Source organism: Micromonospora sp. ZG13 (assembly GCF_059359355.1).
The window spans coordinates 54,927-170,269 of record NZ_JCADBQ010000002.1 but is presented as its reverse complement, the minus strand read 5'-3'; the positions used below and the strand labels follow the sequence as shown (position 1 = coordinate 170,269).

101 protein-coding genes, 1 tRNA gene, 2 pseudogenes and 1 riboswitch (2 of these 105 cut by a window edge) are annotated in these 115,343 nt (G+C 73.4%); of the genes and pseudogenes, 68 read left to right on the top strand and 36 right to left on the bottom strand.

The window, feature by feature from the left end:
• From AC5L34_RS04660 to AC5L34_RS04645, 4 genes are all read left to right on the top strand, one after another.
• Positions 1 to 1,402 carry the 3' portion of a M14 family metallopeptidase gene (locus tag AC5L34_RS04660; protein ID WP_441173581.1) on the top strand. 476 nt of this gene lie to the left of the window's left edge, so only the last 1,402 of its 1,878 coding nucleotides appear in the window; its start codon lies beyond the left edge, outside the window; it ends in the stop codon at positions 1,400 to 1,402.
• Positions 1,403 to 1,566: 164 nt separating this feature from the next.
• A riboswitch (cobalamin riboswitch) is annotated at positions 1,567 to 1,650 on the top strand.
• A 111-nt stretch (positions 1,651 to 1,761) separates the two neighbouring features.
• Positions 1,762 to 2,700 carry an ABC transporter substrate-binding protein gene (locus AC5L34_RS04655; RefSeq protein ID WP_494823852.1) on the top strand — a complete coding sequence of 313 codons (939 nt, stop codon included), beginning with the start codon at positions 1,762 to 1,764 and terminating at the stop codon, positions 2,698 to 2,700.
• Positions 2,701 to 2,713: 13 nt separating this feature from the next.
• Entirely contained in the window at positions 2,714 to 3,817 is a 1,104-nt protein-coding gene (locus AC5L34_RS04650) for a FecCD family ABC transporter permease (RefSeq protein WP_441173577.1), read from the top strand.
• Positions 3,818 to 3,861: 44 nt separating this feature from the next.
• A complete protein-coding gene (locus AC5L34_RS04645) occupies positions 3,862 to 4,662 on the top strand; it encodes an ABC transporter ATP-binding protein (RefSeq protein ID WP_494823851.1) in 801 nt (266 codons plus the stop codon).
• Positions 4,663 to 4,685: 23 nt separating this feature from the next.
• Here the strand turns inward: AC5L34_RS04645 and AC5L34_RS04640 are convergent, their stop codons facing one another.
• From AC5L34_RS04640 to AC5L34_RS04625, 4 genes are all read right to left on the bottom strand, one after another.
• Positions 4,686 to 5,447: a VOC family protein gene (locus tag AC5L34_RS04640; protein WP_494823850.1), complete on the bottom strand. Its 762-nt coding sequence runs from the start codon at positions 5,445 to 5,447 to the stop codon at positions 4,686 to 4,688.
• 95 nt (positions 5,448 to 5,542) lie between these two features.
• Positions 5,543 to 6,280 carry an ABC transporter permease gene (locus AC5L34_RS04635; protein ID WP_441173571.1) on the bottom strand — a complete coding sequence of 246 codons (738 nt, stop codon included), beginning with the start codon at positions 6,278 to 6,280 and terminating at the stop codon, positions 5,543 to 5,545.
• A 13-nt stretch (positions 6,281 to 6,293) separates the two neighbouring features.
• Positions 6,294 to 7,214 carry an ABC transporter ATP-binding protein gene (locus AC5L34_RS04630; RefSeq protein ID WP_494823849.1) on the bottom strand — a complete coding sequence of 307 codons (921 nt, stop codon included), beginning with the start codon at positions 7,212 to 7,214 and terminating at the stop codon, positions 6,294 to 6,296.
• Between the two features lie 58 nt (positions 7,215 to 7,272).
• On the bottom strand, positions 7,273 to 9,453 hold the full coding sequence (locus AC5L34_RS04625) for a HelD family protein (RefSeq protein ID WP_494823848.1): 2,181 nt from the start codon (positions 9,451 to 9,453) through the stop codon (positions 7,273 to 7,275).
• A gap of 237 nt (positions 9,454 to 9,690) precedes the next feature.
• On the opposite strand from AC5L34_RS04625, the gene AC5L34_RS04620 reads away from it, so the two are divergent.
• The 4 genes from AC5L34_RS04620 (at position 9,691) to AC5L34_RS04605 (ending at position 13,267) form a co-directional block, all read left to right on the top strand.
• A complete protein-coding gene (locus AC5L34_RS04620) occupies positions 9,691 to 10,275 on the top strand; it encodes a helix-turn-helix domain-containing protein (RefSeq protein ID WP_441173565.1) in 585 nt (194 codons plus the stop codon).
• A gap of 42 nt (positions 10,276 to 10,317) precedes the next feature.
• Positions 10,318 to 11,616, top strand: coding sequence for an MFS transporter (locus AC5L34_RS04615; RefSeq protein ID WP_494823847.1), 1,299 nt, complete (start codon positions 10,318 to 10,320; stop codon positions 11,614 to 11,616).
• Positions 11,617 to 12,069: 453 nt separating this feature from the next.
• On the top strand, positions 12,070 to 12,207 hold the full coding sequence (locus AC5L34_RS04610; protein WP_441173562.1) for a hypothetical protein: 138 nt from the start codon (positions 12,070 to 12,072) through the stop codon (positions 12,205 to 12,207).
• A gap of 208 nt (positions 12,208 to 12,415) precedes the next feature.
• The gene (locus AC5L34_RS04605; RefSeq protein WP_494823846.1) at positions 12,416 to 13,267 is read left to right on the top strand and encodes a menaquinone biosynthetic enzyme MqnA/MqnD family protein; all 852 of its coding nucleotides are present in this window, start codon (positions 12,416 to 12,418) and stop codon (positions 13,265 to 13,267) included.
• Positions 13,268 to 13,296: 29 nt separating this feature from the next.
• On the opposite strand, the gene AC5L34_RS04600 is transcribed toward AC5L34_RS04605, so the two are convergent.
• Together AC5L34_RS04600 and AC5L34_RS04595 are read right to left on the bottom strand one after the other, a co-directional pair.
• Entirely contained in the window at positions 13,297 to 14,238 is a 942-nt protein-coding gene (locus tag AC5L34_RS04600) for a serine hydrolase (protein ID WP_494823845.1), read from the bottom strand.
• Positions 14,238 to 15,191 carry a hypothetical protein gene (locus AC5L34_RS04595; protein WP_441173556.1) on the bottom strand — a complete coding sequence of 318 codons (954 nt, stop codon included), beginning with the start codon at positions 15,189 to 15,191 and terminating at the stop codon, positions 14,238 to 14,240. The genes AC5L34_RS04600 and AC5L34_RS04595 overlap by 1 nt, the downstream gene beginning before the upstream one ends.
• Positions 15,192 to 15,550: 359 nt before the next feature.
• On the opposite strand from AC5L34_RS04595, the gene paaA reads away from it, so the two are divergent.
• The 5 genes from paaA to paaE are packed head-to-tail and all read left to right on the top strand — an operon-like array spanning position 15,551 to position 19,236.
• Positions 15,551 to 16,618: a 1,2-phenylacetyl-CoA epoxidase subunit PaaA gene (paaA, locus tag AC5L34_RS04590; RefSeq protein ID WP_441173554.1), complete on the top strand. Its 1,068-nt coding sequence runs from the start codon at positions 15,551 to 15,553 to the stop codon at positions 16,616 to 16,618.
• Entirely contained in the window at positions 16,615 to 16,935 is a 321-nt protein-coding gene (gene paaB, locus AC5L34_RS04585; protein ID WP_089002444.1) for a 1,2-phenylacetyl-CoA epoxidase subunit PaaB, read from the top strand. Before paaA ends, paaB begins: the two co-directional genes overlap by 4 nt.
• A complete protein-coding gene (paaC, locus tag AC5L34_RS04580) occupies positions 16,932 to 17,657 on the top strand; it encodes a 1,2-phenylacetyl-CoA epoxidase subunit PaaC (protein WP_441173552.1) in 726 nt (241 codons plus the stop codon). Before paaB ends, paaC begins: the two co-directional genes overlap by 4 nt.
• Positions 17,654 to 18,130 (top strand): 1,2-phenylacetyl-CoA epoxidase subunit PaaD, encoded by a 477-nt coding sequence (gene paaD, locus AC5L34_RS04575; protein ID WP_441173551.1) that lies wholly within the window; start codon positions 17,654 to 17,656, stop codon positions 18,128 to 18,130. Before paaC ends, paaD begins: the two co-directional genes overlap by 4 nt.
• Positions 18,127 to 19,236, top strand: coding sequence for a 1,2-phenylacetyl-CoA epoxidase subunit PaaE (gene paaE / locus AC5L34_RS04570; RefSeq protein ID WP_441173550.1), 1,110 nt, complete (start codon positions 18,127 to 18,129; stop codon positions 19,234 to 19,236). Before paaD ends, paaE begins: the two co-directional genes overlap by 4 nt.
• A gap of 88 nt (positions 19,237 to 19,324) precedes the next feature.
• Here paaE and AC5L34_RS04565 read toward each other — a convergent pair whose 3' ends face one another.
• Positions 19,325 to 20,089, bottom strand: a complete 765-nt coding sequence (locus tag AC5L34_RS04565; RefSeq protein WP_441173548.1) for a peptidoglycan recognition protein family protein — start codon at positions 20,087 to 20,089, stop codon at positions 19,325 to 19,327.
• Positions 20,089 to 20,250 carry a hypothetical protein gene (locus AC5L34_RS04560; RefSeq protein ID WP_441173547.1) on the bottom strand — a complete coding sequence of 54 codons (162 nt, stop codon included), beginning with the start codon at positions 20,248 to 20,250 and terminating at the stop codon, positions 20,089 to 20,091. The genes AC5L34_RS04565 and AC5L34_RS04560 overlap by 1 nt, the downstream gene beginning before the upstream one ends.
• 209 nt (positions 20,251 to 20,459) lie before the next feature.
• On the opposite strand from AC5L34_RS04560, the gene AC5L34_RS04555 reads away from it, so the two are divergent.
• From AC5L34_RS04555 to AC5L34_RS04450, 22 genes are all read left to right on the top strand, one after another.
• The gene (locus AC5L34_RS04555; protein ID WP_494823844.1) at positions 20,460 to 22,304 is read left to right on the top strand and encodes an FG-GAP-like repeat-containing protein; all 1,845 of its coding nucleotides are present in this window, start codon (positions 20,460 to 20,462) and stop codon (positions 22,302 to 22,304) included.
• A 140-nt stretch (positions 22,305 to 22,444) separates the two neighbouring features.
• Entirely contained in the window at positions 22,445 to 23,635 is a 1,191-nt protein-coding gene (mqnC, locus tag AC5L34_RS04550; protein ID WP_441173545.1) for a cyclic dehypoxanthinyl futalosine synthase, read from the top strand.
• Positions 23,636 to 23,979: 344 nt separating this feature from the next.
• The gene (locus tag AC5L34_RS04545; protein WP_441173544.1) at positions 23,980 to 25,185 is read left to right on the top strand and encodes an LPXTG cell wall anchor domain-containing protein; all 1,206 of its coding nucleotides are present in this window, start codon (positions 23,980 to 23,982) and stop codon (positions 25,183 to 25,185) included.
• Between the two features lie 222 nt (positions 25,186 to 25,407).
• Positions 25,408 to 26,658 (top strand): LPXTG cell wall anchor domain-containing protein, encoded by a 1,251-nt coding sequence (locus AC5L34_RS04540; RefSeq protein WP_441173543.1) that lies wholly within the window; start codon positions 25,408 to 25,410, stop codon positions 26,656 to 26,658.
• Between the two features lie 138 nt (positions 26,659 to 26,796).
• A complete protein-coding gene (locus tag AC5L34_RS04535) occupies positions 26,797 to 27,507 on the top strand; it encodes a demethylmenaquinone methyltransferase (protein ID WP_441173542.1) in 711 nt (236 codons plus the stop codon).
• A 65-nt stretch (positions 27,508 to 27,572) separates the two neighbouring features.
• Positions 27,573 to 27,803 (top strand): hypothetical protein, encoded by a 231-nt coding sequence (locus tag AC5L34_RS04530; RefSeq protein WP_357716702.1) that lies wholly within the window; start codon positions 27,573 to 27,575, stop codon positions 27,801 to 27,803.
• 148 nt (positions 27,804 to 27,951) lie between these two features.
• Positions 27,952 to 29,229, top strand: a complete 1,278-nt coding sequence (locus AC5L34_RS04525; protein WP_357716699.1) for a geranylgeranyl reductase family protein — start codon at positions 27,952 to 27,954, stop codon at positions 29,227 to 29,229.
• Positions 29,230 to 29,420: 191 nt separating this feature from the next.
• A complete protein-coding gene (locus tag AC5L34_RS04520; RefSeq protein WP_089002434.1) occupies positions 29,421 to 29,786 on the top strand; it encodes an NADH-quinone oxidoreductase subunit A in 366 nt (121 codons plus the stop codon).
• 14 nt (positions 29,787 to 29,800) lie between these two features.
• Positions 29,801 to 30,478, top strand: a complete 678-nt coding sequence (locus AC5L34_RS04515) for a NuoB/complex I 20 kDa subunit family protein (protein ID WP_089002433.1) — start codon at positions 29,801 to 29,803, stop codon at positions 30,476 to 30,478.
• Positions 30,475 to 31,212, top strand: coding sequence for an NADH-quinone oxidoreductase subunit C (locus AC5L34_RS04510; RefSeq protein WP_441173541.1), 738 nt, complete (start codon positions 30,475 to 30,477; stop codon positions 31,210 to 31,212). Before AC5L34_RS04515 ends, AC5L34_RS04510 begins: the two co-directional genes overlap by 4 nt.
• A complete protein-coding gene (locus tag AC5L34_RS04505; protein ID WP_089002431.1) occupies positions 31,209 to 32,534 on the top strand; it encodes an NADH-quinone oxidoreductase subunit D in 1,326 nt (441 codons plus the stop codon). The genes AC5L34_RS04510 and AC5L34_RS04505 overlap by 4 nt, the downstream gene beginning before the upstream one ends.
• Before the next feature lie 109 nt (positions 32,535 to 32,643).
• On the top strand, positions 32,644 to 33,822 hold the full coding sequence (gene nuoE, locus AC5L34_RS04500) for an NADH-quinone oxidoreductase subunit NuoE (protein WP_441173540.1): 1,179 nt from the start codon (positions 32,644 to 32,646) through the stop codon (positions 33,820 to 33,822).
• Positions 33,819 to 35,135, top strand: a complete 1,317-nt coding sequence (gene nuoF, locus AC5L34_RS04495; RefSeq protein WP_089002429.1) for an NADH-quinone oxidoreductase subunit NuoF — start codon at positions 33,819 to 33,821, stop codon at positions 35,133 to 35,135. The genes nuoE and nuoF overlap by 4 nt, the downstream gene beginning before the upstream one ends.
• 58 nt (positions 35,136 to 35,193) lie before the next feature.
• Positions 35,194 to 37,707 (top strand): NADH-quinone oxidoreductase subunit G, encoded by a 2,514-nt coding sequence (locus AC5L34_RS04490; protein WP_494823843.1) that lies wholly within the window; start codon positions 35,194 to 35,196, stop codon positions 37,705 to 37,707.
• Positions 37,704 to 39,059, top strand: coding sequence for an NADH-quinone oxidoreductase subunit NuoH (nuoH, locus tag AC5L34_RS04485; RefSeq protein WP_089002427.1), 1,356 nt, complete (start codon positions 37,704 to 37,706; stop codon positions 39,057 to 39,059). The genes AC5L34_RS04490 and nuoH overlap by 4 nt, the downstream gene beginning before the upstream one ends.
• Position 39,060: 1 nt before the next feature.
• Positions 39,061 to 39,702 (top strand): NADH-quinone oxidoreductase subunit NuoI, encoded by a 642-nt coding sequence (nuoI, locus tag AC5L34_RS04480; RefSeq protein ID WP_363892641.1) that lies wholly within the window; start codon positions 39,061 to 39,063, stop codon positions 39,700 to 39,702.
• Positions 39,699 to 40,469, top strand: coding sequence for an NADH-quinone oxidoreductase subunit J (locus AC5L34_RS04475; RefSeq protein WP_441173539.1), 771 nt, complete (start codon positions 39,699 to 39,701; stop codon positions 40,467 to 40,469). Before nuoI ends, AC5L34_RS04475 begins: the two co-directional genes overlap by 4 nt.
• A complete protein-coding gene (nuoK, locus tag AC5L34_RS04470; protein WP_089002424.1) occupies positions 40,466 to 40,765 on the top strand; it encodes an NADH-quinone oxidoreductase subunit NuoK in 300 nt (99 codons plus the stop codon). Before AC5L34_RS04475 ends, nuoK begins: the two co-directional genes overlap by 4 nt.
• Positions 40,766 to 40,776: 11 nt before the next feature.
• The gene (gene nuoL, locus AC5L34_RS04465) at positions 40,777 to 42,738 is read left to right on the top strand and encodes an NADH-quinone oxidoreductase subunit L (RefSeq protein WP_441173537.1); all 1,962 of its coding nucleotides are present in this window, start codon (positions 40,777 to 40,779) and stop codon (positions 42,736 to 42,738) included.
• A gap of 64 nt (positions 42,739 to 42,802) precedes the next feature.
• Entirely contained in the window at positions 42,803 to 44,338 is a 1,536-nt protein-coding gene (locus AC5L34_RS04460) for an NADH-quinone oxidoreductase subunit M (protein WP_089002423.1), read from the top strand.
• A gap of 61 nt (positions 44,339 to 44,399) precedes the next feature.
• Positions 44,400 to 45,953 (top strand): NADH-quinone oxidoreductase subunit NuoN, encoded by a 1,554-nt coding sequence (nuoN, locus tag AC5L34_RS04455; RefSeq protein ID WP_441173536.1) that lies wholly within the window; start codon positions 44,400 to 44,402, stop codon positions 45,951 to 45,953.
• Between the two features lie 90 nt (positions 45,954 to 46,043).
• Entirely contained in the window at positions 46,044 to 47,129 is a 1,086-nt protein-coding gene (locus AC5L34_RS04450) for a polyprenyl synthetase family protein (protein ID WP_441173535.1), read from the top strand.
• A gap of 71 nt (positions 47,130 to 47,200) precedes the next feature.
• On the opposite strand, the gene AC5L34_RS04445 is transcribed toward AC5L34_RS04450, so the two are convergent.
• A complete protein-coding gene (locus AC5L34_RS04445) occupies positions 47,201 to 48,382 on the bottom strand; it encodes an MFS transporter (protein WP_441173534.1) in 1,182 nt (393 codons plus the stop codon).
• 154 nt (positions 48,383 to 48,536) lie between these two features.
• Here AC5L34_RS04445 and AC5L34_RS04440 point away from each other — a divergent pair, with 154 nt between their 5' ends.
• Complete coding sequence (locus AC5L34_RS04440) at positions 48,537 to 49,319, top strand: IclR family transcriptional regulator (RefSeq protein WP_089002419.1); 783 nt, start codon at positions 48,537 to 48,539, stop codon at positions 49,317 to 49,319.
• Between the two features lie 164 nt (positions 49,320 to 49,483).
• Here AC5L34_RS04440 and AC5L34_RS04435 read toward each other — a convergent pair whose 3' ends face one another.
• Positions 49,484 to 51,595: a PhoX family protein gene (locus tag AC5L34_RS04435; protein WP_494823842.1), complete on the bottom strand. Its 2,112-nt coding sequence runs from the start codon at positions 51,593 to 51,595 to the stop codon at positions 49,484 to 49,486.
• A 67-nt stretch (positions 51,596 to 51,662) separates the two neighbouring features.
• Positions 51,663 to 51,872: a hypothetical protein gene (locus tag AC5L34_RS04430; protein ID WP_441173531.1), complete on the bottom strand. Its 210-nt coding sequence runs from the start codon at positions 51,870 to 51,872 to the stop codon at positions 51,663 to 51,665.
• On the opposite strand from AC5L34_RS04430, the gene AC5L34_RS04425 reads away from it, so the two are divergent.
• Complete coding sequence (locus tag AC5L34_RS04425; protein WP_231926244.1) at positions 51,846 to 52,340, top strand: sigma-70 family RNA polymerase sigma factor; 495 nt, start codon at positions 51,846 to 51,848, stop codon at positions 52,338 to 52,340. The genes AC5L34_RS04430 and AC5L34_RS04425 overlap by 27 nt on opposite strands.
• On the top strand, positions 52,337 to 53,029 hold the full coding sequence (locus AC5L34_RS04420) for an anti-sigma factor family protein (RefSeq protein WP_089002416.1): 693 nt from the start codon (positions 52,337 to 52,339) through the stop codon (positions 53,027 to 53,029). The genes AC5L34_RS04425 and AC5L34_RS04420 overlap by 4 nt, the downstream gene beginning before the upstream one ends.
• A 16-nt stretch (positions 53,030 to 53,045) precedes the next feature.
• Here the strand turns inward: AC5L34_RS04420 and rarD are convergent, their stop codons facing one another.
• The 4 genes from rarD to eccE form a co-directional block, all read right to left on the bottom strand.
• On the bottom strand, positions 53,046 to 53,975 hold the full coding sequence (gene rarD, locus AC5L34_RS04415) for an EamA family transporter RarD (protein ID WP_494823841.1): 930 nt from the start codon (positions 53,973 to 53,975) through the stop codon (positions 53,046 to 53,048).
• On the bottom strand, positions 53,972 to 54,472 hold the full coding sequence (locus AC5L34_RS04410) for a GNAT family N-acetyltransferase (protein ID WP_441173529.1): 501 nt from the start codon (positions 54,470 to 54,472) through the stop codon (positions 53,972 to 53,974). Before AC5L34_RS04410 ends, rarD begins: the two co-directional genes overlap by 4 nt.
• A gap of 102 nt (positions 54,473 to 54,574) precedes the next feature.
• Complete coding sequence (locus AC5L34_RS04405) at positions 54,575 to 54,961, bottom strand: phage holin family protein (protein ID WP_132232082.1); 387 nt, start codon at positions 54,959 to 54,961, stop codon at positions 54,575 to 54,577.
• Positions 54,962 to 55,014: 53 nt separating this feature from the next.
• On the bottom strand, positions 55,015 to 56,811 hold the full coding sequence (eccE, locus tag AC5L34_RS04400) for a type VII secretion protein EccE (protein ID WP_494824184.1): 1,797 nt from the start codon (positions 56,809 to 56,811) through the stop codon (positions 55,015 to 55,017).
• A 397-nt stretch (positions 56,812 to 57,208) separates the two neighbouring features.
• On the opposite strand from eccE, the gene AC5L34_RS04395 reads away from it, so the two are divergent.
• Complete coding sequence (locus tag AC5L34_RS04395) at positions 57,209 to 57,529, top strand: WXG100 family type VII secretion target (protein ID WP_494823840.1); 321 nt, start codon at positions 57,209 to 57,211, stop codon at positions 57,527 to 57,529.
• A gap of 26 nt (positions 57,530 to 57,555) precedes the next feature.
• On the top strand, positions 57,556 to 57,849 hold the full coding sequence (locus AC5L34_RS04390) for a WXG100 family type VII secretion target (protein ID WP_441173528.1): 294 nt from the start codon (positions 57,556 to 57,558) through the stop codon (positions 57,847 to 57,849).
• A 116-nt stretch (positions 57,850 to 57,965) separates the two neighbouring features.
• Here AC5L34_RS04390 and mycP read toward each other — a convergent pair whose 3' ends face one another.
• Positions 57,966 to 59,246 carry a type VII secretion-associated serine protease mycosin gene (gene mycP, locus AC5L34_RS04385; protein ID WP_494823839.1) on the bottom strand — a complete coding sequence of 427 codons (1,281 nt, stop codon included), beginning with the start codon at positions 59,244 to 59,246 and terminating at the stop codon, positions 57,966 to 57,968.
• Between the two features lie 152 nt (positions 59,247 to 59,398).
• Between mycP and AC5L34_RS04380 the strand changes: the two genes are divergently transcribed.
• Together AC5L34_RS04380 and AC5L34_RS04375 are read left to right on the top strand one after the other, a co-directional pair.
• A complete protein-coding gene (locus AC5L34_RS04380) occupies positions 59,399 to 62,542 on the top strand; it encodes an SseB family protein (RefSeq protein ID WP_441173525.1) in 3,144 nt (1,047 codons plus the stop codon).
• Positions 62,539 to 62,904: a UCP033725 family protein gene (locus tag AC5L34_RS04375; RefSeq protein ID WP_441173524.1), complete on the top strand. Its 366-nt coding sequence runs from the start codon at positions 62,539 to 62,541 to the stop codon at positions 62,902 to 62,904. The genes AC5L34_RS04380 and AC5L34_RS04375 overlap by 4 nt, the downstream gene beginning before the upstream one ends.
• A 1-nt stretch (position 62,905) precedes the next feature.
• Here AC5L34_RS04375 and AC5L34_RS04370 read toward each other — a convergent pair whose 3' ends face one another.
• From AC5L34_RS04370 to acs, 7 genes are all read right to left on the bottom strand, one after another.
• The gene (locus tag AC5L34_RS04370) at positions 62,906 to 63,838 is read right to left on the bottom strand and encodes an alpha/beta fold hydrolase (RefSeq protein WP_441173523.1); all 933 of its coding nucleotides are present in this window, start codon (positions 63,836 to 63,838) and stop codon (positions 62,906 to 62,908) included.
• Between the two features lie 144 nt (positions 63,839 to 63,982).
• Positions 63,983 to 65,317 carry a vanadium-dependent haloperoxidase gene (locus tag AC5L34_RS04365; RefSeq protein ID WP_494823838.1) on the bottom strand — a complete coding sequence of 445 codons (1,335 nt, stop codon included), beginning with the start codon at positions 65,315 to 65,317 and terminating at the stop codon, positions 63,983 to 63,985.
• A 232-nt stretch (positions 65,318 to 65,549) separates the two neighbouring features.
• Positions 65,550 to 66,326, bottom strand: coding sequence for a helix-turn-helix transcriptional regulator (locus AC5L34_RS04360; protein ID WP_494823837.1), 777 nt, complete (start codon positions 66,324 to 66,326; stop codon positions 65,550 to 65,552).
• Positions 66,327 to 66,553: 227 nt separating this feature from the next.
• On the bottom strand, positions 66,554 to 67,015 hold the full coding sequence (locus AC5L34_RS04355; RefSeq protein ID WP_441173520.1) for a hypothetical protein: 462 nt from the start codon (positions 67,013 to 67,015) through the stop codon (positions 66,554 to 66,556).
• A gap of 152 nt (positions 67,016 to 67,167) precedes the next feature.
• Entirely contained in the window at positions 67,168 to 69,651 is a 2,484-nt protein-coding gene (locus AC5L34_RS04350; RefSeq protein WP_441174063.1) for an immune inhibitor A domain-containing protein, read from the bottom strand.
• Between the two features lie 424 nt (positions 69,652 to 70,075).
• Positions 70,076 to 72,868, bottom strand: coding sequence for an immune inhibitor A domain-containing protein (locus AC5L34_RS04345; RefSeq protein ID WP_441173519.1), 2,793 nt, complete (start codon positions 72,866 to 72,868; stop codon positions 70,076 to 70,078).
• 265 nt (positions 72,869 to 73,133) lie between these two features.
• Positions 73,134 to 75,098, bottom strand: a complete 1,965-nt coding sequence (gene acs, locus AC5L34_RS04340) for an acetate--CoA ligase (RefSeq protein ID WP_441173518.1) — start codon at positions 75,096 to 75,098, stop codon at positions 73,134 to 73,136.
• Between the two features lie 254 nt (positions 75,099 to 75,352).
• On the opposite strand from acs, the gene AC5L34_RS04335 reads away from it, so the two are divergent.
• Complete coding sequence (locus AC5L34_RS04335; RefSeq protein ID WP_441173517.1) at positions 75,353 to 76,099, top strand: Fic family protein; 747 nt, start codon at positions 75,353 to 75,355, stop codon at positions 76,097 to 76,099.
• Positions 76,100 to 76,270: 171 nt separating this feature from the next.
• On the opposite strand, the gene AC5L34_RS04330 is transcribed toward AC5L34_RS04335, so the two are convergent.
• Together AC5L34_RS04330 and AC5L34_RS04325 are read right to left on the bottom strand one after the other, a co-directional pair.
• Complete coding sequence (locus AC5L34_RS04330) at positions 76,271 to 77,077, bottom strand: HAD family hydrolase (protein WP_441173516.1); 807 nt, start codon at positions 77,075 to 77,077, stop codon at positions 76,271 to 76,273.
• 641 nt (positions 77,078 to 77,718) lie between these two features.
• On the bottom strand, positions 77,719 to 78,099 hold the full coding sequence (locus AC5L34_RS04325; protein WP_441173515.1) for a VOC family protein: 381 nt from the start codon (positions 78,097 to 78,099) through the stop codon (positions 77,719 to 77,721).
• Between the two features lie 240 nt (positions 78,100 to 78,339).
• Between AC5L34_RS04325 and ssd the strand changes: the two genes are divergently transcribed.
• From ssd to AC5L34_RS04290, 7 genes are all read left to right on the top strand, one after another.
• Positions 78,340 to 79,443: a septum site-determining protein Ssd gene (gene ssd / locus AC5L34_RS04320; RefSeq protein WP_363892708.1), complete on the top strand. Its 1,104-nt coding sequence runs from the start codon at positions 78,340 to 78,342 to the stop codon at positions 79,441 to 79,443.
• Complete coding sequence (locus AC5L34_RS04315; RefSeq protein WP_441173514.1) at positions 79,440 to 80,651, top strand: TadA family conjugal transfer-associated ATPase; 1,212 nt, start codon at positions 79,440 to 79,442, stop codon at positions 80,649 to 80,651. The genes ssd and AC5L34_RS04315 overlap by 4 nt, the downstream gene beginning before the upstream one ends.
• Positions 80,648 to 81,970, top strand: coding sequence for a hypothetical protein (locus AC5L34_RS04310; RefSeq protein WP_441173513.1), 1,323 nt, complete (start codon positions 80,648 to 80,650; stop codon positions 81,968 to 81,970). Before AC5L34_RS04315 ends, AC5L34_RS04310 begins: the two co-directional genes overlap by 4 nt.
• A gap of 20 nt (positions 81,971 to 81,990) precedes the next feature.
• Positions 81,991 to 82,758, top strand: a complete 768-nt coding sequence (locus AC5L34_RS04305; RefSeq protein WP_441174061.1) for a type II secretion system F family protein — start codon at positions 81,991 to 81,993, stop codon at positions 82,756 to 82,758.
• Between the two features lie 63 nt (positions 82,759 to 82,821).
• Complete coding sequence (locus tag AC5L34_RS04300; RefSeq protein WP_208418639.1) at positions 82,822 to 82,950, top strand: DUF4244 domain-containing protein; 129 nt, start codon at positions 82,822 to 82,824, stop codon at positions 82,948 to 82,950.
• Positions 82,947 to 83,408, top strand: a complete 462-nt coding sequence (locus AC5L34_RS04295) for a TadE family type IV pilus minor pilin (protein ID WP_441173512.1) — start codon at positions 82,947 to 82,949, stop codon at positions 83,406 to 83,408. The genes AC5L34_RS04300 and AC5L34_RS04295 overlap by 4 nt, the downstream gene beginning before the upstream one ends.
• A 164-nt stretch (positions 83,409 to 83,572) precedes the next feature.
• Complete coding sequence (locus AC5L34_RS04290) at positions 83,573 to 83,992, top strand: Rv3654c family TadE-like protein (RefSeq protein WP_441173511.1); 420 nt, start codon at positions 83,573 to 83,575, stop codon at positions 83,990 to 83,992.
• A 67-nt stretch (positions 83,993 to 84,059) separates the two neighbouring features.
• On the opposite strand, the gene AC5L34_RS04285 is transcribed toward AC5L34_RS04290, so the two are convergent.
• The 3 genes and pseudogenes from AC5L34_RS04285 to AC5L34_RS04275 all read right to left on the bottom strand — a co-directional run.
• Complete coding sequence (locus tag AC5L34_RS04285) at positions 84,060 to 84,638, bottom strand: LURP-one-related family protein (protein ID WP_494823836.1); 579 nt, start codon at positions 84,636 to 84,638, stop codon at positions 84,060 to 84,062.
• 422 nt (positions 84,639 to 85,060) lie between these two features.
• Complete coding sequence (locus AC5L34_RS04280) at positions 85,061 to 85,267, bottom strand: hypothetical protein (RefSeq protein WP_121397051.1); 207 nt, start codon at positions 85,265 to 85,267, stop codon at positions 85,061 to 85,063.
• Positions 85,268 to 85,633: 366 nt separating this feature from the next.
• A pseudogene (locus AC5L34_RS04275) lies at positions 85,634 to 88,006 on the bottom strand (DEAD/DEAH box helicase); the annotation flags it as partial.
• 142 nt (positions 88,007 to 88,148) lie between these two features.
• On the opposite strand from AC5L34_RS04275, the gene AC5L34_RS04270 reads away from it, so the two are divergent.
• The 6 genes from AC5L34_RS04270 to topA all read left to right on the top strand — a co-directional run bounded on the left by AC5L34_RS04270 (position 88,149) and on the right by topA (position 96,149).
• Positions 88,149 to 88,505 carry an STAS domain-containing protein gene (locus AC5L34_RS04270; protein ID WP_089002397.1) on the top strand — a complete coding sequence of 119 codons (357 nt, stop codon included), beginning with the start codon at positions 88,149 to 88,151 and terminating at the stop codon, positions 88,503 to 88,505.
• Positions 88,505 to 88,939 carry an ATP-binding protein gene (locus AC5L34_RS04265; protein WP_089002396.1) on the top strand — a complete coding sequence of 145 codons (435 nt, stop codon included), beginning with the start codon at positions 88,505 to 88,507 and terminating at the stop codon, positions 88,937 to 88,939. The genes AC5L34_RS04270 and AC5L34_RS04265 overlap by 1 nt, the downstream gene beginning before the upstream one ends.
• 343 nt (positions 88,940 to 89,282) lie before the next feature.
• The gene (locus tag AC5L34_RS04260) at positions 89,283 to 91,637 is read left to right on the top strand and encodes a sodium-translocating pyrophosphatase (RefSeq protein ID WP_441173509.1); all 2,355 of its coding nucleotides are present in this window, start codon (positions 89,283 to 89,285) and stop codon (positions 91,635 to 91,637) included.
• Between the two features lie 112 nt (positions 91,638 to 91,749).
• Positions 91,750 to 92,292, top strand: a complete 543-nt coding sequence (locus tag AC5L34_RS04255; RefSeq protein WP_441173508.1) for a hypothetical protein — start codon at positions 91,750 to 91,752, stop codon at positions 92,290 to 92,292.
• Entirely contained in the window at positions 92,283 to 92,990 is a 708-nt protein-coding gene (locus AC5L34_RS04250) for a hypothetical protein (RefSeq protein ID WP_441173507.1), read from the top strand. The genes AC5L34_RS04255 and AC5L34_RS04250 overlap by 10 nt, the downstream gene beginning before the upstream one ends.
• 318 nt (positions 92,991 to 93,308) lie before the next feature.
• Positions 93,309 to 96,149, top strand: a complete 2,841-nt coding sequence (gene topA, locus AC5L34_RS04245) for a type I DNA topoisomerase (protein WP_441173506.1) — start codon at positions 93,309 to 93,311, stop codon at positions 96,147 to 96,149.
• Positions 96,150 to 96,255: 106 nt separating this feature from the next.
• Here topA and AC5L34_RS04240 read toward each other — a convergent pair whose 3' ends face one another.
• Together AC5L34_RS04240 and AC5L34_RS04235 are read right to left on the bottom strand one after the other, a co-directional pair.
• Positions 96,256 to 97,224 carry a DUF559 domain-containing protein gene (locus AC5L34_RS04240; protein ID WP_441173505.1) on the bottom strand — a complete coding sequence of 323 codons (969 nt, stop codon included), beginning with the start codon at positions 97,222 to 97,224 and terminating at the stop codon, positions 96,256 to 96,258.
• Between the two features lie 143 nt (positions 97,225 to 97,367).
• On the bottom strand, positions 97,368 to 98,684 hold the full coding sequence (locus AC5L34_RS04235; protein ID WP_441173504.1) for a D-arabinono-1,4-lactone oxidase: 1,317 nt from the start codon (positions 98,682 to 98,684) through the stop codon (positions 97,368 to 97,370).
• Between the two features lie 222 nt (positions 98,685 to 98,906).
• On the opposite strand from AC5L34_RS04235, the gene AC5L34_RS04230 reads away from it, so the two are divergent.
• Entirely contained in the window at positions 98,907 to 99,479 is a 573-nt protein-coding gene (locus AC5L34_RS04230; RefSeq protein WP_101413816.1) for a TetR/AcrR family transcriptional regulator, read from the top strand.
• Positions 99,480 to 99,552: 73 nt separating this feature from the next.
• On the opposite strand, the gene AC5L34_RS04225 is transcribed toward AC5L34_RS04230, so the two are convergent.
• On the bottom strand, positions 99,553 to 100,761 hold the full coding sequence (locus AC5L34_RS04225) for an alanine racemase (RefSeq protein ID WP_441173503.1): 1,209 nt from the start codon (positions 100,759 to 100,761) through the stop codon (positions 99,553 to 99,555).
• Positions 100,762 to 100,909: 148 nt separating this feature from the next.
• Here AC5L34_RS04225 and tmk point away from each other — a divergent pair, with 148 nt between their 5' ends.
• From tmk to AC5L34_RS04195, 6 genes are all read left to right on the top strand, one after another.
• Complete coding sequence (gene tmk, locus AC5L34_RS04220) at positions 100,910 to 103,189, top strand: dTMP kinase (protein ID WP_441174059.1); 2,280 nt, start codon at positions 100,910 to 100,912, stop codon at positions 103,187 to 103,189.
• Positions 103,189 to 104,487, top strand: a complete 1,299-nt coding sequence (locus tag AC5L34_RS04215; protein ID WP_441173502.1) for a DNA polymerase III subunit delta' — start codon at positions 103,189 to 103,191, stop codon at positions 104,485 to 104,487. The genes tmk and AC5L34_RS04215 overlap by 1 nt, the downstream gene beginning before the upstream one ends.
• 162 nt (positions 104,488 to 104,649) lie before the next feature.
• Positions 104,650 to 104,979, top strand: a complete 330-nt coding sequence (locus AC5L34_RS04210; protein WP_101413819.1) for a YbaB/EbfC family nucleoid-associated protein — start codon at positions 104,650 to 104,652, stop codon at positions 104,977 to 104,979.
• Between the two features lies 1 nt (position 104,980).
• Positions 104,981 to 105,286: a hypothetical protein gene (locus AC5L34_RS04205; protein WP_441173501.1), complete on the top strand. Its 306-nt coding sequence runs from the start codon at positions 104,981 to 104,983 to the stop codon at positions 105,284 to 105,286.
• On the top strand, positions 105,286 to 105,963 hold the full coding sequence (locus tag AC5L34_RS04200) for a hypothetical protein (RefSeq protein WP_101415370.1): 678 nt from the start codon (positions 105,286 to 105,288) through the stop codon (positions 105,961 to 105,963). Before AC5L34_RS04205 ends, AC5L34_RS04200 begins: the two co-directional genes overlap by 1 nt.
• A 180-nt stretch (positions 105,964 to 106,143) precedes the next feature.
• The gene (locus AC5L34_RS04195) at positions 106,144 to 107,004 is read left to right on the top strand and encodes a PSP1 domain-containing protein (protein WP_441173500.1); all 861 of its coding nucleotides are present in this window, start codon (positions 106,144 to 106,146) and stop codon (positions 107,002 to 107,004) included.
• 101 nt (positions 107,005 to 107,105) lie between these two features.
• Here the strand turns inward: AC5L34_RS04195 and AC5L34_RS04190 are convergent, their stop codons facing one another.
• Positions 107,106 to 108,839 carry a metallophosphoesterase family protein gene (locus tag AC5L34_RS04190; RefSeq protein ID WP_494824181.1) on the bottom strand — a complete coding sequence of 578 codons (1,734 nt, stop codon included), beginning with the start codon at positions 108,837 to 108,839 and terminating at the stop codon, positions 107,106 to 107,108.
• 149 nt (positions 108,840 to 108,988) lie between these two features.
• Here AC5L34_RS04190 and AC5L34_RS04185 point away from each other — a divergent pair.
• The 3 genes from AC5L34_RS04185 (at position 108,989) to AC5L34_RS04175 (ending at position 110,585) form a co-directional block, all read left to right on the top strand.
• Positions 108,989 to 109,062 (top strand) — tRNA-Thr (locus tag AC5L34_RS04185).
• Between the two features lie 396 nt (positions 109,063 to 109,458).
• Positions 109,459 to 109,836: a hypothetical protein gene (locus AC5L34_RS04180; RefSeq protein WP_441173499.1), complete on the top strand. Its 378-nt coding sequence runs from the start codon at positions 109,459 to 109,461 to the stop codon at positions 109,834 to 109,836.
• Between the two features lie 344 nt (positions 109,837 to 110,180).
• Positions 110,181 to 110,585: a VOC family protein gene (locus AC5L34_RS04175; RefSeq protein WP_441173498.1), complete on the top strand. Its 405-nt coding sequence runs from the start codon at positions 110,181 to 110,183 to the stop codon at positions 110,583 to 110,585.
• Positions 110,586 to 110,943: 358 nt separating this feature from the next.
• On the opposite strand, the pseudogene AC5L34_RS04170 reads toward AC5L34_RS04175, so the two are convergent.
• The 4 genes and pseudogenes from AC5L34_RS04170 to AC5L34_RS04155 all read right to left on the bottom strand — a co-directional run.
• A pseudogene (locus AC5L34_RS04170) lies at positions 110,944 to 111,393 on the bottom strand (SRPBCC family protein); the annotation flags it as partial.
• A 186-nt stretch (positions 111,394 to 111,579) separates the two neighbouring features.
• The gene (locus AC5L34_RS04165; protein ID WP_494823835.1) at positions 111,580 to 112,872 is read right to left on the bottom strand and encodes an MFS transporter; all 1,293 of its coding nucleotides are present in this window, start codon (positions 112,870 to 112,872) and stop codon (positions 111,580 to 111,582) included.
• Positions 112,869 to 113,477, bottom strand: a complete 609-nt coding sequence (locus tag AC5L34_RS04160; RefSeq protein ID WP_441173496.1) for a winged helix-turn-helix domain-containing protein — start codon at positions 113,475 to 113,477, stop codon at positions 112,869 to 112,871. The genes AC5L34_RS04165 and AC5L34_RS04160 overlap by 4 nt, the downstream gene beginning before the upstream one ends.
• A 211-nt stretch (positions 113,478 to 113,688) precedes the next feature.
• Complete coding sequence (locus AC5L34_RS04155; RefSeq protein WP_441173495.1) at positions 113,689 to 114,306, bottom strand: pyridoxamine 5'-phosphate oxidase family protein; 618 nt, start codon at positions 114,304 to 114,306, stop codon at positions 113,689 to 113,691.
• Between the two features lie 147 nt (positions 114,307 to 114,453).
• Here AC5L34_RS04155 and AC5L34_RS04150 point away from each other — a divergent pair, with 147 nt between their 5' ends.
• Both AC5L34_RS04150 and AC5L34_RS04145 read left to right on the top strand, forming a co-directional pair.
• Entirely contained in the window at positions 114,454 to 114,960 is a 507-nt protein-coding gene (locus AC5L34_RS04150) for a DUF2231 domain-containing protein (RefSeq protein ID WP_441173494.1), read from the top strand.
• Positions 114,961 to 115,020: 60 nt separating this feature from the next.
• On the top strand, positions 115,021 to 115,343 hold the 5' portion of the coding sequence (locus AC5L34_RS04145) for an Hsp20/alpha crystallin family protein (protein WP_441173493.1). It continues 226 nt past the right edge of the window; 323 of the gene's 549 nt are visible here — the first part of the coding sequence; it begins with the start codon at positions 115,021 to 115,023; its stop codon lies off the right edge, out of view.

Below are 115,343 nucleotides of genomic sequence, written 5' to 3'. Positions count from 1 at the left end.
GATGGCGGTGAAGATCTCCGACAACGTCGCCACCGACGAGAACGAGCCGGAGATCCTGTTCAACTCGCAGCAGCACGCCCGCGAGCACCTGACCGTCGAGATGGCGATCTACCTGCTCAACCTCTTCACCGACAGCTACGGCAGCGACTCCCGGGTCACCAACATCGTGAACACCCGGGAGATCTGGATCGTGCCGACGGTCAACCCGGACGGCAGCGAGTACGACATCGCCACCGGCTCGTACCGCTCCTGGCGCAAGAACCGGCAGCCCAACAGCGGCTCGTCGTACGTCGGCACCGACCTGAACCGCAACTGGTCCTACCAGTGGGGCTGCTGCGGCGGCTCGTCCGGCTCGACCTCGTCGGACACCTACCGGGGCCCGTCGGCGTTCTCCGCCCCGGAGACCGCGGCGCTGCGCAACTTCGTCAACAGCCGGGTCGTCGGCGGCACCCAGCAGATCAAGGCCAACATCGACTTCCACACGTACTCCGAGCTGGTGCTCTGGCCGTTCGGCTACACGTACAACAACACCGCGCCGGGGATGACGACGGACCAGTACAACACCTTCGCCACCCTGGGCCAGCAGATGGCGAACACCAACGGCTACACCCCGCAGCAGTCCAGCGACCTCTACATCACCGATGGCGACAGCATCGACTGGATGTGGGGCCAGCACGGCATCTGGGCGTACACCTTCGAGATGTACCCCGGCTCGGCCGGCGGCGGCGGCTTCTACCCGCCCGACGAGGTGATCCCCGCCCAGACGTCGCGCAACCGGGAGGCGGTCCTGCTGCTCAGCGAGTATGCCGACTGCCCGTACCGGGCCATCGGCAAGCAGGCGCAGTACTGCGGCGGTGGCGGCGGCACCACGGTCTGGTCGGACACCTTCGAGACGGCCACCGGCTGGACCATCAACCCGAACGGCACCGACACCGCGACCCTCGGGGCGTGGGAGCGGGGCGCCGCCCAGGCGACCAACTCCAGCGGGGCCAAGCAGCTCGCCCCGTACGCCGGCAGCAACGACCTCGTCACCGGCCGGCTGGCCGGCACGGGAGCCGGTGACTACGACGTCGACGGCGGCGTGACCAGCGCCCGGTCGCCGGCGGTGACGCTGCCGTCGAGCGGCACGCTGACCCTCTCCCTCGCCTGGTACCTGGCCCACGGCTCGAACGCGTCGTCGGCCGACTACCTGCGGGTCAGCGTGGTGCACAACGGTGGCACCACGGCCCTGTTCACCCAGTCCGGGGCGGCCACCAACCGCAACGGTGCCTGGGCGGTGTCCAACGCCAACCTCACCCCGTACGCCGGCCAGTCGGTGCGGATCCTCGTCGAGGCGGCGGACGCCTCGGGCGCGAGCCTGGTCGAGGCGGCTGTGGACAACGTCACCATCACCAGTTCCTGACCGGTGGGGCCCCGCTCCGCCCCCGGCGGGGCCCCACCACCGGCCACCAGACGTCGATCCAGGGCATATCGCCGCCGTTGATGATCAACGAACGCCGATGCGCCCTGGATCGACGAGGCACGTCCGGGGCGTGCGCTACCGTTCTACCGACCACGCGCAGCGAAGCCGGTGCGAAACCGGCGCTGTCCCGCAACTGTGATGTCCCGCCACCCCGGCCGAACGCCGGGCCGCGGCGGGGACGAGCCAGGTCGCCTGCGTCCGTGGTCGCGACACGCGCTCTCGAGGAAGGGCGCCTCGCGGACGGGCGCCACCGCTCCCTGTCGGCGAAGCACCACGCTCCTCGACCGACAGGAGGACCCGTGCTCAGACGTACCCCCCGGATCTTCGCCGCGACCCTCGCGGTGGCCGCGCTCGCCCTCGGCGCCTGCGCCGAGAAGAGCTCCGACGACACCCCCGCCGCCGGCGCCAGCTCGGCCGGCGCCGCCTTCCCGGCCACCGTCGGCTCGGTGACGCTGGAGAAGCGGCCCGAGAAGATCGTCTCGCTCTCCCCGACGGCCACCGAGATGCTCTTCGCCATCGGCGCCGGCAAGCAGGTCACCGCCGTCGACGACCAGTCGAACTTCCCGGCCGACGCGCCCAAGAGCGACCTCTCCGGCTACCAGCCCAACGCCGAGGCGATCGCCGGCAAGAGCCCCGACCTGGTGGTGCTCGCCAACGACACCAACAAGATCGTCGAGCAGCTCACCGCGCTGAAGATCCCCGTCCTGCTGAACCCGGCGGCGACCACCCTGGAGGACACCTACCGCCAGATCACCGACCTCGGCACCCTCACCGGCCACCCCACCGAGGCCGCCGACGTGACCAAGCGGATGAAGGACGACATCGCCAAGCTCGTCGCCGACCTGCCGAAGCGCGCCGAGAAGCTGACCTACTTCCACGAGCTGGGCCCGGAGCTCTACACGGCCACCAGCAAGACCTTCATCGGCTCGCTCTACACGATGGTGGGCCTGGAGAACATCGCCGACGCGTCCGACCCCGACGGCAAGCAGGGCGGCTACCCGCAGCTCTCCCAGGAGGTCATCGTCAAGGCCGACCCGGACTTCGTCTTCCTCGCCGACACCAAGTGCTGCCAGCAGAGCGCCGAGACGGTCAAGGCGCGCGGCGGCTGGGCCGGCGTCACCGCCGTCAAGAACAACCAGATCGTCGCCCTCGACGACGACGTCGCCTCCCGCTGGGGGCCCCGCGTGGTGGACCTGCTCCGCGTGATCGTCGACGCGACCGCCAAGGTCCCCGCGTGAGTCGCAACCGTCCATGAGCCGTCCGCTCGTGCAGGCACCGCCCGCCCGGCCGGCCGGGACGCTACCCGCGTCCCGGCCCGCCGGGCTGCGGCCCCGCTGGCTCCTCGCCGGCGTCGCCGCGGTGCTGGTCGCGCTGGTCGCCGGGGTGTCCCTCGGCCCGGTCAGCCTGCCGCCGGGCAGCGTCGCGGCCGAGCTGCTCAACCTCATCCCCGGCGTACGCCTCGACAGCGGGCTGACCGAGCGCGAGATCGCCATCGTCACCGAGCTGCGGCTGCCCCGGGTGGTGCTCGGCCTGCTGGTCGGCGGGCTGCTGGCCCTCGCCGGCGGCTGCTACCAGGGGGTGTTCCGCAACCCGCTGGCCGACCCGTACCTGCTCGGGGTGGCGGCCGGGGCCGGGCTCGCCGTCACCGCGGTGATCACCCTCGGCGCCGGGACGGCCGGCGCGCTGACCGGGCTGCCGCTCACCATCCCGCTGGCCGCGTTCGTCGGCTCGATCGGCGCGGTGGCGATGACCTACCTGCTGGGCGCCTCCGGCGGGCGCGGACGCTCCACCGCCACGCTGATCCTCGCCGGGGTGGCCGTCTCCGCGTTCCTCTCCGCCGGGCAGACCTACCTGCTGCAACGCAACTCCGACAGCATCCAGCAGGTCTACTCCTGGCTGCTCGGACGGCTCGCCACCGCCGGCTGGCACGACGTTCGGCTGGTGCTGCCGTACTTCCTCGTCACCGCCCTCGTGGTGCTGCTGCACCGGCGGGAGCTCGACGTGCTCTCCGTCGGCGACGACGAGGCCGCCAGCCTCGGGCTGCACCCGCAGCGGTCCCGCTACCTGCTCATCGCCGCCGCCTCGCTCGGCACCGCCGCCGCCGTCTCCGCGTCCGGCCTCATCGGCTTCGTCGGGATCATCGTGCCGCACACCGTCCGGCTGCTCGCCGGGTCGAGCTACCGGGTGATCCTGCCGCTGTCGCTGCTCTTCGGCGGCGCCTTCCTGGCCCTGACCGACGTGGTGGCCCGTACCGCCGCCGCCCCGTCGGAGATCCCGATCGGCGTGGTCACCGCGCTGCTCGGCGGCCCGTTCTTCGTCCTGGTCCTGCGTACCTCCCGCCGGGTGCTCGGGTGAGCGCGTGGCGCGTGCCGGCCGCGCGGCCGGCGGACGGTGGGGCCGTGCGGGCCCCCGACGTGGCCGCCGTGCCCGCCGTCGAGGTGCGCGACCTGCACGTGCGCCTGGACGGCACGCCCATCCTGGCCGGCGTCGACCTGACCGTCGCCGCCGGCGAGTGGGTGACCGTGATCGGCCCGAACGGCGCCGGGAAATCGACCCTGCTGCGCGCCGTCGGCGGCCTGCTGCCCGCGCCGGGCGCCGTCTCCCTCTTCGGTACGCCCAGCGAGGCGCTGCGCCGCCGCGACCGCGCCCGGGTGGTCGCCACGGTCGCCCAGTCCCCGGTGGTGCCGGCCGGCATGTCGGTGTTCGACTACGTGCTGCTGGGCCGCACCCCCTACATCGCGCCACTGGGCCGGGAATCCGCCGCCGACCTGGCCGCCGCCCATGAGGTGCTCGACGGCCTGGACCTGGCCGGGTTCCACGACCGGGAGCTGGCCACCCTCTCCGGCGGCGAGCGGCAGCGGGTCTTCCTGGCCCGCGCGCTGGCCCAGGGCGCGACCCTGCTGCTGCTGGACGAGCCGATCAGCGCGCTGGACATCGGCCACCAGCAGGAGGTGCTGGAGCTGGTCGACCGGCTGCGCCGCGAACACGGCCTGACGGTGCTCGCCACCATGCACGACCTCTCGATCGCCGGCGAGTACGCCGACCGCATGGTGCTGCTGGCCGAGGGCCGGGTGGTGGCGGCCGGCACGCCCCGCGAGGTGCTCACCGAGCAGCTCCTCGCCACCTGGTACCGCGCCACCGTCCGCGTCATCGACGGCGACCACGGCCCCCTGGTGGTCCCGATCCGCCCCCGTCGCTGACCCGCCCCGCGCCGTGGGGATGGTCAGGGGCGGGTGAGGACGTTGAACAGGGCGCCGTGGGGGTCGCGCAGGGCGGCGAAGCGGCCCGCCGGGGTGGTCTGGGGCGGGACCAGGATCGTGCCGCCGAGTTCGGCGGCGCGGGCGGCGGCCGCGTCGGCGTCGGCCACGGCGAAGTACACCGACCAGTACGCGGGAGTGTCCGTGGGGAACCCGTCGCCCAGCGGTGGCACCATGCCGGCCACGATCCGGGTGCCGAGCCGCCAGCCGGTGTACGTGACCTGGCCCGCCCGCTGGTCGTCCGGGTGCCAGCCGAAGACCAGCTCGTAGAAGACCTTGGCGCCCTCCGGATCGGGGGTGACCAGCTCGGTCCAGGTGAGCGCCCCCGGGACGTCGAAGACCTCGGCCCCGGGCATCGCCATCGGCTGCCAGACGCTGAACGTCGCCCCGGCGGGGTCGGCGAAGACCGCCATCCGGCCCTGGTCGAAGACCTCGAACGGGGGCACCACGACCTGCCCGCCGGCCCGCTCCACCCGGCCGGCCACCAGGTCCGCGTCGTCGGTCGCCAGGTACGTCGACCAGATCGGCACCTGGTCGGGGATGGCCGGCGGACCCGCGCCCGCCACGGCCCGTCCGTCGAGCTGGAAGACGGTGTAGCCGCCGGCCTCGGGCTCCGGGTCGATCCGGCCGGTCCAGCCGAACAGTTCGGGATAGAACCGGCGCGCCTCGGCGAGACCGGGGGTGGCGAGGTCGGCCCAGCAGGGTGTGCCCGGCGGGACGGTGCTCACGACGACCCCTCTCGGCGGGGGACGGCCACGCCGGCACGCCCCTGCCGGAATCGTGGCACCGACCCGCCGCGCCCCGGGGCGGATCCGAGGAATCGTCAGCTGAACCGTCGACCCTCGTCGCGCCGGTACGCCCACCCGGCCAGCACCGCCAGCAGCACCACCCAGACCCCGAGCATGACCATCGACAGCGGGTTGACCGGGTAGTCGCCGGTCGCCGCCCACATCAGCTCCACCGCGCCCCGGGTCGGCAGGAACGGCGCGACGGCCTCGACGAACCCGGGCGCCTGGTCCGGGGCGGAGAGCAGGCCGCCTCCGAAGGCGAGGGGGAAGAAGACGACCTGCGCCACCACGATCGCCGCCTTGCTCGGCATCGAGTAGCCGATGGCGAGCCCCAGCAGCGTGAACGGCACCGAGATCACCGTGACGGTCGCCAGGGCCAGCAGGAACGCGGGTGCGCTGATCCGCGCCTCGGTGAGCGTGGCCCCGATCACCACCACCGGAATCAGGGAGAGGTAGGTGAGGGCCAGCCCGGCCAGCACCCGGCCGGCGAAGCGCGGCGCGGGGCCCGCCGGCAGGGTCCGGGTGTACGGGTTCCAGGGCTGGTCGCGGTCCTCGGCGACCCCGACGCCGTACTGGAAGACGTTCGCGCTCATCACCGAGAAGGTGACCATGGCGGCGGTGGCGTACGTGGCGGCGACCGGGTCCTTCCCGGCGAACGGCACCACGAAGAAGAGCATCGCCACGGCGGGGAAGAAGGCGCTGCCGACGACGGCGATCGGGATGCGGACCGTCTCCAGGAGCTGGTAGCGGGCGTGGACCAGGGCGAGGCGCATCAGATCCGTCCCCTCAGGCGGTGGCCGGCGGGCCGGCCACGGCGGTCGTCGGACGGCCGGCTTCCGAGCCCGGCGCGGCGGTGATGGCGAGGAACGCCTCCTCCAGCGAGGTGGGGCGGACCTCCAGTTCGGCGAACGCCACGCCGGCGGTGACCAGGGCCCGCACCAGCTCGTCGGCGTCGGTGGTGAGCAGGTGCGTGCGCCCGTCGACCCGCTCGGTGCGGACCACGCCGGGCAGCGCGGGCAGCTCGTCGGCGACCAGGCTGACCCGGCGTACGCCGACGATCCCCCGGATCGCGTCCACCGTGTCGTCGGCCAGCACCCGGCCGTGCCCGATGACCACCACCCGCCGGGCCAGCGCCTCGACCTCCTCCAGGTAGTGGCTGCTCAGCAGCACGGTGCCGCCGTCGTCGTGGAACGCCCGGATCGCCTCCCACAGGGTGTGCCGCGCCGCGACGTCCAGGCCGGTGGTCGGCTCGTCGAGCAGCACCAGCCGGGGCCGGCCGACGAAGGCGAGCGCCACCGCGAGCCGGCGGCGCTGCCCGCCGGAGAGGCCGCCGGTCTGCCGCCGGGCCAGCTCGCCCAGGCCGAAGCGGTCGAGCAGCTCGCTCCGGGGGACCGGGTCGGGGTGGTGGGCGGCGACGAAGTCCACCACCTCGCCGACCCGCAGCGTGCCGGGCAGGCCCGTCTCCTGCGGGGTGACCCCGATCCGCCGCCGGCTCGCCGGGTCGCGCGGGTCGCCGCCGAAGAGCTCGACCCGGCCGGCGGTGGGCCGGCGCAGCCCGACGAGCAGGTTCAGCAGGGTGCTCTTGCCCGCCCCGTTCGGGCCGAGCAGGCCGACCAGCTCGCCGGCGGAGACCTCCAGGTCGACCCGGTCGAGGGCGAGCACGTCGCCGTAGCGGCGGCTGACCGCCTCGGCGCGGGCGAGGATCACGGGACGCTCGTCGAGGGTGTCACGGACACCTGTCTACCGCCCCGGCGCAAGTCGCCGGTCAGCCGAGCGGGGCGGGCAGCGGCCGGGCGTGCAGCACGGCGAGCCGGGAGACCGCCCGGGTGAGCACCACGTAGAGCCGGTGCAGGCCGCGCGGTTCGGCGGCCACGATCGCCGCCGGCTCGACGACGATGACGTGGTCGTACTCCAGGCCCTTGACCAGGGTCGCGGGCACCACCGTGACGCGCGCCGCGGCGGCCGGCTCGTCGACGGTCGCGGTGCCGACGCCGGCGGCGTCCAGTGCCGCCCGCAGCCCGCCGACCGCGTCGTCGGCGGCGATCACCGCCACCGAGCCGTCGAACGCGAGCGCCGCGCGCACCTCGGCCACCGTCGCGGCGGCCAGGTCCTCGACCGTACGCACGTCGAGCGCGCCGTCGCGGCGCAGCGACTCGGCCGGGGGCACGTCGACGGCGAGCGCCGGCAGCAGCCGGTTGGCGAACGCGACGACGGCGGCGGGCACCCGGAAGCCGACCGTCAGCGGCACCACGACGGCGTCCGGCTTGCCGAGGTGGCGCAGGGACTCGCGCCAGTCGGCGGCGGCCCACGGGGCGGTGCCCTGGGCCAGGTCGCCGAGGAGCGTGATCGACCCGTGCTCGCTGCGTCGGGCGATCACCCGGCACTGCATAGGGGAGAGGTCCTGCGCCTCGTCGACGACGACGTGTCCGAAGCCGGCCGGCCGCTCGATGAGCCCGGCCGCCTCGTCGATCAGTACGGCGTCGGCCGCCGTCCACTTCGTGGCCTTCGGCGTGCGCCCGAGCTTCGTGCCGGCCGGGGCGGGGCGTCGCGCCGAGGCGCGCGCCGGTTCGGTAGCGCCGACCGCCGTCGGGTCGGCCGCGGGGGCCGGGGTGGCGAGCCCGCGCAGCCGCGCCTGCTCCTCGGCGTCGAGCAGCCCGTCCGCCGCGGCGGCGAGCCGCTGCGGGTCGCCGAGCAGGGCGTGCACCAGCCCTTCCGGGGTGAGCGCCGGCCAGACCGCGTCGAGGAAGGCGGTGACCGGGGTGGCCTTGCCCATCCGGCGCAGCCAGGCGTCGCTCGGTGACTCGGCGCGCCGCGCCTCGGCCTGCCGTTGCAGCAGCGCCACCACCCGGGCCCGGACGCGCTCGCGGCCGGTGGCGTACGGCAGCCGCTCCCGGCGGGTCTCCTCGACGACCCGGTGCAGCGGGTCCAGCCCGATGCGCCAGCGGAACGAGCCGTCCGAGACCATGATCGGCTCGGTCGGCTCGCCGATGTACGCGTCGACCGCCCGGCGCAGCACCTCGGCCATCCGGGCGTCGTGCTTGACCGCTGCCACCGCCGGGTCGTCGACGGCCCGCACCGGCACCCGGGCGACCAGGTCCTCCACCGTGGCCTGTTCGACCTCCACCTCGCCGAGCGCCGGCAGCACCGCCGCGATGTACGACAGGAAGGTGCGGTTCGGCCCCACGATCAGCACGCCGGAGCGGCGCAGCCGTTCCCGGTGCAGGTAGAGCAGGTACGCGGCCCGGTGCAGGCCGACGGCCGTCTTGCCGGTGCCCGGGGCGCCCTGCACGCAGATGGAGTCGGCGAGGTCGGCCCGGACCAGCTCGTCCTGCTCCGGCTGGATGGTGGCCACGATGTCGCGCATCGGCCCGACGCGCGGCCGTTCGATCTCGGCGGTCAGGATGCGGCTGGCCGTGCCCAGTTCCTCACCCCGGTCGAGGCGCTCGTCCTCGAAACTGGTCAGCGTCCCGTTGCTGAACCCGAAGCGGCGCCGTACCGCCACGCCCTGCGGGTCGCGGGCGCTCGCCCGGTAGAACGACCGGGAGACCGGCGCCCGCCAGTCCAGCACCAGCGGCTCGCCCCGGTCGTCGGTGACGTGCCGCCGGCCGACGTGGTAGCGCCGCCCGGCGTGGTCCGCGTGCCACCCGTCGGTGCCGTCGCCGGGGTCCCCGGGCCGGTCGTCGGCGGGTGGGGCGCCGGTCGCCGGGCCGAAGTCGAGGCGTCCGAAGAAGAGCGGCGTGCCGGGGTCGTCGGCGAGTTCGGCGACCCGGCGGGCCAGGGTGCGCCCGAGCGTCTCGGCCGCGTACGCGTCGCCCGCGACCTGGTCCCCGGTGGAGAAGAGGGCCTCGGCGCGTTGCCGCATCTGGGCCAGGGCCGCCCGGGAGGTGGCGAGGTGCTGGCGCTCGGCGGCGAGGTCGGCATCGAGGTCGAGGTCGAGTGCGGTCACGGTGGATCCCATCGGGTCATCTGCCGATCGCTCGCGTGTCCGGCGGGCGGATGGCCGGCCCCCGGCGCGGGACGTCCGATGCGGTGGTCACTCTCACCATGGCCGTCAGCGGCCTGACACTTTACGCGCCCGGCGCGGCACGCTCCACCGGATTTCGTCCGTGGCGCCGCCGCCCGACGGCGAGCCCTCGCACGGCCGGCCGCCGGCGGCGGGGGACCGACCAGGAATCATGGGCGCATGACGGAGGCGCGTCCCGAGCGGCGCCGGATGACGGTCAGCGACCCGCAGGTGATGCGGGCGCTGGCCCATCCGGCCCGAATCGCGATCATGGAACACCTGGGCGTGGTGGAGGGCGGCGCGACCGCCACCGAGTGCGCGGAGGTCGCCGGGCTGTCGCCGAGCGCGACCAGCTACCACCTCCGGGCGCTGGCGAAGTCGGGCCTGGTGGAGCAGGCCCCGAGCCGGGGGGACGCGCGCGAGCGGCTGTGGCGCACGGTCGGCCGGAGCCTGATGGTCGACGCGGGCCGCTCCGCCGGCCCCGATGCGCGCGCCGCCGAGGAGGCGCTGGTGGAGGCGCACGCGGCCCGCGACATGCAGCGGACGCGGGACTGGTTGCGCCGCGCCGGTGACGAGCCCGCCGAGTGGTACGACGTCGCGCTGTTCAGCGACACCCTGCTGCTGCTCACCGCCGACGAGTTGGCCGAGCTGAACGAGGCGGTCAGCGCGTTGTTCGAGCCGTACCGGCAGCGCAACCGGCAGGCCGATCCGCCGGCCGGGGCGCGCACGGTGGCGGTGCAGTACCGGACGGTGCCGCTGGCGTAGCAGGGGTTGCCCCGCACAGTTGTGAAGGATTATTTTCGAAGCATGTCCTTCACAACTGGCGGGTCGCGCTGGTCCGACGTCTGGCTCGCCGCCGGCGCGCGCGGCACCTCGATGTGCGGCGACTTCCTCGCCGCCACCGCCCTGGCGCTCGCGCTCCAGGCCGCCGGGGCCAACGGCCTCGCCGTCTCCGGACTGCTGCTGGCGGCCACCCTCCCGCTGGTGGTGCTCGCCCCGCTCACCGGACGGCTCGCCGACCGGGTGGACAGCCGGACGCTGCTGGTCACCGCCGGCCTGGCGCAGGCCGGCGTCTGCGCCCTGCTAGCCTTCGCCGAGCACCCGGCCCTGATCATCGGGCTCGTCGCGCTGCTCGCCTGCGGGCTCGCCGTGACCCAGCCCTGCCTGGCGGCCCTGCTGCCGGCGATGGTGCGCCCCGCCGACCTGCCCCGGGCCAGCGCGATCAGCCAGACGGCCAGCACCCTGGGCGCGCTGGGCGGCCCGGTGCTCGCCGGGCTGCTGGTGGGGCAGTTCGGCACGCGCGTACCGCTGCTCATCGACGCCGTGAGCTACCTCGCGCTGGTGGTCGCGGGGCTGCTGCTGCGCACCCGCCGGGGCGGCCGACGGGCCGCCGCCACGCCCGCGCGCGGGGCCGGGGGCGCCCCGGCGTGGCGGCTGCGCCGCGACCCGCTGCTGCTGGTCGTCGTCCTCGGCACGGCCGCGGTCATCACGGCCGTGGGCGGCATCAACGTGATCGAGGTCTTCTTCATCCGGGAGACCCTCGGCGGCACGCCCACCACGTACGGGCTGGTCGGCGCCGCCTGGATGGCGGGGATGCTGCCGGGCAGCTGGCTCTGCGCCCGGCTCGCCCACCGCCTCAGCGACGACGCCGCCCTGGTGTACGGGGTGCTGACGACGCTCGGCGGCATCTGCCTGACCGTGATCGTCGCCGCCGCCGTGCCCACGGCCGCGCTGCTGGTCCCGCTCTGGCTGGTCGCGGGCGCGGCGAACGGCGGGGAGAACGTCTTCGCCAACCTGCTCACCGCCCGGCGCGTGCCGGAGGCTTCGCGCGGCCGGGCGTACGCCCTCTACGGCGCGGCGGTGCAGGGCGGCTCGATGGGCGGCTACCTGATCGGGGGCGCCCTGCTGGCCCTGCTGGCGCCGCGCCCCCTGATCGCGGGCGCCGGTGTGGCCGGTCTGCTGGTGGTGGCGGCCTTCGTGCCGGTCGTCGTCCGTTCCGTCCGCCGCGTCCGGGTGGCCGGCGCCCCCGGCGACGCCAGTGAGCCGATTGGCCAGGCCGAACGACAGGGAGTGAAGGTGGCGCCGGGCCTTGCTACGCACCCGTAGTGTCCGGCGACATGCCGACACGTTCGGCTGATTTGACGCTCACTGATACGACATCTTCCACGGTCGCAGGGGGTGGAAGGGCATCCCGCCCCGAGCACGGATCGCGGTCTACCGGGCAGCGATGGCCGCTGTCGGCGCCCACGACGTGGCGATCATCCTGCGCGGGGTGCGGCGTGCCCAACTGGCGAAGCGGAACGCCGACTCCGCTCGGCCCGCGCACGAGGTGGTGCTGTCGCACGTGCTCGAACGGGTCGACGGGTACGCGGCCTCCCGGGGGGAGTACGCGTTGGTCATCGCGGACGAGGTGCACGACCAGGCCACTCACCGGGCAGACCTGAGCCGGTACCGGGTGTCGGGCACCGGGGGTACCGGTCACGGAAGCTCACCCGGATCGTCGACACCCTGCACTTCGCCCCGTCGCACGCCAGCAGGGTGGTGCAGGCTGTCGACCTGGTGACGTTTCTGTTCCAGCGGCTCGACCTGCCCGGTACCGATCCGCGGGCGGCGGCCGTGAACGAGCAGTTGTGGGGGTTGGTCGCGCCCCGCTGCTACCACTGCTGGTGCTGGGACCCGATGGCCACGCAGTCCTGACCCTGGATGCACGAGAGGCCCGCGTGAGCGGGCCTCAAGGCGGGCGCGGGAGCCTCGGAGGGCATCCTGCGAGCCCAGGCTAGCAGCAGTCCGTGCGGCACGCACAGAGAACGCGCAGCGGCGTGACGGACCGGCGGCGGATGCGGGGTTGGCCACTCCCCGCCCGGCCCGCTGAGCCGCCGGACGGCGACGGGGATACGGTCGGGGCATGGCTGAGCACGTCGCACGCCCCCGGGTCGGGCACATCCAGTTCCTGAACTGCCTGCCGATCTACTGGGGGCTGATGCGCTCCGGTGCCCTCATCGACGTCGACCTGCACAAGGACTCCCCGGACCGGCTCAGCGCCGCGCTGGTCGCCGGTGACCTGGACATCGGCCCGATCTCCCACGTGGAGTACCTGCGCCACGCCGACGAGCTGCTGCTCCTGCCCGACCTGGCGGTCGGCAGCGACGGCCCGGTGCTGTCCGTCAACGTCGTCTCCACCCGCCCGCTGGCCGAGCTGGACCACGGCAAGGTGGCGCTGGGCTCGACCTCGCGGACCGGCGTGCTGCTGGCCCAGCTGCTGCTCAGCGAGCGGTACGGGGTCAGCCCCGAGTACTTCCGCTGCCCGCCCGATCTGACCCAGATGCTGCTGGAGGCCGACGCCGGGGTGCTGATCGGCGACGTGGCGCTGCGCGCCCTCTACGAGGCGCCGAAGCGCGGGCTGGAGGTCACCGACCTCGGGCAGGCGTGGCGGGAGTGGACGGGCCTGCCGATGGTCTTCGCCGTCTGGGCGGTACGCCGCGACTTCGCCGCCGCCCACCCCGGCCTCGTCAAGGAGGTGCACGAGGCGTTCCTGCGCTCCCGGGACCTCTGCCTGGCGGAGCTGGACCAGGTGGCCGAGGCGGCCGCCCGCTGGGAACCCTTCGACGCGGCGACGCTGGCGACGTACTTCCGGGCGCTGGACTTCTCCCTGGGGGAGCGCCAGGTGGCCGGCCTGCGCGAGTTCGCCCGCCGTGCCGCCGCCGTCGGCGCCGCCCCGTCCCTGCCCGCCGAGGGCCCCGCCTTCTTCATGGGCTGAGCCCTTCGACCGGACCGGCGGGGCCGGGTCTAGGTGGTGGGGCGCAGGAGGGCTTCGGTGATCTTCTGGCAGTTCTTCATGCCGTACTCGTAGCCCTTGCCGATCGGGTAGCGGACCATCACGCCCATCGTCCAGGTGTCGCCGATGGCGAGGCAGTTGATGTGCATCTCCTGCTCGCGCGTACGGTCGATCCAGCCGTTCTTGATGGCGATGGTCTTGCGCTCCGCGGCCGGGAACGCCTTGCGGATGCCGAAGTCCCCGCTACCCCGGACGAGCCGCATCTCGCCGATCAGCCACTTGGTCCACTTCGGCCCGGTGGCGCGGCCGTCGGCGATGCAGGCGCCCATCCGGGCGGTGTCCCGGGGGGAGAGGGCGGTACGGCTCCAGCCGCCGTCGGCGGCGACCTTGCTGTCGGTCAGGTCGCACAGGGAGATCAGCCGCTTGATCGAGGCGGACCGGCCGACCGTGTTGTAGAACTGCTCGGCCCGGGTGTTGTCGCTGTCCCGGATGATCTTCGTGGCGTCGGCGAGCTTGGCGGCGCTCGGGGTCTGGCCGGCGTCGTCGGCGCGGCGCAGGTAGTCGGCGACGATCCAGGCCTTGATCAGCGACGCGGTGGTGCTGGTCTCGTCCATGTTGTCCGAGCCGATGATCTCGCCGCTGCGGCGGTCGAGGACGCTCCAGGAGTACCATCCCTCGATGTCGAGGTCGAGGTCCTTCGCCTCGAACGGCAGCGGCTCCGGGGCGGGGCTCGGCGTCGGGGACGGCCGCGAGCTGCGGTCGCTGGGAGCCGTCGCGGCGCGTTCGGCGGAGCCGGCGGGGGTGCCCCACTTCGCGGCGGCGGTGGACTCGAACGGCGAGCCCGGCAGCAACCGGAGCGAGACGAGCACCAGGCCGATGAGGACCACCGCGATGACGATCAGCTTGCCGGGGGAGGCGTCGGCCGGCCCGGAGGCCCGACGCTGCCGCGCCATCAGAGCTTCCCGACGGGCTGCGGGACCTTGAGAGCGGCGCCCGGCTGCGAGGTCACGAGCTGGCTGGCGACCGAGGCGCAGACCTGCGCGCCGTAGTTGAGGCCGCTCTTCTGCGGGTAGCGGAGCATCACCGCGAGGCTCCACCTCTCGGTGACGGCGAGGCAGTTGACGTGCCAGTTGCCGTCGTAGTTGAGGGGGGTCCAGCCGTTCTTCATGCTGACCGGGCCCTGGCTGACGATCGACGGGGGGAGGCCGTCGATGATGCCCCAGCGGCCACCGCCGGAGCGGGCCTTCTGGTCCTTGGCTGCCGTGCTGCCCCTGACCTTGCTCATCTCGTCCAGCAGGAGCTTCGTCCACTTGGGGCCGGCGGCCGTGCCGTCGGCGATGCAGTCGCCGAGCCGGACGGCATCGCGCGGGGACATCCGGGTGAAGCTCCACCAGCCCACGTAGCCGGGCACGTTGCCCGGCTTGGTGTCGGTGAGTTCGCAGGTGCTGATCATCCGCTTGATCGTGGCGGCCCGGCCCACCGCGCCGTACAGGGCGTTGGCGGCGTCGTCGTTGCTGTCCCGGATGGCGGTGGTGATCTGCTTCTTGCGTTCGGCCGGCAGCGGCTTGTCGCCGAGCTGGCGGAGATAGTCCGCCGCGAACCAGGACTTGATCATCGACTCGGTGGAGCTGGTCGAGGCCAGGTTCTTCGACCCGGAGATCTCGCCGGTCTCCCGGTCCATCAGGGCCCACGAGAAGAACTCGCCCTTGAAGTCCACCGCCACCGGGCCGGCGGCCAGGGTCGGCGGCGGGGGCGGGACCGGCGCGGGCGCCGCGACGCTTCCGCCGCCGCTTCCGCCCCTCGCGGCGTCGTCGCCGGCGAGTCGGGCGTACGCGGCCGGGACGAGCAGGCCGCCACCGAGGAGGACCGCCACGACGGCGAGCACCAGGGTCACGCGGGATCGCATGAGTGGATGAGCTCCAGATGTCAGGGCCGGGGGGACCGGCTGGTTGTCGGACGGATCGGCGGCTCGTCGAGGCGGGGGATGCGCCCTCCGTGTTTCTCGGGCGATCGTCGACAGCCGATCGGTGTGACGGGGGAAGTCTACGTGCGGATCGGCGCGGCGCCAGAACCTGACACCTGGCAACTTGCCAAGTAGGCGGGATATCGAGCCGCTATGCGGCTGTTGGGAGGATTCACCTTTCCATAGTGACCCAAGTCATAGTTTGACCGGCTGCCGGGAGTCGCCGGACCGTGCCGAAAGTGTCTCCGGAAACCTGTTACACCCTCTGGTGTCCCGAGAGGCGAGCTGTAACACTTGACCCCATGTATGGCAACGACTTCTCCGCCGAGGACGCACCCGGCGGCGGCCTGCTCGGCGAGGTCGAGGCAGCGGAGGCGGCCCTGCGGGAGGCCGCCGCACGTGGCCGCCGGGGCGGCGCCCCCGGCCCGGACGAGGATCTCGAGGCGTACTTCGCCGAGGTGATCGACGCCGACCAGAAGATCGAGCCGCGCGACTGGATGCCCGAGGCGTACCGCAAGACGCTGATCCGGCAGATCGCGCAGCACGCGCACTCCGAGATCATCGGTATGCAGCCGGAGGGCAACTGGATCAGCCGCGCCCCCTCGCTCAAGCGCAAGGCGATCCTGCTGGCCAAGGTCCAGGACGAGGCCGGCCACGGCCTCTACCTCTACGCCGCCGCCGAGACCCTCGGGATCAGCCGCGACGAGCTGGTCGAGCTGCTGCTAAACGGCCGGCAGAAGTACAGCTCGATCTTCAACTACCCCACCCTGACGTGGGCCGACGTGGGCGCGATCGGCTGGCTGGTGGACGGCGCCGCCATCGTCAACCAGGTCCCGCTCTGCCGCTGCTCCTACGGGCCGTACGCGCGGGCGATGATCCGGGTCTGCAAGGAGGAGTCGTTCCACCAGCGGCAGGGCTACGAGATCCTGCACACCCTCGCGCACGGCACGCCCGCGCAGAAGGCGATGGCGCAGGACGCCCTCGACCGCTGGTGGTACCCGTCGCTGGCGATGTTCGGCCCGCCGGACACCGACTCCACCCACTCGGCGCAGTCCATGGCCTGGAAGATCAAGCGCTTCTCCAACGACGAACTGCGCCAGCGCTTCGTGGACATGTGCGTGCAGCAGGCGGAGATCCTCGGCCTGACCATCCCGGATCCCGGCCTGCGCTGGAACGAGTCGCGCCAGGCGTACGACTTCACCCAGCCCGACTACGACGAGCTGATGCGGGTGATCAAGGGCGAGGGGCCGTGCAACCGGCAGCGGATGGAGCACCGTCGCCGCGCCCACGCCGACGGCGCCTGGGTGCGTGAGGCCGCCGCGGCGTACGCCGCCAAGCGGGTGGAGCAGAAGGAGAAGGTAGCGGCGTGAGCGAGCGTAGCGAGCGAACGGACCAGCGCGGCGTGAGCGGTCCTTCGCCCTTGTGGGAGGTCTTCGTACGGGCGCGGCGCGGGCTGTCGCACACCCACGTCGGCAGCCTGCACGCCCCCGACGCCGAGCTGGCCCTGCGCAACGCGCGGGACCTCTACACCCGCCGCCAGGAGGGCGTCTCGATCTGGGTGGTGCCGGCCGCCGCGATCACCGCCTCCAGCCCCGACGAGAAGGACGCCTTCTTCGACCCGGCGGCCGACAAGGTCTACCGCCATCCCACCTTCTACGACGTGCCGGAGGGGGTGGCCCACCTGTGAGCGAGCGCTTCGACTTCGCTCTCGCCCTCGGCGACGACGCGCTGATCGCGGCGCAGCGGCTGGCCGAGTGGACCACCCGCGCGCCCGAGATGGAGGAGGACATCGCGCTGGCCAACATCGCCCTCGACCAGCTCGGCGCGGCCCGGCTCCTGCTGTCGTACGCGGGCGAGCTGGAGGGCGCCGGCCGGGACGAGGACGCGCTGGCGTTCCTCCGCGACGACCGCGAGTTCCGCAACTGCCTGCTGGTGGAGCTGCCCAACGGCGACTTCGCGGTGACCATGGCGAAGCTGCTCTTCCTCGCGGCCTACCAGCTCCCCCTCTACACCGCGCTGGCCGGGTGCGCCGACGAGCGGCTGGCCGCGATCGGGGCCAAGGCCCGCAAGGAGTCGGCCTACCACCTCGACCACGCGTCGACGTGGGTACGGCGGCTCGGTGACGGCACCGAGGAGTCGCACCGGCGGATGCAGGCGGCGGTCGACCAGGTCTGGCCGTACGTCCACGAGCTGTTCGCACCCGACCCGGCGGCGCCGGTCGACCCGGCCACCCTGCGGGCCGACTTCGACGCCACCGTCGCCGCCATCCTCGACGAGGCCACGCTGGCCCGGCCGGAGTCCGGCTGGGCCCCGGCCGGCGGGCGGGACGGCGTGCACACCGAGCACCTGTCCTACCTGCTCGCGGAGATGCAGGTGCTGCACCGCGCCCACCCCGGGGCAAACTGGTGACCGACCCCAGGGCGGCCGTGGCGGCGGTGGTGGATCCGGAGATCCGGGTCGTCACCATCGACGACCTCGGCATCCTGCGGGCGGTCGACGAGGACCCGGCGTCGGGCCGGGTCATCGTGACCATCACCCCCACCTACACCGGCTGCCCGGCGATGGACGTGATCCGCGCCGACATCCGGCGGGCGCTGGCCGCCGTCGGCCACCCCGACGCCGATGTGCGGACGGTCTACAGCCCGGCGTGGAGCACCGACTGGATCTCCGACGCCGGGCGGGCCAAGCTCGCCGCCGCCGGCATCGCCCCGCCGGCGCCCGTGCGCGCCGACAACGTGGTGCCGCTGACCCTCGCCGTCCGCTGCCCGCGCTGCGGCTCGCCCGAGACCGAGCAGGTCAGCCGCTTCGGCTCGACCGCGTGCAAGGCGCTCTGGCGCTGCCGTTCCTGCCGTGAACCCTTCGACCACCTGAAGGCGCTGTGACTGTCACGATCACCCGCCCGGTCCGTCGCCGGCCGGTATTCCATCCGCTGTCCGTCGCCGCCGTCGACCGGCTCACCGACGACGCCGTGGCGGTCACCTTCGCCGTGCCGGAGGAGTTGCGCGAGACGTTCGCGTTCTCCGCCGGCCAGCACCTCACCGTGCGGCGCAGCACGGACGCCGGCGAGGACGTGCGGCGGTCGTACTCCATCTGCTCCACGCCCGACGACCTGGCCCGGCACGGCCGGCTGCGGATCGGCGTGCGGGAGATCCCGGGCGGCGCCTTCTCCGCGTACGCCTGCGGCGCGCTGCGCGGCGGCGACACGATCGAGGTGCTGCCGCCGCTCGGGCACTTCACCACGGCCTTCGCGCCGGAGCGGGCCCGCCACTACGGCGCGGTGGTCGCGGGCTCGGGCATCACCCCGGTGCTCGCGCTGGTCGCGACGGCGCTCGCCGTCGAGCCGGCCAGCACGTTCACCCTGGTGTACGGCAACCGCACGGCGAACACGGTGATGTTCGCCGAGGAGCTGGCCGACCTGAAGGACCGGTGGCCCACCCGGCTGCACCTGGTGCACGTGCTCTCCCGGGAGCAGGGCGAGTCGCCGCTGCTCTCCGGCCGGATCGACGCCGACCGGCTGGGCCGGCTGCTGGACACCGTCGTGCCCGGCGCCACCGTCGACGAGTGGTTCCTCTGCGGCCCGTACGACATGGTGGTGGACGCCCGGGAGGTGCTCGCCGCGCGCGGCGTGGCGGAGTCGGCGGTGCACACGGAGCTGTTCCACGTCGCCGAGGCCCCGGCCCCGCCGCGACGCCCGGCCGACGAGCCGGGGGGTGGCGCCGAGGTGACCATCCTGTTGGACGGCCGTTCGTCGCGCTTCACGATGCGGCGCGACGAGCGGGTGCTGGACGCGGCGCTGAAGGTGCGCGGCGAGCTGCCCTACGCCTGCAAGGGCGGGGTCTGCTCGACCTGCAAGGCCAAGGTGGTCGACGGCGCGGTGACGATGGCCCGCAACTACGCGCTGGAGCCGGACGAGGTGGCCGCCGGCTACGTGCTCACCTGCCAGTCCAGCCCGACGACCGACCGGCTCACGGTGGACTACGACGCCTGACCGGTCCGTCCGCCGCTCGGCGGGCGCAGCCGGGTCGGCGGGTCGGCGCAGGCACCGCGTCGCACCCGCCGACCCCCTTGCGTGGTGGTCAGCTCGGGGCCTTGACCTGGCCGTCGTAGGCGATGCTGCGCCACAGGTCGAACTGGCGGTCGTTGCCGACCAGCGGGTTGCCGGCCAGCGCGACGGCGGCGTGCACCTCCTCGTCGTTGCGGAGCTGGCGGAAGTAGCCGGGGCCGACGAGGGCGATGCCGCGGCCGGGTGACTGGATGAGCTTCATGTCGTTCTCCGTGAGGTCGAGGGGTGGGTTGCCGGCGAGCTGGCGGGCCACGTCGGCACGCATCGAGTGCAGGTCGATGAACGACGGGTCGATCTTGCCGCTGGTGCTGGTCTCCCGGTGCCCCCGGGCGTGGCTGGCGTCCCGGCCGAGCCGGCGCAGCACGGCGGCGGTGGCGAGCACCGACGCGCTGTACTGGGCGCCGGTCATCGCCTGGTTGACCCCGTTGTAGTCGATCTCCCAGCCGATCATCAGGGTGTTGCCGTCGCCGGCCGGGATGGGGCCGCTGCCGCGACTCACGCCGGCGTGGTTGGCCCGCCCGCCGGAGATGACGTGGAAGACGCCGTGGTAGTCGACGAGGGCCTGGCAGAGCGGTCCGGGCAGGTCGGAGCGGCCGTTGATGCAGATGTTCAGCGCGGGGTGCGGGTTGCCGGCGCTGGAGGTGGCCGCCGTGTGGTGCCAGAGCACGCCGACGGGGGCGAACGAGCTGCCGGAGACCCGGCCGAGCCAGTTGCCGTGCTCCACCACGGTGACGCCGGCGGCACGGAGCACGTCGGCGAGCCAGGGGATGGTCGCCATCAGGCCGCCGTCAGGTCGGCGAGGCACTCCGGCGCCGTGGCCGCGCGCGCCGGTCGGCCCGCCGTGGCGACAGCGACGGCGGCGGCCCCGAGCGGTACGAGGCCCAGCAGCGCCCGGCGAGGCAGGGGAGGACGGGTGGGGGGAGGCGCCTTCACGATCATCCACGCATGTTAATGGTTCGATAGGTCTGCCGGGAGGGCCTGATCGCGGCGGTCGAGCGGGACGGTGCGGCGACCGTCCAACATCTATATTCCAGTCCGTCACTGGCAGGTGACGCGGCTGACCGGTGCGCCCGGGCGGATCGGCGGGTCGAGATGGCCGGTGCCGAACGCGAGCGGCCGGCCGCCGTGCCCCGAGGAATGGAGTGTCGATGGATCAGCAGGTACGACGACGGCGAAGAGCCCTCGTCATCGGTGTCGCCGCCGCGTTGACGGCGGGTGCCGTCGCGGCCGTGCCGGCCCGGGCGGTCAGCGGGGGCAGCCCGGTCACCGACAGCGCGTACGCCTTCGCGGCGAAGGTCGTCTTCGGCGAGGTGCGTGCGTGTTCCGGGGCGCTGGTCGCGCCGCAGTGGGTGTTGACGGCCCGCTCCTGCCTGGCCGACGCGGGGCAGCCCCCGGTCGCGGGCGCGCCGGCGCAGCCCACCACGGTCACGGTGGGCCGGTTGGACCTCACCACGAACGACGGCCGCGCGCAGCGTGCCAACCGGGTGGTGCCGCACCCGGACCGGAACCTCGCGCTGCTCCGGCTCACGGTGCCGGTGACCGGCGTGCCCCCGGTCGCGATCGCCACCGGGGCACCCGTGCCGGGCGAGACGTTGCAGGCGCTCGGCTTCGGCCGTACCGCCACCGAGTGGGTGCCCGACAGGTTGCACGGCGCGCCGGTCACGGTCGGCGCCGTCTCGGCCACCTCGGTCGCGATCAGCAACGAGCAGGGTGGGCCCACCACCTGCAAGGGCGACGCCGGAGGGCCGGCGGTACGCGTGGTGGGCGGGCGCCCCGAGCTGGCCGCCGTGCACGACGCCTCCTGGCAGGGCGGCTGCCTCGCCGAGACGGAGACCCGGCGCGACGCCACCGAGACCCGCATCGACGACCTGGCCGGCTGGATCCGCCAGCACACGCCGGCCAACTGCAACGCCGGTGGGGCGAGTCACGGTTCGGCCGACCAGGCGGGTGTGGTGATCCTGGGCGACTGGACCGGCGACTGCCGCAGCGACGCGCTCGCCCAGCTCGCCGACGGCCGGCTGCGGGCGTACCGGTCGAGCGGCGACCTCTCGGGCACCGCCCCGCTCTTCCCGTCGCCCTACCGCTACGTGGGGACGAACTGGGGCGGGGCGAACCGGCCGCGGGCACTCACCGGGGACTTCACCGGCGATGGCCGGGCGGACATCATCGCGCAGAGTGGCGACGGCACCCTGACCGCCTGGGAGTCGACCGGCGACCTATCCGCCGACTACCGGCTCTTCGCCGGAGCGTCCGCGATCGTCGGCACCGCCTTCGTCAGCGGTTCGATCCCCCGCCTCATCCCGGGCGACTTCAACGGCGACGGTCGCACCGACCTCCTCGGGCAGCTGCTCAACGGCACCCTGCGGGTCTGGACGTCGACGGGCGACCTGTCGGCCGACGCCCGGATGTTCGCCGGGGCGACGAGGGACGTCGGCACCGGGTTCACCACCACGGCCGTGCCGCGGATCCTGACCGGCGACTTCAACGGCGACGGGATGACCGACCTGATCGCGCAGTACGCCGACGGCACCATGAAGGGCTACCCGTCCAGCGGGGACCTCTCCGCCAATTCGAAGCTCTTCCCGGCGACCGCCGAGGCGAAGGTCGTCGGCACCGGTTGGCGGAGTTCCTCGATCACCCGGGCGCTGCCCGCCGACATCGACGGCGACGGCACCACCGACCTGGTCGCCCAGCTCGCGGACGGACGGCTGCGGGCGTACCGGTCGTCGGGTGCGATGACCGGCGGGGGGCTGCTGTTCCCCGGGCCGTACCCGTACGTGGGCACGAACTGGGGCACGACGAACCGGCCCCGCATCCTCGTCGGGGACCTCACCGGCGACGGCCGCACCGATCTGATCGGCCAGGACGCCGCCGGCGTCATGCTGGGCTTCCAGTCGACCGGGGACCTGAGTGGCGACTACAAGCTGTACGCCACCAGCGCCAGCGCGGTGGGCAGCGGCTGGACGGCCAGCAGCATTCCGCGCGTCTTCTGACCGCGGGGTGCGGCGCCGTCCGACGACGGGCGGCGCCGCGCCGCCGGCCAGGGTGAACGCCGTCACACCCGACGGGCCGTCGGGCGGGCTGTACGGCGGCCATCGGCCGGCCGCCCGGGCGGGCGACGTAGGCTCGGGGGGTGAGTGTGAGCCGGGAGATCGACGACATCCTGCAGCGCGGCGCGGACGGCGGGCGGATCACGCCCGAGGAGGCCCTGCTGCTCTACACCGAGGCGCCGTTGCACGCCCTGGGCGAGGCCGCCGACGCGGTGCGCCGACGCCGCTACCCGGACAACGTCGTCACGTACCTGATCGACCGCAACATCAACTACACCAACGTCTGCGTGACGGCGTGCAAGTTCTGCGCGTTCTACCGGGCCCCGAAGCACCGGGAGGGCTGGACCCACCCGACCGAGGAGATCCTGCGCCGCTGCGGCGAGGCGGTCGAGCTGGGCGCCACCCAGGTCATGCTCCAGGGCGGGCACCACCCGGACTACGGCGTGGAGTACTACGAGGAGCTGTTCTCCTCGGTCAAGAAGGCCTACCCGCAGCTCGCCATCCACTCGATCGGCCCCAGCGAGATCCTGCACATGGCCAAGGTCTCCGGCGTCAGCCTCGACGAGGCCATCGCCCGGATCAAGACGGCCGGGCTGGACTCGATCGCCGGCGCCGGCGCCGAGATGCTGCCCGCCCGCCCGCGCAAGGCCATCGCGCCGCTGAAGGAGTCGGGCGAGCGCTGGCTGGAGGTCATGGAACTGGCGCACCGGCAGGGCGTCGAGTCGACCGCCACCATGATGATGGGCACCGGCGAGACCGCCGCCGAGCGGATCGAGCACCTGCGGATGATCCGCGACGTGCAGGACCGCACGAAGGGCTTCCGGGCGTTCATCCCGTGGACGTACCAGCCGGAGAACAACCACCTCAAGGGCCGTACGCAGGCGACCACGCTGGAGTACCTGCGGCTGGTCGCGGTGGCCCGGCTCTTCTTCGAGACGGTGCCGCACCTGCAGGCGTCCTGGCTGACCACCGGCAAGGACGTCGGGCAGCTCGCCCTGCACATGGGCGTGGACGACCTCGGCTCGATCATGCTGGAGGAGAACGTCATCTCCTCCGCCGGCGCGCGGCACCGCTCCAACCTGCACGAGCTGATCGGCATGATCCGCTCGGCGGACCGGATCCCCGCCCAGCGCGACACCCTCTACAACCGGCTGGCCGTGCACCACACCCCGGCCGACGACCCGACCGACGAGCGGGTGGTCTCGCACTTCTCCTCGATCGCCATGCCGGGCGGCGGCGCCGGGAAGCCCCTGCCGCTGGTCGACGCCCGCTGACGCGCTCACCCGTACGACCCCGGCACCCCATCGTCGTCCCCGGCGGTGGGGTGTCGTCGTACGCGGGCCCTGCGTGGAGCGCCGCCGTACGGAGAGTGATCGTCGGCGGCCTCGCCGGCTGGCCGATCGGGTGAATTCCCGTGGACCGTTGATCTCGATTGGGTTGCCGTTCGGAGTCGGCCGCGAGGTGGTCTGGGCAGCAAGACATATCAATCCGGGCATTCCTTAAGTGATTCTTAGCCCGGCTGTTCAACGCGCCCGACCTTGGGGGTGGCGAGCGTGATCGCTTACCGCTAACGTCCCCGGCCGTACCTTTCCTTCACCCCAACGGGGGGACCCTTTCCATGATCTTCCGTAACCGTTCGCTGGCGCGTATCGGCGCCGGCGCGCTGCTCGCCTCCGGCGCGTTGACCGCTCTCGGTAGCCCGGCCCAGGCCTCGGGCACGGAGACGGACCTCGCGATCGAGGTGGCCGGAACGCGGGTCGCCGCCAACGCGCAGGGCAAGTTCGCCTACGCCAAGGTGACCAACACCGGCAAGAACACCCCGAGCGAGCTGGCCGTGCGGGTGGACGTTTCCAAGGTCGACTTCGACAAGGTCGCCGCCGTGCCGGCCGTCGAGGACGGCTGCGACGTGGAGCTCGCCGGGGAGAAGCCGACCGCGTTCATCTGCTACGCGACGGAGAAGGGCCTGCCGGGCCCGGGCGAGACCACGGACCTGCCGGTCGTCCTGTTCAAGTTCGAGGGCACCGGCACCTACCAGGCGCCCCTCTCCTTCAAGCTCGTCTCGAAGGACGACACCAACGCGGCGAACAACTCCAAGACCGCCACGCTGGACTTCTCGGACGCCAGCGGGCCGGACCTCTCGGTCGTCGCCGAGGACGTCAAGCAGGCCGTCAAGATCGTCGACGGGAACCCGGTCTACTCCGGCGACCTGCACGCGGGCAGCCGCTCGGCGCTGACCTACTTCATCACCAACCAGGGTGACAAGGCCGCCGCCGGCCTGAAGATCAGCGTCAAGCTGCCCAAGGGCGTCACCCCGACGGAGGTGGAGCCCGGCTGCGAGTACTCGGCCGACAAGTCCACCTTCACCTGCACCTACGCCAACTTCGGGCTGATCCCGCAGGACGAGGACACCAACGCCGAGGACAAGCTCTACTCGGCCTACGGCTTCTACCACCTGTTCGACGTGGCGGCGGACGTGAAGCCGGGCGCCCTCAAGGGCGGTCTGGTCAGCGTCGAGCCGGTCGGCTCCGAGCCCACCCGGGCGCGGACGGCCGCGGTCACCCTGCCGGAGAACGTCACCGGCCTGCAGGCCTCCGACGTGGACGCCACCGACAACTCCGACGGCTACGCCGTGATCGTCGCGGCCAAGGGCGGCGCGGGCGGCGGCGGTGACGACGACGGCGGCCTGCCGGTCACCGGCGCGCAGACCACGCTGATCGGCGGCATCGGCGGCGCGGTGCTGGTCGCGGGCGCGGCCATGTTCATGGTGGCGCGGCGTCGTCGGGTCGTCCTGGTGACCCCGGGCGACGAGAAGCCGACGGCCTGACGGTCGTCCTCCATCGACCCGCGAGGGTCGTTCACATAACGCACGGCAGCGGGGGCGGGATGGGTGACCATCCCGCCCCCGCTGTGCGTCGGGCCGTCCGTCCGGATCGGCCGGACGGACGGACGAAACACGTTCTCCCTGCTGGCGCGCCGCATCGACCTCCGATAGCGTCCGCCCGGGTTCCGCAACCATCCGTTTCTTCCCTAACCCCCCGGGGGACCGATGACCCTGTTCCATCGCTCGGCCCTGGCCCGCGCCGGTGCCGTGGCACTTCTCGCGGCGGGCGGCCTGACCGCCGTCGCCGTTCCCGCCCAGGCCGCCGACGGGCCGGACCTGGCCGTGATCCCGATCAGCACCCAGCTCGCGAAGGGTGTCGACGCGGCCCGGAGCAAGCCGTTCAAGTTCACCGTCACCAACGCCGGCACGGCCACGGCGGAGGACGTCTCGTACCGGGTGAACACTCGGGACCTCAAGAAGAAGCGCGTCGGCTTCCTGGTGCCCGAGGGCTGCCGTGCCATCGACAGCTACCTCTACCAGTGTGCCCTCGGCGACCTGCCCGCCGGCACCAGCAAGGACTTCGGCGTCCCGCTGTTTAGCACGGGAGGCCGGGGCGACGGCGGCACGCTGGTCGTCGGCGTCGCCACCGCGACGCCCGAGAGCGACCTCGGCGACGAGGTCGTCGAGGTGCCGGTCACCGTGACGAAGCCCGGCTACGACCTCACCGCCTGGGTGCAGGACGTCCAGGCAGGCGTCGTGGTCAACGGCGCGGTGGCCGACGAGCCGGACCTCAAGCCGGTGCGTAGGGGCGAGACCGTGCCGCTGGACTGGGCGGTCTACAACGACGGCAGCCGGCCCGCCACCGGCGTCTTCTACGGCATCACCCTCCCGCCCGGTGTGAGCTTCGTGACGTTGCCGCAGGGCTGCGTCCAGCAGGTGTTCCTCGGCAAGGAGCAGGCGTTCTGCGAGGACGCCGGCGCGATCATCCGCCGGGGGCAGTACTACACCGCCGACGTGACGGTGAAGGTGGGCGACGACGTCACCGAGCCGGTGTTGCGCGAGGGCGACCTCTTCGCGTACGGGCTGGACGCCGCCGAGGGCGAGCCGGAGGAGGAGCCGCGGGTGGCCGGCCAGGCGCAGCGGAAGGCCTTCTCCGAGGTCGACATCAGCGACAACCACACGATCTTCGAGGCCTTCGTCGACCTGTCCGCGCAGCCGAGCCCGACCCCGACGCCGACCCCGACGGTGGCGCCCACGGCCACCCCGACCGGCGTACCCACGGCGGGCCCGACCACCACCCCCGGCACCGGTGGCGGTGGCGGGGGCGACGGCGGGCTGCCGGTGACCGGCGTGCAGGCGGGGCTGATCGGCGGCATCGGCGCGGCCGTGCTGCTGGCCGGCGGCGCGCTGCTGCTGCTCTCCCGGCGGCGCAAGGTCGTCCTGGTGGCGCCCGGCGACGAGAAGTCGACCGACTGACGTGCGACGACACGGGGGCGGGGTGGGCGACCACCCCGCCCCCGCGGCGTACCCGGGCGTCGGCGCGTCGAGCAGCGGCCCGCGCCGCGGGGACGACCCACCGGGCGTACCGGCGGGCGGGGCTGGCAGAGTGGAGGGGTGAGCCGTACCCCGCAGGGCCAGCGCGCCAGCCTGGACAAGCAGCCGCACGAGGTCGCCGCGATGTTCGACGGCGTGGCGGCTCGCTACGACCTGACCAACACCGTCCTCTCCTTCGGGCAGGACCGGTTCTGGCGGCGGGCCACCCGCGCCGCGCTCGACCTGCGGCCGGGTGAGCGGGTGCTCGACGTGGGCGCCGGCACCGGTGTCTCCACCGAGGAGTTGGCCCAGTCGGGCGCGTACGCGGTGGGCGCCGACCTGTCCCTGGGCATGCTGCGCGTCGGCAAGCGCACCCGCCCCCGGGTGCCGCTGCTGGCCGGGGACGCGTTGAAGCTGCCCTTCGCCGACGCCAGCTTCGACGCGGTGACCATCTCCTTCGCGCTGCGCAACGTGAACGACACCGACGCCGCCCTGCGGGAGTTGGCCCGGGTCACCAGGCCGGGCGGCCGACTGGTGGTGTGCGAGTTCAGCACCCCGGTGAACCCGGCGTTCCGCACGGTCTACCTGTCGTACCTGATGCGTTCGCTGCCGAGCGTGGCCCGCGCCGTCTCCAGCAACCCCGACGCGTACGTCTACCTGGCCGAGTCGATCCGGGCGTGGCCCGACCAGCCGGCCCTGGCCGCGCGGATCGGTGCGGCGGGCTGGGGCAGGGTGGCCTGGCGCAACCTGAGCGGCGGGATCGCGGCGCTGCACCGGGCCGTCCGCGAATAGGCCGATCTGGCGGGATTTCCGCAAGTATCCCTTTTTGCTCCACTTTGTTCCGTAAGCTCGCCCCCATGACGGGACCAGACCAGGCGGTCGGCGCGGAGGCCACCGACGACGACGCGGCCGAACTCATCGCCCAGCTCAAGGAGCTGGCCGGCGCGGATCCCGCCGACGTCCGTCAGGTGGTGGTCGAGGTGCTGGCGGCCCTGGACCGCGCGGCCGGGGGCGCGCTGCGCGAGCACCTGCCGGAGACGATCCGGCACGACGCCGGCCTCGACCCGGCGACCGCCGCCCGGCGCTGACGCCCCGCCCGGCACCCCGGCCCCGACCTCGGCGGACGTGTCCCGGGCAACTTAGGTACCCCTGATCCGGCGTGGTCATGACGTCGGTCATAGACTCCCTCCGTCTGGCTTGTGAAGCATTTCACGAGCATGCGGGAGGAGGCGCGGGATGGCCGCGGTGGAACATGACGCCGACGTGATCGTCGTGGGCGCCGGTCCCGGTGGGTCGGCTACCGCGTACCACCTGGCTCGGCACGGCGTACGGGTGCTGCTGCTGGAGAAGACCGAGTTCCCCCGGGAGAAGGTCTGCGGCGACGGGCTGACCCCGCGCGCGGTGCGGCAGCTGATCCGGATGGGCGTGGACACCTCGCCCGAGGCGGGCTGGCTGCACAACCGCGGTCTGCGGGTGATCGGCGGCGGCGTCCGGCTGGAGCTGGACTGGCCCGACCTGGCGAGCTTCCCCAACTACGGCCTGGTGCGCACCCGGCTCGACTTCGACGACCTGCTCGCCCGGCGTGCCGTCGAGGCCGGCGCGAAGCTGCGTACCGGCGTGAACGTCACCGGCCCGGTGCTGGGCCCGGACGGCCGGGTGACCGGCGTGGAGGCGGAGGTCGGCCCCGGCAAGGAGCCCGCCACCTTCCACGCGCCGCTGGTCGTCGCCGCCGACGGCGTCTCCGGCCGCTTCCCGCTCGCCCTCGGGCTGGCCAAGCGCGAGGACCGGCCGATCGGCGTCGCCGTCCGGCGTTACTACCGCTCGCCGGCCAAGCACGACGACAACTACCTGGAGTCCTGGCTGGAACTGCGCAGCAAGGACAGCGGCGACAACCTGCTGCCCGGCTACGGCTGGATCTTCGGGCTGGGCGACGGCCGGGTCAACGTCGGCCTCGGCGTGCTCAACTCGTCGTCCGCGTTCGGCAAGACCAACTACCGTCGGCTGCTCACCGACTGGCTGGCCAACACGCCGGCCGACTGGGGCATGACCGACGAGGCGAACGCGGAGGGCCCGATCCTCGGCGCCGCGCTCCCCATGGGCTTCAACCGGGTGCCGCATTACACCCGGGGCGTGATGCTGGTCGGCGACTCCGGCGGCATGGTCAACCCGTTCAACGGCGAGGGCATCGCGTACGCGATGGAGTCCGGCGAGCTGGCCGCGGAGATCGCCGTCCAGGCGCTCGCGCGCCCCGCCGGCGCGGACCGGGAACGGGCCCTGGCGGCGTACTCGACGGAGCTGAAGGCCCGCTTCGGCGGCTACTACCGGCTCGGCGGCATCTTCGTGAAGCTCATCGGCCGTCCCGAGATCATGCGGATGGCCACGAAGCACGGCATGCCGCACCCGATGCTGATGCGCTTCGTGCTGAAGCTGCTGGCCAACCTGACCGACCCCCGGGACGGGGACGCCATGGACCGCGTCATCAACGCGATGACGAGAGTGGCGCCGGCCGTGTAGCACTCAGTGATCGTGCGAGCCCCCGCGGTCGCGAACGAAGGCAGACGCGTGTGACGGCCCCGTCCACGGTCGGCGACGGGCGCGGGCGCGGACATGGGAGATCGACCCCCGCCGACAACCGTCGCGAGGGACGTGAATAGTGTGATTTTTGACAAGGACCAGGGGCAGGGAAGGACGAGCAGGAGAAAACGATGTCGCTCTCGCCTTACGCACCGATCATCGGGCTGTTCGCCCTCGCCACGGGCTTCGCGCTGTTCTCCGTGGCCGCTGCCCGCTTCGCCGGTCCCCGGCGCTACAACAAGGCCAAGCTCGAGGCGTACGAGTGCGGCATCGAGCCCAGCCCGCAGCCGGTCGGCGGTGGCCGGTTCCCGATCAAGTTCTACCTGACGGCGATGCTCTTCATCGTCTTCGACATCGAGATCATCTTCCTCTACCCCTGGGCGGTCTCCTTCGACGCCCTGCCGATCTTCGGCTTCGTGGAGATGGTCCTGTTCATCGTCGCGGTCTTCGTCGCATACGCCTACGTCTGGCGGCGCGGCGGCCTGGACTGGGACTGAGGGAGGAACCTCAGATGGGTATCGAGGAGAAGCTCCCCGCCGGTGTCCTGCTCACCTCGGTGGAGAAGCTGGTCAACTGGTCGCGCAAGACGTCGGTCTGGGGTGCGACCTTCGGCCTGGCCTGCTGCGCGATCGAGATGATGGCCGCGGGTGGCCCGCACTACGACATGGGCCGCTGGGGCATGGAGGTCTTCCGGGCCTCGCCCCGGCAGGCCGACCTGATGATCGTGGCCGGCCGGGTCAGCCAGAAGATGGCCCCGGTGCTGCGCCAGATCTACGACCAGATGGCGGAGCCCCGCTGGGTCATCTCGATGGGCGTCTGCGCCAGCAGCGGCGGCATGTTCAACAACTACGCCATCGTGCAGGGCGTCGACCACATCGTCCCGGTCGACATGTACCTGCCCGGCTGCCCGCCCCGGCCCGAGATGCTCATCGACGCGGTCCTCAAGCTGCGCGAGAAGATCGGGCACGAGCCGCTCGGCCCGAACGGCCGCAAGATGCTCGAGGCACGCCAGGCCCGCGGCGACGTCCCGGTCGTCCCCTACGGCTCGATGCCGTCGTCGTACCGCAGCGACAAGGCCCGGCGGGCCGAGTGGACCAAGGCGGTCCGTGAGGGCCGCGAGGAGCAGCTGCGGATCGAGAACTGGATGAAGGCCCAGAACCACCTGCAGCACGGGGGTGTCCAGAAGTGACCGCGCCTCAGGACAGGCAAGACGACGGCGGCGTACCGGTGCCGGTCACGCCGGCCGGCGCCAGCAGCACCGCGCCCGCCGAGTACCCCCCGGCCAGCCCGGCCGGCCGGGGCATGTTCGGCAACCAGGGCTCCGGCGACGTGTCCGGCTTCGGCGGCCTCGTCCGCCAGCGCCGCACCATCGAGGACGCCCCCCGGCCCTACGGGGGCTACTTCGACGAGGTCCGCGACGCGCTGGAGGAGGCGTACCCGGACTTCGCCGACGCCGTCGAGAAGGTCGTGGTCGACCGGGGCGAGCTGACGCTGCACATCCGCCCCGAGCGGATCGCCGAGGTCTGCCAGGTGATGCGCGACGACATGGCGCTCCGCTTCGAGCTCTGCTCCTCGGTCTCCGGGGTCGACTACCTCGGGGCCGACGCCCGCCGCCTGCACGTCGTCTACCAGCTCACCTCGATGACCTACCGCCGCACGGTGCGGCTGGAGGCCGCGGTCTCCGCCGAGGACCCGCACCTGCCGAGCGTCACGTCGGTCTACCCGACGGCGGACTGGCAGGAGCGCGAGGCGTACGACATGTTCGGCATCGTCTTCGACGGTCACCCCAACCTGACCCGGATCCTCATGCCGGACGACTGGGAGGGGCACCCGCAGCGCAAGGACTACCCCCTCGGCGGCGTGCCCGTCGAGTACAAGGGCGCTGAGATCCCGCCGCCGGACCGGAGGAGGTCCTACCAGTGACCACGTCGAACTACGCCAGCGAGCGCGACACCACCGAGGGCAAGGTCTTCACCGTCACCGGTGGCGACTGGGACAGCGTCGTCTCGGGCACCGACCCGATCAACGACGAGCGCATCGTCGTCAACATGGGTCCGCAGCACCCGTCGACGCACGGCGTGCTCCGGCTGGTCCTGGAGCTGGAGGGCGAGACGGTCCGCGAGGCCCGCTCGGTCGTCGGCTACCTGCACACCGGCATCGAGAAGAACCTCGAATACCGCAACTGGGTCCAGGGCAGCACCTTCGTGACCCGGATGGACTACCTCGCCCCGATCTTCAACGAGACCGGGTACGCGCTCGCGGTGGAGAAGCTGCTCGGGATCTCCGAGCAGATCACCGAGCGGGCGAACACCATCCGGGTCCTCATGATGGAGCTGAACCGGATCTCCTCGCACCTGGTCTGGGTGGCCACCACGGCCATGGAACTGGGCGCGATCAACATGATGCTCTACGGCTTCCGCGAGCGTGAGTACGTCCTGGAGATCTTCGAGATCATCACCGGCCTGCGGATGAACCACGCGTACGTCCGGCCGGGCGGCGTGGCGCAGGACGTGCCGGACGAGGCGATCGTCAAGATCCGTGAGTTCCTGAAGCTGATGCCGAAGCGGCTCAAGGAGTACGAGAACCTCCTCTCCGGGCAGCCCATCTGGCTCGAGCGGACGCAGAACGTCGCGGTGCTCGACGTGACCGGCTGCCTCGCGCTGGGCGTGACCGGCCCGGTGCTGCGCTCCGCCGGCCTCGCCTGGGACCTGCGCAAGACCATGCCGTACTGCGGCTACGAGACGTACGAGTTCGACGTGCCGACGCACACCGACGGCGACGTGTGGGGCCGCTACCTGGTCCGGCTCGCCGAGATCCGGGAGTCGCTCAAGCTCGTCGAGCAGGCGTTGGACCGGCTCCGGCCGGGCCCGGTGATGGTGGCCGACAAGAAGATCGCCTGGCCGGCGCAGCTCGCCATCGGCGTCGACGGCATGGGCAACTCGCTGGAGCACGTCGCGAAGATCATGGGTCAGTCGATGGAGTCGCTGATCCACCACTTCAAGCTCGTCACCGAGGGCTTCCGGGTGCCGCCGGGGCAGGTCTACGTCGGCATCGAGTCGCCCCGCGGCGAGCTGGGCGTGCACGCCGTCTCCGACGGTGGCACCCGGCCGTACCGGGTGCACTACCGGGAGCCGAGCTTCGTCAACCTCCAGGCCCTCCCGGCGATGGCCGAGGGCGGCCTGATCGCCGACGTGATCGCCGGCGGCGCCTCGCTGGACCCCGTCATGGGTGGGTGTGACAGGTGAGCGCGAGGAGTGAGCTTGCGAGCCCCAGTCGCCCGCGCGAGGAGAGAGCGGAGCGAGCCCCGCAGTCGCGGGCAGAGGCGTGCCCGGTCGCGAACGGAAGGCGACGCTGATGAGTGTTTTCACTGACGAGACCCGCGAGCGGGCACGGGAGATCATCGCCCGCTACCCGGCCGACCGGTCCCGGTCGGCGCTGCTGCCGCTGCTGCACCTGGTGCAGGCCGAGGAGGGCTACGTCTCCCCGGCCGGCGTGGCGTTCTGCGCCGAGGTGCTGGGCCTCAACAAGGCCCAGGTCGGGGCGGTCGCGACCTTCTACACCATGTACAAGCGCCGGCCGACCGGCGACTACCTGGTGAGCGTCTGCACCAACACCATGTGCAACGTGCTCGGCGGCCAGGAGGTCTACGACACCCTCGCCGAGCACCTCGGCGTGGGGCACGACGAGACGACCGCCGACGGGAAGATCACCCTGGAGCACGCCGAGTGCCTGGCGGCGTGCGACTACGGGCCCGTGATGACCGTCAACTACGACTTCTTCGACGGGGTCGACCCGCAGACCGCGCGCGGCGTGGTCGACGAGCTGCGCGCCGGTGGCCGGCCGATGCCGACGCGGGGCGCCCGGCTCTGCACCCTCAAGGAGATGGCGGTGCAGCTCGCCGGCTTCGCCGACGAGCGGGAGGGCGCGGTCGCCGACGGCGGGCCGGGCGAGCCCACCCTGCGGGGGCTGCGGCTGGCGCAGGAGCACGGCATCTCGGTGCCGGGCTTCGACCCGAACACCCCGATCCGCAGCAAGGCCGAGGCCGACAAGGCCGCCGCCGAGGCGAAGGCCCGCAGCGAGGCGGACAAGGCCGCCGAGGCGAAGGCCGCCGCGAAGCCGGCCGGCACCGCCCCGTCGAACGGCGGCGCCGCGCGCCCGGGAACCGCCGGCAACGCGGGCACCGGCGAGCCGGCGACCCCGGCGCAGGCGGCCGGCAGCACCACCCGCGACGTGAAGGCGCCGGACGCCAAGTCGCCCGAGGTGCGTACGGCCGAGACCCGGCAGCCCGACGCGGCGACCGCCGTGCCGGACGCCCCGGGCACCAAGGTTCCGGTGGACGGCGCACCGCCGGCTCCCCGCGACGCGCGGGAGGCGGAGGCCGCCGGCGTGGCGGCCAACGCGCCGGCCGGCGACGGCAAGCCCGCCGGCGACGAGGCCGGGGCGCAGGAGCGCAACCTCAAGGAAGCCGAGGCGGGGACGAGCGCCGGTGGCGCGGGCTCCGCCGTCGCGAGCGAGACGGGGGTCCAGAAGTGACCACTCCCCGGCCGGAGACCCTGGCCAAGCTGACGCCGGTACTCACCAAGCGCTGGCTGTCGCCGGACGCCTGGCGCATCGGCACCTACGAGAAGCTCGACGGCTACGCGGCCCTGCGCAAGGCGCTCAAGGCGCACCCGGACGACCTGATCCAGCTGATCAAGGACTCCGGCCTGCGCGGTCGTGGCGGCGCCGGCTTCCCGACCGGTCTCAAGTGGGGGTTCATCCCGCAGGGCGACGGCAAGCCGCACTACCTCGTGGTCAACGCCGACGAGGGGGAGCCGGGCACCTGCAAGGACCTCCCGCTGATGACGCACGACCCGCACGCCCTCGTCGAGGGCGTGATCATCGCGTCGTACGCGATCCGGGCCAACCGCGCCTACATCTACATCCGGGGCGAGGCGGTGCACGCCGCGCGCCGGCTGCGCAACGCCGTGCGGGAGGCGACCGCCAAGGGCTACCTCGGGCGCAACATCCTCGGCTCCGGGTACGACCTGGAGCTGGTGGTGCACTCGGGCGCCGGGGCGTACATCTGCGGCGAGGAGACCGCGCTGCTGGACTCGCTGGAGGGCTTCCGGGGCCAGCCCCGGCTGCGCCCGCCGTTCCCGGCCACCCACGGCCTGTACGCGAGCCCGACGGTGGTCAACAACGTCGGCACCATCGCCAGCGTGCCCTACATCGTGCTGGGCGGCGCCGACTGGTGGAAGACGATGGGCACGGAGAAGTCGTCCGGCCCGATGATCTACTCGCTCTCCGGCCGGATCGCCAACCCCGGCCAGTACGAGTGCGGCATGGGCGTCACCCTGCGGGAACTGATCGAGCTGGCCGGCGGCATGCAGCCCGGCCACAACCTGAGGTTCTGGACGCCGGGCGGCTCGTCGACGCCGCTGCTCACCGCCGAGCACCTGGACGTGCCGCTCGACTTCGAGGGGGTGGCGGCGGCCGGCTCGATCCTCGGCACCACGGCCACCCAGATCTTCTCCGACCAGGACTGCCCGGTCTACGCGACCTACCGGTGGCTGGAGTTCTACCACCACGAGTCGTGCGGCAAGTGCACCCCGTGCCGCGAGGGCAACTACTGGATGGTCCGGGTCTACCGGCGGATCCTCGCCGGTCAGGGCACCCACGAGGACCTCGACACCCTGCTGGACACGTGCGACAACATCCTCGGCCGCTCGTTCTGTGGCCTCGGTGACGGCGCCACCAGCTCGGTGACCTCGTCGCTGAAGTACTTCAAGCAGGACTACCTCGACTACATCGAGGGACGTACCGCGCCGAAGCTGTCGGACAAGCAGCTAGTGGGAGCGCACTGATGCGAGCGCGAGGAGTGAGCGGAGCGAGCCCCGCAGTCGCGAGCGAAAGGCAAGCACTGTGACCGACGTAGCGAAGCAGACCGAGACCGTCACGCTCACCATCGACGGCGTCGAGGTCACCGCCCCCAAGGGGGCGCTGCTGATCCGGGTCGCCGAGCAGTTGGGCACCGAGATCCCCCGGTTCTGCGACCACCCGCTGCTGGCCCCGGCCGGCGCGTGCCGGCAGTGCCTGGTCGAGGTGGAGGGGCAGCGCAAGCCCGTCGCCTCCTGCACCCAGACCGTCGCCGACGGCATGGTGGTGCGTACCCAGCTCACCTCTCCGGTCGCCAAGAAGGCGCAGGAGGGGGTCATGGAGCTGCTGCTGCTCAACCACCCGCTCGACTGCCCGATGTGCGACAAGGGCGGCGAGTGCCCGCTGCAGAACCAGGCGATGTCCACCGGGCGCGCCGACTCGCGGTTCCACGAGCACAAGCGGGAGTACCCGAAGCCGCTGCCGATCAGCACGCAGGTGCTGCTCGACCGCGAGCGCTGCGTGCTCTGCCAGCGCTGCACCCGGTTCTCCGAGGAGATCGCCGGCGACAAGTTCATCGACCTGATGGGCCGGTCGTCCGCCGAGGAGATCAACATCTACCGGGACGAGGACTACGGCGTGGACGTGGGCGCGGGCTGCCCCGGCGCCGACGAGGCCGACTCCGGCGACGTGCCCTTCAACTCGTACTTCTCCGGCAACACGGTGCAGATCTGCCCGGTCGGCGCGCTGACCGGCACCCAGTACCGGTTCCGGGCCCGCCCGTTCGACCTGGTCTCCACCCCCAGCGTCTGCGAGCACTGCTCGGCCGGGTGCGCCCAGCGCACCGACTGGCGGCGGGGCAAGGTGCTGCGCCGGCTGGCCGGCGACGACCCGGCGGTGAACGAGGAGTGGAACTGCGACAAGGGGCGGTGGGGCTTCCAGTACACCCGCGCCTTCGACCGGCTCACCACCCCGCTGGTCCGCGACCCGCAGACCGGTGAGCTGCGTGAGGCGGCGTGGAGCGAGGCGCTGACCGTCGCCGCCGAGGGCCTGCGCGCCGCGCGCGAAGGTGGACGCGGCACGGCGGTGCTCACCGGCGGTCGGCTGACCGTCGAGGACGCCTACGCGTACGCGAAGTTCGCCCGGGTCGCGCTGAACACCAACGACATCGACTTCCGGGCCCGGCCGGTCTCCCGCGAGGAGACGGACTTCCTGGCCAGCTCGGTCGCCGGGGTCACCGACGTCACGTACGCCGACGTCGAGAAGGCGCCGGCGGTGGTGCTGGTCGGGCTGGAGCCGGAGGAGGAGTGCCCGATCCTCTTCCTGCGGCTGCGCAAGGCGTACCTGAAGAAGAAGCTGACGGTCTACGCGATCGCGCCGTTCGCCACCCGCGGCCTGGAGAAGCTCGGTGCCAAGCTGGCCCGGGTGGTGCCGGGCGAGGAGGCGACCGTGCTCGCCGAGCACGCCACCGTCGCCGAGGCGCTCGGCGCCGAGGGCGCGATCCTGATCGTCGGGGAGCGGCTGGCCAGCGTGCCGGGCGGCCTCTCCGCGGCGGCCGACGTGGCCCGGCGTACCGGTGCGAAGCTGGCCTGGGTGCCGCGGCGCGCGGGTGACCGCGGCGCGGTCGACGCGGGCTGCCTGCCCAACCTGCTGCCCGGTGGCCGCCTGGTCAACGAGCCGGCCGCGCGGGCCGAACTGGGCGAGGCGTGGGACATCCCCGCCGGGGTGATCCCGAGCCAGGCCGGCCGCGACACCGACGGCATCCTCGCCGCCGCCGCCAGCGGTCAGCTCGGCGCGCTGGTGGTGGCCGGGGTCGACCCGGCCGACCTGGCCGACCCGCGGCTGGCCGAGAAGGCCCTGGACGAGGTGCCGTTCCTGGTGAGTCTGGAGCTGCGGATGAGCGCGGTGGCCCGCCGGGCCGACGTCGTCCTCCCCGTGGCGCCGGTGGCCGAGAAGGCCGGCAGCTTCCTGGACTGGGAGGGCCGGCTGCGCACCTTCGAGGCGGTGCTGCACACCGCCGCGATGACCGACGGCCGCGTGCTGGACGCGCTCGCCGCGCAGCTCGACGTGCAGCTCGGCACCGGCGACGTGCTCAGCGTCCGCCGCGAGCTGGGCGCGCTGCCCCGCACCCGTACGGACCGCCCCGCCGCCCCGTCGGTGGAGCCGGCCACGGTGCGGGAGCCGGGGGCCGGTGAGGCGGTGCTCGCCACCTGGCACCAGTTGATCGACCTGGGCAGCCTGACCGACGGCGACGAGTACCTCGCCGGTACCGCCCGCCCGCCCGTGGTCCGGCTGGGCAAGGGCACCGCGGAGGCGCTCGGCGTCGCCGACGGCGACCCGGTGACGGTGGGCACCGACCGCGGCGCGCTGACCCTGCCGGCGGCGATCACCGAGATGCCGGACGGCGTCGTCTGGCTGCCGACCAACTCGCCCGGCTCGACCGTGCGACGCAGCCTCGGCGCGACGTCCGGAGCGCTCGTGCGGATCTCCGCCGCCGCGGTCGCCGCCGACGCGGCGGACCGTCCGGGCCCGCTCCTCAACGCAGGGGGTGTACAGCAGTGAACGCGGTCTACCTGGCCCAGGATCCGACGCTGGCCGACTTCGGCCGGGACCCCTGGTGGCTGGTTCTCGGCAAGATCGTCTTCGCGTTCGTCGTCGCCGTGCTTGCCACGCTGCTCGGCGTCTGGTTCGAGCGCCGGGTCGTGGGCCGCATGGCGGTGCGGCCCGGCCCCAACCAGGCCGGCCCGTTCGGCCTGCTGCAGACCCTCGCCGACGGCCTGAAGCTGGCCTTCAAGGAGGACATCCTCCCGAGGACCGCCGACAAGGTCGTCTACTTCTTCGCACCGGTGATCTCGGTGGTCTGCGCGGTCACCGCGCTGTCGGTGATCCCGTTCGGGCCGATGGTCAGCATCTTCGGGCACCGGACGCCGTTGCAGGTCACCGACGTGTCGGTGGCGGTGCTGGTGGTGCTGGCCTTCTCCTCGCTGGCCGTGTACGGCATCGTGCTCGGCGGCTGGGCCAGCGGCTCGACGTACCCGCTGCTCGGCGGCCTGCGCTCCGCCGCCCAGCTGGTCTCGTACGAGGTCACGATGGGCCTGAGCGTCGTCGCGGTCTTCATGACCGCCGGCACCATGTCGACCAGCGGGATCGTCGCCGCCCAGGGCGACGGCACCCGGCTGAACATCGGGGGCTTCGAGCTTCCGGCCCCCGGCTGGTACGCGATCCTGCTGCTCCCCAGCTTCATCATGTTCTTCATCGCCATCGTCGGTGAGACGAACCGGGCGCCGTTCGACCTGCCCGAGGCGGAGTCGGAGCTGGTGGCGGGCTTCCAGACCGAGTACAGCTCGCTGAAGTTCGCCCTCTTCATGCTCAGCGAGTACGTCGCGATGGTGACGATGTCGGCGTTCACCGTGACGCTCTTCCTCGGTGGCTGGCACGCGCCGTGGCCGATCACCGCATTCTGGGCGGGCGCCAACTCCGGCTGGTGGCCGATGCTGTGGTTCTTCGGCAAGGTCGTCATGCTGGTGTTCGTCTTCGTCTGGCTGCGGGGCACCCTGCCCCGGCTGCGCTACGACCAGTTCATGCGCTTCGGCTGGAAGGTCCTGCTCCCGATCAACCTGGTCTGGATCATGGTCCTGGCCGGCCTGCGCTCGATCGAGGACTGGGACTCGCGCGGCAAGCTGATCGCCGTCGGCATCCCCGCCGGCATCCTGCTGCTCGCCACGCTGCTCTGGCCGAGCCGCAAGCCGCAGCCGAAGCCGACGGTCCAGGAGCAGGTCAACGACCGGCCGCACGGCAGCTTCCCGCTGCCCCCGATGGACCTGCAGGTACCACCGAGCCCGCGCACGAGGCGCGTGGTCGCCGAGCGGGAACCGGCCAACATCGCCGCCGGCCCGGACTCCAGGGAGGTGTGACGTGGGCGCGATCACCGGAACGTTCAAGGGCTTCGGTGTCACCTTCTCGCACATGTTCAAGAAGGTCATCACCACCGACTACCCGTTCAAGCCGCCGGTGTCGGCGCCGCGCTACCACGGGCGGCACATCCTCAACCGGCACCCGGACGGGCTGGAGAAGTGCATCGGCTGCGAGCTGTGCGCCTGGGCCTGCCCGGCCGACGCGATCTACGTCGAGGGCGGCGACAACACCGACGAGCAGCGCTTCTCGCCGGGTGAGCGGTACGCCAGCATCTACCAGATCAACTACGCCCGCTGCATCTTCTGCGGGCTCTGCATCGAGGCCTGCCCGACCCGTTCGCTCACCATGAGCAACGAGTACGAGCTGGCCCGGGACAACCGGCAGGATCTGATCTTCACGAAGGAGCAGCTGCTCGCGCCGCTGCTGCCGGGCATGGAGCAGCCGCCGCACCCGATGCGGCTGGGCGACAGCGAGAAGGACTACTACGTCGGCGCGCTGACCAACCCGGGCACCTCGGCCGGGGCGGAGCACTCGACCAACAACCCGGGCCGGTACCAGGTGGAGGAACACCCCGGGGTGACCTTCCCCGGCGCCGAGCAGCACGCCCAGCGGGCGGCGGCCGCCAAGGGAGACGGAGCATGACCACGCAGACGGTGCTCGCCGCGGCGGGCGGGGTCTCCGGTGGGGAGCAGGTGACCTTCTGGATCCTGGCCCCGCTGGCGCTGATCGGCGCGATCGGCATGGTCGCGGCGCGCAACGCCGTGCACTCGGCCCTGTGGCTGGTGCTGACGATGCTCTGCCTGGGCGTGTTCTACGTGCTCCAGGCCGGGCCGTTCATCGGCATGGTGCAGATCATCGTCTACACCGGCGCCATCATGATGCTGTTCCTCTTCGTGCTGATGCTGGTCGGCCGCGACGCCTCGGATTCGTTGATCGAGACGCTGCGGGGCCAGCGGGTGGCGGCGGTGGTGCTCGGGCTCGGCTTCGCCGGGCTGGTCGGCGGCGGGCTGTGGCGCGCGCTGGAGGGCACCACGGCGGTGGGCCTGGAGCAGGCCAACGCCGAGGGCAACGTGCAGGGCATCGCCCGGCTGCTCTTCACCAAGTACGTCTTCGCCTTCGAGCTGACCTCGGCGCTGCTCATCACGGCCGCGGTCGGCGCGATGGTGCTGGCTCACATCGAGCGGCGCAAGGAAGACAAGCTGGACCAGCCGAGGACGATGCGGGCGCGCTTCGCCCCGGGCAACTACCCGGGCCCGAAGCCCGGCCCGGGTGTCTACGCGACCTCCTCCTCCGTGGCCACCCCGGCCCGCCTGCCGGACGGCCGGCTGACCGACCGGAGCACCCCGGACATCCTGCCGTTGCGCGAGCTGACCGACCAGGAGACCACCCTGAAGGGGACGGACAAATGACCCCCGACTACTACCTGGTGCTGGCCGCGGTGCTGTTCACCATCGGCGCGGTCGGCGTGCTCATCCGGCGCAACGCGATCGTGCTGTTCATGTGCGTCGAGCTGATGCTCAACGCGGCCAACCTGACCCTGGTCACCTTCAGCCGGATCAACGGTGACCTCAACGGACAGATCATGGCGTTCTTCGTGATGGTGGTGGCGGCGGCCGAGGTCGTGGTCGGGCTCGCGATCATCATGGCGATCTTCCGGACCCGGCGCTCCGCGAGCGTCGACGACGCCAACCTGCTGAAGTACTGAGGGGTCCTGCGGTGGGAACGATTCTGACGAACGCCCCGGCTGAGCCGGTGGGCACCGTCGCCTACGCGACGGCGGACGGGCTGCTGGGCAGCGTCTGGCTGCTGGTGGCGATCCCGCTGGTCAGCGCGGTGGTCCTGCTGCTGCTCGGCCGCCGGGCGGACCGCTGGGGGCACTGGCTCGGGGTGGCCGCCATCGGCGCCGCGTTCGTGCTGGGCCTGACCTACTTCCTCCAGCTCCGTGGGCTGGAGAACAAGTCGGTCGAGCTGAGCCTGTGGGACTTCATCACGGTCGGCGACCTGCGGGTGGACTTCGGTCTGCTCTTCGACCCGCTGGCCGCCGTCTTCGTGCTGCTGATCACCGGGGTGGGCTTCCTGATCCACCTCTACGCGGTCGAGTACATGTCGCACGACGCGGGGCGTAGGCGCTTCTTCGCCTACTTCAACCTGTTCGTCGCCGCCATGCTGCTGCTGGTGCTCGGCAACAACTACGTGATGCTCTACTTCGGCTGGGAGGGCGTCGGTCTGGCGTCGTACCTGCTGATCTCCTTCTGGTACGAGCGGCCCAGCGCCGCCACCGCCGGCAAGAAGGCGTTCCTGATGAACCGGGTCGGCGACGCCGGCCTGGCGATCGGCATCTTCATCATGTTCGCCACCCTCGGCACCACCCAGTACGACGAGGTCTTCAACGGGGTCGGTTCGCTGACCGCGACCACGGTGCTGGTGCTCGGCCTGCTGCTGCTGCTCGGCGCGACCGGCAAGTCCGGCCAGTTCCCGCTCCAGGCGTGGCTGCCGGACGCGATGGAGGGCCCGACCCCGGTGTCGGCGCTCATCCACGCCGCCACCATGGTCACCGCCGGCGTGTACCTGATCGCCCGGTCGAACCCGATCTTCTCGGCCAACTCCACGCTCCAGCTCGTCGTGGTGAGCGTCGGCGCGCTGACGCTGCTGATCGGCTGCGTCATCGGCGCGGCCAAGGACGACATCAAGCGGGTGCTGGCCTGGTCGACGGTGAGCCAGATCGGCTACATGTTCCTCGGCGTCGGCCTTGGTGGAGGCGCCTACGCGCTGGCCATCATCCACCTGCTGGCGCACGGCTTCTTCAAGGCCAACATGTTCCTCGGCGCCGGCTCGGTCATGCACGGCATGAAGGACCAGGTCGACATCCGCCGGTTCGGCGGCCTCTCGAAGCACATGAAGATCACCTGGCTGACCTTCGCGGCCGGCTGGCTGGCGATCATCGGCATCCCGCCGCTCTCCGGCTACTTCTCGAAGGAGCCGATCATCGCGAGCGCCTTCGAGCGGGAGGGCTGGACTGCCTGGCTCTTCGGCGGCGCGGCGCTGCTTGGTGCCGGACTGACCGCCTTCTACATGACCCGGCTCTTCGTGCTCACCTTCCACGGGCCGAAGCGCTGGACGGAGGACATCCAGCACCCGCACGAGTCGCCGAAGCTGATGACGATCCCGCTCATCCTCCTGGCGATCGGGTCTGTGGTGGCCGGTGGACTGATGGCCTGGAACGACGGAGTCGCCTCCTGGTTGACGCCCGTGCTCGGGGAGGTGCCCGGCGGCGAGGCGCACGGCGTCCTCTCCCACACGGTGATCACGATCCTGTCGATCCTGATCACCATCCTCGGTGCGGGTCTGGCCTGGTTCCTCTTCCGCAACGGCACGGCCACCGCGCCGCAGCCGGCCGGCGTGCTGGTCACCGCCGCCCGGAAGAACCTCTACACCGACGCGTTCAACGAGGCGGTCTTCGAGAAGCCGGGCATCTTCCTCACCCGGGCGCTGGTCTACCTGGACAACCGGGGCGTCGACGGGCTGGTCAACGGTCTGGCGGCGGGCATCGGGGGTGGCTCGGGCCGGCTCCGGCGGCTCCAGACGGGCTTCGTCCGGTCGTACGCCACCTCGATCCTGACCGGCGCGCTGCTGGTCCTGGCGGCGTTCCTGGCCGTCGAGGCGGGGTGGCTGACGTGATCGACCTCTTCCAGGCGGCCGTCACCGGCGGACCGCGCAGTGACGACGGAGGTAAGGCCGCATAATGTCCGACTTCCCGTTCCTCTCGGTGCTCACCGTGGCACCGCTGGTCGGCGCCCTGGTGGTGGCCTTCCTGCCGCGCAGCCGGCCGGAGCTGGCCAAGCAGGTGGCGCTCGGCTGGTCACTGCTGGTGCTGGCGCTGTCGGTGGTCATGTGGGTGACCTTCAAGGTCGGCGGTGACCGCTTCCAGTTCCGCGAGTCCTACGCGTGGATCCCGAACTGGGGCGTCAACTTCACCTTCGCCGCCGACGGCATCGCGCTGGTGATGCTGATGCTGATCGCGGTGCTCGTACCGCTGGTGATCCTGGCGTCGTGGCACGACGCCGAGTCGTCCAAGCGGTCGGTGCCGGTCTACTTCGCCCTGCTGCTCGTCCTCGAGTGCACGATGATCGGCGTCTTCGCCGCCGCCGACGTCTTCCTGTTCTACGTGTTCTTCGAGGTCATGCTGGTGCCGATGTACTTCCTGATCGGCAGCTACGGCGGCCACCAGCGGCAGTACGCGGCGGTGAAGTTCTTCCTCTACTCGCTGGTCGGCGGCCTGTTCATGCTCGCCGCGGTGATCGGCCTCTGGGTCGTCGGCGGAAAGACCTTCGACTGGCAGGCGCTGTCCCAGGTGGACATCTCCACCGGCACGGAGCGCTGGCTGTTCCTCGGCTTCTTCCTCGCCTTCGCGATCAAGGCGCCGTTCTTCCCGTTCCACACCTGGCTGCCGGACGCCGGCGGCGCGGCCCCGGCGGGGGCGGCGGCGCTGCTCGTCGGCGTGCTCGACAAGGTCGGCACGTTCGGCATCCTGCGCTACTGCCTGCCGCTGTTCCCGGACGCGGCCAAGTGGTTCGCCCCGTGGGCGCTGGCGCTGGGCGTGATCGGCATCATCTACGCCGCGCTGCTGGCGGTCGGCCAGAACGACCTCAAGCGGCTGGTGTCGTACACCTCGATCGCGCACTTCGGCTTCATCGGGGTCGGCATCTTCGCCTTCACCACCCAGGCCGGCACCGGCGCGGTGCTCTACATGGTCAACCACGGCTTGGCCACGGGCCTGCTCTTCCTGGTGGTGGGCATGCTCATCGCCCGGCGGGGCTCGGCGCTGATCAGTGACTTCGGCGGCGCCGGCAAGCTGGTGCCGCTCCTGGCCGGGGTGCTCTTCTTCGCCGGCCTGGCGTCGCTCGCGCTGCCCGGCACCGCGCCGTTCGTCTCCGAGTTCCTGGTGCTGATCGGCACGTTCACGGTGAACAAGCCGGTCGCGGTGATCGCGACGCTCGGCATCATCCTGGCCGCCGCGTACGTGTTGTGGATGGTGCAGCGCACCACCCAGGGCACGCTCAACCCGGCGCTGACCCAGATCGACGGCATGAAGCGCGACCTGAACCTTCGCGAGAAGGTCGTGGTCGCCCCGCTGATCGCGCTGATCGTGCTGCTCGGCTTCTACCCGAAGCCGGTCACCGACGTGATCAACCCGGCCGTGCAGGCGACCATGCAGGACGTCGGCCGAACCGACCCCGCCCCGACCTCGGGCGGCACCGTCCAGGAGGCGGCAAAGTGAGCGCGAGGAGTGAACGAGCGGAGCGAGTGAGCCCCGCAGTCGCGAACGAAAGGTTTGCGCAGTGACTGAGCTCAAGTTGCCCTCGATCGACTACGCGGCGCTCGCGCCCACCCTGATCATGCTGGGCGCCGCGCTGCTGGGCGTGCTGGTCGAGGCGTTCGTGCCCCGCCGGCTCCGGCACGTGGTCCAGCTGTCGCTGGCCCTGCTGGCGGTGCTCGCCGCGCTGACCATGGTGGTGCTCGCGGCCGACGAGCGGAAGATCACCATCGGCGGGGCGATCGCCGTGGACGGGCCGACGCTCTTCCTCCAGGGCGCGATCCTGGTCCTTGCCGCGATGGCGCTGCTGCTCATCGGCGAGCGCTCGGTGGAGCGGGGCGGGGCGTTCGTCGCCCAGGCCGCGGTCACCGCCGAGTCGGCCGACGACCGGCGGCAGGCCGAGGGCAAGAACGGCCTCACCGAGGTCTACCCGCTGACCACGTTCGCGATCGGCGGCATGCTGATCTTCGTGGCGGCGAACGACCTGCTGACCATGTTCATCGCGCTCGAGGTCTTCTCGCTGCCGCTGTACCTGCTCTGCGCCCTGGCCCGCCGCCGGCGGCTGCTGAGCCAGGAGGCCGCGCTGAAGTACTTCATGCTCGGCGCGTACGCCTCGGCCTTCTTCCTGTTCGGCGTGGCCCTGATCTACGGCTTCACGGCGGGCACCCCGGGCCGGCAGGCGGGTGTCGACTTCGCCACCATCGACGCCGCCGTCACGGACTCGCCGGCCAGCCCGGTGCTGCTCTTCGCCGGCATGGCGCTGCTCGCCATCGGCCTGCTCTTCAAGGCCGCCGCCGCCCCCTTCCACGTCTGGACGCCGGACGTCTACCAGGGCGCGCCGACCCCGGTCACCGGCCTCATGGCCGCCTGCACCAAGGTCGCCGCGTTCGGCGCCCTGCTGCGGGTGTTCCACGTCGCCTTCGACGGCGCCCGCTGGGACTTCACCCCGGTCCTCGGCGTGGTGGCGGTGCTGACCATGCTGGTCGGCGCGGTGCTGGCGGTCACGCAGACCGACATCAAGCGGCTGCTGGCGTACTCCTCGATCGCCAACGCCGGCTACCTGCTGGTCGGCGTGCTGGCGCCGGGGGCCGACGGCATCTCCGGGACGATGTTCTACCTGGTGGCGTACGGCTTCTCGGTGCTCGCCGCGTTCGCCGTGGTGACCCTGGTGCGCGACGCGGACGGGGAGGCCACCCACCTGTCCCGCTGGGCCGGGCTGGGCCGGCGCTCGCCGTTCTACGCCGGCATCTTCACCTTCATCCTGCTGGCCTTCGCCGGCATCCCGCTGACGAGCGGCTTCACGAGCAAGTTCGCGGTCTTCGGCCCGGCGCTCGACGGCGGGCAGGCGTGGCTGGTGATCGCCGGCGTGCTGACCAGCATGGTGCTGGCGTTCCCGTACCTGCGGGTCGTGGTGATGATGTGGCTCTCCGAGCCCGGCGAGTCGACGCCGACCGTCGCCGTGCCCGGCGGGCTGACCTCGGCCGCGCTGATGATCGGCGTGCTCGCCACGCTGGTGCTCGGTGTGGCGCCCGCGCCGCTGCTCGACCTGGCCAGCGGCGCCGCCGAATTTGTCAGATGACCGACGCTGACGCCCGCGGGGGCCGGTACGCCACGGCGTGCCGGCCCCCGCGCCGTATCCCCCGTCCCGGGCAGGTCGGAGGGGTGTGGCATGGTTGATGGCGTGGTGAATCCGGCTGGCGAACGTTCAGGTGCCCCCGGGTCCGGCGGCCGTCGGACCAGGGTGAGCACGAGTCAGTTCGGCGCGCTCGGCCTCTATCTCGCCGACCCCCGCGTCGAGGCGTCCGTGCTGGGCCTGCTGGAGGGCGTCGAGACGGAGCTGCGCGCGAGCGTGGCCAGCGCCGACCCGTTCGTGACGGAGGCCGCCCGGCACCTCGTGGAGGCCGGCGGCAAGCGGTTCCGGCCGCTGCTGGTCGCGCTGGGCGCGCAGTTCGGCGACCCGACCAACGCGCAGGTCGTGCCGGCCGCCGTGGTGATGGAGCTCACCCACCTGGCGACGCTCTACCACGACGACGTGATGGACGAGGCCGACGTGCGCCGGGGGGCGCCGAGTGCCAACTCCCGGTGGACCAACTCGGTCGCCATCCTCGTCGGCGACTACCTCTTCGCCCGCGCCGCCGACATCGCCGCCGACCTGGGCATCGAGGCCGTACGCCTCCAGGCGCGCACCTTCGCCCGGCTGGTGCACGGCCAGATCGCCGAGACCGTCGGCCCCCGCCCCGGCGACGACCCGGTGGCCCACTACCTCGACGTGATCGCCGGCAAGACCGGCTCGCTGATCGCCACCTCGGCCCGCTTCGGCGGCATGTTCGGCGGCGCCGCCCCCGAGCACACCGAGGCGCTGGCCGGCTACGGCGAGACGATCGGCGTGGCCTTCCAGCTCTCCGACGACCTGCTCGACATCGCCTCCGAGTCGGTGGAGTCGGGCAAGACGCCCGGCACCGACCTGCGCGAGGGCGTGCCGACCCTGCCGGTGCTCTACGCGCTCGGCTCGGACGACGCCGACGCCGCGTCCGTGCGGCTGCGGGAGATCCTGGCGACGGGCCCGCTGACCGACGACGCCCTGCACGCCGAGGCGCTCGGCCTGCTGCGTGAGAGCCCGGCGCTGAAGCGGGCCCGGGAGACGGTCCGCAGCTACGCCGAGGAGGCCCGGGAGCAGCTCTCGCCGCTCCCGCAGGGCCCGGCCCGCCGCGCCCTCGAATCGCTCTGCGACTACATCGCCGACCGCACCAGCTGACGCGCCGGTCGAGCGGGGCAGACCGGCGTCCGGGTGCGCGTGGTCGTGGGTGGTTCGGCCCGACCCGCCCGCTAGCGGCGGGCGAGCATCCGGCTGCCGGTGAGCATCAGGGCGGCGGCCAGCAGCATCGAGGCGGCGGCCACGAGCCACATCGTCGGATAGCCGGCGTGGGCGGCCACGGCACCCAGGCCGAGCGGGCCGAGGCAGCCGCCCGCGTACACCCCGGTCTGGGTGACCGAGGTGGCGGCGGCCGGGGCCCGCGGGTGCAGCCGGACCACCGCGAAGGTCATCAGGCCCGGCCACGCCCAGCCCAGGCCGAAGCCGAGCAGCACGCCGGCCACCAGCGGCACGGGCCCGGCCACGGCCAGCAGGCCCAGCCCGGCCGCGCCGACCACGAGCATGCCGGCGATGAGGGCGACGTGCCCGGTGGCGCGGCGGTCCGCGAGCCAGCCGACCGTGATCCGGGCCGCTACGCAGACCGCGCTGCCCAGGGTGAGCGTCAGCCCGGCCAGCCCGGGGGACAGCCCCCGGCCGGCGGCGGAGTCGACGACGAAGGTGCCGAGCGCGTTCGCGGCGGCGGCGGCGAAGGTCCCGGCGGCCCCCACGACCACCAGGGCCGCGGTGGCGCGACCGGCGCGGGCGGGGGCGGCCGTCCGCGCCGGGCGGGGCTCCCGCGCGGGTACGGTCGGCAGCGCGGCCAGGGCCGTGCCGGCGGCCGCCACGAACGCCCAGCGCCAGCCGGCCGTCAGCGCCACGGTCGGCACCGCCGCCCCGGCCAGCAGGGTGGCGACGGGGATGGCGGCCTGCTTCACCCCGAACGACAGGCCCTGCCGGCGGGGCGGCACGTGCCGGGCGAGGGTGGCGTTGCTGGCGAGCTGGCCGAGGGCGTTGGCGGTGCCGGCGAGCGCGAGCAGCCCGAGCAGGACGGCGTACGAGCGGGCCAGCCCCGCCACGGCCAGCAGGCAGGCGGCGGAGAGCAGGATGCCGGCACGGGCCACCACGGTCGACCCGTACCGCTCGGCGAGGACGCCGGAGGGCACGGAGGCCAGCGCGCCCACGCCGAAGTAGACCGACACGGCCAGGCCCAGGCCGGCCGGAGAGAATCCGAGGTCCTCGCCCATCTGCACCGCGAGGCCGCCGAGCAGGAAGACCGGCAGGACGCAGGCGATGGTGACCGCGACGGCCCCGGTCACCGCCCGGGCGGGCCGGGGCGGCGCGAGGCCCGGGGGTGGCTGCAACGCGGTGTCGGTCATGGTCCGGCAAACCTACGCGAGCAGCGATTACGTCACGGAACGTGCCTGTCGGGGCACGTGCCGTTCACGACGATCTGGCATCCTCCACCCGAACAGGCATTTCGCACCGCGCCTGTTTTTCATATGGTGTAAGTCCCCGGCGGCGGAGGTGGTTGTGCGCGACCCCTTGGCGGAACCTTCGGACCTCATCCGGAGCGTGTCCCGCGCGCTACGAGTGCTCGAATCGGTCGGTCGCGCCCCGAAGGGGCTCACCGTCAAGCAGATCGCCCGGCGCTGCGAGCTGACCGTGGCGACCACCTATCACCTGGTCCGCACCCTCGCCTACGAGGGCTACGTGATCCGGCGCGAGGACGGCACGTACATCGTGGGTCTGGAGGTGGCCGACCGCTACCGCGAGCTGGTGACGGCGTTCCGGGGGCCGCCGTCGGTCGGCGAGAGCCTGCGCCGGGCCGCGGTGGACACCGGCTACAGCCACTACCTCGGCCGCTTCGTCGGCGGCCAGGTGGCGGTCACGGCCGTGGCCGAGGGCCCGCGCTCGCCGTACCTGGAGGACCTGGTGCCCGGCTTCGACGAGGGGGCGCACGCGACCGCCCTCGGCAAGGCCCTGCTCGCCACCCTGACCGCCGAGCAACGCTTCCGCTACCTGCGCGACTACGGCATGCGCCCGTTCACCTCCGCGACCCTGACGACCGCCGAGGCGTTCGAGGTCGACCTGGCCGCCGGGGACCGGCGGGGCATGCAGCTGGAGCTGGGGCAGTTCCGGCAGGGCGTGGCCTGCGCGGCGGTGCTGGTCAGCCCCGACAAGGACATGGAACGCCGGGTGGTGCTGGCCTGCGCGCTGCCGGCCGGCGAGATGATGACCTCCGCCCGGGTCGTGCGGGCGAAGCTGCTCACCGCCGCCCGGACGATCGCCGACAACCTGGTCGCCGACAGCTGAGCCCGCCCGCCCCGGCCGGGCTGCTCCGGCGGCCCCGGGGCACGCTTGCGTGTCCCGCTGCGGCCCCGGCGCCGGTCGCGTCAGGCCGCGACGGCCAAGGGCCCTCTCCCCGGCTGGGAGAGGGCCCCCGGTGGCGGTCCAGCGCCGGACCGCCCGAGGAGGGGTCAGCTGCCGATCGGGCCGCCGTCCAGGCGCCAGGCCACCACCACGCCCGGCTTGGCGAAGTCGCCGTCCGGCCAGTTCGAGGCCGGGTTCTCGACCGACGCCCCGCTCAGCTCGCCCGGGTGCTGCACCGCCACGAAGACCGAGCGGTTGTCCCCGGTGATGAACGGGCCGCACGCCTCCGCGCCCACCGGCACGGTGAGGAACTGCTTCAGGTGACCCCGTTCCGGCCCCTCGACGGCCGTGGCGAAGAGGCCGTCGTTGCTGCCCAGCGCGTTGCCGTCCGTCGAGATCCAGAGGTTCCCGGTGGCGTCGAACGCCACGTTGTCCGGGCAGGAGATCGGCGAGACCTTCGTCTTGTCGTACCCGGCGAAGAAGGTCGACGGGTCCGCCGGGTCACCGGCGACGATGGGCAGCGACCAGGCGAAGGTCTCGCCCGCGTTGTCGCCCCGGTCCTCGACCAGCTCCAGCACCTGGCCGTGCTTGTTGAGGTTGCGCGGGTTGGCCTCGTCGGCGGCCGGCTTGCCGGCCTTGCCCCGGTCGGTGTTGTTGGTCAGCGCCACGTACACCTTGCCGGTGAGCAGGCTGGGCTCGACGTCCTCCGGGCGGTCCATCTTGGTCGCCCCGACCTTGTCGCCGGCCAGTCGGGTGAAGATGAGCACGTCGGCGGCCGTCATCCCGTCGACGTACGAGCGGTTGCCGCTGACCAGCCTGATCCACCGGCCCCGGCCGTTGAACGCGCCGTCGGACGGGAGCCGGCCGGAGCCGTCGATCTCGCCGGCGCTGGTCTCGTCGAGCTTGGCGACGTAGAGGGTGCCCGACTCCAGCAGGGTCAGGTTGTGCCGGCGGGCGACCCAGGAGTTGCCCTTCATGAACTTCTTGTCGGAGACGAACTTGTACAGGTAGTCGAAGCGCTCGTCGTCGCCCATGTACGCGACCACGTGCCCGCTCCTCGCCACGATGACGTTCGCGCCCTCGTGCTTGAACCGGCCCAGCGCGGTGTGCTTGCGCGGGCGGCTCTCCGGGTCGTACGGGTCGATCTCCACGATCCACCCGTGCCGGTTGGCCTCGTTCGGGTGCTTCGCCAGGTCGAACCGCTCGTCGGCGCGCTCCCACTTGCGGCTGCCGCTCGGGTAACGGGTGGTGGTGGTGATGCCGTACCGGGCCAGCTTCGGCTTGACCTCCTCGGCCACCGCGTCGCCGCCGACGAAGTACTGGTTGAAGTTCTCCTCGCCGGAGAGCACGGTGCCCCACGGGGTCACCCCGCCGGCACAGTTGTTCAGCGTGCCGACGACCGTACGGCCCTTCGGGTCGGCGGCCGTCCGCAGGTGCGCCGAACCGGCGGCCGGCCCGGTCAGCTCGAACTTCGTGGCCAGCGCCGTGACCCGCCGGTTGTACGGCCGCCGGCCCTTGGTGACCGGCCGCCACTGCCCGGTGCCGTCAACCCGCTCCAGCTCCACCACGGACATGCCGTGCGCGGCCATGGCGATCCGGAGCTGCTCGACGCTCAGCGCGTCCTGGCTCGTGAAGCCGGGGAACATCAGGTCCTCGTTGGTGTACTCGTGGTTGACCACGAGCAGCGCGCGCCGGCGCCCGTCCAGCGGCAGCACCCCGACGAAGTCGTTGTTGTAGCCGAACTGCCGGGCCTGGGCGGCGGCGGTCTGGGCGTGCAGGTCGAACTCGGGGGCGCCCGGCACGACCGGGTCACCCCAGCGCATGACGACCGCGTGGTCGTACCCGTTGGGCACGACGAGACTGTCCAGGGTGTTCGGCGGGACCGCCTTGAAGGTCAGCGCGCCGTTGCCGACGCCGCCGGCCGGGCGGGCGAAGCCGGCCGCCTCGGGGACCACGGGGGCGGCGGGAGCGGCAGCGGCGGGGGTGGCACCGGCCACCGCGCCGCCGAAGCCGAGGACCAGCGCGCCGACCGCGCCGCCCCGGACCAGGCCGCGCCGGGAGACCTCCGCGTTCACCACGTCCCCGAAGTACGCGTTGTCGGAGGTGTTGGGCACCGGGTGGTCGCACGCGTTGCCGCACCGGTAGAGACAGGTCATGGCGTCGCGGCTGCCGTGGCGGGTGGCGCCCAGCAACGGGAGCAGCCGGGGACGGTCGCTCATGGAAGGAGCCTCCTGATGGGGGTCGGTGCACGCCGGACCAGCCGCTGGCGTGCGTACCCGCCGGACGCTAGGAGGGCGCGGTGAGCGACCGTCGGCGGCGGCGTGAACCGGGCGTGAACACCTCGGCCGGGAATCCCACGGTGACCTGCGGCTGAACCGATCCGGGCGGCGGCACGTATTCCCGGGCGAACGCCACCGCCGGACTCGCGCCGACAGCGAGGAGACCGCCATCAGCGACGACGACGCCCAACTGCTCCGCGCGCTGCACGACGAGCACGCGGAGGCGCTGTACGCGCACGCCCTGCGGCTGGTCAACGGGGACCGGCAGCGGGCCGAGGACCTGGTGCAGGAGACGCTGCTGCGGGCCTGGCGGCACCCGGAGTCGCTCGACCCGACGCGCGGCTCGGTCCGGTCCTGGCTCTTCACCACCGCCCGCAACCTGGCCATCGACGCCTGGCGGCGCCGCTCCGCCCGGGTCGGCGAGGTCTTCACCGACGAGCTGCCCGAGCCCGTCCAGGCCGTGGACGAGGCGGAACGCGCGGTGGAGGCGTGGACCGTCGCCGAGGCGCTGAACCGGCTCAGCCCCACCCACCGGGAGGTGCTGGTCGAGTGCTTCTACCAGGGGCGGTCGGTGGCGGAGGCGGCCTCCCGGCTGGGCGTACCGGCCGGCACGGTCAAGTCCCGGACCCACTACGCCCTGCGCTCACTACGGTTGGTCCTGGCCGAGATGGGGGTGACGGAATGACCCGGTGCGAGTTCGCGCACGACGACGGCGCGTACGTGCTGGGTGCGCTGGCTCCCGCCGAACGGGTGGCCTACGAGCGGCACCTCGCCGGCTGCGCCGCCTGCCGCCAGGCGGTCGCCGAGATCGCCGTCCTGCCCGGCCTGCTCGGCCGCCTCGACCCGGCCGGCCTGGAGCAGTTCCTGCCGCCGCCGGAGAACCCCCGGGTGCCCGAACTGCTCGCCGCCGCGCGGGAGCGCCGTCGCCGCGACCGCTCGGCCACCCGCCGCCGGTACGCCCTCACCACGCTCGCGGCGGCCGTGGCGGCCCTGCTCGTCGGCGTCGGCACCGCCGTCCTGCTGCCCCGGGAGGCAACCGCTCCGACCCCGGTCGAGGTGCGGATGGTCGCCATGCAACCGGTCGCCGGCACGGTGCCGGTGCACGCCGAGATCGCCCTCAACGGCACCGAATGGGGCACCGAGGTGCGGATGCGCTGCGGGTACGACGCGAAGGCCGGCTACGCCAAGGCGTACGCCTTCCGGCTGGTGGCGCACGGCCCGGGCGGCGCGACGGAGCAGATCGGGTCCTGGCTCGCCGCCCCCGGCGACGACCTGCGGATCACCGGCGCCACCCGGTTCACCGACGCGGAGCTGGTCCGCCTGGAACTGCTGCGCGCCGACGGCACCCCCGTCCTCGCCTACGACGTCCGCTGACCGCGCCGCGCGTCGGTCAGCGGGTCGCGGCGACGGCCTCGGCCCGGCGGGCGGCGAGGGCGGCGGCGCGGGTACGGCGGGAGTGGCGCACGGCGTCGACGGTGAAGACGATGAGCGCGGCCCAGACCAGGGCGAAGCCGGCGAGGCGGGCCGGCGGCATCGGCTCGTGGAAGATCAGCACCCCGCAGCCGAGCTGGAGGATCGGGGCGAGGTACTGGATCATGCCGAGACCGGTGAGCGGGAGCCGGTTCGCCGCCCCGGCGAAGAGCAGCAGCGGGATCGCGGTCGCCGCCCCGGCCGACACCAGCAGCAGGGTGTGCCCGACCGACACCTGCCCGAAGGTGCCGTCGCCGGCGGCGGTGAGCCACCCCAGGTACGCCAGCGCGGGCAGCGCCAGCACCGCCGACTCGACGAAGAGCCCCTCCGCGGCCGGCAGCCCGAGCTGCTTCTTGGCCAGGCCGTACCCGGCGAAGCTGAACGCCAGGACCAGCGCCAGGTAGGGCAGCCGGCCGTAGTCGACGGTCAGCACGGCCACGGCGAGGCCGCCGATGCCGAGGGCCACCCACTGCGTGGGGCGCAGCCGCTCGCGCAGCACGGTGACGCCCAGCAGCACCACCACCAGCGGGTTGATGAAGTAGCCGAGGGCGGTCTCCACGACCCGGTCGGAGTTCACGCCGTAGATGTAGGTGCCCCAGTTCACCGCGATCAGCGCGGCGGCGACGCCGATGCCGGCCAGCGCCCGGGGCCGGCGTAGCAGCGCCCGCAGGAAGCCGACGTTGCGCAGCGCACCCAGCAGCAGGGCGACGAAGACCACCGACCAGACGATGCGGTGGGCCAGGATCTCGATCGACCCCGCCGGGCGCAGCAGCCGCAGGTAGAGCGGGAAGAACCCCCAGAGCAGGTACGCGACGAAGCCGTAGAGGTAGCCGAGGCGGAGTGGCGTCACGCGTCCACCGTAAGGGGCGACCGGCCGTCCGGATCCTTGCCGGTGACCCGGCTCACGGGCTGCTCCCGCTGGTCGAGCTGCATCCAGCGGTGCGGATCGGTCATCGGGGCGAACCCGACCTTCGCGTACACCGCGTGGGCGTCGGCGGTGGCCAGCAGGATCCGGCGTACGCCCAGGGCGGCGAGGTGGTCGCGGACCGCGCCGGCCAGCCACGTGCCCAGCCCCCGGCCGCGCTCGCCGGGATCGACGTAGACGTCGCAGAGCCAGCCGAAGGTGGCCCCGTCGGTGACCACCCGGGCGACCGCGACCTGCCGGCCGTCACCGGCGCGGTAGACGCCGAACGGCACCGACCCGGCGAACGCCCGGGCCACCGTCTCCCGGTCCCGCCCGATCGCCCAGTACGCGTCCGTGGAGAGCCAGTGGTGCACGAGGCCCAGGTCGATCCGGTCCGGGTCGGTGCTGAGCAGGTAGCCGTCGGCGCGGGTCAGGGTGAACATGCCGCGACGCTAACCCGGCCACCCGCCTCGGACAGCGGCCAATTCCCGCCCTCTGGTCGCGGCCCGCCCACCTGGTTCGCGGCCCGCCGCTGGTCGGCCCCGTCAGTCGCGGTCGAGGACGGCGCCGAGGATCCAGGTCACGATGCCGACGAACAGCGCGCCGAGCACCGCCTCCGGCCAGAAGCCGTCGACGTGGAAGGGCAGCCCGGCCTGGTCGGCGATCCAGCTCGTGAGCAGGAACAGCAGCCCGTTGACCACCAGCGCGATCAGCCCGAGGGTCAGCAGGTAGAAGCCGCAGCCGACCGTCTTGATGATCGGCTGGAGCACCGCGTTGACCACGCCGAAGATCACCGCGACGAGCACCAGCGTGACGACCGCCTCGCCGGCGGACGCCGAATCCAACGTGATGCCCGGGATGAGCAGCGTGGCCAGCCAGAAGGCCAGCGCCGTGCTGCCCAGCCGGATCAGCAGACCTTTGAGGAAACCCATGGCGGGGATCGTGCCACGGACGGACAACGTGCGGAAGCCGCGAGATCGTCCGCTCAGCGACGGGAGGGGCGGCCGATCAGCTGCGACTCGATCGGGGTGGGGGAGAGCAGCGCCCAGCGCAACGCCCGTCGGTTGACCACCGCCACCATGTCGTCGCGGATCCGGGTCAGCCACTCCGCCGAGGCGCCGAGCCCCAGCGCGCCGCCCGCCACGGCGGCCTCGGTCGCGTCGAGCGGTTGCAGCAGGGCCAGGTCGGCGCGGCCCAGCGCGTCGGCGTCGGCGGGGGTCAGCTCGTCGCGTACGAGCAACGTCGTCCGCCACGCCGAACCCGGCTCCGTCTCGGCGGGCGTGGGACCGGCGTCGACCACCACCAGCAGCGGACGCAGCGGCGAACCCGGCTCGCCCACGGGACGGCCGGGCGGCACCACCGGGATCATCGTGCCGGGGGTGCCGACGCCCCGGACGAACGGCTCCCACCCGCGCGGGCGGGCGGTCTGCACCACCACCCGGGCGCCGAGCGCCATGGCCCGCACCGCCACCAGCTGCGCCGCGCGCACCCCGCCGACCAGCATCACCCGGGTGGTCTCCGGCCGGAACAGCCGGACGGTCACCGCGCCGCCGTGCCGGTTGGTGCCGACCATCAGCCCCGCCGCGCCGAGGGTCAGCTCCAGGCCGTCGGGCGCCGGACCCGGACCCGCCGCGCCCGCCGCCGCGAGCGGCAGCGTGCCGGCCAGCCCGTCGAGCTGCGCGCCGTCGAGCCGGTGCACCTCGCCGCCCACCTCGGCCACCAGCCGGCGCAGCGCCTGCGCCGCGGTCGAGAGCTCCGTCGGGGTGGTGGCGGCCAGTCGTACGGCCAGCTCGGTCGGCGCCGACGCGGGGTCGGCGCCGGCCCACGGCCCCACGCCGAGCGAGACGGTGGTCGCCGTCGCGGGCAGCGCGAGCAGCCGGGACACCAGCCGCCGACCGGCGTCGGTACGCGCGTCGGGCCAGCGGCGCAGCCGGAACGTGGTCTGGAGCAGGTCGCCGGCCCGGACCGCCTGCCAGGACTCCTGCGCGGGGTGGTCGTCGTGGTGGGCCAGCTCCGCCAGCACCCGCAGCGTGGCGTGCCCGCCCAGCGGGCGGGCGGTCACGGGCCCGATCCGGCGGGCGATCCGGCGCACCGTCCCGGAGAGCGCCCGCCGCAGCTCCTCCGCCGTCCAGCCCTCGGCGCGCAGCACCCGCACGGCGAGCACGGCCCGCTCCCGGCCCGCGAGCCGCCCGTCGGTGAGCTGCCGGTACGAGGTGGCGACCGCGCCACCACCCGCGCCGACCGTCGGCGCCGGCGAGCCCGTCAGCAGGAGCTGGAGCCGGACCGGGGGACCGTCCGGCGCGGCGGCCGGCAGCAGCGACGCCGGAACGGGCAGCGCGCGGGGAGCGTCGCCGAGCAGGTCGGCCGGGTCGCCGACCTCCAGCACGGCCACCATGCCGGCGGCGTCGTCCAGCACGGCGGCCGACGCGCCGGCCAGCTCGGCGGGGCGGACGACCGCACCCGGGTCGACCAGATTCAGCAGGGCCGTCGGGCCGGCGGCCGGCGGCAGGGCGCGCCGACGCGTGGCGTAGCCGAGCCCGGTGGTCAGCCACTCGAAGAGCCACCGCCCCCGCAGCCGCACCCACGCCATTGGCAGCAGCAGCGCGGCCACCCCCACGGCCGCCATCGTCGCCAGCACCCCGCGACCGGCGGCCGCCACCACGGCAGCCACCGCCACCTGCGTGGCGACGACCTGACCGGCCCGGACACCCGCGCCACCGCGACCGCCGGCCGGGATCCACGCTGCCGGCGGGGCGACGCGGGAGGTCGGGGCACCCGCCACCGCGCCCGGGCCGGGCGGCGGTCCAGCCGGGGCGGTCGGTCCAGCCGGGCCGAGCGCTGCCGGCACGAGGGCCGGGGCGGCCGGGCCGGGACCGGGGCCCGGGGCCGGCCGGTGCGGGCCCGCGCCGGTCGTCACCGTCACCGCGCCTCCTCGACCGGTCACTCGCCGCGACATCGACGCCGCCCATCGTAAGCGGAGCGCCCGACGGGATGGGGGCCGCGGTCGTCCACAGGGGAGGCCCACGGGGTAGCAGAACCGCGACCGGACCGCTACCGTCAGCGACGAGTTTGCTGACCCCGCGCCCGCCGCGCTCGACGCCCGGGCGGCGCGAGCGGCGGCCCAATCGGCGGGCGCGCCGGCGGCCAGCCACGACCCACGAGACGAGGTGACGTCCCAGGTGTCCCAGACCCAGGCGGAAGCAGCGGTGATGCAGCAGACCGCCGCGAAGTTCGAGCAGGTCGACCAGTCCCTGCAGTCCATGCTGAGCAGCCTGATGACCGAGTTGGAGGTGTTGCAGCAGGCCTGGCGCGGTGCTGGCGGGCGCTCGTTCGAGCAGGTCAAGCAGCAGTGGGCACAGGACCAGGCGGCGCTGCAACGGGCGCTGCGCGAGACCGCCGGCGCCATCCGCACGGCCGGCCAGCACTACGACGTCTCGGACGCCGAGGCCGCCAGCCGCGTGTCCACCACCAACCGCGGCGGCATCCAGCTGCCGCTCTGACCCGGTCTCGGGGGAGGAGACATCCGATGGACCACGGCGTACTCGTCGTCAACTTCGCCGCCCTGCAACAGGCGGGCGCGGACATCCAGAAGGCGCTGAACGCGCTCGACTCGCAACTCGGGCAGCTCGAACGGGACGCCGCCCCGCTCGTGGCGAGCTGGTCCGGCGAGGCCCGCCAGGCCTACGAGCAGCGCCAGGCCCGCTGGCGCTCCGCCTCGCAGGACCTCCAGGCCATGCTGCGCGACATCAGGCTCGCGGTGAACGACTCCGCCACCGACTACCTCGACACGGAGAAGAAGAACGTCGGCCTGTTCCAGTGAGCCCCGCCCGGTGGTGGCGTCGACCGTGAGCCGGTCGGCGCCACCATCGGCCGTCCGGGGCGGCGCAACCACCCACCGCACCGGCGACCTGGCCGTGGCTCGACCGCCCGGTCCGGTCAGGCCGGTCCGGCCGGCCGCCAGCGGCGGCGCGCCCCGCGCGGTACGACCAGCGCCAGCAGCGCCGCCAGGGCCACCACCGCTCCGCTGACCCCCGCCACCAGCAACGCCCGGTCCCGGGCCGCCGCCCGCCGGGCCCGCTGCGCCAGCACCGCCGGCTCGGCCCGGTCGTCCGCCAGTGCCGTGACCTGGCGTACCCGCTCCGGCCCCCCGCCCCCGGTCTCCGTGACCGCCCGGTACGGGTTCAGCACCCCCGCGCCGTACCCGCCGCCCCGACCGTCGCCCGGGGCCGGATCGACGGTCGCCGCGATCCGCTGCGCCACCTGCGCCGCGGTCAGCTCCGGCCGGTACTCGCGCAGCAGCGCGGCGGTGGCCGCCACGAAGGGCGCCGCGTAGCTGGTGCCCTCGGCCCGGTGGTGGCCCTGACCGGGGGCGGCCATCAGCACGTCGCTGCCCGGGGCGACCAGGTCGACGTACGCGCCGGTCTGAGAGAACGGGGCGCGCGACCCGTCCGCCCCGATCGCGCCCACCCCGAGCACCCCGTCGTACGCGGCCGGGTAGGGCCGGGGATCGCCGGCGTCGTGCAGGTTGCCGGCGGCGGCCACCACGACCACGTCCCGGTCGACCGCGTAGCCGATCGCGGCGCGCACCGCCGGGTCGTCCGCGTACAGGACGACGGAGAGGTTGAGCACGTCGGCGTCGTGGTCCACCGCCCAGCGGATGGCGCGGGCGAAGTCCCCGGCGCTGACCGTGCGCCCCGACTCCCGCCCCTCGACCACCTGCTGCTCGCTGACCCGTACGGGCAGGATCCGGGCGCCCGGGGCCAGGCCGCGGAACGCCACCCCGTCGCGGGGGGCGGCGGCGATGATGCTCGCCACACCGGTGCCGTGACCGGCGCAGTCCCGGCTGCCGTCGCCGCCGGCGTCGAGCAGGTCCGTGCCGTCGAGTACGCGGCCCGTCAGCTGCGGGTGCCGTCGGTCCACGCCCGAGTCGACCACCGCGACCGTCACCCCGGCGCCCGTGGCGAGCGCCGCCAGGCGCTCCGGGGCGTACCGCTGCTGGGGCCAGGGACGCGCGGACACCGGCCGGACCGGGGCGAGGGGGGAGGCGCAGCCGGGGGCCGCGCGCGCGGCGGTCGGCGCGGGCGCGGAACGACCGGCCGGCACCGGGCCGGGGGCGGGTCCGGCCGGTCGTCCGGCGGGCGCGGCGGTGGCCGGGACGGCCGTCAGCAACGCCGTCGCGAGGGCGGCGAGAAGCTGGCGCGCGGGGGACCGGGACATCGACCGCCTCCGTATCGTGTCGACTCCGGAACGGGATGTTAGCGCCTCCGGCGGCAGTGGGCGCACCGCCGCCGGCCAGCGATTGTGATCTTGCTTTTACCTTGTAGGTTGTACGCGATACGTATGGCCTGTTCGCGGGAGGAGGGGTGGCCGTGACCGAGTGGGAGCCGGCCACCGATGCCGAGGCGGCGATGCGGGACGCGCTGCGCGCCAACGACCAGCAGCTCTACTTCCGCGTCCTGGCCCGGACCGAACTGCTGCTGCCGGTCTCCGCCGAGGCGCTCGCGGGGACGGCGCCGGTGGGCTGGGGCACCTGGACCACGGGTGGCCGCACCCACGTGTTGGCGTTCACCTCCGGGGCGGCCGTACGCGCCTGCCTCGGCGAGAACGGCGGCGCCGTCCGGCGCGTCTCGTACCCCGACCTGGCCGACGGCTGGCCCAACCACGAGTGGTGGTTGGCGGTGAACCCCGGGCTGCCCATCGAGGGCTACCTGCCGGCCTGGTTCGTCGCCCAGCTCTCGCGGGGCGACGTCCGGTTGCCCGGCCGCACCATGGGTGCGCGGGCACGGCTGGAACGCGTGGAGACTGCCGCCCGGGCGCGGGCCCAGGCGGCCGGTCACGACATGCCGCCCGGGCCGGACGCCGGGCCGACCACCGGCGTGACCCGGTCCAACGGCACGCTCCGGCCCGCGCCGACGGCCGCGTCGAGCACGGGCCGGGTCCCCGCGCCCGCCCGAGGCGGTGCGCCTGCCGAGCCGGCCCGCCCGCCCGCCTTCCCGACGGAACACCTCGATCCGCGGCGCGGCGACCCGACGGCCGGCGGACCCGCGCGGACCGACGCCGTGGCGGCCCCCGAGCGGGTCCCGCCGCGTCCCTCGCCGCTCACCGAGCGTCCTAGGGGCCTCCCGACGCCCGACGCCCACCCCGCGCCGGGGACCAACGGCCGCACGGCCGGAGAGACCCCGGAGCGGCCCAACCGGTCGTTCTTCGAGCCGGCCTCCGGCCGTGCCGCCGCACACCGGCAGGAGGCGCTGCGCTCGGGCGAGCGGGCGGTGCCGCCGTCCCGCCTCGCGGCCGGCAGCCAGCCGTTCCCCCGCCGCCGGCCGCTCGGCGAGCCGGTGCCGGAGGAACCGACCCGCCCGATCCCGAGCACCCCGACCGGCGCCGAGCCCACCCACGCCTTCACCGCGCCCGCCGGGGAACAACCCACCCACGCCTTCACGACGCCTGCCGCCGAGCCCACCCGGGCCTTCACGGCGCCCGTCGGGGAACCGACCCACGCCTTCACGGCACCCGCCGGGGAGCCGACCCACGCCTTCACGGCACCCGGCGCCGAGCCCACGCGGGCCTTCACGATGGCCGGGGGCGAGGCCACGCAGGTGCTGCCGCCGCGCGGGCCCGGCGAGGACGCCACCCGGGACCTCCGGGCTCCCGCCCCGGATCCCGGGCCGCCGCCACCGGGGTACGGCGCAGACCGACCGCAGCCGGCCGAGGACCTCACCCAGGCGCTGCCGCGCCGGCAGACCACCCCCGAACCGGTCGGGCCGGAGCCGGCGGCGGACGCGGAACCGGTCTCCGGGCCACCCGCCTCCCGACGCGGGTTCACGCCCATCGTCATCGAGGGCACCATCATCGAGTCGCGGGACCTCACCGGGCCGCCCGTCCCCGAGCCCGCCCCGCCCGCCGAAGAGACCGTCTCGCTGTTCGAGCCGGTCCGGCGCCGCCGGGAACCGGTGACCGCCGAACCCGCACCGACGGCGCCCGCCCATCCGTCGTCGCCCGCCGACACCGTGCGGTCCGCCACCCCGTCGTGGTCCGGCGACGCCACCGTGTCTCTGGATCCGACGGTGTCCCTGGATCGGACGCAGCCGGTTGTGTCGTCGGGCGATGCGACGGTGTCTTTGGATCCGACCGTGTCTCTCGATCGGACGCAGCCGGTGGTGTCGTCGGGCGATGCGACGGTGTCTTTGGATCCGACGGTGTCCCTGGATCGGACGCAGCCGGTGGTGTCGTCGGGCGATGCGACGGTGTCTCTGGACCCGACCGTGTCCCTCGATCCCGAGCCGCCTGCCGACGCGGACGCGACCTTTTCCCTCGATCCCGCGCCGTCCGCCGACGCGTGGTCCGGTGATCCGACGGTGCCGACCAGCGTCGCCGCGCCCGCACCGGCGGCGGACGGCGCCGCCCGGCAGGAGGCCGCGACCGAGGCCGGCGTTTCCGACGTCGCGCCGGCGGAGGAGCCTGGGCCGACGATCGCCGACGAGCCGGTCACCGCGCCCCTGACCGGGACCGCGGACGGGTCGTCGGGTGCCGGTCCCGGGACGGTCGGCTTCGAGGCGGCCAACGAGGTCGAGGAGAACCTCCTCGACGCCGCCGGCGCCGGCAGCACCGACACGTTCCTGTCGACCCTGCTGCTCGCCCGCGTGCTGTTGCCGGTCGCGGCCGACTCCGCGCCGGGCAGCCGGCCCGGCGAGCCCGGCTTCGTGTGGCGTACGGAGGAACTGGACGGCGAGACGTTCGTCGTCGTACACACCTCGCCGGAGCGGCTGGCCGACCACACCGACGCGACCGTCGAGACCATCGAGGTCAGGTTCGTCCAGTTGATCCGTCGCTGGCCGGACGAGGCCTGGTCGTTCGCGGTCAACCCCGGCACCCCGGTCGGGGCGAAGCTGCCCGGTGAGCAGATCGTCGGGCTGGCCAACTGGGCGGCCGAGGTGGGCCTCGGCGACGACACCGGGACCGAGGCGGAGCCGCCCACCGCCGAGGAGCCGGTCAGCCGCCCCCGCTACGCCCCGCCCGCGCCCGATCCGGCGCGCCCCATCGTCATGCAGAAGGCGGTCGCGCCCAGTCAGCTCGCGTACTACCTGGAGCGGGGCTACGACCGGGTCTCCGGCTTCGTGCACCGGGCCGGCGAGCTGGCCCACCTCACGACCCCCGCCCAGCTGCACGACGCGCTCGGCCTCGGCTACCCCGACTCCCCCTTCGCCCGTGACGCCGGGGAGATCTACGTGCTGCGCTGGCCCGCGCACCGGCCGAGCCTCTACCGCATCCCGTACGGCGGGCAGAACGAGGCCGCCATGCGGGCCATGGAGGGCTGGGTCATCGAGCGCCCGCCGTTCCGGGGCAACGGGTTCGCGCCGGGCGAGAGCAGCGACGTGGTCGCGGAGTTCAAGGTGGACAGCGCCCGGCTGCCGCACGGCGCGCAGCTGTGGCGGATCGGCGCGGACGGCACCGAACGGGTGGTCGCCATCCTCGACACGGACGCGCTGCGGTGGCGACAGGTCGGTGAGCAGTGACGCGCGACGGCTACGTGGCCCGCTGGAAGGGCCGGGAGTACCAGGCGAGCCCGGACGGCGACGACGTCCGGCTCTACCAGCCGGAGCCGGGCGAGGGCTTCGAGGAGATCCGCCCCGGCCGCCACGTCCGGGTGCTGCCGGCCACCGAGCTCGACGACCTGGCGTACGTGCGGACCACCTGCACCTGGCAGGGGCAGCCGTTCATCGTCCTCGGCGAGCACGACGGCTGGCTGCGGGTGGAGTACACCGGCGGACGCTGGCCGGTGGCCCGGGCGATGGGGCTGGAGGTCTTCGACTTCGGCGTCTACCAGGGCTGGGCGCCCGCCACCGAGGTCGCCGACCTGCGCGAGCAGCGGGTCTGACTCAGGACTTCGCCCAGCGCAGGACCTCGCCCAACACCAGGTCGCCGGCCTCCACGTGCGGGAAGTGCCCGATGTCGTCCAGGAGCCGCCACTCGTAGGGCGCCACCACGTACCGGCTGGAGCCCTGGGCGGTGCGCGGCAGGGAAGCCTCGTCCAGCGCGCCGTGCAGTTGAAGGGTCGGCGTGACGAGCGGCTTCTGCATCAGCCGGACGAAGCGGTAGCCGTGCAGGCGGAGCACCGAGCGGAACGCCCAGCGGTAGCCCTCCAGGGCGCAGAACGCCGCCTGCGGGATGCGCATGGCCTCCCGGCACCGCTGGGCGTACGCCTCGAAGCCCGGCCCACCGACCCAGCGCGGCCCGCCCCAGCGGCGCAGCATCTCCTCGACGGCCGCCGCGTCGTCGCGGGTCAGCACGTGCTCGTAGCGGGGGAGCTGGAACTTCAGGGTGGGCGTGGCGGCGGCGAACTGCCCGCGCGGATCGGCGAAGATCGCGGCCCGCAGCCGCAGCGGGTGGGGGGCGCCGAGCACCACCAGCCGGCGGACCAGCGACGGGTGGAACGAGGCCACCGTCCACGCGATCATGCCGCCGACGCCGGTGCCGACCACGGTGGCGGAGCGTTCGCCGAGTGCCCGGATCAGGCCGGCGACGTCGGCCGCGAGGGTGTAGCCGTCGTACCCCCGGGGCGGCTTGTCGCTGGCGCCGTAGCCGCGCAGGTCGACCGCGACGGCCCGGAAGCCGGCGTCGGCGACGGCCGGCAGCATCTCGTGCCAGGCCCACCAGTGCTCGGGGAAGCCGTGCAGGAAGAGCACCATCGGGCCCGTGCCGGCCTCCACGACGTGGAAGCGGCTGCCGTTGGCGCCGACGAACCGGTGCGTCCACGGCCCCTCGGTGAGGACGCACGACTCGTCGACGGGCCCGCCGCGCTGCTCGGTCATGGGGACAGCCTAGGGCCCCGCCGCCCGGTGTCCCCGGTCCGCCGACCCGGTGCGCGGCTCGGGCCGCTCGTCCGACCTGCCCTTCGGTGCCGCACACGGCTGGAGGGCCGGAGGTGTCGCCACCCCCGGCCCCCCGCCGTCACGTCACCTCAGGTAGGTGCTGAAGACGCGGTTGGCCACCGCGTCGCCGGTGCTCAGGCCGGCGTCGGCGTCCCACTGGTAGTGCACGCCGAGGTAGACGCGGCTGCGGGCGTTCTCCGTCGCCGCCGCGCTGAAGCTGCTGAACGCGCGGGTGACCCCGGGAGCCATCGGATCCTCGGTGGTCGCCACGAAGCTCACCGCGTCCGTGCCGTAGTGGCGCTTCATGACGCCCGCCCAGGCGCCGGCGAACGTGGCGTGACCGGACACGTAGGCCGGGAAGGGCGGCGAGAAGCGGTTGCCGTTGCGGTCGACGGAGAGCGGGCGCCACGAGGCGTCCGGGGTGGTGGCGGAGTTCCCGTCGGACTGTGGCTCGGCGATCGCGCTCTCCGGACGCCACAGGTCGATGCCGGTGTTGTACTTGGCGTCCCAGGCGGCGATGCCCGCGTCCGCCATCGCCATCGCGACCAGGGCGAAGAGCCGGACGGTGTCGGTGGGCTGCTGGGCCGCGACGATCTGGGTGTGCTCGAAGAGTTGACCCGGCGGCTTGTAGGTGCCGTTGAGGTCGTTGGCCCAGAAGAACGCGAGCTGGGTCTGGTCGGCGGTCCGGTCGGCCGGTGCGGCGGTCGCCGAGCCGAGGCGCCGTACCTCGTTGACCTGGTTGGCGTACGCGGTGCTGCTCAGCATCGCAGTCACGGTGGCGAAGCCGCCCGGAAGCGCTGGCCGGAACTGGGAGCCGGAGGTGAGCGCGAACGGCTTGACGGACCCCCAGTTGGGGCCCACCGCCGCGCCGGATCCGGTCGGGCGCCACTGGCCGGCGGTGTTACTGACCGTGTACGGGGTGTTGTTGCCGGAGCCGTCGTTCGCCCGCGCGTTGAGGATGTTCTGCGCGGCGCCGTCGCCGATGCTGGTGCTCCAACCCTCGGGGCCGGGCACACCGATCGGCGGGTACGCGCGGGACCCGGTGAAGGCGGTGTCGAAGTTCTGGCTGGGGAACACCGCACGCAGTACCCGTACGGCCGCCACGTCCATGTTCCAGTCGCGGTCGTAGCTGTAGTTGGGGATCTTGTTGATTTTGGCGATGTAGGGGGCGCCGGAGGTGCCGAGCGACACGGCCGTGTCGTACATGGCCAGGTGCATCATGGCGCCGGCACGGCTGAGGACGGTCGGCGGCTCGTTGCTCGCGCGGAACGCGTCGAGCAGCACGTCGTTCCAGTACACGACGTGGTCGAAGCCATTGGGTGCGGCGGCGGCGGGCTGCGGAACGCCGGCGATCGTCGCGCCGACCCCGGCGGCGGCGATCACCGCGGTGGCGACCCGGAGCAATCCTCGTCTGTTCAAGGTGGTCCTTCCCCGTGTGGCCCTCGTGAGGCCGTGCCGATGGAACTTCCATGGACACAGATCGATTGTTGGAAATCCGGCGCCATCGGCCAATGGCGAAGCGGAACGGCTGCCGCACGCTGCAAGATCCGGACAGCTACGCGGCGCCCGGCACGCGAACGCGCGCCGGGCGCCGGGACGCGGCGGCGGATGCGGCGGTCGTGCGCCGCGACGGGCGGGCGGATGCGGCCCGTCAGAGCCAGCCGCGCCGGACGGCGGCGATGCCCAGCGTCATCCGGTTGCTGGCGCCGGACAGCTCCTCCAGCAGCTCGAAGTGCCGCCGGACCCAGCGGGTGCTGCGGCCGAGGCTGCGGGCGATCGACTCGTCCTTGACCCCGACGGCGGCCATGCGCAGGATCCGCAGTTGCAGTTCGGATGGTCCGTCGCCGGTTTTCGACGCGCCGCCCGTCCGGTCGGTGGCCAGCGGCCGGGCCTGCCGCCAGAGCGCGTCGGCGTAGTGGGCGAGGGCGCCCAGCAGGTCGGGCTGCCGCACCAGCAGCCCGGCCGGACCGGAGCCGGGCCGGGACAGCGGGACGAGTGCGCTGCCCGGGACGAGCAGCAGCGACACGGGCGCCGACGTCGCGACCCGGTGGTGGGTGCCGGCCCGCTCGGCCGCCTCCCGGTGCACCGGATCGGCGAGCAGGTCGGTCACGTGGATCGTCCGGCGGCCGGGCCGGTCCGCGCGGAGCACGCGGCTGAGCAGGCTCGGGGCGGCGTGGACGACCTGCTGGTCGCCACCCGTACCGTCCGCCACCCGGCGGGCGAGGCCGAGGAACTCGTCGCGGGTCTCGACGACGCTGACCCCCGTCGGGGCGGAACCGACGGCGTGTTGTTCCAGGCGTTCAAGGTGCAGGGTGTGTTCGATCACCCTGCGTTGGGCGAAGAGAAGCTGCTGTTGGCTCGCGGCGAGCAGGAGGCGCAGCTCCAGGGCCGACGGAGGGCCGCCACCCGTCGCGGGATCGGCCGTCACCGGCGTCGACAGTTGATGGAGAGCATCGGACAGGACGTCGTTCAACATGTGCCACCCCCGTGGTCGCAGCTGATGGCGGCGGTGCGCCGGTCGCAGACTGGTGGGCGTGGCGACACCCCGCAGTGACGATGATCAATTGCATGGTGACCCGGGTCAATCGGCCGTACTGCCGTTGACGGTGACGTGGAGGTGTGCAAGCGGTGCCCGGTGGGTCACCGAGCGTCAGTTCACGGGCGCGACGCCGCGACCGGTGTGCCCGGACCGCAGTCCATCCGGACCGTCTGCGCGGTCACCCGCAACGTCAGCAGTTGGCCCTCGGCCAGCACGCCCAGCCCGGGCCCGTGCACGGCGTACTCGATGCCGTCCAGGGTGACCATCCCGTAGCAGGGGCCGTCGCCGCCGCGGGTCACCCGAGCCGTGATGACACCGGTGGGCCGGGTGTCCGTGGGCTCCTTCGGCGGTCGCAGCGTCGGCAGCGCGGTCGCGGGCGGCTGCGTCGGTCGATCGGCGGGGGCGACGGAGCTCGCCGAGGGCGTGCCGGCCGGATCGGCATCGCCGGGGCGGGCGGTGGCGGGTGGCGTGGTGCCGCCGGACCCGGCGGACCCGCTCTCCCGTCCGGCACAGCCAGCGAGGGGGGCGAGCAGGACCAGGGCGAGGGCGGCGGGCAGAGCGGTGGTGGGTCGGGTCACCCCGATCCGACGCCCTGGGCCGCGGGCCGGTTCCCGTACCTCCGTCGTCGCGTGGGCGGGCAGGTGCGGGACAGGCCGCCCGGGAAAGGGCGATGCCCGGGCGGAGATCCGCCCGGGCATCGCATGGAGCTGGTGGAAATCTGACCCGAAGGTCAGGAGATACGGATCTTGATGGCGGTGCCGTTCTGCTCGAGCACCCGGATCTTGACGCCGTTGTTCGGCACCTTGACGCCGTGGTTCGGCAGCTCCGCGTACCAGTACTGCTTGCTGTCGTCGAACAGCGGAGCGGCCGCCTGGCCACGGACGTACGACGGCTGGCTGTTCACCCGCAGGGTGAACGAGTCAGCCTTCTTCAGGCTGAACGGGGCGTCGTAGACCTGGACGCGCGCCCGCCACGGGTTGCCGGTGAGGTTGTACAGCGGCTTCGGGCGGGAGTCGATCGTCAGGTTGCGGCCCTCACCCGGGTGACCACCGGGGTTCAGGTACGGGTCGTACGGCATGGTGTTGTTGTCCGGCCACCGCGTGTTCCAGTAGGTGATGAGCAGGCCCTCCTGGTACGCGTAGTGGTCCACCCAGTCCGGCCGGGTGTTCGCGTACCCGAAGAAGTACGGGCCCGTCTTCAGGTACTTGTCGTACGAGACGTACGACCGGTGCGCCGCGATGTAGTAGTTGTCGTACGACTTGGTCGAGTTCTCCCCGACGATGCGGAACCCGGTCTCCCCGCCGGCGAACGTCCAGCCGTCGCTGTCCTCGGCACCGTCGGAGAGCACCGTCTGGCCGTCGGCCGTCACGGTGATCGCGTCGCCGAAGAAGCCGCCGTCGGAGACGCCACCATCGGTGATGTAGTGGAAGCGGAACTGCACGACCTTGCCCGCGGCCACGTCCATCGGCACCGTCAGGTCGACCCAGTCGGCCTGGCCGTCGCCGTCGGTGTCGCTGTTGCCGTCGAGGGCGTTGCGGCCGTTGCCGTCGGTCTTCGGCTGACCGTTGACCAGGAACGGCAGCGCCGTCCAGTTCTGGCCACCGTCCAGCGAAGCCTCGAAGTACATGTAGTCGTAGTCGGTCTCGATGGTGTAGCGGGCCTTCATCGACAGCGAGGCGGAGGACTTCCCGGTGAAGTCGAGCGTCCGGGTCATCGTGGTGTTGAGGTCGTCCTCGTTGCCCGAGAAGAACTGGTGGGCACCCTCGAACGGCTTGCCGTTGCTGAAGCTGTACTCACGCTGCGGCAGCACCACGACGGCGGCCTGCGGCTTGTTGGTGTTGTACTCGGACGGGCCCAGCGTGAGCGTCTGCGGGTCCTGCTTGTCCGGCACCACGGTCTCGTAGTCCAGCCAGCCGAGCTGCAGCTTGTTCCAGGCGCCCAGGTCGGCGCCCCGGTCACCGATGCCCTCGTCGTTCTTGGCGCCGACCCGGCTCTGGGCCATCAGGCTCCAGTGCTCGACGCTGTTGTCGCCGCTGGCGCCGGTGTTGTAGTCGTCCGGCAGGCCCAGGTCGTGGCCGTACTCGTGGTAGAAGACGCTCCGGCCGCCGTTCTCCGGCTGCACGGTGTAGTCCCCGATCCAGATGCCGGTGTTGCCGATCTGGCTACCGCCGAGCGGCGCCCCGGGCGGGCCCGTCTGGCCCTGGTCCGTGGCGTACGCGTACCAGCGGTGGCTCCAGATCGCGTCCTCGCCCTGGTGCGGGTCGCCGTCGGCCTGGTCGCCGCCGGAGTGGACGATCTGGAAGTGGTCGATGTAGCCGTCCGACTCGTTGAAGTTGCCGTCACCGTCGATGTCGTAACGGTCCCACTTGTCGAAGGTCTTGAGCTCGGCGGCGACCTCGGCGTCGGAGCGTCCCGCCGCCTTCTGGTCGGCGACCCACTGGTTGGCGGCGTCGCGGACCAGCGCCCACATGTTCTGGCAGGTGCTCTGCGCGCAGACGGCCGGGTCGTCGCCGTTGGCGTCGTTCGGGTCGTCGTCCGAGCGGCCGTACCGGGCCTCGTTGTACTTGACCTTGACCCAGTCGGTGACCGTGCCGTCCACCGTGTAGCGACCCGAGGACTGCGCCTCGTAGTACTGCTTCAGGGACTCGTCACCGACCCCGGTGCCGAAGTAGAGCTTGCGGAAGTAGTCGGCGCTGTAGTCCGGCTGCCAGAGGGTCGAGTTGTCCACCGCCCGGTTGGGCTGCGGGATCTCGTTGTGCAGCGGCCCGTCGAACCGGGCCGGACCCGGGGTCAGCGGGTCGGTGTCCTTGTCCGGGTAGTCCGGGTGCCGCTCGTTGCCGAACTCGGCCAGGATGACGAAGATCCGGTCGGTCTTCTCGCGGGCCAGCTCGACGTACTGATCGGTGCGAGCGGCCTCCGCCGACCTCGCGGACCGGGTGTTAGCACCGGCCGGGTTGGTCGCGGTCTTGCCGACCTTGACAACCGTGCTCCCGTTGATGCGCTGTGCCTTGGCCTTGCCGGACAGGACCTCGCTGAGGCCCTCCTGGCGCAGGGCGCGGCGCTTCTCCTCGAGCGGGTTGGGCAGGTCGTGGTCGGCATGGGCTGGCTCGGCGGCCGACGGAGCGGCCGTCGGCAACTTCGGCTGCGGCGCGGCGGTGGCGGACGAACCGAACGCCAGTCCCGTCGCCGTCAGCGAAAGCCCGAGCAGACCCACTGCGACTTTGCGCACGTGGTACCTCCGGTGTGAGGGAACCGGCCCAACGGGGGTACGGGCCGGTGAGACCGATCCCACTAGTGGGACCAATGGTGAACATAGACACTCGTGTGACCGGTGGGAAGATGCGTGCGTCGATTTGTTGCAAAGTTTTGTTGGGAATGCTTTTCACCGTCACATCCCGGCCGTTCACCAACGTGGTGAGCAGGGCGGACGGCCCCGCCCGGGCGTAAAGAGACGGTTTTCGATAAGCGTGATCGCGTAACGGAAAAGTGGACGGCGGCGTACCTCGTCGGCCGTCCCACGGGTGGTCCGTCGGGTCTTTACGACCGCCGGCCGCGTGTACACGCGGCGGGGCCCGTCCGGGGAGCGCTCCGCTCCCCGGACGGGCCCCGCCCGTCTCCCGCTCGACCGACCCCTCGGGTCAGTTGCGCGCGGGCGTGACGTGCACGGTCGCGTACGAGTTGTCCCACGCGGCGCGCTTGATGGTGATGGTGACGCCGTACGACACGCCCTGGTCACCCGGGTTGCCGGTGCCCAGCACGATCGCCCCGCCGCCCAGGGTGACCCCGTAGTAGGACGTCGCCGGCGTACCGTCCGGGTTGGTGACCCGGGTCGTGTACGGCGCGTTGCCCTTCGACGGGACGACCACGGAGGCGTCGTTGTCCCGCGCGTACGGCGAGCCGTCGCGCATCTCGATGCCCGGGTACCAGCCCTTCGCGTCGGTGAAGCCCCGCACCGGCGCCTGCGGGCCGAAGCTCGTGCAGTACTCGCTGTACGGCTCGTCCGCCGCCTCCAGGCACTCCTTGAAGGGGTACGTGGGCTTGAGCGAGAAGGCCGCGTTCGCGGACTGCGGGCGGCTGGGCAGGTTGTCCAGCACCGACGGGTCCTTGACGGCCGCCTCACCCGTGCGGCGGTACGGGTCGAAGTGCGAGTCGACGATCAGCAGACCGCCCTTGGCACCGTAGCTGGGCAGCGCGGTCATCTGCGCCGTGGTGTGGTTGACGTCGCCCCGCTCCGTGTCGCGGTACCAGACCAGCATGCCCGGCGCGTTGTAGGAGACCCGGTCCACCTTCCACGCGTCGCGCGAGTAGATCGTGTCGTAGGTGTACTTCAGGCCCTTGTCGAAGCCGTCGAAGTTGCGCCACTCCGCCAGGTAGTAGTGCGCCTGGGTCGAGGTGCCGGTGTCGATGTGCCAGCCCTGGCCGGTGGTGTCGACGAAGGTGCCGCCGGTCGCCGTCCAGCCGTTGGCCCCGCCCTCGACGTCGTCGCTCCACGTGGTGGCGCCGCCGCCGGTCACCGAGAAGTCGTCGGCGAACCAGCCACGCTCCGCGAACGCCTCGTCGGTGGCGTAGCGCAGCCGCAGCTGCACGGTCTGCCCGGCGTACGCGGACAGGTCCACGTAGTCGTGCCGCCAGCCGTGGGTGTCACCGGTGAGGCCGTACTTCTTGTTGCCGAAGTCCACCATCCGGCCGTTCGGGTCGGCGTAGCCGTCGTTCGTGGTGACGAGCTTGCCGGTCGAGTCGTAGACCTTCTGCTCGGTCCAGGTGGTGCCGCCGTCGGTGGAGACCTCGAGGAAGCCGTAGTCCCAGTCGGCCTCGATGACGAAGTTGTTCCACATCCAGAACTTCGCGTCGGCCGCCGCCGGCACGGCCACCTGACGGGCGATCTTGACGTCCGCCCAGTCCTGGTCGGCGCCGGAGTACCACATGTTCGCGCCGCTGTGCGGCGTGGCCAGCGTGATCACCTTGTCCGGCAGGTCGACCTTGATGCCGTCCTTGGTGCCGCGCGGGGTCCGCGAGGTCTGGCCCAGCTTGACGGTGCGCGGGTCCGAGCCCGGAGCGAGGGTCAGCGGGTCGGCCCAGCCGAGCACCCACTTGTCCCACAGGCCCATGTGCGTCGGCAGCGCCTGGAAGATCTCACCCGAGTGCGAGCCCGAGGCCATCAGGTCCCAGAAGTCGACGTCGGAGTCGGCGTTGCCGGAGGTGTCGTAGAGGTCCGGCAGGCCCAGGTCGTGGCCGAACTCGTGGGCGAAGACGCCGACGCCGGCGTCCTCCGGCTGCACGATGTAGTTCGAGACCTGGAGGCTGGTGCCGGGGATGGTGTAGCCGCCGGCCACCGACGACGAGTGCGCCCAGACGGCGTACGTGCCCTCGGCGCCGCCGCCGCGGGACTTGCCCTGCCCGGCGTGCACCAGCACCAGGTGGTCGATCACGCCGTCCGGCTCGAAGAGGTTGCCGTCGCCGTCGCGGTCGCCCTGGTCCTCGATGTCGTAGTCGGCCCACGGGAAGTTCGGGTCCATCTTCGCGAGGGCGTCGATCGCGTCGGTGGCGAGCCGGCCCGCGCCCTGCGGGTTGTCCGGGTGGCCGTTCATCGACTGCTGACGGCCGGGGACCCAGTCGCCGTTCTCGTCCTGGAAGCAGCGCGAGGCCGCGTACCAGCCCTCGGAGTGCGGGACGGTGATCCACGGGCTCGCCTGCCCGTCGACCGTGTACGCGCCCTTGGACATCTCCAGGTACATGTTGTGCATGGTGCGGCCGGTCAGGTCGATGCCCTGCCTGCCGTCCGGGCCCCGCAGATCCTTGCGGACCCGCTCGGTGATGCCCTTCTTGGAATAGAGCATCTTGTCGTAGTGGGTGGGCGAGAAGTCCGGCACCCACATCGAGTTGTTGTCCTCGTGCGGCAGGTTCGCCGGGTTCGGGATCCGGTTGTGCTTCGGCCCGTTCTGCACGGTGCCGGGCACGCAGGTCCGGTCCTCGAAGACCGTCTTCGGCACCATGACGCCGGTGAAGTCGTCGTTGGCCTGGTCGTTGAACTCCACCAGCAGGGTGAGCAGCTTGGCGGTCTGGGTGCTCGGGGCCTTCTTGATCTGCCGCGGGCTCTTGCCCGTCATGATCGACTTGGCCTCGTGCTTCGCGAGCTGCTCGGCCGCGACCGGGTTGCCGCGGGCGTACTTGCGGTCGAAGGCGCGTGCCTCCTCGACCGCCGGGGCGTAGACGCCGCCCTTGCCCTTGACCTCGCGGCCGCTGCTGTCCGGCTGGACGGCCGGCTCCGCGTAGTTGATGTAGTGCTCGTCCGCGCCGATCGTGGCTCGGGCGGGGCCGGGCTCCGCCGCCGCCGCGCCACCGGTCACGGTCAGTGACGTGGCGGCGAGGGCGATGGCGGGCAGCGCGACGAGCAGGCGTCGACGCGACCCGGATTGCGGGTTTCTGTTCATGCCGCTCCGTTTCTCGGGCATGGGGGAGGAGGAAGTCGGCCGGCCCTCCATCGATGTGACGTCCATCGAACCGACCCGACGTGCGTGAACCTAGAACAGAAAACAGGGGAACGACAGGGGTCGACGTCTGCCTGTGTACGTTCAGCTTCTCCAGGCTCACCCGACCGACCGATGTGACAGCCCGCATCCGGCCGGTCGCCCAGCCGTAAGAGACGACGATGGGTGACGGCCCGCGCGGGCCGCCACCCATCGGGGCGTACGCGTGTCAGTCCTCGTCGGACTTCCCGCCGCCCATGCCGGACGAGATCAGGTCCATGACGGATGAGTCCTGGAGCGTGGTGACGTCACCGAGCGAGCGGTTCTCCGCGACGTCGCGCAGCAGCCGGCGCATGATCTTGCCCGAACGGGTCTTCGGCAGCTCCGGCACCAGCATGATCTGCCGGGGCTTGGCGATCGGGCCCAGCGTCTTCGCCACGTGGTTGCGCAGCTCGGCGATGAGCTTCTCACCGGCGTCGCCGGCGATGTCCGTGGTGCCGCGCGGGATGGCGAACGCGACGATGGCCTGCCCGGTGGTGGGGTCGGTCGCGCCGACCACCGCCGCCTCGGCCACCGACGGGTGGGAGACCAGCGCCGACTCCACCTCGGTGGTGGAGATGTTGTGCCCGGACACCAGCATCACGTCGTCGACGCGGCCGAGCAGCCAGACGTGCCCGTCGTCGTCCTTCTTCGCCCCGTCCCCGGCGAAGTACATCCCCTCGAAGCGCGACCAGTACGTCTCGATGAACCGGTTGTCGTCGCCCCAGATGGTGCGCAGCATCGACGGCCACGGCTCGCGCAGCACCAGGTAGCCACCGCCGCCGTTCGGCACCGACTGCCCCTGGTCGTCGACGACGTCGGCGACGATCCCGGGCAGCGGCGTCATCGCCGAGCCCGGCTTGGTCGCCGTCACACCCGGCAGCGGCGAGATCATGATCGCCCCGGTCTCCGTCTGCCACCAGGTGTCCACGATGGGCAGCTCACCGCCGCCGACGTGCTGCCGGTACCACATCCACGCCTCGGGGTTGATCGGCTCGCCGACGCTGCCGAGCAGCCGCAGCGAGGACAGGTCGTAGCCGGCGGGGATGTCGTCGCCCCACTTCATCATCGTGCGGATGAGCGTCGGGGCGGTGTAGAGGATGCTGACCTTGTACTTGTCGACGATCTCCCAGAACCGGCCCTTGTGCGGGGTGTCCGGGGTGCCCTCGTACATCACCTGGGTGGCGCCGTTGGAGAGCGGGCCGTAGACGATGTAGGAGTGCCCGGTCACCCAGCCGATGTCGGCCGTGCACCAGTAGACGTCGGTCTCCGGCTTCAGGTCGAAGACCGCGTGCGTCGTGTACGACGTCTGGGTCAGGTAGCCGCCGGTGGTGTGCAGGATGCCCTTCGGGCGGGCCGTGGTGCCGCTGGTGTAGAGGATGAACAGCGGGTGCTCGGCGTCGAACGGCTGCGCGGCGTGCTCGGCCGAAGCGGTCTCGACCGTCTCGTGCCACCAGCGGTCCTTAGCCGACCAGGCGACCTCCTCGCCGGTACGCCGGACCACCAGCACGTGCTCCACCGACGGGCAGTTCGCCACCGCCTCGTCCACGGTCGGCTTCAGCGCCGACGGCTTGCCCCGGCGGTAGCCGCCGTCGGCGGTGATCACCACCTTCGCGCTGGCGTCCTGGATGCGGTTGGTCAGCGCGTCGGCGGAGAAGCCGCCGAAGACCACGCTGTGGGTGGCGCCGATCCGGGCGCAGGCGAGCATCGCGACCGCCGCCTCCGGCACCATCGGCAGGTAGATCGCCACCCGGTCGCCGGCGGTGACGCCCAGGTCGGTCAGCGCGTTCGCCGCCTGACAGGTCAGCCGGTGCAGGTCGGCGTACGTGATGGTCCGGGTGTCGCCCGGCTCGCCCTCCCAGTGGATGGCGACCTTGTCGCCCAGCCCGGCCTCGACGTGCCGGTCCAGGCAGTTGTAGGCCACGTTGAGCTGCCCGCCGACGAACCACTTCGCGAACGGCGGCTTCGACCAGTCGAGCACCTGGTCCCACTGCCGCGCCCAGGTCAGCCGCCCGGCCTGCCGCTCCCAGAACGCCAGCCGGTCGGCCCCGGCCTCCGCGTACGCGTCGGCGGTGACGTTGGCGTTCGAGGCGAGTTCGGCCGGCGGCGGGAACTGGCGCGTCTCGTTCAGCAGATTTGCCAATGCCTCGCTCATGCCGTACTCCCTCGTCGCTCAGGTGACCTGCGTCTCTCTAGGGCACGAGGTTAGTCGTGGCGGCCGGTGCGGGCGACCGCCGGTCCGGCCGACGCGCGCCGAGCGGCCCCCACCGCGCGCCGGACGGCGACGCGGACCGTCGCGCCGACGCCATTTGTCCGGGAGGGCTCGCCGGCCGACCGGCCGTGGGTGGCGGTGGTCGCTTCCGGGCGGCTCGCCGGCGGGTCGCGCCGGGCAGTCGATAGCGTGACGGGGTGACCGCTGACCCGCTCGCCCCGCTGCTCGCGCTCGCCGACATCGCCCCCGCCGTCGAGCGGGCCCGCGAGCGGTTCGACCAGGCCCTGGGGCACCGCGCGCTGCGCCGCCACGGCGGCCAGGTCGCGGCCGAGGTCAGCCTCCGCTCCGCGGTGGCCAGCGCCGCCCTGGAGGGGTACGCCCGCGAGCGCGAGGCGGTACGCGCGGGAACGGTGACCGAGCCGGTGGTGCAGGGCGCGCTGCGGGTCGCCGGGGCGCTGCCCGGGCTGTCCGAACTCTGGCCGAAGGCGCCCCGGCAGGCGCTGGCCCGGCTGCACGTGCTCGCCGCCCGCGACGTGGTCGGCGAGGCCGAGCTGGGCCGGCCGGTGGCGGACCCGGTCGTCGCCGCCCGGCTGGACGCGTTGGCCGGGCTCGTCGCCGGGGGCACGAAGGTCTCGCCGCTGGTGCTGGCCGCCGTCGTGCACGGCGAGCTGCTGAACCTGCGCCCCTTCGCGGGGCCGTCCGGGGTGGTGGCCCGGGGCGCCGCCCGGCTGGTGCTGCTGTCCAGCGGGCTCGACCCGCGCGGCCTGCTCGGCGTGGACGTGGGTCACCACGAGCGCGAGCCCGAGTACGTCGGCTCGGCCGGCGCCTTCGCCACCGGCACCCCGGACGGCCTGCGCTCCTGGCTGCGCCACTACATGGCGGCGGTGGAGGTGGGCGCCGACCAGCTCACGGCCATCGGCGACGAGGTCCTCGCGGCGGCCTGAGCCGGCCGACGCCTGGAAGCCGGCTCTGGCCCGTCCCCGCGTTGCGCCCGGTCGTCGGGCTGCGCGCGTCGTGCGGCCTGGGTGCACGCCGCCGCGGAGTTCAGGTCGGCGCGGTCCCGGCCGCCAGCGCCGGCTACGTCCTCGCGGCTCAGGCGCTCGGGCTCAGTGGGCTCAGGCGGGCGCGGGGGCGGTGCGGGTGCGACGGTGGCGGCCGTACCAGGCGATGCCGATGGCCACGCCGACGCCCACGCCCAACGCCGCGGCGGCGACCGGGACGGCCGGGCGCTCGCGCAGCCGCCGCCCCAGCGGGATCGGGTGCCGGAACTCCAGCACCGGCCAGGAGTTCTCGATCGCCAGCCGGCGCAGCTGCCGGTCCGGGTTGACCACCGACGGGTGGCCGACGCACTCCAGCAGCGGCCGATCGCTGTACGAGTCGGAGTAGGCGTACGAGTCGGCCAGGTCGTAGCCGCGCTCGGCGGCCAGCTCACCGACCGCGTGGACCTTGCTCGGGCCGGCAGCGTAGAACTCGACCTCGCCGCTGTAGCGGCCGTCGACCACGCCCATCCGGGTGGCGATCACGTCGGTGATCCCAAGCAGCACACCGATCGGCCGGACCATCTCCTCGCCGGAGGCGGAGACCAGGACGACGTCCCGCCCGGCGGCCTGGTGCTCCTCGATCAGGGCGGCGGCCTCGGCGTACACGTAAGGGTTGATCAGCTCGTGCAGCGTCTCCGCGACGATCTGGCGGACCTGTTCCACCTGCCAGCCCTTGCAGAGCGCGGCGAGGTAGTCCCTGGTCTTGGCCATGGTCTGCTCGTCGGTGCCGCCCAGCCGGAACATCAGCTGCGCGTACGCCGACTTGACCACGTCACGCCGGGTGATCAGGCCGTCCCGGTAGAACGGCCGACCGAACGCCAGGGCGCTCGACTTGGCGATGACGGTCTTGTCCAGATCGAAGAAAGCGGCACTTCGGCCCACGGCGCGAAAGTCTAGCCGGATGGTCTATGGTCGGCGGGTGCCCGGGGCCCGGCGACCCCTCGGACCTGCGGGCCGGCCCCCACCCACCTTCGCGCATAGTGACGATGGTCACACTCTGCGAACATTATTTCGCAGGGAGTGGAGGCGACACCACTCGACGTATACAGGTCCGCTCAGGCAGACTTGACGACGCGACGAGTGTTCACATCTCGTACAACAGGCAGACCCTCGGCGGTTGCACCCCCCGTGACCGCCGAGTGGGTTCGGCTCGACCCCCCCGGAGCCGAACCTTCGACGACCCCCGTCTCCCCCCGACGGGGGTCGTCCCTTTCCCCCCGGGAGCGCTCCGACACAGGTCACTGGTCGTCTCGATGCTCTCCACAGGCGCACCTGAGCCGACGAAGAACGCCAGCGGGTCGGGCCGTCTGAGGAGACGCCCCGGCACGGGCGACGGTCCGCCGGGATCGGGCGGCGGAGACGTCCGGACGCGCGTATAACGATTGAGCGTCGTTGACGCCTGTTCGTGCCTTCCACCGGCCCGGTCGCCCGTGCCGAGGGCCCGCCCCCTCCGGTGGCGAGGCTCCGGCCCTACGGTCGCTGCGGCGGCCGGCTCCCCGGGTCCGCGTGCGCCGGTACGCGCGTCACGGCCAGGTTCGGGCCTCCGCGTCGAAGACCTCCGGCGGGCTCTCCACTGGCAGGACGCACACCAGATGCCCACCGGGTACGCGCAGCACCCGGCACTCCTGCCACTGCGCCACCCGCGTGGCGCCGAGGGCGACCAGGCGGGCGGTCTCGGCCTCGACGTCGTCGGTCTCGAAGTCGAGGTGGAAGCGGGGCTCGTCGTCGACCTCCTGCACGGCGATGACCAGCCCGGGCAGGGCGTCGTGCAGGCCGATGAACTGCGGATACGACGGGTCGGACTCGGTTGGGACACCCAGGGCTCCCGACCAGAAGGCCACCGCCCGGGCAGCCTCCGCACGAGGGGTGTCGATCAGGATGGCGTACACGCGGCTGCGATGCATGCAACGCAGACTATCGATCCGTACGGCCCGCGCGGAGCCCGTGCCGCCGTCACGGTAGCCGGGGCGATTCCGGAGTTGGGAGGCGCGTAAGGCCCGCCGGAAGTCCATAGCAGATCGACTCGCTCGGCGGGCGTTGTCCACAGGGCGCGCGGTTGTCCACAGGCTGTGGGGACGGGGCGGCGACCGGGGTGGCACCGGAGCAGGGTCTCGGGTCAGCAACCCCGACCGCTGGAGGCCGCGATGCCACCCCGTACCTCCGTCCCGCCGCACCGGCCCCTGCCGCTGCTCGTCACCTCGGACGGCGACCTGCTCGACGACCTGCTCCGACTCGCCGCGGCGGGCGGCGTCGAGGTGGAACTCGCCGCCGACCCCGCCGCGGCCCGCACCCGCTGGCTGCCCGCCCCGCTCGTGCTGGTCGGCGCCGACCAGGCCCAGCCCTGCCTGCGGGCGCGGTTGCCGCAGCGGCCCCGGATGGTGCTGGTGGGCCGCTCCGGGGAGCTCGACCCCGGCTGGCAGGTCGCCGAGCTGATCGGCGCGGAGCACGTGGCGACACTGCCGGCCGCCGAGCCCTGGCTGGTCGACCGGTTCGCCGAGTGCGGGCCGGAGGGCGTCGAGCGGGGCGGCGCCCGGATCGTCGCCGTCCTGGGCGGGCGGGGCGGTGCCGGCGCGAGCATCCTGGCGGGCGGGCTCGCCGTCACCGCCGCCCGGGCCCGGCTGCGCACCCTGCTCGTCGACGCCGACCCGCTCGGCGGCGGGCTCGACCTGGTGCTCGGCTGGGAGCAGTTGGAGGGGCTGCGCTGGCCGGCGCTGACCGGCGCCGACGGCCGGGTGGACGCACCGGCACTGGTGCGGGCCCTGCCGAGCCGGGGCGACCTGGTGGTGCTCTCCTGGGACCGGGGCGACCTGCTCGCCCTTCCCGCCCAGGCGATGGCCGCGACCGTCGACGCCGCCCGGCGGGGCCGGGACTTCGTGGTGGTGGACCTGCCTCGGCAGTTGGACGACGCGGCCGTGACCGCGTTGCAGGCGGCGGACCAGGTCTACGTGGTGGTCCCGGCCGAGCTGCGGGCCACCGCCGCCGCGGCTCGGGTGGTGGCCGCCGCCGCCCCGCACTGCGCCGCGATGTCGGTGATCGTGCGCGGTCCGGCGCCGGGCCGCCTCGGTGCGGCGGAGGTGGCCCGGGCGCTCGCGCTGCCGCTGGCCGGCACGCTGCGCCCGGAACCCGCGCTGACCCGTGGGCTGGAGCGGGGCGAGGCACCCGCCGCGCACGGTCGGGGGCCGCTGGCCGCGCTCTGCCAGCGGATCGTCGCGGAGCTGACCGGCGCGCCGGCGGCGGGTGCGGCATGACCGGGCCGTCCGAGGGCGAGACCCTCGCCGCCCGGGTGCGACAGCGCATCGCGGCCGCCGCCGCCCCGGTCACCCCCGCCGCGATCGTGTCCGCCGTACGGGCGGAGCCCACCGCCGCCGTCCTCGGCGACACCGCCGTACTGCGGATGGCCGACCAGGTGCACGACGACCTGGTGGGAGCCGGTCCGCTCGCCCCGCTGCTGGCCGACCCGGAGGTCACCGACGTGCTGGTCAACGGCGTGCGGGTCTGGGTGGACCGGGGGCGGGGCCTGCACCAGGTCGCGGTGCCGCTCGGCACGGTCGACGACGTACGCCGGCTCGCGCAACGGCTCACCGCCAGCGCCGGCCGGCGGCTCGACGACGGCTCCCCGTACGCGGACGCCCGGCTTCCCGACGGCACCCGGCTGCACGCCGTGCTGCCGCCCGTGGCGACCGACGGGCCCTATCTGTCCCTGCGGACCTTCCGGCAGCGGCCCTTCACCCTCGACGAACTGGTGAGCCAGGGGACGGTTCCGCGCCCGGTGGCGCCGGTGCTCTCCGCCGTGGTGGCGGCCCGGCTGGCGTACCTGGTGACCGGCGGCACCGGCTCGGGCAAGACGACCCTGCTCAACACGCTGCTCGGACTGGTCCCCGCCACCGAACGGATCGTGCTGGTGGAGGACGCGGCCGAGCTGCACCCCCGGCACCCGCACGTCGTCGGGTTGCAGGCGAGGACGGCCAACGTGGAGGGATCCGGCGCGGTCGGGCTGACCGACCTGGTGCGGCAGGCCCTGCGGATGCGGCCCGACCGGCTGGTCGTCGGCGAGTGCCGGGGCGGGGAGGTCGTCGACCTGCTCGCCGCCCTGAACACCGGCCACGACGGAGGCGCCGGCACCCTGCACGCCAACACCCCGTCGGACGTGCCGGCGCGGCTGGAGGCCCTCGGGATGCTCGGCGGGCTGCCGCGCCCGGCGCTCCACGCCCAGGTGGCCGCCGCGCTCCAGGTGCTGCTCCAGGTGCGCCGCGGTGCCGAGGGACGGGTGCTGGAGTGGGTCTGCCTGCTCCTGCCGGAAGGCCCGGACCGGCTGGTCACGGCGGTTCCCGCCTGGGTACGCGGGCGCGGGCCCGACCTCGCCGCACCGGCGCTCGCCGAACTGCTGCGGGAGCGGGGCGTACCGGTGCCGCCGGTCCTGACCGAGCCGTGGCCCGGATCGGCGGGACCGAGGTGACCGCCCCGTACGCCCTGGTGGCGCTGCTGCCCGCGCTCGCCGCGGCGGTGCTGGTGGCCGGGGTGGTGCGTGGCGGTCGCAACCGGCGGGGCGTGTTGGCCGTCGGCGGGGGAAGCGCGGGCGCCGGCACCGAGGACCCGCTCGTCGCCTGGATCACCGAGCTGCGCCGGACACCCGATCAGGGCGCGGAGACCGCTGCGGCGGCGGGCATGGCCGGGGGCGTCGCTCGTCCTCGCGCCGCCGACCGGCGGAACCCGTACGACGAACCTCCGGTCCGTCGGGGGCAGCCTCCGAGCCTCCCGGCCGGCGGCACCCACCGAGGTGAGCGCGAGGCGGAAGGCGGGGCGCGGTGGGCGTCCCGGGACGCGGTCGACCGGTCGCCGTGGCCCTGGCCGGCCGGAGACGACCGTGGCGCTTCGGGACCGACGAGACCCGGGGGCGGCGGTCCCGACCGGCTGCGGCCACCGGCCCGGCGGGACGCCCGACGCCCCGGCGGGACGCCCGCCCCGACGGCTGCCTCGTCTCGCCGGCCCGGCGCGGTGACCGGTCCGCCCGGCGAGGACCGGCGACCGGCGTCGCTGCGGTCGTACGCGTTGACGGCGTCGCGGGGGCGCATCCTGCTGCTCGCCGCGTCGGCCGGCACCGGGGTGGGCCTGCTGCTGGCCGGTCCGGTCGCGGCGGTGGCCGTCGGCGCCTACGGCACGCTGTCCGCCCGCGCGCTCCTCCGACGCAGGGAGGGCCGGTACGCCGTCCGGGCCCGGCGGCGCCGGCTGGACCAGCTCTGCGGGCTGGCCGCCGACCTCCGGGCCGGCCTGCCGGTGCCGGTCGCCGCCGAGCGGCTCACCTCGGGGGACGGCGGAATCCCGGGCAGGCGTGGCACCACGGGCGGGGACGGCACCACGGGCGACGGCGGCACCCCGGACGGAGGTGGAACCGCGGGCGGCGACCCGGCCGGCCGCGACGAGCGGGGCGGGCCGGGACGCCTCGACCACCTGGCCCGCGCCGCCGTACGTCTCGCCGACCAGACGGGCGCGCCGCTGGCGGAGTTGCTGGAGCGGATCGAGGCGGACGCCCGCTCGGCGGACCGTGGACTGGCTGCGGCGGAGGCGCAGGCGGCCGGGGCGCGTGCCACCGCCCTGCTGCTCGCCGCCCTGCCGCTCGGCGGCATCGGGCTCGGCTACGGCATCGGCGTCGATCCGGTGGCGGTCCTGCTGCACACCCCCGTCGGTGGCGCGTGCGCGGTCGTCGCCATCGCGCTCCAGGTCGCGGGGCTGTTCTGGGCCGAACGGCTCGGCGCGACGCCGGGACGGGCGAGCTGATGCCCCGGCTGACGCTCGTGGTGGGCCTTGTGGTGGCGGCGGCCCTGCTCGCCGCGACGCTCGCGGCGGGCCGGCGGCCCTTGCGCCGGCTGCGTGCCCTGCGCAGGGCACCCGTCGGCGTCCACCCGGCCGCGCCGCCCCGCCGGCCTGCCGGGTCCCGTGAGGCCGCGACCGATGGCGTCCGTCCCCGCCGGCGGCCGGACGCCATCCGGGTCGCCTCCGGCCTGGGCGGCGTGGCGGTGGTGGTCGTCGTCGGTGGCTGGCCCGGGGTGGTGGCTGCCCTGCCGACGACGCTGCTGCTCGACCGGCTGCTCCGTCGCATCGAGCCCCCGGCCGTACGGAACCGGCGGCTGCGGGAGGCGGCCGATCTGCCGCTCGCCGCCGACCTGCTGGCGGCGGCGATGCGGGCGGGGGCGCCCGTGGACAGGTCGGTCCTGGCCGTGGCGGGGGCGCTGGACGGGCCGCTCGCCGACCGACTCGCCCGGGTCGGCCGGTTGCTGCGGCTCGGCGGCGGCCCCGAGGAGGCGTGGGCGCCGCTCGCGGCGGTGCCGGGAGCCGACCGGCTGACGGCCGCCGTGCTGCGCAGCGCCAACAGCGGAGCCGCGCTGGCCGGCGCGCTGACCCGACTCGCCGACGACCTTCGCGCCGACCGGGCCACCGCCGCGGAGGCGGCCGCGCGCCGGGCCGGTGTGCTCATCGTCCTGCCGTTGGGGCTCTGCTTCCTGCCGGCCTTCATTCTCGCCGGCCTGGTGCCGGTGATCGTCGCCGTCCTCGGCGACGTGCTCTGACCACCCTCGAGAAAGGACCACAACGTGCGCAAACTGCTCGCCCGCCTGCGCGGGGACGCCGGGATGAACACCGCCGAGTACGCCGTCGGCACCCTGGCCGCGGTCGCCTTCGCCGGGATCCTGCTGAAGGTGCTGACCTCGGGCAACGTGCAGTCCGCGTTGACCGCCGTCATCGACCGGGCACTCAAGTGAACCGGCGCCGGTCGGCCGGCCGTGACCGGGGTTCCTTCACGGCCGAACTGGCGGCCGGCCTGCCGGCGCTCCTGCTGCTCCTGCTCGCCGGGCTGTCGGCGGTCAACGCCGTCGGCACGAGGGCGGGCTGCCTGCACGCGGCCCGGGAGGCGGCGCTGGCCGCCTCCCGGGGCGCCGACGGGGCGGCCGCAGCCAGCCGAGCGACCCCGCCGGGGGCGGAGGTGACCGTCACCGTCGACGGCCAGCGGGTCGTCGCCACCGTCCGGGCGCCCGTACGCGCGCTCGGCTCCCGGCTGCCCCGGATCTCCGTGACCGCCACGGCGGTGGCAGCCATCGAACCCGGCGTCGCGGAGTCCGCCGGCAGCCCCGTCCGGTCGACCACCCCCGGGGCGTCGGCGCCGCCCGATGTCGCGGAGCCCGCCACGCCGGTCGCCGAACCGGCGGAGGGCGGGCCGTGACCGGGCGGCCCGGGGGCGCCAACCGGGCCGCCCGATGTCGCGGAGCCCGCCACGCCGGTCGCCGAACCGGCGGAGGGCGGGCCGTGACCGGGCGGCCCGGGGGCGCCAACCGCCAGTGCCGTGCAGGTCTCGACGCCGACCGTCGAGCCGGGGGAGGGCGGGCCGTGACCGGGCGGCGCAGGGGTGCCGGCCAGCCGCGCGGAGGCCCGGCGCAAGCGCGGGAGGAAGGGGTACGGCCTGCCGGAGATCGTGGTGGGGCGACCGTCTGTCTGCTCGCCGTGGGGCTGGCGTTCGTCATGGTCGGGTTGTTCGGCGCGGCCGTCGGTGCGGCCCGCACGGCCCGGCAGCAGGCCCGGGTGGCGGCGGACCTCGGCGCGCTCGCCGGTGCCGGTCAGGCCCTCCTGGGTGAGCCGGCGGCCTGCGGTCGGGCTGTCGAGATCGCCGGCGCCAACGGTGGGCGGCTGTTGGCCTGTCGGCTCGACGGCCTGGACCTCCTGGTGACCGCCGAGGTCGCCGTCACCCCGCTGCCCGGCCTGGCGCGGGCGGCGACGGCGAGCGCCCGTGCCGGCCCCGTCCGTGGCTGAGCGGCAGGCCGGTACGGAGACGCGACCGGGCCGGGGCGACGGGAGTCGGCACCCCGACCCGGGCGGGTCAGCGCCCCTGGAGGGCGTCGAGGGCGACGGCCATCGCGATCACGAGGCGGCGGTCGACCTGCGGGTTGTGGATCTGTACGACGTACCGGTCGCGCAGGCCCCACTGCTTGATGACGGAGAAGACCGGCTGACCGCCGGCGACGAAGTCGAAGTGGTAGGGCAGCCAGGACAGCGAGTCGACGAACCGGCGCAGCAGCGCCACCGGCATGCTGCGCTCCTGACCGGCGACCTGCGGCAGGCCGGGCTGCTCGACGTGCCAGGTGGACCGCAGCAGGGACTGGGCGAAGTCCTTGCGGAACAGGCCGATCGGGTTGCCGGTGTGGTCGGTCACGTCGTACGTGGCGCCGATGTCGAGGCGCTGGCGGGCCTTGAACCCCAGCAGGGGCTGCTGCTTCGAGTCGTCGGTGTAGATCGTCACCTGCTCCTTGAAGGCGAGTCGCTTCTGCTGGGCGAACGCCAGCAGCCCGCCTTCGGAGCCGTCCGGTGCGACGGCGTGGACCTCGTACTGGTTGACCATCATCCGGAGCCGCTGCCGGATGTGGAACTGCTGCTGGGCCTGCAGGTTGTCGAGTTGCATAAGTTCTCCTTCGAGGGGTCGCCGGAGTGTCGCACAGCTTCAACCGCGCCGCCGCCGACAGGTCACGCGGCCCTCCCCGCAGGCCACGCGCCCGTCCGGCCGACGTTCGGCGTACCGGGCCGAGTACCCGCCCCTCGCCGCCGCTACCGCCACCCGGCTGCCGCCCGTCCGGTCACCCGCTGCCCCGACCACCCCGCCACCCCGGCTGCCGCCCGCCCGGTCACCCGCTGCCCGACCACCCCGCCACCCCGGCGGTGGCCGCCCCGACCGCACAACCCGCTATGACCGGCGCAAGCCGCCCCACCGCGCAGCCGACCGGCGCAACCCGCCCCCAACCGCGCAACCCGCCCGGCGCAACCCGGCACGACCGTACGACCCGCCCCGACCCCCGGCGCGAACCCTCGCGATCTGTGCGGCCGGGCTCAGCGGCCCCCGTCGACGGTCGCCTTGAGCGCCCACGCGTTGAGGACCTGGTGGATGCTGCGCAGCCGCTCGTTGATCTGTTCCAGGCGTTCGGCCTGCGCCAGGCTGGCCAGCGCGGTGCCCAGGGCGATCTGCTGGTCGGGAGTGAGCTTCTCCTGGTCGATCGTGTAGAGCAGGTCGACGGTCTCGGCGATGGTGTCGGCCACGACTCCTCCTTCGACGGCGAGGACGGCAAGGACGGCTAAGGATCCGCGAGCACCGATGGAAGCGCTCCCATGCCTTCGTTTGCCCCGAGCGAAGGGGTTCTATGCCTGCTTTCCACCACCCGGGACGGCGACGTCCCCCGAGCCCGCCTCCGCGAGCCGGGACGGGTCGCCCGGATCGCGCGGAGCGCCCAGCGCCCCCGGAGCGCCCAGCGCCCCCGGATCGCGTAGGGCCCCCGGAGCACCCCGATCGCGTCGAGCATCCGGCCTACTCGGCGCGCCGGGGACGGCGTCGTCGTCCGGAGCGGCGCGTCCCGCCGGAACCGGAGGGTCGCCCGGCCGGCCCTCGGACGGGCCGGGGGCCGGTACGCCGTCGGGCAGGTTGGCGAGCACCACGTCCAGCACCCGGACGGCGTCCGGCTTGGAGAGCGGGTTGTTGCCGTTGCCGCACTTCGGGGACTGCACGCAGGACGGGCAGCCCGCCTCGCAGCCACACTCCGCGATCGCGTCCCGGGTGGCGCGCAGCCAGGCCGCCGCCGTCCCGTACGCGCGCTCGGCGAAGCCTGCCCCACCCGGGTGCCCGTCGTAGACGAAGACGGTCGGGGCCTCGGTGTCCGGGTGCACCGCCGTGGAGAGCCCGCCGATGTCCCAGCGGTCGCAGGTCGCGGTTAGCGGCAGCAGGCCGATCGCGGCGTGCTCGGCGGCGTGCAGCGCGCCCGGTACGTCGGCGGGTTCCACGCCGGCAGCCGTCAGCGACTGCGGCGACAGGGTGAACCAGACCGCGACGGTACGCAGCTCCCGGGCCGGCAGGTCCAGCGGACGGGTGTCGATGACCTCGCCGGTGGCGATCCGCCGCCGCTGGTACGACACCACCTGGCTGGTCACGTCGACCTCGCCGAGGAAGAGCCCGACGGGACCGGCGTCCACGTACGAGCGCACGCTCACCACCGACAGCGAGGTGACGTCGCGGGCGTGGGTGGACCAGTCGGGCTCCTCGGGGTGCACCAGCGCGCAGCCGTCGGCCAGGTCGAGCGAGTCGACCACGTACGAGACGCCCTGGTGCAGGTAGACCGCGCCGGGGTGGAGCAGGAAGTGCGAGGAGCCGCCGTCGACGGTGCCGAGCAGCCGCCCGGTCGCCGCCTCGACCACGCAGACCGGCGCGCCGCCCTCGCCGCGCAGGTCCACCTCGGGCCGTTCCCGGTGCCGCCAGTACCAGCCGGTCGGCCGCTGCCGCAGCGCCCCGGCCGCCACCAGCTGGTCCACCGCCTCCTTCGCCCCGTCGCCGAAGAGTGCCAGGTCGTCGGGGGTCAGCGGCGCCTCGGCCGCCGCGCAGGCGAGCTGCGGGGCCAGCACGTACGGGTTGGCCGGGTCGAGCACGGTGGCCTCCACCGGGCGCCCGAAGACCGCCTCGGGGTGGTGCACGAGGTAGGTGTCGAGCGGATCGTCCCGGGCGACCAGCACGGCGAGGGCCTCCTGCCCGGAGCGCCCCGCCCGGCCGGCCTGCTGCCACAGCGAGGCGCGGGTGCCCGGGTACCCGCAGATGAGCACCGCGTCGAGGCCCACCAGGTCGACGCCCAGCTCCAGCGCGTTGGTCGAGGCCAGGCCGAGCAGGTCGCCGTGCAGCAGCGCGCGTTCCAGTTCGCGCCGCTCCTCGCGCAGGTAGCCGGCCCGGTAGGCGGCCACCCGGTCGCCGAGCCCCGGTACCGCCTCGTCGAGGGCGCGACGGGCGTTCGCCGCGACCACCTCGGCGCCGCGCCGGGAACGCACGAAGGCCAGCGTGCGTACGCCCTCGGCGACCGCGTCGGCGAGCAGGTCGGCCGTCTCCCGCAGCGCCGAGCGGCGGACCTGGGTGAGGTCCGCCTGCTGGTCGGCGGCGGAGTCCTGCGGCAGCAGCGGCGGCTCCCAGAGCGCGAACGTCACCCCGCCGCGCGGTGAGGTGTCCTCGGTGACGGCGGTTACGGGCAGCCCGGTGAGCCGCCCGGCCGCCGTCGCCGGGTCGCCGGAGGTGGCCGAGGCCAGCACGAAGACGGGCGCGCCGCGCAGCCGCGCGCACTGCCGCCGCAACCGGCGCAGCACGTGCGCGACGTGCGAGCCGAAGACGCCGCGGTAGGTGTGGCACTCGTCGATCACGACGTACGTGAGCCGGCGCAGGAAGCCGGACCACTGGGCGTGCCCGGGCAGGATGCCGTGGTGCAGCATGTCCGGGTTGGTCAGCACGAACCGGGAGTGCTTCCGGATCCACTCCCGCTCGGCGCGCGGGGTGTCGCCGTCGTAGCAGGCCGGGCGTACGCCCTCCAGCTCCAGCGCGGCGACGGCGCGCAACTGGTCGGCGGCGAGCGCCTTCGTCGGCGCCAGGTAGAGCACGGTGGCCCGGGGGTCGCCGAGCAGGGTGGCCAGGGCGGGAAGCTGGTAGGCCAGGGACTTGCCGGACGCCGTGCCGGTGGCCACCACCACGTGCCGGCCGTCGTACGCCAGGGTGGCCGCCTCGGCCTGGTGCCGCCAGGGCGCGACCACGCCGCGGCGGGCGAACGCCGCGCGTAGCTCCTCGGGCGCCCAGTCCGGCCATCCGGCGGGCTCGCCGGCCCGTGCCGGCACCCGCTCGACGTGGGTGACCGGGTCGGCGCCGGTGCGGGCGCGCAGCCTGCCCAGCAGGTCGGCCGGCGTTCGCCCGAGCTCGCCACCTGCGGCTACGGTGGCGGCGGACGACGGCCCCGGGTTGCGGCGCGCCGGGTCGGAGGTCACGTCCTGCACTCTCGCACTGGTGTTCGGAGATGGAATACGGGGGGCCGGGGTATGGGGAGGCCTCCGCCGGTGAGCAGAGCCGGTCTCCGGCGGGGATGGTTAGATGCCCAGGAGAGTTTACGGCTCTTGCGAGGGAGGACCGATGGAGCTGTCGCTGACGACCCGCACCGTGGGCGAGCACACGGTGCTCGAGGTCGGCGGTGAGGTGGACGTCTACACCGCGCCGCGGCTGCGGGAGCGGCTCCTCGAGCTGATCGACGGCGGGGCCCGCCACGTCGTGGTCGACCTGGGCCGGGTCGACTTCCTGGACTCCACCGGGCTGGGCGTGCTGGTCGGCGCGCTCAAGCGGCTGCGCGCGGCCGGCGGCTCGTTCGCGCTGGTCTGCGACAAGGAGCCGCTGCTCAAGATCTTCCGGATCACCGCGCTCGACCAGGTCTTCCCGCTGCATCCCACGGTCGACGCGGCGATCGGCGCCGGCCCGGCCGGCACCGGCGTCTGATGGCCACCGTCAAGCTCTCCTTCTCGCCGGCCCCGGTGCACGTACGCACCGCGCGCCTGGTCGGGGTGGCGGTCGCCCGGCGGGCCGGGGTCCGCGAGGAGCTGCTCGACGAGGTACGGCTGGCCATCGGCGAGGCGTGCACCCGCGCCGTCGCCCTGCACCGCCAGTACGGCGTGCCCGAGCCCGTGCTCGTGGAGATGTCCGACTCGGGGGTGTACGCGGTGCGCGTCGTCGACCGCGCGCCGATCGAGGCGGGTCTCGGCCTGGCCGCGCTGAACGCCGACCAGCTCGCCAACGAGTCGCTCAACGAGGACGACCTGACCACCGGCGTCGGCTTCGCCCTGCTGGCCGGTTTCGTCGAGGACCTCCAGGTCCGCCCGGTCGAGGAGGGCGTCGGCACCGAGGTGCGGATGGTCTGGCCCGTCGGCCGTTGAGCTGATCTTCCATTGCCCTCGCTGAGGGCGTCGTACGCCGTGAGAGGCCGTGTCCCACCGGGCGCGGCCTCTCTGGCATGGATGGGCTCCTATATCAGATTTTTCCTCATAACACAGCGACGAAGATCATCGGCCCGGGGTGCCCCCTCGGTGTGACCTCCAACACTGTGGAGGGCTACAGTACGCGGGTTGTCAGCAAGTGATCCATCCCGCAGCCAGCGGGAACGGTTGTTCATCGCTGGTCCGCCCGGGGTGGGGTGGCGCGCGCTTGCGACTCCGCATCCAGGCGCCGGGCGGTGCGTCTCCACCGTCCGGCGCGAGCGTTCGGTACAGGAGGACACAGATGTCCGACACCTTGGCCGCCGAGGGCGGCGGGATCTCCCTCACCGGAAACAACGTCACGTACGTCGTCATCGCCGCGGTCATCGCGCTGGTGGCGCTCGCCTTCGCCGGCGCGCTGACGAAGGCCGTGCTGGCCGCCGGCAAGGGCACCAACAAAATGCAGGAGATCTCCGGCGCGGTCCAGGAGGGCGCCTCGGCCTATCTGCTGCGGCAGTTCCGGACCCTGGCGATCTTCGTGGTCGTCGCCGTGGTGCTGCTCTTCCTGCTGCCGGTGCACGACACCGACGGCAGCGAGACGGCGGTGAAGATCGGCCGGTCCGTATTCTTCGTCGTGGGCGCGCTGTTCAGCGCGTTCATCGGCGGCGCGGGCATGTGGCTGGCCACCCGGGCCAACCTGCGGGTGGCCGCCGCCGCCCGGGAGCGCGAGGGCGGCCGGGAGGCCGCGATGAAGATCGCCTTCCGTACGGGTGGCGTGGTCGGCTTCCTCACCGTCGGCCTCGGCCTCTTCGGCGCCGCGCTGGTCGTGCTGTTCTACCGCAGCGACGCGCCGACCGTGCTGGAGGGCTTCGGCTTCGGCGCCGCGCTGCTCGCCATGTTCATGCGGGTCGGCGGCGGCATCTTCACCAAGGCCGCCGACGTCGGCGCCGACCTGGTCGGCAAGGTCGAGCAGGGCATCCCCGAGGACGACCCGCGCAACGCCGCGACCATCGCCGACAACGTGGGCGACAACGTGGGTGACTGCGCCGGCATGGCCGCCGACCTCTTCGAGTCGTACGCGGTCACCCTGGTCGCCGCGCTGATCCTCGGCCGCGCCGCGTTCGGCGAGCAGGGCCTGGTCTTTCCGCTGATCGTCTCCACCATCGGCGTGCTCATCGCGATCGTCGGCGTCTTCATCACCCGGCTGCGCGCCTCCGACCGCAACGGCCTGACCGCGATCAACCGGGCCTTCTACATCTCGGCGGTGCTCTCCGCGGTGCTCGTGGCGATCGCCACGTGGGCGTACCTGCCGGCCACCTTCGCCGAGCTGGAGGGCGGGCTGACCGACGTCAGCGAGAACCCGCGGGTGGTCGCCATCGGCGCGGTCGTCATCGGCATCGTGCTGGCGGCGGCGATCCAGGCGCTGACCGGCTACTTCACCGAGACCAACCGGCGCCCGGTGCAGGACATCGGCAAGAGCTCGCAGACCGGCGCCGCCACCGTCATCCTCGCCGGCATCAGCGTCGGCCTGGAGTCGGCGGTCTACTCGGCGCTGCTGATCGGCGCCGGCGTGTTCGGCGCGTTCCTGCTCGGCGGCAGCTCCATCACGCTCTCGCTGTTCGCCGTGGCGCTGGCCGGCACCGGCCTGCTCACCACGGTCGGCGTGATCGTCGCGATGGACACCTTCGGCCCGATCTCCGACAACGCCCAGGGCGTGGCGGAGATGTCCGGCGACATCGACGAGCACGGCGCCCGGACGCTCACCGAGCTGGACGCGGTCGGCAACACCACCAAGGCGATCACCAAGGGCATCGCGATCGCCACGGCGGTGCTCGCCGCGACGGCGCTGTTCGGCTCGTACACCGACACGCTGAGCAGCGCGTACTCCGACGCGGGGGTGGGCGACGTCGGCGCCGAGATCCTCAACTCGCTGAACGTGGCGAACCCGCGCAACCTGGTCGGCCTGATCATCGGCGCCGCGGTGGTGTTCCTCTTCTCCGGCCTGGCCATCAACGCGGTCTCCCGCTCGGCCGGCGCGGTCGTGATGGAGGTACGCCGCCAGTTCCGCGAACTGCCCGGCATCATGGACGGCACCCAGCGCCCCGAGTACGGCAAGGTCGTCGACATCTGCACCCGGGACGCGCAGCGCGAGCTGATCACCCCCGGGCTGCTCGCCATCCTCGCGCCGATCGCGGTGGGCTTCGGCCTCGGGCCGGGCGCGCTGGCGGCGTACCTGGCCGGTGCGATCGGCGCCGGCACGCTGATGGCGGTCTTCCTGTCCAACTCCGGCGGCGCCTGGGACAACGCCAAGAAGCTCGTCGAGGACGGCGCGTACGGCGGCAAGGGCTCCGAGGCGCACGCCGCCACGGTCATCGGCGACACCGTCGGCGACCCGTTCAAGGACACCGCCGGTCCGGCGATCAACCCGCTGATCAAGGTGATGAACCTGGTCTCGCTGCTGATCGCGCCGGCCGTGGTGGCCTGGAGCGTGGGCGACGAGCGGAACACCGCCCTGCGGGTGGGGATCGCCGTGGTGGCGACGCTGATCATCGTCGCGGCGGTGGTGTTCAGCAAGCGCAAGGGCGTGGCGATGTCCGACTCCGACTCCGGCTCGGGCGCGGGCAGCACCGGCCAGCGGCCGGAGACGGTCAACGCCTGATCCGTCCGGTGTCCCGGTCCCCGGTCGGCCCGCGTGGCCGGCCGGGGACCGCCCGTCCGCCCGGCAAACCTGTCCGGTGCCGGGACTCGACAGAGGCCGTACGCTGCAACGCATGCGCACGTGCCGGGCGGCAGCCGCCGGAAAGCTCACGGTGGTCCTGGCCACGCTCGTACTCGTGCTCGCCGGCTGCGGCGGCGGCCCCAGCCCGCGGGCGTGGGCGGCGTCAGTCTGCTCCGCGCTCACCCCGTGGCGGGCCGAGATCAGCAAGCTGACCAGCAGCACCGACCAGCAGATGACCGCCCAGACCACCCCGGCGCAGGCGAAGGAGAACCTGGTGCGGCTCTTCGGGGGCGCCGAGCAGGCCAGCGAGACCGCCCGACGCAAGGTCGAGGAGGCCGGCGTCCCGGAGGCCGAGCAGGGCGAGGAGGTCTCCGCCGGCTTCCGCACGTCGCTGGCCAAGATGCGCGACGCGTACGGCAGGGCCCGCGACACCATCGACGGGCTCGGCACCGGCCAGCCCACCGCCTTCTACGACGGCGTCCGCGCCGCCGTGGACACCCTGAACAAGGAGTACGACGCCAGCGCGCTCGACACCAGCCGGCTCAACTCCGAGGAGTTGAAACGCGCCTTCGACGAGGTGCCGGAGTGTCGCTGAGCGGGACCGGTGACCCGGCGGGCGGCGAGGCGCTGCCCGTGCTCTTCCCGGCCCCCGCGGACCGGGTCGCGCCGGCCGCCCGCCGTACCGCACCCCCGCCGGCCGACGTCGACGACTCCGCCCGGCAGCTGACCTTCTTCGGCGCGGAGGCGGCGGACCCGTCCCTCGCCGACCTCGCCGGGCTGCTGGCCGGCCCGGGCGAGGTGGTCCGGATGGGCGGCACGGCCCGGCTCTCGGTCGTGGTCGACGCCGCCTGGCGGGTGCATGTGCTCGTCGCCGAGCTGGCGCTGCGCGGGGTGGCGGCCACCTGGGAGGCGACCGCCGACGGCCGGCACGCGGTGCGCACCTCGTACGCGCGCACGCTCAAGCCGCTCGCGGTGGCCTGGCTGCGCGGCACCGGCAAGCGACCGCCCGCCGGCTTCCACCTCAACGGGCGGCGGCTGCGGATCTGGCTCGCCGCGGCCGGGGCCGCCGAGCCGTCCGGCTTCCTGCTCGGGCTCGGCGCCGACGACGAGGAGTGCTGGGGGCCGGTCGGCGGGGCGCTCGACGCGGTCGGCCTCTCCGGGGCGCTGCTCGGGCCCGGCGAGGGCGGGCCGGCGTACCGGATCACCGGCCGCCGGCGGCTCGCCCGCCTGGCGGAGCTGGTCGGCGACCCGCCGCCCGCCGCCCCCGCGACGGCCTGGCCGGCCCGTTCCTGACGGCCCACGGGCCTGTCCGATGCGGGACAGCAAGTGCGCAATTTCGCAGAAAACGGCCGGGTGACGCCTCGGCCGAGGGTCCGCCATCGTCACAGTGTCCCGCCCGACGGCACACGCACGGTGTACGGTGGCGCCGTCCGGCACACCCAGCCGCCGGTGGATCGAAGAGGCCGCCCCAGGGGACGGTTTGCCGCCCGCGAAACCCGAAACGCGGGCGGCGCGTTACGTTGGACATCCGGACCGCCGGGGGTCGGCGGGCCGAAAGCGGCCGGAACCGGGCGCCGGTGGCTACGAGCAGGAGTGAGGTCGGGGAGAGACGTGCCGAGCAAAGCTGGAACCACCCGTCTGGTCATCGTCGAGTCACCGGCGAAGGCCAAGACGATCTCGGGCTATCTCGGCCCGGGGTACGTCGTGGAGGCCAGCTTCGGCCACGTCCGGGACCTCCCGCGCAACGCCGCCGACGTGCCGGCGAAGTACAAGGGCGAGCCCTGGGCCCGCCTCGGGGTGGACGTCGACAACGGCTTCCACGCCCTCTACGTGGTCTCCGCCGACCGCAGGCAGCAGATCAGCAAGCTGGTGAAGCTCGCCAAGGAGGTCGACGAGATCTTCCTGGCGACGGATGAGGACCGCGAGGGCGAGGCGATCGCCTGGCACCTGGTGGAGACCCTCAAGCCCAAGGTGCCGGTCAAGCGGATGGTCTTCCACGAGATCACCAAGCCGGCCATCCAGGCCGCGGTGGCCAACCCCCGCGAGATCGACCGGGACCTGGTCGACGCCCAGGAGGCCCGGCGCATCCTCGACCGCCTCTACGGCTACGAGGTCTCGCCCGTGCTGTGGAAGAAGGTCATGCCGAAGCTCTCGGCGGGCCGGGTGCAGTCCGTGGCGACCCGGATCGTGGTGGAGCGCGAGCGGCAGCGGATGGCCTTCCGCACGGCGGAATACTGGGACATCCTGGCCACGCTGGCCGTCGCGAACGCCGGCGAGGGGCCGCGCACCTTCAACGCCACCCTGGTCGCGCTGAACGGCGACCGGATCGCCACCGGCAAGGACTTCGAGCCGACCACCGGCCGGGTGAAGGCCGGCGCCGGCGTCGTGCACCTCGACTCCGGCGGCGCCCGGGGGCTCGCGGCCCGCCTGGAGGGCCGGCCCTTCACGGTCACCCGGGTCGAGGAGAAGCCCTACCGCCGCCGCCCGTACGCGCCGTTCATCACCTCCACCCTCCAGCAGGAGGCGGCCCGCAAGCTGCGGTTCTCGTCGCAGCAGACGATGCGCACCGCGCAGCGCCTCTACGAGAACGGCTACATCACCTACATGCGTACCGACTCGGTGAACCTGTCGGAGACCGCCATCGCGGCGGCCCGCCGGCAGATCGTCGAGCTGTACGGCGAGCGCAGCGTGCCGCCGGAGCCGCGCCGCTACACCGGCAAGGTGAAGAACGCGCAGGAGGCGCACGAGGCGATCCGCCCGGCGGGGGACAACTTCCGCACCCCGGGCGACGTGGCCAAGGAGCTGTCGGCCGAGGAGTTCAAGCTCTACGAGCTGATCTGGCGGCGCACCATCGCCTCGCAGATGACCGACGCCGTCGGCTCCAGCGTCTCGGTGCGCATCCGCGCCGTCTCCTCCGCGCAGGAGGAGGCCGACTTCGGCGCGACCGGCAAGACCATCACCGACCCGGGCTTCCTGCGGGCGTACGTCGAGTCCAGCGACGACGAGAACGCCGAGGCCGAGGACGCCGAGCGTCGCCTGCCCAACCTGGTCAAGGACCAGCCGCTCACCGCCGACGAGCTGGCCGCGCAGGGCCACCACACCCAGCCGCCGTCGCGCTACACGGAGGCGTCGCTGGTCAAGGCCCTGGAGGAGCTGGGCATCGGCCGCCCGTCGACGTACGCGTCGATCATGCAGACCATCCAGGACCGCGGCTACGTGACCAAGCGCGGCCAGGCGATGATCCCGACCTTCCTGGCGTTCGCGGTGATCGGCCTGCTGGAGCGGCACTACCCGCGCCTGATCGACTACGACTTCACCGCCAGCATGGAGAACGAGCTGGACGAGATCGCCGGCGGCGACCACGCCGCCGTCGACTTCCTCACCGCGTTCTACTTCGGCAGCGCCAACGGCGCCGGCGACCAGGACATCGCCCGCTCGGGCGGGCTGAAGAAGCTGGTCACCGAGAACCTCAACGAGATCGACGCGCGTAGCGTCAACTCGATCCCGCTCTTCACCGACGACGAGGGCCGCGAGGTCGTCGTGCGGGTGGGCCGCTACGGGCCGTACCTCCAGCGGGCGGTGCCGGGCGAGCAGCAGGCGCCGGCCGCCGAGGGCGAGGAGGGCGGCGGCCAGGGCGACCGGGCGCCGATCCCCGAGGGGCTGGCGCCCGACGAGCTGACCCCCGAGAAGGTGCACGAGCTGTTCCTCGGCGGCGGGGGCGAGCGCAAGCTCGGCGACGACCCGGCCACCGGCGAGCCGATCCTGCTCAAGTCGGGCCGCTTCGGCCCCTACGTGGCCAGCGGCGAGCGCAAGTCGTCGCTGCTGCGTTCGCAGTCGCCGGACTCGCTGACCTTCGACGAGGCGCTGAAGCTGCTCAGCCTGCCCCGGGTGGTCGGGGTGGCCCCGGACGGCGCCGAGGTGCTCGCCAACAACGGCCGCTACGGCCCGTACGTCAAGCGCGGCGACGAGTTCCGCTCGCTGGACTCCGAAGAGAAGATGTTCACCGTCACGCTGGACGAGGCGCTGGCCCTGCTGGCCGCCCCGAAGACCCGCCAGCGTCGGGCCGCCGCGCCGCCCCTGCGGGAGATGGGCGTCGACCCGCTGACGGAGAAGCCGCTGGTCATCAAGGACGGCCGCTTCGGCCCGTACGTGACCGACGGCGAGACCAACGCGTCGCTGCGGCGCGGCCAGACCCCGGAGGCGCTGAGCATCGAGGAGGCCTCCGAGATGCTCGCCGAGAAGCGGGCGAAGGGGCCGGTGCCGAAGAAGACCGCCGCGAAGAAGGCGCCCGCGAAGAAGGCGCCGGCCAAGAAGGCCACGGCGGCGAAGAAGACGGCCGCGGCGACCAAGTCGACGGTCGCGAAGAAGACCACGACGGCCAAGGCCACCACGGCCAGGAAGGCCCCGGCGAAGAAGGCGGCCCCCAGAAAGGCCACCACCAGCCCCGACTGAGCGACCACCGCTCGTCGGCAACTGCTGCCGCAAGAGATCTTGGTACGACCGCGCCCCTCGGAGGGCGTGTTCGTACCAAGATCCGGCGCAGCTTGCCGGCGCCGGGTCAGGGCGAGCCCGTCCAACCGGCGGCTCGCAGGGCTGCTCTGACCTGGGCGAGGACCGTTCGAGGGTCGTTGCGTACCGCCCAGGCGGGGAAACGGAGCACCCGGTCGCCGTCGACCCACAGGTCGTTCTGCCGGCGCATGTCCGCCCACGCGGTGGCGGGGTCGAGGTGCTGCCCGCCGTCGATCTCCACGTGCACCCGCCACCGCCCGAACCACACGTCGAGATAGCGGCGACGCCCGTCGGCGTCGCGTCGAACGGCCTGTCGGGAAGGCTCAGGAAGCCCCGCTCGTCGCACCAGGTCGAGGAAGTCCAACTCGGCCAGGGAATGCGCGCCCCCGGCGGCGTCCTCGGCGGTCCGTCGGATCAGGCTTCGGCGCCGGACCCGGAGCATTCGGTTCAGCACCATGTGCAGGTCGTCGCCGCCGACGAGGCGCTGTTGGAAGCCTGCGGCGACGACCGCCCGAGCCTGCTCGTCAGTCGCCGCCCACTGCGCCGCGTCGACCAGTGACCGGGCAGGCATGGTGCGGGGCGGCTGCCCGACGTGCAGCACGTCCTCCTCGCCGAGCAGGGTGCTCCGGTGCAGGCGTACGCCGGGTGGCAGGGCGCGGCTCTGGTGCGGGGCCGGCAGGAGCACGTCGACGATCCGGCTCTCGTAGCCGCGTAGGCCCCAGGCATGGGCCGCCGTGAGCCCGCCGAGCACCGCGGCCGGCCCGGCGGCGAGCACGGCGATCCATCGATGCTGGGCGGGACCGACCGGACCGTTGTGGGCGACGAAGACGGCACGGTGCACCTGGCGCCAACGGTGGGTGGCGACCCGGTGCCGGATCGCCTTCGGCGACAGGTGGCACCGGGCCTGGTCCAGGCTGATCACGTCTTCCTGATGGAACAGCAACCAGGTCAGCTCGTCGGCGTCGTCACCCGGCAACGCCCGCCGCAGCCCCGCCAACGACCTCGAAGACCTCGCCACACCCGAACTCTGCCCACCCCGTACCGCCCGCGTCCGCCCCTGTGGACGGCGGACAGATCTTGGTACGCGCGCGCCCCCACAAGGGCCGTTTCGTACCAAGATCTCGCCGCTCGCCGCCGGCGAGCGGCGAGCGGCGGTGGGGGTCAGCCCAGGGTGCGGGTCAGGTGGGGGTTGGTGAAGAGGTGGTGTGGGTCGAGGCGGGCGCGCAGCGCCTGGAAGTCCGCCCAGCGGGGGTACGCCGGGGCGAGTGACTCCGCGTCGCGCCAGTGCAGCTTGCCCCAGTGGGGCCGGCCGCCGAGGCTCGCGGCGACCTGCTCGAAGGCCCGGAAGTACGGCTCGTACGGCATGCCGACGTACTGGTGGACGGCCACGTACGCGGATTCGCGCCCGTAGCCGTGGGAGAGCCAGATGTCGTCGGGGGCGGTGAAGCGCACCTCGACCGGGAAGAGCACCTTGAACGGCAGCCCGTCGACGATCCGCCGCAGCGCGTCGAGCGCCTCGCGGAGGGCGTCGCGCGGCAGCGCGTACTCCATCTCCACGAAGCGGACCCGGCGCGGGGTGCAGAAGACCTGGTCGGAGCGGCCGGTGTAGCGGCGCTCGGTGAGCGCGCGGGCGGAGACGGCGCTGATGCCGGGGGCGAGGGCCGGCACGGCGCGGCCGAGCCGGCAGGCCCCGGCGAAGACGGTGTTGGACAGGAACTCGTCGTCGAGCCAGCCGCGCCACCGGGGCAGCGGCCGGTCGTCGGCGGGCACCCGGTCGTTGGTCTTGACCTGCACCCGCTCGGTGTAGGGGAACCAGTAGAACTCGGCGTGGTCGTGCTCCCGCACCAGCGAGGGCAGTTCGTCGAGCACGGCGGCGAGCGGCGCGGGCCGTTCGTGGGCGAGGAGTACGAACGCGTCCACGCAGCGCAGGGTCACCTCGACGAGCACCCCGAGCGCGCCCAGCGAGACCCGGGCGGCGGCGAACACGTCGGGGTGTTCGTCGGCGGAGCAGCGCAGCACCTCGCCGGTGCCGGTGACGAGCGTGAGCGCCTCGACGAACGTCGACAGGCAGCCGTATCCGGCGCCGGTGCCGTGGGTGCCGGTGGAGATCGCCCCGGCGATCGTCTGGGCGTCGATGTCGCCGAGATTGGGCAGTGCCAGGCCGTGGGCGGCGAGCAGATCGTTGAGCGCGCGCAGGGTGATCCCGGCCGGTACGGTGACCAGTCGGCGATCGACGTCGACCCGTACCCCGGTGTCGAGGTCGGCCAGTTCCATCCGCCGCCCGTCGGTGACCGCGACGCCGGTGAAGGAGTGGCCGCTGCCCACCGCCCTGATCCGGGCTCCGGTCGTCGCGGCGGCGCGTACGGCGTCGGCCACGTCGGTGAGGGAGGTGGGGCGCAGGATGGCGGTGGCGGTTGCGCGTTGGTTGCCGGCCCAGTTGGACCAGCCTGCCAGGGTGGGCGGTGCGGTGCCGGCCATGCGCACTCCTCGACATGAACGTGAACTGACTTCATATCAGGAACGTTGTAGCAGGTAAATACCGCAATCGAGGTTTGCTCGTTGTACCGGTAGTCACGAACCCGTGACGTGCAGATATGTTCATCCGTCGAAGGGGGGTGGCGAGTGTCCACACCAGCCGCCACAGCCGGGCCGCTGCGCCGCGTACCGGTGCAGGGTCGAAGTGTCGCGCGGGTCCAGCGGATGCTGGACGCCTGCGCCGAACTCGTCGACGAGGTGGGGTACGAGGGACTGACCACGACCCTCCTCGCCGAGCGTGCCGAGGTGGCGATCGGGTCGGTCTACCAGTTCTTCCCGGACAAGCGGGCGATCGTGCAGGCGCTGACCCTGCGCACGATGGAGTCCTACCTCCAGCGGCTCGACGAGCGCTTCGCCTCCGACGACCTGACCCACTGGTGGGACGGGGTCGACGCGGGCATCGACGAGTACATCACGATGCACCGCACCGTTCCGGGATTCCGTACCCTGCACTTCGGCGACGTGGTCGACCTGCACCTGCTCGACGAGCAGCGGGACAACAACGGGGTGATCGCGGACCAGTTGGCCCGTGTGCTCGCCGAGCGATTCGGGCTGGACGTCCCCGATCTCCGGTTCCATCTCGAGATCGCCGTGGAGGCGGCCGACGCGCTGATCAAGCTGGCGTTCCGCCGGCTGCCCGAGGGCGACGACCGGGTGCTGGCCGAGGCCAAGGCGCTGATCCGGGAGTACCTGCACCGCCAGGTCGACGCGCCGGCCGACGCCGGCCAGCCCGGCTGAACCGGCCGCGCCGCCACCCGCCTGCGGGCTCCGTCCCGGGCGCGAGCGGTCCGGGACGCGCCGGGCCGGCGGATCAGAGGAAGGCGTGGCCCTCACCCCGGTAGGTGGGCACCGTGGCCACGACCGTGTCGCCGTCGACCAGGTGCAACTCGTTGACGTGCTCGCACAACTCGCCGGCCTTCGCGTGCCGGAACCAGACCCGGTCGCCGACCCGCAGGGCGCCGGCCGCCGTGCCGGCCAGCGGGGTCTGAACCTCGCCGGCCCCCTCGGTGCCGATCAACTTCAGGCCCTCCGGCAGCCACGGCCGGGGCAGCCGGCTGTCCTCGGCGGGGCCGGAGGCGATCCAGCCGCCGCCGAGCACGGTGGCGAGGCCGGGCCCCGGGCGGCGCACCACCGCGCAGGCGAAGGCCGCCGCCGGGGTGGGGCGCCAGGCGCGGTACGCGTCGAACAGCGTCGGCCCGTACAGGCCCGATCCCGCGGTGACCTCGGTGACCGCGGGATCGGCGCTGGTCGCGGCCACGCTGCCGGTGCCGCCGCCGTTGACGAACTCCAGGTCGGCGTGTTCGCGTACGGCGGCCACCGCCGCGCCCCGGCGGGCCAGCAACTCGCGGTACGACCCGCGCTGGGCCAGCCGGATCGCGGAGCCGAGCACCGCCCGCCCGGGCGGCGCGTCGCCGAGGCCGGCGATCTGTGCCTCGTACGCCATCAGCCCGACCAGCCGGAAGCCCGCGCGCGCCGCGACGGTGGCGGCGAGCGCGCCGGCCGCCCGGGCGCTGTGCACCGGTGAGCGGCGCACCCCGACGTGCACCCGCCCGCCCAGCGGTCGCCAGGAGGCGTCCAGGTCGAGGCAGACCCGCAGCTCGGGGCGGCGGCCGGGCGGGCACACGGCGTCGACGAGGTCGAGCTGGTCGGTGCCGTCGATCATCAGCGTGACGGCGGCGGCGAGCGCCGGGTCGGCGGCGAGCGCGGCGAGCGCCCCCCGGTCGACCGTGGGGTACGCCACCAGCGCGTCGTCGGTCACGCCGGTGCGGACCAGCCAGCTCGCCTCGGGCAGGGTGAAGGCCATCACGCCTGCCCAGCCGGGTCGCGCCAGCGCCCGGCCGATCAGGTCCCGGGCGCGGACCGACTTGCTGGCGATCCGGACCGGCTTGCCGGCGGCGCGGTCGGCCAGCGCGGCGGCGTTGCGGTCGAAGGCCGCGAGGTCGACGACGGCGTACGGCGGGTCGAGGTGCGCGGTCGCCCGGTCGAGGCGCTCACGAACTTTGTCGCTTTCGATGGCCACGTGTGCACGCTAACTGTCTGGGAGGAAATGCGAAACACCCTCGCTTCTGTCCGGGCTGCGGGCGGTGGTCGCGGCGGCCTAGGCTCGGCGAACAGGAGAATGTCGCGGCGGGGCGGGTCCCCGCCGGGTCTAGAGTGTTCCACCGGGACTGCCCAGCGATGGGCCGGCACGTGGAGGTACGGCCATCGAAAGCCAGTTCAACGGCGAGTCGCCCGGCGTGTCGCCGTCCCCGAACCCGCCCGGCGCCGCCGAGAAACCCGCTGCCGACCCGCCCGGCGCCGCCGAGAAGCCCGCTGCCGACCTGTCCGGCTACGCGGGCATCCGCTCGGTGCTGCGGATCACCCCGTTCCGCCGGCTCTGGATCGTGCTCGGCGCGGCCTCCTTCGGCGACTGGTTCGGCCTGCTCGCCACCAGCGTCTTCGCCGCCTCCCAGGTCGAGGGGAGCACCGCCAAGGGCGCCGCCTTCGGTGGCGTGATCGCCATCCGGCTGCTGCCGGCGCTGGTGCTCGGCCCGATCGCCGGCGTGCTGGCCGACCGCTTCGACCGGCGCTGGACGATGGTCATCTGCGACGTGCTGCGGTTCCTGCTCTTCGCCTCGATCCCGCTGGTCGCGCTGCTCGGCGCCTCCGGCGGGGCGGTGGTCGCCTGGGCGGCTGTCGCCACCTTCCTGATCGAGTCGCTCACGCTGCTGTGGATCCCGGCCAAGGAGGCCGCGGTCCCCAACCTGATCCCGCGCGCCCGGCTGGAGGCCGCCAACCAGCTCACGCTGATCACCACGTACGGCCTCACCCCGGTCCTCGCCGCGCTGATCCTCGCCGCGCTCGACGCGATCGTGCGGGGGGCCACCGGGGGCGCGGCGCCGGACTGGGCCGCGCCGGCCAATCTGGCGCTCTGGTTCAACGCGTTCTCCCGGCTGGCAACCGCGCTGGTGGTGGCGTACGGCATCAAGGAGATCAGCCAGGGGCAGGCCGCCGAGCGGGGCGGGGGCGAGCAGAGCATGCTGCGCCAGTTCAAGGAGGGCTGGCGCTACATCGGCCAGACCCCGCTGGTCCGCGGCCTGGTGCTCGGCATCTTCGGCGCGTTCGCCGGCGGCGGCATCGTGATCGGCACCGCCAAGTTCTTCGCCATCTCGCTCGGTGCCGGCGACGCCGCCTTCTACCTGCTCTTCGGCGCCATCTTCGTCGGCCTCGCGCTCGGCATCGGGCTCGGCCCGATGATCGTCAAGGACATGTCCCGGCGGCGCTGGTTCGGCATGAGCATCGTGCTGGCCAGCGCCTCGGTGATGGCCCTGGCCTTCGCCATCCACCTCTCCATGGCGATGGTCGGCGCGATCCTCGTCGGCGCGGGCGCCGGCATGGCCTTCCTCTCCGGCACCACCCTGCTCGGTGGCGAGATCGCCGACGAGGTACGCGGCCGGGTCTTCGCGGTGGTGCAGATCGGCACCCGGCTGGTGCTGATCCTCGCGATCGGCCTCAGCAGCCTGCTCGCCGGCGTCGGCGGCTCGCGCCGGCTGGAGCTGGCCGACCTGGGCGTGTCGATCTCGTCCACCCGACTGCTGCTGCTCGCCGCCGGTGCCGCCGGCATCTTCGCCGGGATCAGCGCGTTCGGGCAGATGGACGACAAGAAGGGCGTGCCCGTCCTGGCCGACCTCTGGGGCTCGATCCGGGGCCGCCCGCTGATGCCGGCCGAGCCGTTCGTCTCCGCCGGCCTCTTCGTGGTCTTCGAGGGCGGCGAGGGCGCCGGCAAGTCCACCCAGCTCGCCGCGCTCGCCGAGCGGCTGCGCGGGCAGGGGCGCGACGTGGTGGTGACCCGCGAGCCGGGGGCCACCGCCGTCGGCGAGCGGATCCGGTCGCTGCTGCTCGGCGCGCCCGGCTCCGACGGGCCGTCGCCGCGCGCCGAGGCGCTGCTCTACGCCGCCGACCGGGCGCACCACGTCGCCACCGTCGTCCGGCCGGCGCTCGTCCGGGGCGCGGTGGTGATCAGCGACCGGTACGTCGACTCGTCCCTGGCGTACCAGGGGGCGGGGCGCACGCTCCCCGTCGACGAGGTCTCCTGGCTCTCGTCCTGGGCCACCGGCGGGCTCAAGCCCGACCTGGTGGTGCTGCTGGACGTCGACCCGCGCACCGGCCTGGCCCGGGTGGCGGCCCGCGCCGAGGCGGCCGACCGCCTGGAGGCCGAGTCCGTCGCCTTCCACGAGCGGGTCCGGTACGCCTTCCTCGACCTCGCCGCCGCCGACCCGAAGCGCTACCTCGTGCTCGACGCATCCCGCCCGGTCGAGGAGACTGCCGGGCAGGTGGCCCGGCGGATCGAGGAGATGTTCGGCACCCCCGGCGGCATCGTGCACCCGCGCCCCGCGCACGGGCCGGACACCTCGGTGCAGCCGGAGTTATCCGAATCGGAGCTGGTACCGATGGAGCACCGGACCTGATGCCCGACGTCTTCGCCGACCTGGTCGGGCAGGACGAGGCGGTCGACACGCTGCGCCGCGCCGCCGCCGCGGCGTCCGCCGTGCTGCGCGCCGCCGCCGCGGCGTCCGCCGTGCTGCGCGCCGCCGCCGTCGTGCCCACGACCGACGCCGACGGGCCCGACGCGCTCGCCGAGGAGTCCGCCGACGCGCAGGCGGCGGTCGCCGTCGACGCGGGGGCGGGGATGACGCACGCCTGGATCTTCACCGGGCCGCCCGGGTCGGGCCGGTCGGTGGCGGCGCGGGCCTTCGCCGCCGCCCTCCAGTGCGCGTACGGCACCGGCTGCGGCGCGTGCCCCGGCTGCCACACCACGATGACGGGCACCCACGCCGACGTCCGGATGGTGGTGCCGGAGGGGCTCTCCATCGGCGTCAACGAGATGCGGGCGCTGGTGCTGCGCGCCGCCAGCACCCCGTCGGGCGGGCGCTGGCAGGTGGTGGTCATCGAGGACGCGGACCGGCTCACCGAGGCGGCCGGCAACGCGCTGCTCAAGGCCATCGAGGAGCCGCCGCCGCGGACGGTCTTCCTGCTCTGCGCCCCGTCCACCCACCCCGAGGACATCTCCGTGACCATCCGGTCGCGCTGCCGGGTCGTACCGCTGGGGCAGCCCTCGCCCGACGCGGTGGCCGAGGTGCTGGTCCGCCGCGACGGGGTCACGCCCGACGTGGCGCGGTGGGCGGCGGCGGCCGCGCAGGGGCACGTGGGGCGGGCCCGGCGGCTGGCCCGCGACCCGGAGGCGCGCAAGCGCCGGGAGGCCGTGCTCGCGGTGCCGCGCCGGCTGACCGGCGTGGGCGCCGCGTTCGACGCGGCGTCGGCACTGATCGAGGCGGCCGAGGCGGAGGCCGAGGCGTCCGTGGCGGAGGCAGACGCGGCCGAGCGGGCGGCGCTGGAGACCGCGCTCGGCGCCGGCGGCACCGGGCGGGGGGCGGCCGGCGCGATCCGGGGCGCCGCCGGGCAGCTGAAGGACCTGGAGAAGCGGCAGCGGTCCCGGGCCACCCGGGCGCAGCGGGACGCGCTGGACCGAGCGTTGGTCGACCTGGCCGGCTTCTACCGCGACGCGCTCACCATGGCGCTGCGCGCCCCCGTGGCGCCGGTGCACACCGACACCGCCGCGCTGGCCGGGGCGGGCGCCCAGAAATGGGACGCCGAGGGGACGCTGCGCCGCCTGGAGGCGGTGCTGGAGTGCCGGGCGGCGATCGAGGCCAACGTGAAGCCCCGCATCGCCGTCGAGGCGATGATGCTCTCGCTCTGGAAGGGCTGAGCCCGCCGGCCGCGCGGACGGTCCCGCGCGGATCGGGTCCCGCCAGCCGGACCGGCCGTCCACAGGCATCGACAGGCGCGATTGCTGTGCGGTACGGTCCGGTGTGCCGTGGTGACCGTGGCGGCACGCACAGTGATTCCCTGTTCCGGGAGGAGTCCGCCGATGCCGCGGGGGGAGATCGACGAGGCCTGGATCGAGGAGGCGGTGCGGCGCTACCGCCGGATCGAGTCCCTCCAGGCCGAGTTCGACCAGGCGGTGTCGACCGTCGAGGTCACCGTCCGATCGCCCGACGGGCTGGTCGAGGTGGTGGTCACCGCCGGCGGGCGGATCACCGACGTGCGCTTTCTCGGCCCGCTGCACTCCCGCAACCCGCGCGACGTCGCCGGTTCGGTGCAGGCGGCGGTCACGGCGGCGGCCGACGCGGCCCAGTGGGCCCGGGAGAAGCTGCACAACGAGACCTTCGCCGCCTACCGGCCGCTGGCGGGAGCCTGAGATGGACAGCCTGCGCGCCCTCGCCGCCCGGCTCGACGAGGCGAGCGAGACCATGACCACCGTCTCCCGCACGGTCACCGCAGGCGACCCGGCCCAGACCGCGTTCGGCGCCGACGCCACCGGCCGGCCCGGGGAGATCGGGCGGGCCCTGCACCGGCAGTGGACCGCCGCGACCGGCGACCGGGCCCGGGAGGCCCACGTCGCCGCCCAACGGCTGGCCGCCGTCGCGGCGGCGGTGCGGGCCGCCGCCGACCACTACGCCGACGTCGACCGCGCCGCGCGCTACCGGCTGACCGGGGAGGCGTGATGGACGCGCTGGACCGCCTCGCCGAGCCCGGCCTCGACCTGCTCCGCCGGGTCGACACGCTGCTCGCCGTCGGGGCGCCCGAGGGGCACCGCGTGTGGCCGCTGCTGCGCCGGATGCAGGTGCTTCCCGGCGAGGCCGTCCGGAACTTCCTCGACCTGCATCCGGCGCCGCTGGCCACCGCCGGCCACACCGCCCGCCGCCTGGTGCGGGGCTACGACGAGGCCTCCGCCGCGCTGACCGACCCGGTCCTCTGGTCCGGTCCGGCCGCGTCGTCGTACGGGCAGGCCCGGGCGGCCCTGCTGCGCCACCTCGACGAGGGGCCGGAGAGCCTGGTCGGCCGCCTGGAGTCGACGGCCGGCTACGCCGACGCGCTCGCCGACTGGGTGGAGGGCAGCCGGCTCGCACTGGCCCGGGCGCTGGCCGACGTCCTGCGCTGCGCCGAGGCGGTGACCGTGGTCGCCGCGACGTCGGTGCCGACCCGCGCGCCGGGGGCGGCGGGGCCGGGCGGGACGGAGGCCGCCGAGATCGCCGCGCGGGTGCTGGCGGTGCTCTGCGTCGCGTACGACGGGGCCGAGACCCTGCTGCGTCAGTGGGCGCCGAGCCTCGCCGAGTCCCGCTGGCGCGAGCCGGTCGCCGAACGCCCCCGCTACGACACCCCGACCCGCGTCGGCTGGTGACGCCCCGCTGCCGGCGTGCTCGCCAGGCAGCGCGTCCGCGCGCCGGGCCGGGGTGCCGGTTGCGCCGGCACGACGCGCGCCGCACCGCGCCGATTCGGCGGTCGTGGATGGCTGCGCACCGTAGTCGGGCCGCGACGGCCGGCCGGGCAGCCCCGGCCCGCGCGTCGTAGGGTGTCAGACATGGGCATGCTCTGCGCGGTCAGCTTCCAGCGGTACGGGCGCCTCTACTACCTGGACCCGGGCGAGCTGCGGCCACAGGTCGGCGACAAGGTGCTGGTGCCGACCGACGACGGGCCGGAGGTGGCCGAGTGCGTCTGGGCGGCGCAGTGGGTCACCGAGGAGACCGACGGCTTTCCCCGGCTGGCCGGCCTGGCCGGTGAGGACGACCTGCGCCGCGACGAGACGGTGCGCCGCCGCAAGGCCGAGGCCAAGGTCGCGGCGAAGCGGCTGATCCGTGAGCACACCCTGCCGATGAAGGTGGTCGCGATCGACCACGTCCTCGGGGCCGCCGAGGGCGGCGGCGAGCGGAGCACCATCTATTTTACGGCCCCGCACCGGGTGGACTTCCGCGCGCTGGTGCGGGACCTCGGCGCGACCCTGCACTGCCGGGTCGAGCTGCGCCAGCTCTCCGCCCGGGACTCGGCGCGGGTGCAGGGCGGCATCGGCTCCTGCGGCCGGGACCTCTGCTGCGCCACCTTCCTCACCGACTTCGAGCCGGTCACCATCCGGATGGCGAAGGACCAGGACCTGCCGCTCAACCCGCTGCGCATCTCCGGCGCGTGCGGCCGGCTCATGTGCTGCCTCAAGTACGAACATCCCCTGTACGCCAAGTTCCAGGAGTCCGCCCCGGCGGTCGGCGCCCGCGTCACCACGCCGGAGGGGGACGGCCGCGTGGTCGGCCACAGCGTCCCGAGAGACGCCGTGACCGTCCGCCTGGACGCCGACGGCTCGCGCTCCATGTGCTCCCGCGCCGACGTCTGCGGTTCCCGCCGCGCCTACGAAGGCCGTGACCAGACAGGTCCGGCGGGTGCGGCGCGATGACCGACGTACGTCGGCGCCGACGGCGGTGATCGCGCCCCGCCCATGGCAGTCGAGTGCCGGCGCGGCAGGGCGACGGCCGGGTCGGGCCGCGGCGTTCCCCGTCAGGTGAGGGTGGTGGGCGGCTCGGCCAGGCGGGGGCGCAGCGGCTGCCCCGGGGCCAGCCAGGAAGCCTCGGCAGACTGGTCCGGGTTGACCTGCCAGTCGCGGGCGACCCGGTCGACGGCGATGGGGTAGATCGTCAGGCTGCCGTCGGGGTCGATGCGCAGCCGCAGGAACGCCTTCGCGTCCTCGATGCCCTGCCCCGCGAAGAGCTCGTTGACGTTCACCCCGAACGCGCCCGCCACCAGCAGGTACGCGGCCACCACCTGGCTCGACACCAGCCCGATCACCGGACCGTAGAGCACCGCCGCGGCGACGGCCGGCAGCGGCCACGGCCAGTCGTAGAAGGGCAGGGACAGCCAGGCCCAGGTGCCGACGGTGCCCAGCCCGATCTGGGCCAGGCCGTGGCCCACGCCGAGGATCCAGTGCCGGGCGTGCCGCTTGCCGCCGGAGCTGGGCGGCTTGGCGAAGAACGCGGCGCCGAGCATCGTGACGATCAGCATCGCCATCAGCGGCACGCTGAACAGTCGCTGCTCGGTGCCCTCCGGGTTGCTCGCGACGCCGGCCATCGCCAGCATCAGCAGCGTGTGCAGGGTGCCCAGCAGCGTGGTGAAGCCCGGGTTGCGCATCGGCAGGCGGGGGAAGATGCCCCAGGCGTACCGCCGGGAGCGGGCGGCGTCCGGGTAGCGGCCGGCCAACTCGTACGGGTGGGAGGCACTGGCCCGCCGGGCGAGGGTGTCGCGCGGCGGCACCTCGATGCGCTCCGGGAGCTTGTGTGTCGGGTAGAGGTACGCGCCGCCGCCCCCGCAGGTGATCAGCTGCCGGTCCGGGCCGGCGTACCGGGCGTAGTGGTGCAGGTCGCCGGAGATCAGCAGTCGCACCTGGGCGCCGGTGGGCGCGACGATCGTACGGATGAAGTAGTCGATCGAGTCGTACGCCGTGGGGTGGTCGACGGCCTTGACCCACGTCGGCGCCGGCACGGCCAGGATCACCCGGCTCTGCGGGCCCAGCCGCTCGGCGACCCGGTCGAAGTAGGTGAGCTGCGGATCGTCGAGGTACGAGCCGGACTGGTCGTCGAGGCCGAGCAGCCACCAGTCGGCGGGCAGTTCGACCGCGAAGTACGAGCGGGACTGGCCCGTGCCCCAGCCGCCGAAGTGCCGGTCCCGGGACCGGACGAAGAGCCGCAGGAAGGCGGTCAGGCCGTCGTACCAGTCGTGGTTGCCGGGAACCGCGAACAGCGTGGGCCGCTCGGGCGGGGTGACCGGCAGCGCGGCCTGGTAGGGCCCCTTGCACCGGTCCTCGTACGCCTCGAAGGCCGCCGACGGGTAGACCTGGTCGCCGCCCATCACCAGGGTCTGCGCGCGGGGCAGCCGGTGCCCGTCCACCTCCAGCTCGGGCTGGGCGATCAGGTACGCCACCGAGTAGGTGGCGTTGAAGCCGTCGCCCAGGTCGGCCACGTAGTCCAGCCAGAGGCCGCCGTCCGGCCCGACCTGCCGCGCGATGCCCGCGTCGAGCGAGTTCTGCAACTCCCGCTTGTCCAGGTACGCCCCGAAGAGCATCGCCAGCAGCGTACGGATGCCGGTGCTGATCAGCAGGAACGGCGCGAGCCACGGCACCGGCTTGCGTGGCGTGAAGCCCAGCTCCCGGGGGTCGATGCCGCGCGGCCGACGCGCCGCCCGCCCGCCGGCCGCCTCGCTCGCGTGCGCGCTCACCGCCGCGCCGTCCTGCGGATCCACGTCGGGGGCGCGATCGTCGTTCACCCGCCGCAGCGTAGTCCCGGGCGGCGGCGGTCGCTGTCCGGCGGACGACGGATCGGGGCCCGGATGTCCGGATGGGGATCCCGTTCGGCCGTGGGGCGGGGCGTGCCGTACACTTGACGATCGTTGCCGCCTTAGCTCAGTCGGCTAGAGCGACGCACTCGTAATGCGTAGGTCGACGGTTCGATTCCGTCAGGCGGCTCGGTGAAGAAGCCCAGGTCAACGACCTGGGCTTCTTCGATTTCACGGTCCAGGCCGAGCGAACCACGCACGGCCAGGATCGTGACGGTTGAACTCCCTACCCACTGCCCGCCCCGGGCGGTGCCGCGATGCATGATCGGGAGATGCGGATGCCGGTGACCCGAAAGGGCTGGCTCCTTGCCGCGGCAGGCTTCCTGATCTGGGCGCTCTCTCCGCTCCTGTGGGTGGCGGGAAAGCTCCCTCTCGACGTCAGCCTGTTCATCGGCTCGACCGCTCTGCTCCCGTGGATGGTCTACGTCGGGACCAGGAAGCGGGACACGGGTGGCCGTCAGTAGCGACGAGCCCCTGCCCGACCGGTCGTCCGGAACCTCGGCGCCGCGTGTCGTACGGTCGACGCATGACCGCACCCGATGACGTCCTGGCGGCCCTCCGCGACTTCGTGGCCCGCGTAGACGCGCTCGATCCGGCCGCCGCGCCGCAGGGTGAGCTGGTCGTCGGCCTGCGGGGCGTCGAGTCGCGGCTGGCGCTGAGCGCCCCGGTCGCCCGCGCCCTGGTGGAGGCGTTGCGGGCGTACCACGACCCGCGCGACCGGGGTCGCTGCGACCACTGCGGCGGCGGGCGACTCGACGACAACTTCCTGTGCGGAGACTGCGGCCGACCCAGCGGGCTGTTCGGCCAGTTGGTCTCCGAGCGGGCCGCCCGGCACACGCAGCAGGGCGCGGTCCCGGCGGCGCCCGTCGCGGGCGGCCGGCACGCCCGCGCCGACGGTCGCTGACCCGGGCGGGCCCGACCCGACCGCGCGATGCGGGCGGCGACCGGAGGCGGAGGCATGCGCCGTACGTCGGCAGCCCACGACTTTGTCGGTCGTGGTCGCTACCCTCCCGGCGTGACTGATCCGGTGGATGGCCTACGGGTGCCGAGCGTCGAGGAGGAGGCCCGGTTCCGGGCGCTCGTCGAGGCAGCCCGGGAGCGGCTCGGGCATCTCCCGCGAGTCCTGCACCAACCCGGCCGGGTGGCGCGCCTGACATCCACCCTCGCCACGGCGGGGGCAACCAGGAGTTTCGCGCGACGGCCCGCACACTGACCGTACGCGGTCGTCAACCCTCCGGAGGCAGCCTGATGCAGTACGCACCCGTCGTCGTCGCCCTGCCGATCGCCGATCGCCCCACCTCGTACCGCTTCTACTCGGAGGGGCTCGGCCTGGAGGCCGTCGGCGAACTGGCCGAGGACGGCGTCCCCGAGCCCCTCCAGTACGCCGTCAACGACGGCCTGCGCGTCATGCTGGTGCCCACCGGCGGCTTCGGCTGGGTCATCGGCGACCACGAGGTGGCCCGGCGCGGGCAGAGCGAGTGCCTCGTCAGCCTTCCGGCCGCGTCGCCGGCCGAGGTCGACGACCTCGTCGGGCGGGCACGGGCCGCCGGCGCGCAGGTCGTCGTCGAGCCGGCTGCGCAGCCGTGGGGCTACACGGGCACCTTCGCCGACCCGGACGGTCACCTCTGGACAGTGCTCGCCGACGCGCACTGACGCCATCCGACCGGATCCCGCGACGAGCGGACGGCCCGGTTCACGGGGAACCGGGCCGTCCGCTGACAGGGGCAGGCGTGCGGGGAGATCAGAGGGTGCGGTGCGGGTAGCCGGTGGTGCCGGGCTCCGGCACGACCTCGACCTCGGTCACCACGTACTCCGTCTCGGTCGTCGTGGTGGCCGGCCGGTCGTCGGCGTCGCTGCGGCGCTTCGCCGCCGTTGCGGCTCCGGCAGCCGCGGCGGCTCCGGCCACGGCGGCGCCCGCCGCCACGGCCTTGCCGGACACACCGGCGCTGCCACTGTCACCGCGGGTGGCCGCGGCGTGCTCGACGCCCGGGGTGCCGACACCGAGGCTGCTGTCGACCGAGCCGCGCCAGGCGCCGGTCTCGACGCCCCGCTCCTCGATGTACGTCTTGAACTTCCGCAGGTCGGATTCGGCCTGACGCTCGATGATGTTGAGCTTGTCGCCGGCCTTCTCGAGCAGGCCCTCGGGCTCGTACTCCAGGTGCAGCCGCACCACGGTGCGGTCGGCGTCGACGGGCTGGAAGTAGACCGCGCCGGCGTTGGTCACGCCCTCGGTGGCCGCCCAGGCCACCTTCTGGTCGGGGACCTGCTCCAGGACCTTGGCGTCCCACTCGCGCTGGACACCACCGATCTCGGCGACCCAGTGCATCCGCCTGTCGTCGAGCTGGCGGACCTCACGCACGCCCCCCATGAAGCGGGGGAACTCCTCGAACTGCGTCCACTGGTTGTACGCGGTGCTGACCGGAACCTGTACTTCGATGGACTTCTCGACCTTCGTGGTCACGGGTAATCCTCCTCGTCAGGTCGAACCGTTTCTCGTTCGGCAGGTAGAGCCGTCATCGTCAACGAAACTCCTACCCCGGCCGGGGACGCTCAATCGCCGGACCTACCGACATTGCCGCGACGCGCCATCACCGGGCCAGCCCCCGTCCACATCGGACGGCCTGCGGCGCACCGCGACCCGGGCCGTTCAGTCGGCCTGTTCGGGGAGCCCGCGTAAACGGCGTACCGGCGAGAAGGCGACCCACAGCACCCCGGCCAGCGCGCCCGCCGTCGCGATCCACAACGCCGGCCGTACGCCGAGGGTGCTGCCGAGCGCGCCGCCGAGCAGCGCGCCGATCGGCCGGATGCCGTAGTTGACGGTGCGCCGCGCCCCGGCCACGCGGGCCAGCAGCGCCTCCGGGGTCAGCGCGGTCTGCACCGAGCCGACCGTGATGTCGAGCAGCATCACCCCGAGGGCGGAGAGGAACTCGGCGGCGAAGAGCATCCCGACCACCATCGGTGTGGGCCCGTCGGCGAGGGGGACGAGCAGCATGGGGGCGGGAAAGAGGACGAAGCCGGCCAGCAGCGTCGGTCCGACGCCGAAGCGGCGCACCAGCCGGCCCGTCAGCGCCGCGCCGATCAGGCCGCCCACCGCGCTCGCGCCCAGCACCGCGCCCAGCAGGCCGGGCGCGAGACCGAGTTCCTGCGTCGCGTAGAGCACGAAGAGCGCGATGAACATGAAGTTGAACAGGTTGACGGTGGTGGTGCCGAGCAGGAGCGCGCGCATCATCGGCGTCCGCGCGATGAACCCCAGCCCGGCGCCGAGGGCCAGCCCGCCACCGCGCGCGGGCGCCGGCTCCGTCGGCCGGATCCGCACCAGGAAGTACGCGGACACGACGTACGACAGCGCGTCGGCGATCAGGGCGATCGGGGCGGTGAGCACCTGCACCAGGACGCCGCCGATGCTCGGCCCGGCCACCAGCGACATCGCCCGGCTGCCGTTGATCAGGGTGTTCGCCTCGACGTAGTCGGCGCGCCCGACGACGGAGACGAAGAGCGGCCCCCGGGCGACCTCGAAGATGACGGCGAGCGTGCCGACCGCGAAGGCCACCAGGTAGAGCTGCGGCATCGTCAGCAGGTCCAGCACGTACGCCACCGGCACGGCGGTTAGCAGCAGCGCCCGCCCGAGGTCCGTCAGGATCATGAGTCGGCGCTTGTACGGGTACCGGTCGACCCAGGCGCCGGCGAGCAGCGAGAAGAGCAGGTTCGGGGTGAGCGCGGCGGCGGTCAGGTAGCCCATCTCGGCCGGGGTCGCCTCGAAGACCAGCACGGCCAGCAGCGGCAGGGCCAGGGTGGAGATCTCGTCGCCGAAGTACGAGACGGTCTGCGCCGACCAGTACCGACGGAACACGCGCTCGCGCAGCAGCCGGGGCAGCGGGCCGTGCCGGGCGGGAGCGCCGGGCGGGGCGGCAACCGGGGTGCCGGTCGCCTGACCGCTCACCGGTCGCCCTCCTGCTCACCGAGGTCGCGGGCACCCGGTGGCGGGTCGGCGAGGAGCGCCAGGTGGATGAGGCTGACCTTCCGGCTGCCGGCGGGACGCTTCGCGGGGTCGGCGATCCGGTCGTCGTACTCGGTGAGCAGGGCGTCGATGCGTGCCCTCAGCGCGGCCATCTCGTCGACCGTGGCGTAGACCGGCCGGTCGGCGAAACCGGTGACCGCCCGCCAGGCCGTCGACTCCTCGGCGCGCCGGGACAGGAACTCCTCGGCCTTGCGGACGTAGAGGGCGAGCTGGACGGCGCTCAGTTCGTCGACGGCTGCGCGGGTCTGCGGGTCGTCCGAGGCGTCGTCCCAGGAGGTGTTCAGGGCGGTGGCCCGCCAGGGCCGCTCGCGGGCGTCGGCGCCGGGTACCCGTTCGGCGAGCCCGTACTTGGCGAGCTGCCGGAGGTGGAACGAGCAGTTCGGCACGCTCTCGCCGAGCCGCTCGGCAGCCTGGGTCGCGGTCATCGGGCCCTGCTGGCGCAGCAGCCCGATCAGCGCCATCCGCAGCGGGTGCGCGTACCCGCGCAGGGCCTTGGGGTCGGAGAGCTTCACCTCGGGTAGCGACATACCCTAAAGCTATCTTTATAAAGAATCCTTTAGCAATGCCCCGGCCGCCCACCCACACATCGCCCACCACCCCACCCCCGCCAGAGGCCGCCCACCACCGCATCAGCCAGAGGTGATCAGGACGCCACGGACGCAAAAGCGCCCGGTAGCGTCCATGGCGTCCTGATCACCAGGGGACCAACTGGGGGAGGGCGTCCCCTGTCGGGAGGCGTCAGGTGTAGATGGTGGTGGCGTATTGCGGGCCGTAGTGGCGTTCCAGGTCGGCCAGGCTCTCCGCCGGGTTCTCGACCTCCTTGATCAGCTGGGCCCGGGACGGCAGTACGTCCGGCTGCCAGCTCTCCGGCTGCCACAGCTCGGAGCGCAGGAACGCCTTCGCGCAGTGGTAGAAGATCTGCTCGATCTCCACCACCACGGCGAGGACCGGCCGGTGCCCCTTGACCACCATGTCGTCGAACCACGGGGCGTCGCGCACCAACCGGGCCCGGCCGTTGATCCGCAGCGTGTCGGTGCGCCCGGGAATCAGGAAGATCAACCCGACGTGCGGGTTGTCCAGGATGTTGCGGTAGCCGTCGGCGCGCCGGTTGCCCGGCCGCTCCGGGATGGCGATGGTCCGCTCGTCCAGCACCAGCGCGAAGCCGGGCGGGTCGCCCTTCGGCGAGACGTCGCAGCTGCCGTCCGCGCCCGCCGTCGCCACCAGGCAGAACGGTGAGGCGGCCAGCCAGTCCCGGTCCCGTTGGTGCAGGACGGGCCGCTCCTTGGTCAGCGCGCGCGGCATGGGTGTTCCCAGCAGCTCGCGCAGTTCCTCGTGCGAGGTGATCTCCACCGTCACGTGATCCTCCCCCGTGCGTTGACCCCGGTGGCGGCGTACCCGCCGCCCATGAGCCTAGGAGAGCGCGACCAGCGCGAGGTTTGTCCCTCCGGGCCGGGGGTACCGCCTCACCCGACCCGCCCGGAGAGACCGAGCAGTGGAGGCCCGATGGAGAGCCGACTCAAGGTGCTGGGTCACCCCGTCCACCCGATGCTGGTCATGTTCCCGGTCGGCCTGCTGGTCACGGCGGTCCTGTTCGACCTGGTGGACACCGTGGGCGGGCCGGACTTCCTCGGCGAGGTCGCGTACTGGAACATCACCGTCGGCCTGATCGGCGGCCTGCTGGCCGCGGCGGCCGGGACGTTCGACCTGCTGGCCATCCCGTCGGGCACCCGCGCGAAGCGGGTGGCGCTGACCCACGCCGCCGCCAACGTGGCGGTGATCCTGCTCTTCGCCGCGGTCTGGGTGGTCCGGCTCAACGCCGACTCCCGGGCTGCCGGCGGCGCGCTGATCGCCATCGAGGTGGTCGCGCTGGCGATCCTCGGCGTCAGCGCCTGGCTGGGCGGGGAACTGGTGGACCGGCTCGGTGTCGGCGTGGACCGCGAGGCCGGACTGGACGCGCCCAGCTCGCTGAGGCCTCCGGCGGCCACCCAGCGGATCGGCGAGGCCCGATGAGCGGGGCGGGGCGCGGGGGAGGGCCGTCTTGAGCGAGCGAGTCATCAGCGGAGGGGCGTCATGAGCGAGCAGAGCGGCGGGTCCGGCCGGAGTTGGCGCGGTCGGCAGCAGGGCTGGGACCCGATGGGCGAACTCCAGTCGCTGCGGTCGGAGCTGCGCCGGCTGGTCGGCGGCCGGACCGGGTCGTCGGACGTCGAGCTGAGCGAGACCGCCGAAGGCTGGGAGGTCGTGGTGCGGCTGCCCGGCGTGGCGCCGGAGGAGGTGGCGGTCGAGTTGGACGACCGCGAGCTCTGCGTCCGGGCCCGCTCCGAGGCCGAGGTCAACGCCGACCACGGCATCCCCGGCGGCTTCGAGACCCGGGGCTTCGAGTACCGCGTCGACCT

Coding starts and splice junctions, on each gene's coding strand:
- AC5L34_RS04650 (WP_441173577.1), top strand. CDS start 2,714: ATGAGCCGTCCGCTCGTGCAGGCACCGCCCGCCCGGCCGGCCGGGACG.
- AC5L34_RS04635 (WP_441173571.1), bottom strand. CDS start 6,280: ATGCGCCTCGCCCTGGTCCACGCCCGCTACCAGCTCCTGGAGACGGTC.
- AC5L34_RS04620 (WP_441173565.1), top strand. CDS start 9,691: ATGACGGAGGCGCGTCCCGAGCGGCGCCGGATGACGGTCAGCGACCCG.
- AC5L34_RS04615 (WP_494823847.1), top strand. CDS start 10,318: ATGTCCTTCACAACTGGCGGGTCGCGCTGGTCCGACGTCTGGCTCGCC.
- AC5L34_RS04605 (WP_494823846.1), top strand. CDS start 12,416: ATGGCTGAGCACGTCGCACGCCCCCGGGTCGGGCACATCCAGTTCCTG.
- AC5L34_RS04600 (WP_494823845.1), bottom strand. CDS start 14,238: ATGGCGCGGCAGCGTCGGGCCTCCGGGCCGGCCGACGCCTCCCCCGGC.
- AC5L34_RS04595 (WP_441173556.1), bottom strand. CDS start 15,191: ATGCGATCCCGCGTGACCCTGGTGCTCGCCGTCGTGGCGGTCCTCCTC.
- paaA (WP_441173554.1), top strand. CDS start 15,551: ATGTATGGCAACGACTTCTCCGCCGAGGACGCACCCGGCGGCGGCCTG.
- AC5L34_RS04565 (WP_441173548.1), bottom strand. CDS start 20,089: ATGGCGACCATCCCCTGGCTCGCCGACGTGCTCCGTGCCGCCGGCGTC.
- AC5L34_RS04560 (WP_441173547.1), bottom strand. CDS start 20,250: ATGATCGTGAAGGCGCCTCCCCCCACCCGTCCTCCCCTGCCTCGCCGG.
- AC5L34_RS04555 (WP_494823844.1), top strand. CDS start 20,460: ATGGATCAGCAGGTACGACGACGGCGAAGAGCCCTCGTCATCGGTGTC.
- AC5L34_RS04545 (WP_441173544.1), top strand. CDS start 23,980: ATGATCTTCCGTAACCGTTCGCTGGCGCGTATCGGCGCCGGCGCGCTG.
- AC5L34_RS04540 (WP_441173543.1), top strand. CDS start 25,408: ATGACCCTGTTCCATCGCTCGGCCCTGGCCCGCGCCGGTGCCGTGGCA.
- AC5L34_RS04530 (WP_357716702.1), top strand. CDS start 27,573: ATGACGGGACCAGACCAGGCGGTCGGCGCGGAGGCCACCGACGACGAC.
- AC5L34_RS04525 (WP_357716699.1), top strand. CDS start 27,952: ATGGCCGCGGTGGAACATGACGCCGACGTGATCGTCGTGGGCGCCGGT.
- AC5L34_RS04520 (WP_089002434.1), top strand. CDS start 29,421: ATGTCGCTCTCGCCTTACGCACCGATCATCGGGCTGTTCGCCCTCGCC.
- AC5L34_RS04515 (WP_089002433.1), top strand. CDS start 29,801: ATGGGTATCGAGGAGAAGCTCCCCGCCGGTGTCCTGCTCACCTCGGTG.
- nuoE (WP_441173540.1), top strand. CDS start 32,644: ATGAGTGTTTTCACTGACGAGACCCGCGAGCGGGCACGGGAGATCATC.
- AC5L34_RS04475 (WP_441173539.1), top strand. CDS start 39,699: ATGACCACGCAGACGGTGCTCGCCGCGGCGGGCGGGGTCTCCGGTGGG.
- nuoK (WP_089002424.1), top strand. CDS start 40,466: ATGACCCCCGACTACTACCTGGTGCTGGCCGCGGTGCTGTTCACCATC.
- AC5L34_RS04460 (WP_089002423.1), top strand. CDS start 42,803: ATGTCCGACTTCCCGTTCCTCTCGGTGCTCACCGTGGCACCGCTGGTC.
- AC5L34_RS04450 (WP_441173535.1), top strand. CDS start 46,044: ATGGTTGATGGCGTGGTGAATCCGGCTGGCGAACGTTCAGGTGCCCCC.
- AC5L34_RS04445 (WP_441173534.1), bottom strand. CDS start 48,382: ATGACCGACACCGCGTTGCAGCCACCCCCGGGCCTCGCGCCGCCCCGG.
- AC5L34_RS04435 (WP_494823842.1), bottom strand. CDS start 51,595: ATGAGCGACCGTCCCCGGCTGCTCCCGTTGCTGGGCGCCACCCGCCAC.
- AC5L34_RS04420 (WP_089002416.1), top strand. CDS start 52,337: ATGACCCGGTGCGAGTTCGCGCACGACGACGGCGCGTACGTGCTGGGT.
- AC5L34_RS04410 (WP_441173529.1), bottom strand. CDS start 54,472: ATGTTCACCCTGACCCGCGCCGACGGCTACCTGCTCAGCACCGACCCG.
- AC5L34_RS04405 (WP_132232082.1), bottom strand. CDS start 54,961: ATGGGTTTCCTCAAAGGTCTGCTGATCCGGCTGGGCAGCACGGCGCTG.
- AC5L34_RS04390 (WP_441173528.1), top strand. CDS start 57,556: ATGGACCACGGCGTACTCGTCGTCAACTTCGCCGCCCTGCAACAGGCG.
- mycP (WP_494823839.1), bottom strand. CDS start 59,246: ATGTCCCGGTCCCCCGCGCGCCAGCTTCTCGCCGCCCTCGCGACGGCG.
- AC5L34_RS04370 (WP_441173523.1), bottom strand. CDS start 63,838: ATGACCGAGCAGCGCGGCGGGCCCGTCGACGAGTCGTGCGTCCTCACC.
- AC5L34_RS04345 (WP_441173519.1), bottom strand. CDS start 72,868: ATGAACAGAAACCCGCAATCCGGGTCGCGTCGACGCCTGCTCGTCGCG.
- acs (WP_441173518.1), bottom strand. CDS start 75,098: ATGAGCGAGGCATTGGCAAATCTGCTGAACGAGACGCGCCAGTTCCCG.
- AC5L34_RS04325 (WP_441173515.1), bottom strand. CDS start 78,099: ATGCATCGCAGCCGCGTGTACGCCATCCTGATCGACACCCCTCGTGCG.
- ssd (WP_363892708.1), top strand. CDS start 78,340: ATGCCACCCCGTACCTCCGTCCCGCCGCACCGGCCCCTGCCGCTGCTC.
- AC5L34_RS04315 (WP_441173514.1), top strand. CDS start 79,440: ATGACCGGGCCGTCCGAGGGCGAGACCCTCGCCGCCCGGGTGCGACAG.
- AC5L34_RS04300 (WP_208418639.1), top strand. CDS start 82,822: ATGAACACCGCCGAGTACGCCGTCGGCACCCTGGCCGCGGTCGCCTTC.
- AC5L34_RS04285 (WP_494823836.1), bottom strand. CDS start 84,638: ATGCAACTCGACAACCTGCAGGCCCAGCAGCAGTTCCACATCCGGCAG.
- AC5L34_RS04270 (WP_089002397.1), top strand. CDS start 88,149: ATGGAGCTGTCGCTGACGACCCGCACCGTGGGCGAGCACACGGTGCTC.
- AC5L34_RS04265 (WP_089002396.1), top strand. CDS start 88,505: ATGGCCACCGTCAAGCTCTCCTTCTCGCCGGCCCCGGTGCACGTACGC.
- AC5L34_RS04260 (WP_441173509.1), top strand. CDS start 89,283: ATGTCCGACACCTTGGCCGCCGAGGGCGGCGGGATCTCCCTCACCGGA.
- AC5L34_RS04255 (WP_441173508.1), top strand. CDS start 91,750: ATGCGCACGTGCCGGGCGGCAGCCGCCGGAAAGCTCACGGTGGTCCTG.
- AC5L34_RS04235 (WP_441173504.1), bottom strand. CDS start 98,684: ATGGCCGGCACCGCACCGCCCACCCTGGCAGGCTGGTCCAACTGGGCC.
- AC5L34_RS04230 (WP_101413816.1), top strand. CDS start 98,907: ATGCTGGACGCCTGCGCCGAACTCGTCGACGAGGTGGGGTACGAGGGA.
- AC5L34_RS04215 (WP_441173502.1), top strand. CDS start 103,189: ATGCCCGACGTCTTCGCCGACCTGGTCGGGCAGGACGAGGCGGTCGAC.
- AC5L34_RS04210 (WP_101413819.1), top strand. CDS start 104,650: ATGCCGCGGGGGGAGATCGACGAGGCCTGGATCGAGGAGGCGGTGCGG.
- AC5L34_RS04205 (WP_441173501.1), top strand. CDS start 104,981: ATGGACAGCCTGCGCGCCCTCGCCGCCCGGCTCGACGAGGCGAGCGAG.
- AC5L34_RS04200 (WP_101415370.1), top strand. CDS start 105,286: ATGGACGCGCTGGACCGCCTCGCCGAGCCCGGCCTCGACCTGCTCCGC.
- AC5L34_RS04195 (WP_441173500.1), top strand. CDS start 106,144: ATGGGCATGCTCTGCGCGGTCAGCTTCCAGCGGTACGGGCGCCTCTAC.
- AC5L34_RS04180 (WP_441173499.1), top strand. CDS start 109,459: ATGACCGCACCCGATGACGTCCTGGCGGCCCTCCGCGACTTCGTGGCC.
- AC5L34_RS04175 (WP_441173498.1), top strand. CDS start 110,181: ATGCAGTACGCACCCGTCGTCGTCGCCCTGCCGATCGCCGATCGCCCC.
- AC5L34_RS04160 (WP_441173496.1), bottom strand. CDS start 113,477: ATGTCGCTACCCGAGGTGAAGCTCTCCGACCCCAAGGCCCTGCGCGGG.
- AC5L34_RS04150 (WP_441173494.1), top strand. CDS start 114,454: ATGGAGAGCCGACTCAAGGTGCTGGGTCACCCCGTCCACCCGATGCTG.